The organism is Micromonospora sp. C97 (assembly GCF_018070385.1).
Lineage (GTDB): Bacteria > Actinomycetota > Actinomycetes > Mycobacteriales > Micromonosporaceae > Micromonospora > Micromonospora parva.
The window spans coordinates 1-110,974 of record NZ_JAGPXU010000018.1 but is presented as its reverse complement, the minus strand read 5'-3'; the positions used below and the strand labels follow the sequence as shown (position 1 = coordinate 110,974).

Annotated in this window: 112 protein-coding genes (1 of these 112 cut by a window edge); 56 read left to right on the top strand and 56 right to left on the bottom strand. The window is 72.7% G+C overall.

Translation table 11 applies throughout. The features are described 5' to 3' along the window. A protein-coding gene (locus KBX26_RS22205) for a hypothetical protein (RefSeq protein WP_210866337.1) crosses the window boundary here: on the top strand, window positions 1–883 show its 3' portion. It extends 311 nt beyond the left edge of the window; the window shows 883 of its 1,194 coding nt (coding positions 312–1,194); the start codon falls outside the window, past its left edge; its stop codon occupies window positions 881–883. Next, window positions 880–2,508, top strand: coding sequence for an ABC transporter permease (locus KBX26_RS22200; RefSeq protein WP_210866336.1), 1,629 nt, complete (start codon window positions 880–882; stop codon window positions 2,506–2,508). Before KBX26_RS22205 ends, KBX26_RS22200 begins: the two co-directional genes overlap by 4 nt. 33 nt (window positions 2,509–2,541) lie before the next feature. Here KBX26_RS22200 and KBX26_RS22195 read toward each other — a convergent pair whose 3' ends face one another. Together KBX26_RS22195 and KBX26_RS22190 are read right to left on the bottom strand one after the other, a co-directional pair. Then, window positions 2,542–3,780, bottom strand: a complete 1,239-nt coding sequence (locus tag KBX26_RS22195) for a hypothetical protein (protein ID WP_210866335.1) — start codon at window positions 3,778–3,780, stop codon at window positions 2,542–2,544. 26 nt (window positions 3,781–3,806) lie between these two features. Next, window positions 3,807–4,322, bottom strand: a complete 516-nt coding sequence (locus KBX26_RS22190) for an NUDIX hydrolase (protein WP_210866334.1) — start codon at window positions 4,320–4,322, stop codon at window positions 3,807–3,809. A 51-nt stretch (window positions 4,323–4,373) separates the two neighbouring features. On the opposite strand from KBX26_RS22190, the gene KBX26_RS22185 reads away from it, so the two are divergent. Continuing rightward, window positions 4,374–4,865 carry a type II toxin-antitoxin system PemK/MazF family toxin gene (locus KBX26_RS22185; protein WP_030336385.1) on the top strand — a complete coding sequence of 164 codons (492 nt, stop codon included), beginning with the start codon at window positions 4,374–4,376 and terminating at the stop codon, window positions 4,863–4,865. An 81-nt stretch (window positions 4,866–4,946) separates the two neighbouring features. Here the strand turns inward: KBX26_RS22185 and KBX26_RS22180 are convergent, their stop codons facing one another. Next, a complete protein-coding gene (locus KBX26_RS22180) occupies window positions 4,947–5,591 on the bottom strand; it encodes a flavodoxin family protein (protein WP_156057891.1) in 645 nt (214 codons plus the stop codon). A gap of 123 nt (window positions 5,592–5,714) precedes the next feature. Between KBX26_RS22180 and KBX26_RS22175 the strand changes: the two genes are divergently transcribed. Further along, a complete protein-coding gene (locus KBX26_RS22175; protein ID WP_210866333.1) occupies window positions 5,715–6,737 on the top strand; it encodes a phosphotransferase enzyme family protein in 1,023 nt (340 codons plus the stop codon). A 177-nt stretch (window positions 6,738–6,914) separates the two neighbouring features. Further along, window positions 6,915–8,342, top strand: coding sequence for a rifampin monooxygenase (rox, locus tag KBX26_RS22170; RefSeq protein WP_210866332.1), 1,428 nt, complete (start codon window positions 6,915–6,917; stop codon window positions 8,340–8,342). Between the two features lie 4 nt (window positions 8,343–8,346). Here rox and KBX26_RS22165 read toward each other — a convergent pair whose 3' ends face one another. Continuing rightward, complete coding sequence (locus KBX26_RS22165; protein WP_030336395.1) at window positions 8,347–8,997, bottom strand: GGDEF domain-containing protein; 651 nt, start codon at window positions 8,995–8,997, stop codon at window positions 8,347–8,349. A 264-nt stretch (window positions 8,998–9,261) separates the two neighbouring features. Here KBX26_RS22165 and KBX26_RS22160 point away from each other — a divergent pair, with 264 nt between their 5' ends. The 6 genes from KBX26_RS22160 to KBX26_RS22135 all read left to right on the top strand — a co-directional run bounded on the left by KBX26_RS22160 (window position 9,262) and on the right by KBX26_RS22135 (window position 14,146). Then, window positions 9,262–9,501: a DUF397 domain-containing protein gene (locus KBX26_RS22160; protein WP_030336398.1), complete on the top strand. Its 240-nt coding sequence runs from the start codon at window positions 9,262–9,264 to the stop codon at window positions 9,499–9,501. Between the two features lie 134 nt (window positions 9,502–9,635). Next, complete coding sequence (locus KBX26_RS22155; RefSeq protein ID WP_156057894.1) at window positions 9,636–10,523, top strand: helix-turn-helix transcriptional regulator; 888 nt, start codon at window positions 9,636–9,638, stop codon at window positions 10,521–10,523. Window positions 10,524–10,659: 136 nt separating this feature from the next. Next, entirely contained in the window at window positions 10,660–11,703 is a 1,044-nt protein-coding gene (locus KBX26_RS22150) for a substrate-binding domain-containing protein (RefSeq protein WP_245233739.1), read from the top strand. A 2-nt stretch (window positions 11,704–11,705) separates the two neighbouring features. Continuing rightward, a complete protein-coding gene (locus KBX26_RS22145; RefSeq protein ID WP_030336406.1) occupies window positions 11,706–11,909 on the top strand; it encodes a hypothetical protein in 204 nt (67 codons plus the stop codon). 98 nt (window positions 11,910–12,007) lie between these two features. After that, window positions 12,008–13,471, top strand: a complete 1,464-nt coding sequence (locus KBX26_RS22140; protein ID WP_210866331.1) for a serine/threonine-protein kinase — start codon at window positions 12,008–12,010, stop codon at window positions 13,469–13,471. 33 nt (window positions 13,472–13,504) lie between these two features. Further along, complete coding sequence (locus tag KBX26_RS22135) at window positions 13,505–14,146, top strand: histidine phosphatase family protein (protein ID WP_030336412.1); 642 nt, start codon at window positions 13,505–13,507, stop codon at window positions 14,144–14,146. On the opposite strand, the gene KBX26_RS22130 is transcribed toward KBX26_RS22135, so the two are convergent. From KBX26_RS22130 to KBX26_RS22120, 3 genes are read right to left on the bottom strand one after another with little or no spacing between them, the layout of a single operon-like run. Continuing rightward, complete coding sequence (locus KBX26_RS22130) at window positions 14,136–14,657, bottom strand: GNAT family N-acetyltransferase (RefSeq protein WP_210866330.1); 522 nt, start codon at window positions 14,655–14,657, stop codon at window positions 14,136–14,138. The genes KBX26_RS22135 and KBX26_RS22130 overlap by 11 nt on opposite strands. Before the next feature lie 9 nt (window positions 14,658–14,666). Further along, entirely contained in the window at window positions 14,667–15,167 is a 501-nt protein-coding gene (locus KBX26_RS22125) for a DinB family protein (protein ID WP_030336417.1), read from the bottom strand. A 44-nt stretch (window positions 15,168–15,211) separates the two neighbouring features. After that, entirely contained in the window at window positions 15,212–15,910 is a 699-nt protein-coding gene (locus KBX26_RS22120; RefSeq protein ID WP_030336419.1) for a carbon-nitrogen hydrolase family protein, read from the bottom strand. Between the two features lie 82 nt (window positions 15,911–15,992). Between KBX26_RS22120 and KBX26_RS22115 the strand changes: the two genes are divergently transcribed. The 5 genes from KBX26_RS22115 (at window position 15,993) to KBX26_RS22095 (ending at window position 21,091) form a co-directional block, all read left to right on the top strand. Beyond that, window positions 15,993–16,775, top strand: coding sequence for a DedA family protein (locus tag KBX26_RS22115; protein ID WP_210866328.1), 783 nt, complete (start codon window positions 15,993–15,995; stop codon window positions 16,773–16,775). A gap of 127 nt (window positions 16,776–16,902) precedes the next feature. After that, window positions 16,903–18,057: a sensor histidine kinase gene (locus KBX26_RS22110; protein ID WP_210866327.1), complete on the top strand. Its 1,155-nt coding sequence runs from the start codon at window positions 16,903–16,905 to the stop codon at window positions 18,055–18,057. After that, the gene (locus KBX26_RS22105) at window positions 18,048–18,692 is read left to right on the top strand and encodes a response regulator transcription factor (protein WP_030336424.1); all 645 of its coding nucleotides are present in this window, start codon (window positions 18,048–18,050) and stop codon (window positions 18,690–18,692) included. Before KBX26_RS22110 ends, KBX26_RS22105 begins: the two co-directional genes overlap by 10 nt. Before the next feature lie 708 nt (window positions 18,693–19,400). Next, window positions 19,401–19,967, top strand: coding sequence for a hypothetical protein (locus tag KBX26_RS22100; protein WP_210866326.1), 567 nt, complete (start codon window positions 19,401–19,403; stop codon window positions 19,965–19,967). A gap of 704 nt (window positions 19,968–20,671) precedes the next feature. Continuing rightward, entirely contained in the window at window positions 20,672–21,091 is a 420-nt protein-coding gene (locus KBX26_RS22095) for a protein-tyrosine phosphatase family protein (RefSeq protein WP_307857882.1), read from the top strand. Here the strand turns inward: KBX26_RS22095 and KBX26_RS22090 are convergent. Next, window positions 21,084–23,357 (bottom strand): excinuclease ABC subunit UvrA, encoded by a 2,274-nt coding sequence (locus KBX26_RS22090; RefSeq protein WP_210866325.1) that lies wholly within the window; start codon window positions 23,355–23,357, stop codon window positions 21,084–21,086. The two genes, KBX26_RS22095 and KBX26_RS22090, sit on opposite strands and share 8 nt — an antisense overlap. Before the next feature lie 165 nt (window positions 23,358–23,522). Here KBX26_RS22090 and KBX26_RS22085 point away from each other — a divergent pair, with 165 nt between their 5' ends. The 3 genes from KBX26_RS22085 to KBX26_RS22075 all read left to right on the top strand — a co-directional run bounded on the left by KBX26_RS22085 (window position 23,523) and on the right by KBX26_RS22075 (window position 26,422). Next, on the top strand, window positions 23,523–24,251 hold the full coding sequence (locus KBX26_RS22085) for a MerR family transcriptional regulator (protein WP_210866324.1): 729 nt from the start codon (window positions 23,523–23,525) through the stop codon (window positions 24,249–24,251). Between the two features lie 46 nt (window positions 24,252–24,297). Further along, the gene (locus tag KBX26_RS22080; RefSeq protein WP_210866323.1) at window positions 24,298–25,506 is read left to right on the top strand and encodes a D-alanyl-D-alanine carboxypeptidase family protein; all 1,209 of its coding nucleotides are present in this window, start codon (window positions 24,298–24,300) and stop codon (window positions 25,504–25,506) included. 70 nt (window positions 25,507–25,576) lie between these two features. Further along, on the top strand, window positions 25,577–26,422 hold the full coding sequence (locus KBX26_RS22075) for a peptidylprolyl isomerase (RefSeq protein ID WP_307857881.1): 846 nt from the start codon (window positions 25,577–25,579) through the stop codon (window positions 26,420–26,422). Window positions 26,423–26,542: 120 nt separating this feature from the next. Here the strand turns inward: KBX26_RS22075 and KBX26_RS22070 are convergent, their stop codons facing one another. Beyond that, window positions 26,543–27,580, bottom strand: a complete 1,038-nt coding sequence (locus KBX26_RS22070; protein WP_030332410.1) for a LacI family DNA-binding transcriptional regulator — start codon at window positions 27,578–27,580, stop codon at window positions 26,543–26,545. Window positions 27,581–27,899: 319 nt separating this feature from the next. On the opposite strand from KBX26_RS22070, the gene KBX26_RS22065 reads away from it, so the two are divergent. Then, window positions 27,900–28,736: a M15 family metallopeptidase gene (locus KBX26_RS22065; protein WP_307857880.1), complete on the top strand. Its 837-nt coding sequence runs from the start codon at window positions 27,900–27,902 to the stop codon at window positions 28,734–28,736. A gap of 43 nt (window positions 28,737–28,779) precedes the next feature. Then, entirely contained in the window at window positions 28,780–29,286 is a 507-nt protein-coding gene (locus tag KBX26_RS22060; RefSeq protein WP_210858867.1) for a DinB family protein, read from the top strand. 7 nt (window positions 29,287–29,293) lie between these two features. On the opposite strand, the gene KBX26_RS22055 is transcribed toward KBX26_RS22060, so the two are convergent. Further along, on the bottom strand, window positions 29,294–30,481 hold the full coding sequence (locus KBX26_RS22055; RefSeq protein WP_209444556.1) for a spore photoproduct lyase family protein: 1,188 nt from the start codon (window positions 30,479–30,481) through the stop codon (window positions 29,294–29,296). A gap of 157 nt (window positions 30,482–30,638) precedes the next feature. Between KBX26_RS22055 and KBX26_RS22050 the strand changes: the two genes are divergently transcribed. The 3 genes from KBX26_RS22050 to KBX26_RS22040 all read left to right on the top strand — a co-directional run bounded on the left by KBX26_RS22050 (window position 30,639) and on the right by KBX26_RS22040 (window position 33,866). After that, window positions 30,639–31,949 (top strand): RICIN domain-containing protein, encoded by a 1,311-nt coding sequence (locus KBX26_RS22050; RefSeq protein WP_307857879.1) that lies wholly within the window; start codon window positions 30,639–30,641, stop codon window positions 31,947–31,949. 21 nt (window positions 31,950–31,970) lie between these two features. Beyond that, the gene (locus KBX26_RS22045) at window positions 31,971–32,177 is read left to right on the top strand and encodes a hypothetical protein (RefSeq protein ID WP_030332419.1); all 207 of its coding nucleotides are present in this window, start codon (window positions 31,971–31,973) and stop codon (window positions 32,175–32,177) included. A gap of 489 nt (window positions 32,178–32,666) precedes the next feature. After that, a complete protein-coding gene (locus KBX26_RS22040; RefSeq protein ID WP_210866322.1) occupies window positions 32,667–33,866 on the top strand; it encodes an RtcB family protein in 1,200 nt (399 codons plus the stop codon). 41 nt (window positions 33,867–33,907) lie between these two features. On the opposite strand, the gene KBX26_RS22035 is transcribed toward KBX26_RS22040, so the two are convergent. The 7 genes from KBX26_RS22035 to KBX26_RS22005 form a co-directional block, all read right to left on the bottom strand. Continuing rightward, window positions 33,908–34,699, bottom strand: coding sequence for a maleylpyruvate isomerase family mycothiol-dependent enzyme (locus KBX26_RS22035; protein ID WP_210858865.1), 792 nt, complete (start codon window positions 34,697–34,699; stop codon window positions 33,908–33,910). 108 nt (window positions 34,700–34,807) lie between these two features. Further along, window positions 34,808–36,301, bottom strand: a complete 1,494-nt coding sequence (locus tag KBX26_RS22030) for an MFS transporter (RefSeq protein WP_210866321.1) — start codon at window positions 36,299–36,301, stop codon at window positions 34,808–34,810. Between the two features lie 33 nt (window positions 36,302–36,334). Then, window positions 36,335–36,964: a TetR/AcrR family transcriptional regulator gene (locus KBX26_RS22025; RefSeq protein WP_051708495.1), complete on the bottom strand. Its 630-nt coding sequence runs from the start codon at window positions 36,962–36,964 to the stop codon at window positions 36,335–36,337. A 128-nt stretch (window positions 36,965–37,092) separates the two neighbouring features. Beyond that, window positions 37,093–38,646 (bottom strand): hypothetical protein, encoded by a 1,554-nt coding sequence (locus KBX26_RS22020; RefSeq protein WP_210866320.1) that lies wholly within the window; start codon window positions 38,644–38,646, stop codon window positions 37,093–37,095. A 125-nt stretch (window positions 38,647–38,771) separates the two neighbouring features. Next, complete coding sequence (locus KBX26_RS22015; protein ID WP_247680937.1) at window positions 38,772–39,677, bottom strand: Gmad2 immunoglobulin-like domain-containing protein; 906 nt, start codon at window positions 39,675–39,677, stop codon at window positions 38,772–38,774. Next, the gene (locus KBX26_RS22010; RefSeq protein ID WP_210866319.1) at window positions 39,674–41,143 is read right to left on the bottom strand and encodes a cell wall metabolism sensor histidine kinase WalK; all 1,470 of its coding nucleotides are present in this window, start codon (window positions 41,141–41,143) and stop codon (window positions 39,674–39,676) included. Before KBX26_RS22010 ends, KBX26_RS22015 begins: the two co-directional genes overlap by 4 nt. Before the next feature lie 15 nt (window positions 41,144–41,158). After that, window positions 41,159–41,839 carry a response regulator transcription factor gene (locus KBX26_RS22005; protein WP_210866318.1) on the bottom strand — a complete coding sequence of 227 codons (681 nt, stop codon included), beginning with the start codon at window positions 41,837–41,839 and terminating at the stop codon, window positions 41,159–41,161. Window positions 41,840–42,004: 165 nt separating this feature from the next. On the opposite strand from KBX26_RS22005, the gene KBX26_RS32810 reads away from it, so the two are divergent. The 4 genes from KBX26_RS32810 to KBX26_RS21985 all read left to right on the top strand — a co-directional run bounded on the left by KBX26_RS32810 (window position 42,005) and on the right by KBX26_RS21985 (window position 44,624). After that, window positions 42,005–42,319: an L-rhamnose mutarotase gene (locus KBX26_RS32810; RefSeq protein WP_245233636.1), complete on the top strand. Its 315-nt coding sequence runs from the start codon at window positions 42,005–42,007 to the stop codon at window positions 42,317–42,319. A gap of 164 nt (window positions 42,320–42,483) precedes the next feature. Further along, entirely contained in the window at window positions 42,484–42,897 is a 414-nt protein-coding gene (locus tag KBX26_RS21995; RefSeq protein WP_210866317.1) for a DUF6069 family protein, read from the top strand. 30 nt (window positions 42,898–42,927) lie between these two features. Further along, window positions 42,928–43,281 (top strand): YciI family protein, encoded by a 354-nt coding sequence (locus KBX26_RS21990; protein WP_210866316.1) that lies wholly within the window; start codon window positions 42,928–42,930, stop codon window positions 43,279–43,281. Between the two features lie 38 nt (window positions 43,282–43,319). Continuing rightward, window positions 43,320–44,624 (top strand): RNA polymerase sigma factor, encoded by a 1,305-nt coding sequence (locus KBX26_RS21985; RefSeq protein WP_247680936.1) that lies wholly within the window; start codon window positions 43,320–43,322, stop codon window positions 44,622–44,624. A 146-nt stretch (window positions 44,625–44,770) separates the two neighbouring features. On the opposite strand, the gene KBX26_RS21980 is transcribed toward KBX26_RS21985, so the two are convergent. Then, entirely contained in the window at window positions 44,771–45,721 is a 951-nt protein-coding gene (locus tag KBX26_RS21980; protein ID WP_030332436.1) for an NADP-dependent oxidoreductase, read from the bottom strand. An 11-nt stretch (window positions 45,722–45,732) separates the two neighbouring features. Then, window positions 45,733–46,371: an HD domain-containing protein gene (locus KBX26_RS21975; RefSeq protein ID WP_030332438.1), complete on the bottom strand. Its 639-nt coding sequence runs from the start codon at window positions 46,369–46,371 to the stop codon at window positions 45,733–45,735. 150 nt (window positions 46,372–46,521) lie between these two features. On the opposite strand from KBX26_RS21975, the gene KBX26_RS33065 reads away from it, so the two are divergent. After that, complete coding sequence (locus tag KBX26_RS33065) at window positions 46,522–47,499, top strand: GlxA family transcriptional regulator (RefSeq protein WP_210866315.1); 978 nt, start codon at window positions 46,522–46,524, stop codon at window positions 47,497–47,499. A gap of 63 nt (window positions 47,500–47,562) precedes the next feature. Here KBX26_RS33065 and KBX26_RS21965 read toward each other — a convergent pair whose 3' ends face one another. After that, entirely contained in the window at window positions 47,563–48,123 is a 561-nt protein-coding gene (locus KBX26_RS21965) for a hypothetical protein (RefSeq protein WP_210866314.1), read from the bottom strand. 129 nt (window positions 48,124–48,252) lie between these two features. Continuing rightward, entirely contained in the window at window positions 48,253–49,515 is a 1,263-nt protein-coding gene (locus KBX26_RS21960) for an MFS transporter (RefSeq protein ID WP_210866313.1), read from the bottom strand. A gap of 72 nt (window positions 49,516–49,587) precedes the next feature. Here KBX26_RS21960 and KBX26_RS21955 point away from each other — a divergent pair, with 72 nt between their 5' ends. From KBX26_RS21955 to KBX26_RS21945, 3 genes are all read left to right on the top strand, one after another. Then, window positions 49,588–50,571: a helix-turn-helix transcriptional regulator gene (locus tag KBX26_RS21955; RefSeq protein WP_210866312.1), complete on the top strand. Its 984-nt coding sequence runs from the start codon at window positions 49,588–49,590 to the stop codon at window positions 50,569–50,571. Window positions 50,572–50,628: 57 nt separating this feature from the next. Further along, window positions 50,629–51,915, top strand: coding sequence for a snapalysin family zinc-dependent metalloprotease (locus KBX26_RS21950; RefSeq protein WP_374224319.1), 1,287 nt, complete (start codon window positions 50,629–50,631; stop codon window positions 51,913–51,915). Window positions 51,916–52,039: 124 nt separating this feature from the next. Beyond that, entirely contained in the window at window positions 52,040–52,708 is a 669-nt protein-coding gene (locus tag KBX26_RS21945) for a hypothetical protein (protein WP_210866310.1), read from the top strand. Between the two features lie 22 nt (window positions 52,709–52,730). Here KBX26_RS21945 and KBX26_RS21940 read toward each other — a convergent pair whose 3' ends face one another. Next, window positions 52,731–53,561 carry a DUF3152 domain-containing protein gene (locus tag KBX26_RS21940; protein WP_210866309.1) on the bottom strand — a complete coding sequence of 277 codons (831 nt, stop codon included), beginning with the start codon at window positions 53,559–53,561 and terminating at the stop codon, window positions 52,731–52,733. A gap of 138 nt (window positions 53,562–53,699) precedes the next feature. On the opposite strand from KBX26_RS21940, the gene KBX26_RS21935 reads away from it, so the two are divergent. Together KBX26_RS21935 and KBX26_RS21930 are read left to right on the top strand one after the other, a co-directional pair. Beyond that, a complete protein-coding gene (locus KBX26_RS21935; RefSeq protein ID WP_210866308.1) occupies window positions 53,700–54,200 on the top strand; it encodes a SigE family RNA polymerase sigma factor in 501 nt (166 codons plus the stop codon). Next, on the top strand, window positions 54,197–54,958 hold the full coding sequence (locus tag KBX26_RS21930; protein ID WP_210866307.1) for a hypothetical protein: 762 nt from the start codon (window positions 54,197–54,199) through the stop codon (window positions 54,956–54,958). The genes KBX26_RS21935 and KBX26_RS21930 overlap by 4 nt, the downstream gene beginning before the upstream one ends. 14 nt (window positions 54,959–54,972) lie before the next feature. Here KBX26_RS21930 and KBX26_RS21925 read toward each other — a convergent pair whose 3' ends face one another. Then, entirely contained in the window at window positions 54,973–57,750 is a 2,778-nt protein-coding gene (locus KBX26_RS21925; protein WP_307857878.1) for an ATP-binding protein, read from the bottom strand. Between the two features lie 202 nt (window positions 57,751–57,952). Here KBX26_RS21925 and KBX26_RS21920 point away from each other — a divergent pair, with 202 nt between their 5' ends. Then, window positions 57,953–59,404, top strand: coding sequence for a M28 family peptidase (locus tag KBX26_RS21920; RefSeq protein WP_210866306.1), 1,452 nt, complete (start codon window positions 57,953–57,955; stop codon window positions 59,402–59,404). Between the two features lie 60 nt (window positions 59,405–59,464). Here the strand turns inward: KBX26_RS21920 and KBX26_RS21915 are convergent, their stop codons facing one another. Beyond that, the gene (locus KBX26_RS21915; protein ID WP_030332460.1) at window positions 59,465–60,163 is read right to left on the bottom strand and encodes an SDR family oxidoreductase; all 699 of its coding nucleotides are present in this window, start codon (window positions 60,161–60,163) and stop codon (window positions 59,465–59,467) included. A gap of 150 nt (window positions 60,164–60,313) precedes the next feature. On the opposite strand from KBX26_RS21915, the gene htpG reads away from it, so the two are divergent. Then, window positions 60,314–62,242 carry a molecular chaperone HtpG gene (htpG, locus tag KBX26_RS21910; RefSeq protein ID WP_210866305.1) on the top strand — a complete coding sequence of 643 codons (1,929 nt, stop codon included), beginning with the start codon at window positions 60,314–60,316 and terminating at the stop codon, window positions 62,240–62,242. Between the two features lie 95 nt (window positions 62,243–62,337). On the opposite strand, the gene KBX26_RS21905 is transcribed toward htpG, so the two are convergent. The 3 genes from KBX26_RS21905 to KBX26_RS21895 form a co-directional block, all read right to left on the bottom strand. Then, window positions 62,338–62,703 (bottom strand): hypothetical protein, encoded by a 366-nt coding sequence (locus tag KBX26_RS21905; protein WP_210866304.1) that lies wholly within the window; start codon window positions 62,701–62,703, stop codon window positions 62,338–62,340. Window positions 62,704–62,824: 121 nt separating this feature from the next. Then, the gene (dinB, locus tag KBX26_RS21900) at window positions 62,825–64,012 is read right to left on the bottom strand and encodes a DNA polymerase IV (RefSeq protein WP_081883864.1); all 1,188 of its coding nucleotides are present in this window, start codon (window positions 64,010–64,012) and stop codon (window positions 62,825–62,827) included. 57 nt (window positions 64,013–64,069) lie between these two features. Continuing rightward, complete coding sequence (locus KBX26_RS21895) at window positions 64,070–64,540, bottom strand: VOC family protein (protein ID WP_209444557.1); 471 nt, start codon at window positions 64,538–64,540, stop codon at window positions 64,070–64,072. A gap of 61 nt (window positions 64,541–64,601) precedes the next feature. On the opposite strand from KBX26_RS21895, the gene KBX26_RS21890 reads away from it, so the two are divergent. Then, window positions 64,602–65,579 carry a YafY family protein gene (locus KBX26_RS21890; RefSeq protein ID WP_030332469.1) on the top strand — a complete coding sequence of 326 codons (978 nt, stop codon included), beginning with the start codon at window positions 64,602–64,604 and terminating at the stop codon, window positions 65,577–65,579. On the opposite strand, the gene KBX26_RS21885 is transcribed toward KBX26_RS21890, so the two are convergent. The 4 genes from KBX26_RS21885 to KBX26_RS21870 form a co-directional block, all read right to left on the bottom strand. Beyond that, a complete protein-coding gene (locus KBX26_RS21885) occupies window positions 65,471–66,067 on the bottom strand; it encodes a GNAT family N-acetyltransferase (RefSeq protein WP_081883837.1) in 597 nt (198 codons plus the stop codon). The two genes, KBX26_RS21890 and KBX26_RS21885, sit on opposite strands and share 109 nt — an antisense overlap. Continuing rightward, window positions 66,064–66,588 (bottom strand): GNAT family N-acetyltransferase, encoded by a 525-nt coding sequence (locus KBX26_RS21880; protein WP_030332472.1) that lies wholly within the window; start codon window positions 66,586–66,588, stop codon window positions 66,064–66,066. Before KBX26_RS21880 ends, KBX26_RS21885 begins: the two co-directional genes overlap by 4 nt. A 172-nt stretch (window positions 66,589–66,760) precedes the next feature. Further along, complete coding sequence (locus KBX26_RS21875; RefSeq protein ID WP_210866303.1) at window positions 66,761–68,335, bottom strand: FMN-binding glutamate synthase family protein; 1,575 nt, start codon at window positions 68,333–68,335, stop codon at window positions 66,761–66,763. Between the two features lie 87 nt (window positions 68,336–68,422). Continuing rightward, a complete protein-coding gene (locus tag KBX26_RS21870) occupies window positions 68,423–69,553 on the bottom strand; it encodes an N-acetylmuramoyl-L-alanine amidase (protein ID WP_210866302.1) in 1,131 nt (376 codons plus the stop codon). A 191-nt stretch (window positions 69,554–69,744) separates the two neighbouring features. Between KBX26_RS21870 and KBX26_RS21865 the strand changes: the two genes are divergently transcribed. Both KBX26_RS21865 and KBX26_RS21860 read left to right on the top strand, forming a co-directional pair. Beyond that, on the top strand, window positions 69,745–70,755 hold the full coding sequence (locus KBX26_RS21865; protein ID WP_030332478.1) for a hypothetical protein: 1,011 nt from the start codon (window positions 69,745–69,747) through the stop codon (window positions 70,753–70,755). 244 nt (window positions 70,756–70,999) lie between these two features. Then, window positions 71,000–72,373: an MFS transporter gene (locus KBX26_RS21860; RefSeq protein ID WP_030332480.1), complete on the top strand. Its 1,374-nt coding sequence runs from the start codon at window positions 71,000–71,002 to the stop codon at window positions 72,371–72,373. A gap of 46 nt (window positions 72,374–72,419) precedes the next feature. On the opposite strand, the gene KBX26_RS21855 is transcribed toward KBX26_RS21860, so the two are convergent. From KBX26_RS21855 to KBX26_RS21840, 4 genes are all read right to left on the bottom strand, one after another. Further along, complete coding sequence (locus KBX26_RS21855) at window positions 72,420–72,806, bottom strand: VOC family protein (RefSeq protein ID WP_210866301.1); 387 nt, start codon at window positions 72,804–72,806, stop codon at window positions 72,420–72,422. After that, window positions 72,803–73,117, bottom strand: a complete 315-nt coding sequence (locus KBX26_RS21850; RefSeq protein ID WP_030332483.1) for a hypothetical protein — start codon at window positions 73,115–73,117, stop codon at window positions 72,803–72,805. The genes KBX26_RS21855 and KBX26_RS21850 overlap by 4 nt, the downstream gene beginning before the upstream one ends. A 201-nt stretch (window positions 73,118–73,318) precedes the next feature. Then, a complete protein-coding gene (locus tag KBX26_RS21845) occupies window positions 73,319–73,735 on the bottom strand; it encodes a YchJ family metal-binding protein (protein WP_210866300.1) in 417 nt (138 codons plus the stop codon). A 23-nt stretch (window positions 73,736–73,758) separates the two neighbouring features. After that, entirely contained in the window at window positions 73,759–74,526 is a 768-nt protein-coding gene (locus KBX26_RS21840; RefSeq protein WP_247680948.1) for an SGNH/GDSL hydrolase family protein, read from the bottom strand. Window positions 74,527–74,614: 88 nt separating this feature from the next. On the opposite strand from KBX26_RS21840, the gene KBX26_RS21835 reads away from it, so the two are divergent. Then, window positions 74,615–75,325, top strand: coding sequence for an MBL fold metallo-hydrolase (locus KBX26_RS21835; protein WP_030332488.1), 711 nt, complete (start codon window positions 74,615–74,617; stop codon window positions 75,323–75,325). An 18-nt stretch (window positions 75,326–75,343) separates the two neighbouring features. Here KBX26_RS21835 and KBX26_RS21830 read toward each other — a convergent pair whose 3' ends face one another. From KBX26_RS21830 to KBX26_RS21815, 4 genes are all read right to left on the bottom strand, one after another. Beyond that, the gene (locus KBX26_RS21830; RefSeq protein ID WP_210866298.1) at window positions 75,344–76,444 is read right to left on the bottom strand and encodes a magnesium and cobalt transport protein CorA; all 1,101 of its coding nucleotides are present in this window, start codon (window positions 76,442–76,444) and stop codon (window positions 75,344–75,346) included. Between the two features lie 123 nt (window positions 76,445–76,567). After that, on the bottom strand, window positions 76,568–77,179 hold the full coding sequence (locus KBX26_RS21825; RefSeq protein WP_030332492.1) for a class F sortase: 612 nt from the start codon (window positions 77,177–77,179) through the stop codon (window positions 76,568–76,570). Between the two features lie 86 nt (window positions 77,180–77,265). Beyond that, complete coding sequence (locus KBX26_RS21820) at window positions 77,266–77,751, bottom strand: hypothetical protein (protein ID WP_030332494.1); 486 nt, start codon at window positions 77,749–77,751, stop codon at window positions 77,266–77,268. Between the two features lie 273 nt (window positions 77,752–78,024). Next, the gene (locus tag KBX26_RS21815) at window positions 78,025–78,852 is read right to left on the bottom strand and encodes a metalloregulator ArsR/SmtB family transcription factor (RefSeq protein WP_030332496.1); all 828 of its coding nucleotides are present in this window, start codon (window positions 78,850–78,852) and stop codon (window positions 78,025–78,027) included. A gap of 129 nt (window positions 78,853–78,981) precedes the next feature. On the opposite strand from KBX26_RS21815, the gene KBX26_RS21810 reads away from it, so the two are divergent. Both KBX26_RS21810 and rnhA read left to right on the top strand, forming a co-directional pair. Beyond that, window positions 78,982–80,283 carry a lycopene cyclase family protein gene (locus KBX26_RS21810; RefSeq protein ID WP_051708500.1) on the top strand — a complete coding sequence of 434 codons (1,302 nt, stop codon included), beginning with the start codon at window positions 78,982–78,984 and terminating at the stop codon, window positions 80,281–80,283. A 103-nt stretch (window positions 80,284–80,386) separates the two neighbouring features. After that, entirely contained in the window at window positions 80,387–80,860 is a 474-nt protein-coding gene (gene rnhA / locus KBX26_RS21805; RefSeq protein WP_030332500.1) for a ribonuclease HI, read from the top strand. A 7-nt stretch (window positions 80,861–80,867) separates the two neighbouring features. On the opposite strand, the gene KBX26_RS21800 is transcribed toward rnhA, so the two are convergent. From KBX26_RS21800 to KBX26_RS21790, 3 genes are all read right to left on the bottom strand, one after another. Beyond that, window positions 80,868–81,104 (bottom strand): hypothetical protein, encoded by a 237-nt coding sequence (locus KBX26_RS21800; RefSeq protein ID WP_030332502.1) that lies wholly within the window; start codon window positions 81,102–81,104, stop codon window positions 80,868–80,870. Window positions 81,105–81,176: 72 nt separating this feature from the next. Continuing rightward, the gene (locus KBX26_RS21795; RefSeq protein ID WP_210866297.1) at window positions 81,177–82,064 is read right to left on the bottom strand and encodes a pentapeptide repeat-containing protein; all 888 of its coding nucleotides are present in this window, start codon (window positions 82,062–82,064) and stop codon (window positions 81,177–81,179) included. Between the two features lie 112 nt (window positions 82,065–82,176). Next, window positions 82,177–82,983 (bottom strand): SDR family oxidoreductase, encoded by an 807-nt coding sequence (locus KBX26_RS21790; RefSeq protein ID WP_051708504.1) that lies wholly within the window; start codon window positions 82,981–82,983, stop codon window positions 82,177–82,179. Between the two features lie 79 nt (window positions 82,984–83,062). On the opposite strand from KBX26_RS21790, the gene KBX26_RS21785 reads away from it, so the two are divergent. Beyond that, a complete protein-coding gene (locus KBX26_RS21785) occupies window positions 83,063–83,665 on the top strand; it encodes an MBL fold metallo-hydrolase (protein WP_030332507.1) in 603 nt (200 codons plus the stop codon). Here the strand turns inward: KBX26_RS21785 and KBX26_RS21780 are convergent. After that, entirely contained in the window at window positions 83,638–84,378 is a 741-nt protein-coding gene (locus KBX26_RS21780) for a B3/4 domain-containing protein (RefSeq protein WP_051708505.1), read from the bottom strand. The genes KBX26_RS21785 and KBX26_RS21780 overlap by 28 nt on opposite strands. Window positions 84,379–84,385: 7 nt before the next feature. After that, on the bottom strand, window positions 84,386–84,997 hold the full coding sequence (locus tag KBX26_RS21775; protein ID WP_030332511.1) for a LysE family translocator: 612 nt from the start codon (window positions 84,995–84,997) through the stop codon (window positions 84,386–84,388). Between the two features lie 62 nt (window positions 84,998–85,059). Here KBX26_RS21775 and KBX26_RS21770 point away from each other — a divergent pair, with 62 nt between their 5' ends. Together KBX26_RS21770 and KBX26_RS21765 are read left to right on the top strand one after the other, a co-directional pair. Beyond that, a complete protein-coding gene (locus KBX26_RS21770) occupies window positions 85,060–86,532 on the top strand; it encodes a PLP-dependent aminotransferase family protein (RefSeq protein ID WP_210866296.1) in 1,473 nt (490 codons plus the stop codon). A gap of 39 nt (window positions 86,533–86,571) precedes the next feature. Next, complete coding sequence (locus KBX26_RS21765; RefSeq protein ID WP_030332514.1) at window positions 86,572–87,282, top strand: helix-turn-helix domain-containing protein; 711 nt, start codon at window positions 86,572–86,574, stop codon at window positions 87,280–87,282. Here KBX26_RS21765 and KBX26_RS21760 read toward each other — a convergent pair. The 8 genes from KBX26_RS21760 to KBX26_RS21725 all read right to left on the bottom strand — a co-directional run bounded on the left by KBX26_RS21760 (window position 87,264) and on the right by KBX26_RS21725 (window position 97,174). Continuing rightward, entirely contained in the window at window positions 87,264–87,842 is a 579-nt protein-coding gene (locus KBX26_RS21760) for a dihydrofolate reductase family protein (protein WP_210860296.1), read from the bottom strand. The genes KBX26_RS21765 and KBX26_RS21760 overlap by 19 nt on opposite strands. A gap of 129 nt (window positions 87,843–87,971) precedes the next feature. Beyond that, entirely contained in the window at window positions 87,972–89,393 is a 1,422-nt protein-coding gene (locus KBX26_RS21755) for a DUF6297 family protein (protein ID WP_210866295.1), read from the bottom strand. Continuing rightward, on the bottom strand, window positions 89,390–90,007 hold the full coding sequence (locus tag KBX26_RS21750; RefSeq protein WP_245233639.1) for an ABC transporter ATP-binding protein: 618 nt from the start codon (window positions 90,005–90,007) through the stop codon (window positions 89,390–89,392). Before KBX26_RS21750 ends, KBX26_RS21755 begins: the two co-directional genes overlap by 4 nt. Before the next feature lie 46 nt (window positions 90,008–90,053). Next, the gene (locus KBX26_RS21745) at window positions 90,054–92,438 is read right to left on the bottom strand and encodes a hypothetical protein (protein WP_030332522.1); all 2,385 of its coding nucleotides are present in this window, start codon (window positions 92,436–92,438) and stop codon (window positions 90,054–90,056) included. Beyond that, entirely contained in the window at window positions 92,435–94,201 is a 1,767-nt protein-coding gene (locus tag KBX26_RS21740) for an ABC transporter permease subunit (protein ID WP_210866294.1), read from the bottom strand. Before KBX26_RS21740 ends, KBX26_RS21745 begins: the two co-directional genes overlap by 4 nt. Beyond that, window positions 94,198–95,475 (bottom strand): extracellular solute-binding protein, encoded by a 1,278-nt coding sequence (locus tag KBX26_RS21735; protein WP_210866293.1) that lies wholly within the window; start codon window positions 95,473–95,475, stop codon window positions 94,198–94,200. Before KBX26_RS21735 ends, KBX26_RS21740 begins: the two co-directional genes overlap by 4 nt. Then, on the bottom strand, window positions 95,472–96,104 hold the full coding sequence (locus tag KBX26_RS21730; protein ID WP_051708509.1) for an ATP-binding cassette domain-containing protein: 633 nt from the start codon (window positions 96,102–96,104) through the stop codon (window positions 95,472–95,474). The genes KBX26_RS21735 and KBX26_RS21730 overlap by 4 nt, the downstream gene beginning before the upstream one ends. 92 nt (window positions 96,105–96,196) lie before the next feature. Then, window positions 96,197–97,174, bottom strand: coding sequence for a YafY family protein (locus KBX26_RS21725; RefSeq protein ID WP_210866292.1), 978 nt, complete (start codon window positions 97,172–97,174; stop codon window positions 96,197–96,199). A gap of 44 nt (window positions 97,175–97,218) precedes the next feature. Between KBX26_RS21725 and KBX26_RS21720 the strand changes: the two genes are divergently transcribed. Both KBX26_RS21720 and KBX26_RS21715 read left to right on the top strand, forming a co-directional pair. Continuing rightward, the gene (locus KBX26_RS21720) at window positions 97,219–97,698 is read left to right on the top strand and encodes a hypothetical protein (RefSeq protein WP_210866291.1); all 480 of its coding nucleotides are present in this window, start codon (window positions 97,219–97,221) and stop codon (window positions 97,696–97,698) included. After that, window positions 97,698–98,159 carry a hypothetical protein gene (locus KBX26_RS21715; RefSeq protein WP_030332532.1) on the top strand — a complete coding sequence of 154 codons (462 nt, stop codon included), beginning with the start codon at window positions 97,698–97,700 and terminating at the stop codon, window positions 98,157–98,159. The genes KBX26_RS21720 and KBX26_RS21715 overlap by 1 nt, the downstream gene beginning before the upstream one ends. A 22-nt stretch (window positions 98,160–98,181) precedes the next feature. On the opposite strand, the gene KBX26_RS21710 is transcribed toward KBX26_RS21715, so the two are convergent. Together KBX26_RS21710 and KBX26_RS21705 are read right to left on the bottom strand one after the other, a co-directional pair. Beyond that, complete coding sequence (locus tag KBX26_RS21710; protein WP_307857877.1) at window positions 98,182–99,345, bottom strand: low temperature requirement protein A; 1,164 nt, start codon at window positions 99,343–99,345, stop codon at window positions 98,182–98,184. Window positions 99,346–99,382: 37 nt separating this feature from the next. Then, entirely contained in the window at window positions 99,383–99,802 is a 420-nt protein-coding gene (locus tag KBX26_RS21705) for a hypothetical protein (RefSeq protein WP_030332534.1), read from the bottom strand. Between the two features lie 185 nt (window positions 99,803–99,987). Here KBX26_RS21705 and KBX26_RS21700 point away from each other — a divergent pair, with 185 nt between their 5' ends. Together KBX26_RS21700 and KBX26_RS21695 are read left to right on the top strand one after the other, a co-directional pair. Then, window positions 99,988–101,073, top strand: a complete 1,086-nt coding sequence (locus tag KBX26_RS21700; protein WP_030332535.1) for an S-(hydroxymethyl)mycothiol dehydrogenase — start codon at window positions 99,988–99,990, stop codon at window positions 101,071–101,073. Next, window positions 101,073–101,702, top strand: coding sequence for an MBL fold metallo-hydrolase (locus KBX26_RS21695; protein ID WP_210866289.1), 630 nt, complete (start codon window positions 101,073–101,075; stop codon window positions 101,700–101,702). The genes KBX26_RS21700 and KBX26_RS21695 overlap by 1 nt, the downstream gene beginning before the upstream one ends. A gap of 38 nt (window positions 101,703–101,740) precedes the next feature. On the opposite strand, the gene tsaA is transcribed toward KBX26_RS21695, so the two are convergent. After that, the gene (gene tsaA, locus KBX26_RS21690) at window positions 101,741–102,169 is read right to left on the bottom strand and encodes a tRNA (N6-threonylcarbamoyladenosine(37)-N6)-methyltransferase TrmO (protein ID WP_210866288.1); all 429 of its coding nucleotides are present in this window, start codon (window positions 102,167–102,169) and stop codon (window positions 101,741–101,743) included. Window positions 102,170–102,215: 46 nt separating this feature from the next. Between tsaA and KBX26_RS21685 the strand changes: the two genes are divergently transcribed. From KBX26_RS21685 to KBX26_RS21675, 3 genes are all read left to right on the top strand, one after another. Beyond that, window positions 102,216–102,686: a VOC family protein gene (locus KBX26_RS21685; RefSeq protein ID WP_030332538.1), complete on the top strand. Its 471-nt coding sequence runs from the start codon at window positions 102,216–102,218 to the stop codon at window positions 102,684–102,686. Further along, a complete protein-coding gene (locus KBX26_RS21680; RefSeq protein ID WP_307857875.1) occupies window positions 102,670–103,821 on the top strand; it encodes a DUF3626 domain-containing protein in 1,152 nt (383 codons plus the stop codon). Before KBX26_RS21685 ends, KBX26_RS21680 begins: the two co-directional genes overlap by 17 nt. 428 nt (window positions 103,822–104,249) lie before the next feature. After that, window positions 104,250–104,966 (top strand): hypothetical protein, encoded by a 717-nt coding sequence (locus KBX26_RS21675; RefSeq protein ID WP_030332540.1) that lies wholly within the window; start codon window positions 104,250–104,252, stop codon window positions 104,964–104,966. Between the two features lie 63 nt (window positions 104,967–105,029). On the opposite strand, the gene KBX26_RS21670 is transcribed toward KBX26_RS21675, so the two are convergent. Continuing rightward, window positions 105,030–106,400, bottom strand: coding sequence for a S9 family peptidase (locus KBX26_RS21670; RefSeq protein WP_210866286.1), 1,371 nt, complete (start codon window positions 106,398–106,400; stop codon window positions 105,030–105,032). A 190-nt stretch (window positions 106,401–106,590) separates the two neighbouring features. Here KBX26_RS21670 and KBX26_RS21665 point away from each other — a divergent pair, with 190 nt between their 5' ends. The 4 genes from KBX26_RS21665 to KBX26_RS21650 all read left to right on the top strand — a co-directional run bounded on the left by KBX26_RS21665 (window position 106,591) and on the right by KBX26_RS21650 (window position 110,915). Then, entirely contained in the window at window positions 106,591–106,914 is a 324-nt protein-coding gene (locus KBX26_RS21665) for a MazG-like family protein (RefSeq protein ID WP_030332544.1), read from the top strand. Window positions 106,915–107,514: 600 nt separating this feature from the next. Then, complete coding sequence (locus tag KBX26_RS21660; RefSeq protein ID WP_210866285.1) at window positions 107,515–108,099, top strand: hypothetical protein; 585 nt, start codon at window positions 107,515–107,517, stop codon at window positions 108,097–108,099. A gap of 602 nt (window positions 108,100–108,701) precedes the next feature. Next, the gene (locus KBX26_RS21655) at window positions 108,702–109,724 is read left to right on the top strand and encodes a hypothetical protein (RefSeq protein ID WP_247680932.1); all 1,023 of its coding nucleotides are present in this window, start codon (window positions 108,702–108,704) and stop codon (window positions 109,722–109,724) included. A gap of 216 nt (window positions 109,725–109,940) precedes the next feature. Continuing rightward, the gene (locus tag KBX26_RS21650; RefSeq protein WP_030332548.1) at window positions 109,941–110,915 is read left to right on the top strand and encodes a pirin family protein; all 975 of its coding nucleotides are present in this window, start codon (window positions 109,941–109,943) and stop codon (window positions 110,913–110,915) included. Window positions 110,916–110,974: the final 59 nt, after the last annotated feature.

Here is a 110,974-nt window from a genome sequence, read left to right as displayed (position 1 = left end):
CGCCGACATCCAACCCGACCTGCGGGTGGACGTGACAGAGCAGGTCGACCGGGCGGCCGAGCGGCAGGTCATCGAGATCGCCCGCCGGATCAGCGGGGACCGCGGACTGAGCACGGTGACGGCCGCGCCGGCCTACATCTACGTGTCCCGGCGGCCCCTGGTGCCGCTGGCCGACCTGAACAGTCAGGCGTTCATCTACGCCGACGGCACCCGGGTTCGCCAGCCCACGTCCGCCGCCGAGTGCCCCGGCACCGGTGGCGGCGGCCCGCTGGAGGTGCAGCCGGACGGCCGGCGTCGGCAGGTGTGCGACATCGCGGCGGGCAGCTTCGACCCGGACGCCCGGCGCACCCAGGTCAGCACCATCGAGGCGTACCAGTTGCTCCCCGACGGCACCTTCCGGCGTGCCTCCGTATTCACCTCCGGCCGGCCGGCGTCAGTGGTGCCGGCGACCGCCCGGCTGGAGATCCAGCTGCCGTCGGTGGCACCGGCGGTGATCGCCGCGATCGATCCGGCGGCTGAGGCGCGCCTGGTCGGCCTCGATCAGGCGGTGCGTCAGGGCCGCTACCTGACCGGGGTCGACGCCGTCGCCTCGGCGGGCCGCGTCGCGGGGACTTCCGCCCTGCCGCCGAGCGGCCCGGCCGGCCGGACGCTGCCGGTGCTCGCCGCCGACACCCTCGCCGTGGACGAGCGGATGGACATCTCCGTGTCCCGGCTGACCGGCCGGGTCGCCGACCAGGTGCCCGGCACCGCGACGCAGGCGCTCTGGCCGCTGCTGAACGCCTCGGCAAAGGGGCCGTCGCAGGCGGCCCGGCACGACCTGGCGCGACCTACCGCGCCCGGCTCGATGCCGCAGTGGCCGAGCGCGCTCCACTCTCCGCCATGATGACCCTGCTCCGGCCTGGACCGCCGACCTACGCGCCGCAGCCGGACGGGAGCGACCAGCTGCTGCCCCGATCCGACGGGCCCGACGCGGCCGACCCGACGATCGACGACGCGTGGCGGGACTCGTGGCTCGCTACCGGCGGTGTCGCCACCGGGGATCCGGTGAGCCTGGTCGACCGGTCGGGGTGGTCGGTCGCCCCGGTGGGCAGTTTCACGCCCGACGCGCTCGAATCCGCCGCCGGCGCCGCGCAGCAGGCACTCGACCTCTACCGTCCGACCCCGCCGGTGGGTGCCGACGCGCGCTCGCGTGATCTGCTCGGCGACCGTCCACTGCTTGCCACAGACGACCCGCTCGGTTACCCGCGCCACCCGCCCAGCCTGGTGACCAGCCTGACCGCCGCCGGCGAGCTGTACGCGAGCGTCGCGCCGGCGTTGGCCGCCGCCCCGCTGAGTTCCGTGCGGATCCGGGTCGCCGGGATCGACCGGTTCGACGCGGTGGCCCGGGAGCGGGTCCGGATGGTGGCGGACGAGGTCGTACGGCAGACCGGCCTCACCGTCGAGGTGGTCCTGGGTGGATCGACGGTACGCAGTCCGGTGCTGCTACCCGCTGGCGAGTTCGGTCGCCCCGACCTGAACCTGGCGGAGGCGCGTACCCGCAAGGGTGTGGCGACCGAGATCGTCACCGCCGTCGATCGGAAGAACATCCTGCTGCTGGGGCTGCTGCTGGTGGTCTGCGTTCTGCTCGTCGGCAACGCGGTCTCCACGGCGGTTCGGGTCCGCAGACGCGAACTGGCCGTCCTGGCCTGCATCGGTTGGCCGGGCTGGCGGCTGAGCATGCTGATCCTCGCCGAGACCACGGCGCTCGGGCTGACGGCGGGCGTGCTCGGCGCCGGCCTGTCGGTGCTGCTCGGTCGGTTTGCCGGAGTGCAGGTCTCCGATGCGGTGACACTGCTGTGCGTGCCGCTCGCGGTGCTGCTGACCGCGGCGGCCAGCGCCCTGCCCGCACTGCGGGCCGCCCGGACCCGGTCGGCGGAGGCGCTACACCCGAGCGTGACACCGGCCCGACGAGCCGCGGCGGGAAGCCTCGCCGGGCTCGCGGTGGCCAATCTCCGACGGGCACCCGCGCGTACGATCGCCGGCGCGACGAGCCTGGCGGCGGGCGTCGGCGCGGTGACGCTGATCCTGGCGGCGCTCTGGGCGTTCAACGACGGCATGGTGGGTTCGCTGCTCGGTGAGGCGGTCTCCGTGCAGGTGCGCGACGTGGATCTGGTGGCGGTCGGCGGGGTGCTGCTGTTCGGGGTGCTCGGCGTGGCCGACGTGCTGTACCTCAACGTGCGGGAACGCTCGGCGGAGTTCGCCACGCTCCAGGCCGTGGGCTGGCCCGACCTCACGCTCAACCGCCTCGTGGTCTACGAGGCGCTCGGCGTCGGCGCGCTCGGCTGCGTCCTCGGGGTAGCCGCCGGTCTCGGCTCGGTCGCCCTGCTGGTCGGCCGGGTGGACGGACGGCTGGCGCTGGTGGCGCTGGCCGTCACGGGGGCGGCGCTGTTGCTCACCGTGCTCACCGCGCTCGTGCCGGCGATCCTGATCCGACGGTTGCCGATCGCCGATCTCCTCGGCGAGCAGTGACGAGGACTCGGGCCACGGCTCGCCGCTCCGGGGTCACCGGTCGGCGGCGTCAGCCTCGGGCAGCTCCTCCGGCTCGCTGATCCAGGCGGAGAAGACCGGCACCGCGTGCCACGGTCCGGTGCCACCGTCGCCCCGGGTGTCGGTGGCGACCGCCACGACGGCGTACGGGTGACCGAAGCGCAGCTCGGCGGTGCGGGCGACGCCCTCCGGCGGCAGACTGGTCAGCCCGAACATCCCGGTCACCGCCGCCGCCTCGAAGCCGTACCGGCCGAACCGGGCCATCGCCGTCTGTCGCGCCTCGACGTTCTCGATCGGCAGCGCCATCGTCTTCGCCACTGTTGCCGACGCGGCCGGGAAGCCGAGCGCCGGGGCGGTCAGGTCGTGCTCGCTGTGGGCCGACCAGCAGGGGAGTACGGCGTGGTGTCGCTCCTCGCGGCCGCCGGCGGCCCGGGTGCGTACCCGCTGCTCGGTGACCGTCCACAGGGGAGCATCGCCGAGCGGCAGGTCGAACAGGGATCGGCTGTCGGCCGGTTGCGCGCCGTCGGCCGCGCCGGCGCTGAGGTCGTACGCGACGGCCAGCACGTCGGCCGGCAGCACCTGCGGCGCGGCGGCCACCGAGACCACCACCAGCCCCGCGCCGTCGGTTGTCCGGGCCGGCGCGGCGTGCACGATCACGTCACCGGCCCGCGCGGTGGTGACGATGGCACACCGGTGGCCCTGGCTCGGGCTGCGCAGCGCCCGCCGCAACTGGCCGGCCCACGGGCTGCCGGCGCCGAGTGCGCGGGCGTCGGCGACGTCGAACGGGGTGGCCCAGGACACCCGGGTGGCCAACGCGCTGGCCAGGGCCAGCACCACGTCCGGCCCGACCCGCAGGGGGAACGCCTCGATCAGGCCGAGGGTGTGCTCACGCGCCCAGGCGTCCAACCCGGCCTGGTCGGGCAGGACGCCGACGGCGGTGGTGGTGGGCAGCGCGGCCCGCCACGCGGCCGGCCCGTTGACCTGCCCCGGCCGGTGCCAGAGCGCGGTGGCGGCCCCGACCAGCGGGTGCGGCGCGTCCAGCAGGGTTCGGGCGACCTCGGCGGCGTCCGCCGGGTCGGTGCCCAGGGCGTGCGTCAGGTCCCTGGTGGCCGGGTCGGAGGTGCCCGCCGCAGCGGCGCAGACCGCGAGCAACAACCAGGCTCCGAGCGGGGACGCGACGTGATGCCGGTCGCCGATCGTCGCGTGCAGCCGTGCGGCGTACGCGGAGAGGGGCCCGTGCAGCGCTGTCGTCATGCCCCTACTCTGCCCGCCGGCCTGGCTCACGACCACAGCTCGAACGGCTCGTCGATCTCCGTGCCGGCGAGGAACGGGGTGATCAGCCGAGGGAGCTGCCCGGGGTAGAACCGTTCCCGGCTGGCCACCACCTCGGGCAACGGCCACCAGCGGAAGCCGAAGTAGTCCTCCCGCTCGTAGTCGAGCCGGTGCGTCTCGTCCACGTCCGGGCCGGGGCCGGCCAGTCGGACGGCGACGACAACCTCGTCCTGCAGGTGCCGTACCTGGCGGTGCAGGAAGCTGGCCCGGCGCCGCCAGGTCGGCGCGCCCACCTGGTCGGCGCTGATCACGATGCCGGTCTCCTCCCGCAGCTCCCGCACCGCCGTGTCGCGATGGGTCTCACCGGGATCCATGCCGCCGCCCGGCAGCTCCCACCAGGTGCCCAACCGGGGGTGGTCCGGGTCCCGGGTGTGGAACAGCAGGACCCGTTCGGTGCCGTCGGTGACCACCAGCCGCACCGCACGTCGCTCAAGGATCGGCAGGTCGCGGGGGAGCTCGTCCATCGGGCCAGTCTGTCGCACCCGCCCGCCACGGCGGCGGGTAGGCTGCCCGCCGTGGCTGGTCTGTTGAGGAATGTCGCGGCGCGTATCTCCCGGGTGGGTGCGGTGATCCCGTCGCCCCGGCGTACCGGGCCGGCGCCCGCGCAGGTGGCTCGCCGTCGTCAGGTGAGCGCGTTGCAGCGTCGGGAGCTGACCTACGCCCCGGAGCGCGACGGTCAGGCCGACCCGGGCGAGATCGTCTGGACGTGGGTGCCGTACGAGGACGACCCCCGGCAGGGCAAGGACCGGCCGGTGCTGGTCGTCGGGCGCCACAGCCGGACCCTGTTCGGGCTGATGCTGTCCAGCCAGAGCGAGCGCGACGGGCAGCGGCACTGGTTCGCGCTCGGGCCGGGGGAGTGGGACCGCGACAACCGGCCGAGCTGGGTCCGGCTGGACCGGGTGCTCACCATGCGCGAGGACAGCATCCGCCGGGAGGGCGCCGTGTTGGACCGGCCCCGGTTCGACCGGGTCGGGCAGGCGTTGCGCGCTGGCTACGGCTGGCGCTGACCGCGCCGGGTCCGGCCGGGGCGGATCGGTAGCGAGCCGCGCGCCGGGCTTCCCCAGCGGTGGGGCACCTGGCGGTGAGGTCTATTCGCGGCTCGGGCCGACCCCGGCACCCTTCGCGTCCGGCGGCGGGTAGGGCTGGTCGGCAAGGAGCCGGGCCAGGTGTGCGGTGTTGAGCGCCAAAGCCTTGGTGGTGCGGCCGGTGGTGTCGGGCTTGGGGCCGGCGTCGCGGTAGTCCACTGTGTGCAGTGCCTCGCCGACCCAGTAGGTCGCGGCGGCGGCGGCAATGGTGAACCCGACCTCGTTGAGTGCCTGCTGCACCTCGCCGATGGTGTGGTGGGCGCCGTCCTCGTTGCCGACCACGGCGACGCCGGCCACCTTGCCGTAGGTGCGGAGGCGGCCCTTGGCGTCGGTCTCGGAGAGTTCGGCGTCGAGGCGTTCGAGGACCATCTTGCAGACGCTGGAGGGCTGACCGAGCCAGATCGGCGTGGCGATGATCAGCACCTGGGCTGCCATCAGTTTGGCGCGGATGGCCGGCCAACCGTCGCCGTCGCCCTCGTCCGTGGACACCCCGAAACGCACATCGTGATCGACTACCCGGATCATTTCGCCCTCCACGCCCTGCGTGGCCAACTCGGCGAGCACTTCCCGACCGAGCTGCTCGGCGCTCGACGGCGCGGGCGACGGTTTGAGGGTGCAGTTGAGTACGAGGGCGCGGATGGTCGCCACGTCGGTTCCTCTCGGCGGTCGTAGCTGGTGCCGGTATCCCATACCCGGATAGGACGTCTCAGAACACCCCGGCGACCGGCAAAACCGCTGGGTCGGTGGCCGGAGCGCTGGCATGGTGTCCGCATGGAGCAGGACGACGCGCGGCAGGTGGCCGAACAGGTACGAACGGGCTTCGGCCTGCGCCTGTCCACGATGGAGCGGGTCACCTCCGGCGCTGACCAGCATGCCCGACTGTGGCTGGCTCAGGCCGCCGACGGCTGTCGGTACGCGGTCAAGCTGAGCGGTGGCGGCACCCCGGCCGGCCTGGTCGTGACGGCGTACCTGGCCGGACAGGGGGTGCCGGGCATCGCCGCGCCGCTGCGGTCCGTCGGCGGACGGCTGTCCATCGACCACGACGGCCGCCGCCTCTCGGTGGTGCCGTGGGTCTCCGACCAGCGGGCGCTCGACGGCCCGATGACCGACGCGCACTGGCGGGCGTACGGCGAGGTGCTGGCCGCCGTGCACGCGGTGCCGGTGACCGAGGAGCTCAGCCGGTTGCTGCGGACGGGCGGGGCGGCGTACCCCTCGATCGTGACCGCGACCCGGGCGGTGGCCGAGCGGCTGCGCGACCCGGACCCGGGGGATCTCGCGGACCCGCTGGTCGCGGACCTGGTGGGGGTGTGGTCAGCGGTGGCGGACCGGCTGCGGTTCCTGATCCGTGAGGTCGAGCGCCGCGCGGCCGAGCAGCGCGACCGGCCCGGCTCGCACGTCGTCTGCCACGGTGACCCGCACCTGGGCAACCTGCTGCTCGGCGCGGACGGGCAGGTCTGGCTGATCGACTGGGACGACGCGGTGCTCGCCCCGCCCGAGTGCGACCTGATGTTCGTGCTCGGCGGGGTGCTCGCCTTCGCGCCGATCACTCCCGACCAGCAGCGGGCCGTGCTCGCCGGCTACGGCACGACCGAGGTCGACAGGGCGCGCCTGGCCTGGTTCCTCGCGGTCCGCGCGCTCGACGACCTCAGCGACTGGACCCGGCAGGCGTTGGACCTCGACGCCGAGGCGGCCGACCGGAGCCGCGCGGCGCGGATCGTGCGTGGGCTGGTGTCACCGGTGGGTCTGGTCAGCCTCGCCGACACGGCGTTGCGCGACCTCGACCGACAGCGCTGAGCGGCGGCAGGCCGGCTACGGCGGGCCCGTCGGCTACGCGGGCAAAAAGGAAGGCAAAGAGCGAACACGCTCCCTGCCACCTCCAACATATATCGCACCCCTGGCCTTGCGGCAAGACCCGGGTGGTGCAGCAGAATCTCCAGCCGACGCCCAAATCTGGGAAAATCGGGGGATTCCATGATCGATGTGATCATTGCTGGCGGTGGGCCGACCGGCTTGATGCTGTCCAGCGAGTTGCGACTGCACGGGTTGCACGTGCTGGTGCTGGAGAAGGAGACCGAGCCGACGAGCCACGTGCGCGCGCTCGGCCTGCACGCACGCAGCATCGAGGTGCTGGACCAGCGAGGTTTACTGGAGCGGTTCCTCGCGGTCGGGCAGCAGCACCCGGTCGGGGGCTTCTTCGCCGCGATCTCCAAGCCGTCGCCGGGCGGGCTGGACACCGCGCACGGGTACGTCCTCGGCATCCCGCAGACCGTCACCGACCGCCTGCTGAGCGAGCACGCCAACGAGGTCGGCGCCGAGATCCGGCGCGGCAGCGAACTGGTCGGGCTGAGCCAGGACGACAGCGGGGTGACGGTGCGGCTGGCCGATGGCACCCAGCTGCGTGCCCGCTACCTCGTCGGCTGCGACGGCGGTCGCAGCACCGTACGCGGGCTGCTCGGCGTCGGCTTTCCCGGCGAGCCCAGCAGCGTCGAGACCCTGCTCGGTGAGATGGAGGTGGGGGTGCCGCCGGAGGCGGTGGCCGAGGTGGTGGCCGAGGTCCGCAGGACCCATCTCCGATTCGGTCTCGGGCCCCTCGGGGACGGGGTGTACCGCGTCGTCGTCCCGGCCGAGGGGGTGGTCGAGGACCGCACGGTGCCGCCGAGCATCGAGGACTTCAAACGCCAACTGCTGGTGTACGCGGGCACCGACTTCGGCGTGCACTCACCGCGCTGGCTCTCCCGCTTCGGTGACGCCACCCGGCTGGCCGAGCGGTACCGGGCCGGCCGGGTGCTGCTGGCCGGCGACGCGGCGCACATCCACCCGCCGACCGGTGGGCAGGGGCTCAACCTCGGCATCCAGGACGCGTTCAACCTCGGTTGGAAGCTGGCCGCCGAGATCGCCGGCTGGGCGCCGCAGGGGCTGCTGGACAGCTACCACAGCGAACGTCATCCGGTGGCCGAGGACGTCCTGACCAACACCCGGGCGCAGATGCTGCTGCTCTCACCGGAGCCGGGGCCCCGCTCGGTGCGCCGACTGTTGTCCGAGCTGATGGACTTCGACGACGTCAACCGGTACCTGATTGAGAAGGTCACCGCGATCGGGGTCCAATACGACTTCGGCGAGGGCCACGACATGCTCGGTCGTCACCTGCGTGACGTACGGCTGAAGCGCGGGCGTCTCTACGAGCTGATGCACCGGGGCCGCGGCCTGCTGCTCGACCAGACCGGTCAGCTCTCGGTCGCCGGTTGGGCGGAGCGGGTCGACCATGTCGTCGATGTCAGCGAGGAGTTGGACGTGCCCGCGGTGCTGCTACGGCCGGACGGCCACGTGGCGTGGGCTGGCGACGATCAGAGCGACCTGCTCGGCCAGCTGTCCAGGTGGTTCGGCGCGCCGGTCGCCTGAGCGGTCAGCGCTCGGTGAGGAACGCGCTGTCGACCAGTTGGCGGGGCGACCGGGCGCCCCCGAGGCTCTTGGCCTGGTACATGGCCGCGTCGGCGCGGCTGAGCGCGTCGGTGAGCTGGGCCGGGCCGGTCACCGGGGCCAGCCCGACGGAGGCGGTGACCCGGACGCTGCACCCGCTCAGCCGGATCGGCGCGGCGACGGTCTCGCTGAGCCGGCGGGTCGAGTGCTCGATCCAGCGGCGGTCGACGGTGGGGCTGGAGAGCAGACCGGCGAACTCGTCGCCGCCGAGGCGGGCCACGAGGTTGTCCCCGGCGAAGCCGGCGAGCCGCTCGGCCACACTGATCAGCACCTGGTCGCCGGCGGCGTGCCCGTACCGGTCGTTGATCTGCTTGAAGTCGTCCAGGTCGAGCACCACGGCGATCAGCGGCTGGCCGGCGGCGTCGGTGAGCAGGGCGGCCGCCAGGCGGTAGAAGGCGCGTCGGTTGGGCAGCCCGGTGAGCGGGTCGTGGCTGGCGGCGTGCCGCTCGGCGGCCAGCTCGGCCTGGAGGTGGCTGATCTCGGCCTCGGCGCGCACCGCCCGGCGGCGTAGTTGCCAGGAGGAGAGCAGCGCGCCGGCCGCGCAGACGCCGGAGGCGACACTCATCGGATCCGGCACGAACCCTCCCATCGCCGCGACCGCCTCCAGCCTTCGGTTGACGCGGCGCGCCGCGTCGGGCCCAGTTTTGCCTGATCGTTGCCCGTGTGGGGGTAACACAAAGTGAACGGATGGGCACCGATCATGTGCGTTATCATGCTCGCCGTCGGATGCAGATGCAATAGCAGATGCACGTGCAGAACCGTCCAATGTCGATACCGCACCCCCTCGCCGTTACCGCTCCTCCCACGGCCACCGGCGGGCTCGTAACAGAAAGACGCCTCCATGCATCAGCCACCCAATGGCGTACCGATCCCTCAGTTGCCCCCGCTGAGCTGGCAGAAGAGCCGCCGCAGCAATCCCAGCGGCAACTGCGTCGAACTCGCCGAGCTGCCCGGGGGAGCGGGCATAGCGGTCCGCAACTCACGACACCCGGAGGGGCCGGCCCTGATCTACACAGTGGACGAGATCGCCGCCTTCGTTCTCGGCGCGCGGGACGGTGACTTCGACCACCTGATCAACTGACCGTCGGTTGTCCCGGCGACGGGACTTATTCACCGACGTGGAGGAGTTCATCTCACTGTCGGTCCATGGCATGCTTACACGTCGGCCGGGCCGGGGCGCCCGGCCGCCGTGGGTCGGTGTCCGGAGGTCCGCACGTGACGATGGTTCCCGCCGAGGGTGGCCCGACAACCGGGCCGACCGTGCTGCGCATGCTGCTCGGCGCCCAACTGCGCCGCCTCCGGGAGTCCAGCGGGGTGACCCGGGAGGGCGCCGGTTGGGAGATCCGCTCCTCCGAATCCAAGATCAGCCGGATGGAGCTGGGCCGGGTCGGCTTCAAGGAGCGCGACGTCGCCGACCTGTTGACGCTCTACGGCGTCACCGACGAGCACGAGCGCGACGCCCTGCTCAAGCTCGCGCGGGACGCGAACAGCCCCGGCTGGTGGCACCGCTACGGCGACGTGTTGCCGTCCTGGTTCCAGTCGTACCTGGGCCTGGAGGCCGCCGCCGCGCTGATCCGTAGCTACGAGGTGCAGTTCGTGCCCGGCCTGTTGCAGACCCCGGAATACGCCCGGGCGGTGGTGCTGCTGGGGCACGGGACGGCCGGTCCCGGCGAGATCGACAGGCGCGTCGCGTTGCGGATGCAGCGTCAGCAGCTGCTGCACCGGGAGAATCCGCCGCAGCTCTGGGCCGTGGTGGACGAGGCGGCGCTGCGCCGGCCCATCGGTGGCACCGAGGTCATGCGCGGTCAGCTGACCGCGCTCATCGAGGCGACCAAGTCGCCCCACATCCGACTCCAGGTGATCCCGTTCGCCGCCGGCGGTCACGCCGCCGCCGGGGGCGCCTTCACCATCCTGCGCTTCGGCGACCAGGAGCTGCCCGACATCGTCTACATCGAACAGCTCACCAGCGCCATCTACCTCGACAAGCGCGACGACCTGGATTACTACGCGGTGGCGATGGAACGGCTCTGTGTCGAGGCCGAGCCGCCGGAGCGTACGGCGGAGATCCTCGACCGGCTGCTGGACGACACGTACCCCGTCTGATCCTCCGCCGCGCCGGCCCCGCGGGCGGGGTCCCTCAGTTCACGTATTGACCGACGCCGACCGGTCGGGCTAGTCTCTGTATCGATACAGACTGGATCGATACAGAGAGGTGCCGGTGAAGCCAACACTGCAAGCCGTGGCCGACGCCGTCGGCGTCTCCCGCAGCACCGTGTCCAACGCCTACAGCCGCCCCGACCAGCTCTCCGCCGCCCTGCGCGAGCGGATCCTGGACGCCGCCCGGCAACTCGGCTACCCCGGCCCCAACCCCACCGCGCGCTCCCTGCGTCGAGGCTTCGTCGGGTCGATCGGGGTGCTGTTCACCTCGCAACTGTCGTACGCCTTCACCGACCCGTTCGCGGTCCGCTTCCTCGCCGGTGTCGGCGCGGCGGCCGAGCGGCACGGCACGAGCATGCTGCTGGTGCCGCTGCCGCCGGCGGTGACCGACGCCCGGCGGGCGGTGGAGAACGCCGCCGTCGACGGGTTCTGCGTCTACTGCGTCGCCGACGAGGAATGGGCGTTGGACGTCATCCGTCACCGCGGGCTGCCGTACGTCAGCACGGCGCCCCGCGACAACGCCGGCGCCGACGAACGGTACGTCGGCATCGACGAGCGGGCCGCCGCGCGCAGTGCCGCCGCGCACGTCGCCGGGCTCGGGCACCGTCGGGTGGCGTTGCTCGCCGACTCCGTGCTGCCCGACGCGCCGGCCGGCCCGCTCACCGTGGCCGGGGTCGACCAGGTGCCGCATCCGACCACCCGGGGCCGGCTCGCCGGGTTCGCCGACGCCTTCGCCGAGGTCGGCGTCGGCTGGGCGGAGTTGACAGTCGTCAACGCGCCCGGCAACAGCCGCAAAGCGGCGGCGGCGGCCATCGCCGAACTCTTCGACCAACCCGCACCGCCGACCGCCGTGCTGGCCGGCTCCGACGTCCTCGCGCTCGGTGTGCTGGACGCCCTGGCCGCGCGGCCGGCCCATGATCGTCCAACCGTCTCGGTGACCGGCTTCGACGACGTCCCCGAGGCCGCCGCGGCCGGTCTCACCACCGTCCGGCAACCGGCCGAGGAGAAGGGCCGGATCGCCGCCGAACTCCTGCTCGACCCGCCCGCGGACCCCGCGGCCGGTCACGTGTTGCTGCCCACCGCACTCGTCGTCCGGGACTCCACCGGACCTGTCCCGAGGAGTTGACCATGGAACTGCCCACCGGATACGTCACCGCGCTCGACGCCATGAACCGGCACGTCAACTCGGCCCGACCGGACGCCCCGGTCCAGGTCGAACACCCCCGCCGGGCACTGCTCGCGCCGACCCGGGTGGCCACCGCCCTCGCCCTGCGCCGGCTCGCCGACCGCATCCAACCGCGACCGCTGCCGGGCACCCCGCGCTGCTCCTGACCCGAACCAACCCCATTCCGGTACGCACGGGACGATCAGTACGGGTTCGGGCACGCAGAGTGGTCGACAGCGGCGTTGCCAGGCAGACTGGGGAAGCCATGTCTCCGCTCCGGCCCACCCTCCGCCTCCACGACCGCTACGTGCTGCACGAGCGGATCGGTCTCGGTGGCATGTCCGAGGTGTGGCGCGGCGACGACGAGGTGCTCGGGCGGCCGGTGGCGATCAAGGTGCTCGCCGGGCAGTTCGCCACCGACCCGCAGCTGCGGGCCACCATCCAACGCGAGGCCCGCGCGGCCGCCCGGCTGACCCACCCCCACGTCACCCAGGTGTACGACTACGCCGAGGCGACCCTGGCCGACGGCGTCGTCGTGCCGTACCTGGTGATGGAACTGGTCGACGGTCACAACCTGGCTGACCGGCTACGGTCCGGGCCGATGCCCTGGCCGGAGGCGGTCCGGATGGCCGGGCAGATCGCCGCCGCGCTGGCCGCCGCGCACCGCATCGGCGTCGTGCACCGCGACGTCAAGCCCGGCAACGTCATGCTCACCGACACCGGCGCCAAGGTGCTCGACTTCGGCATCGCCGCGCTCGGCGGCCTCGACAGCCAGTCCGGCGAACCGGTGATGGGCACCCCCGCCTACTTCGCCCCGGAACGGCTCACCGCCGGCCCACCCGACCCGGCGAGCGACGTGTACGCCGTCGGCGCGCTGCTCTACCGCACCCTCACCGGGCAGGCGCCACTGCCCGTGCAGAGCTGGGAAGACGCCCTGGAGGTGCACCGGCGGGGCACCCCGGTGCCGCCGCTGCGGGTGCCCGGCCTCCCCGCCGACATCGCCCAGCTGACCGTCGCCTGCCTGGCCGCCAACCCGGCCGACCGGCCGAGCGCCGCGCAGCTGGCCCGCCGCTTCGGCGCCGGTCAGCCGGTCGAGCCGCCCACCGAGCTGCTGCGCGTCCGGCCGGCCGCCCACCCGCCAACCCTGATCGACCGGTCGGTTCTGGCGCGCCCCGTCCCGGCTCCCGCCGTGCCGGCCCGACGTCGACAGCGTCGGCCCCTCGCCGCGCTCGTCGCGGCCGTGCTGGCCGTGCTGGTCGGCGTCGGCGCCCTGTTCGCGCAGAATCCGTTCGACAACCCGGGCACACCCGACCCGGCAGAGATCGCCGAGGCGCCCTCGACCTCCGCGCCGGCCCCCGCGCCCACGACGCAGTCGCCGACGCCGGCCGCACCGTCCACGCCGTCCGTGCCCCCCGCCAGCACCGCACCGCCGACGGGCGGGCAGCAGATACCGGTCAGCTTCCGGGAGGTGACCAGCGAGTTCGCCGCCGTCCTCGCCACCGCCGTCGCCCGCGGCGACGTCGACCCGAAGACCGCCGAAGACCTGCGCGACGACCTCGCTGACCTCAACCGCCGCAATAGCAGGGACCGCGCCAAGCGCGTCGACGACCTGCGGGACCGCATCGCCGAGTTGGTACGACGAGACCGCCTACCAGCGCAGACGGGCGCGAAGCTGGACGCTCTGCTCACCCAGGCGGGCGGCTCCTCCTTCGGCCGTACGGACGACTGATACCTCCGTCGATACCGCTGGCATGATGTCCCGATGCGGACACGTCTGATCTTCGTGCGACACGGCGAGTCGGTCCACCAGCTCGAAGGAATCGTCGGTGGGCCGCGTGGTTGTCGGGGCCTCACCGCCCTCGGCCACGAGCAGGCACACCACCTGGCCAACCGGCTCACCGGTGAGGTCGCCGCCGACGGGCCGGTGGCGGTCTACTCGTCGGTGCTGCGCAGGGCCGTCGAGACCGCGCAGCCGATCGGTGCGGCGTTCGGCGTCCGGCCCGTGGCCGACTGTGGTCTCTGCACCTGGCACACACCCCCGTACGCCGACGGCCTGCCGACCGCCCTCTTCCGCACCGACCACGCGGTGGCGGGCGGCGGCGTGTTCCGTCCGTTCGAGGAGGGCAACGAGAGCTGGGCCGAACTGGTGGTCCGCGTCAGCCGCGCGATCATGGAGATCGCCCACCGGCACCGGGGCTCCACAGTGGTTCTGGTCGGCCACAGCGAGACCGTCGAGGGCGCGTTCCACGCGCTCGGCGCGCAGCCGGTCTTCCGGGCGTTCGACCTGGACGTGCCCCCGGCCTCGATCACCGAGTGGACCACCGACCACGACCCCGGCGGGTGGCCACCGGCCCGCTGGACGCTGCGGCGTTTCGGCGACAACGGCCGGTGGGCTAGAGCGTGATCCAGTACCGCCGTGCGGAACCGGGTTCGGTGTCCCGGATCTCCTCGGGGACGCCGCCGTGGTGCTCGATCGTCGCCGCCGACGCGACGTTGTCCGCCGCGCAGACCAGCAGCACCCGACCCAGCCCGAGGGCCCGGGCCGTACCGAGCATCCGGCCCAGTGCCCACGTCGCCAGCCCACGCCGACGCGCGGACGGCCGGATGCCGTAACCGATGTGGCCCGCGACCCGCAACAGGCGGTCGTCGGGCCGGTGGCGAAGCGCGATCCCGCCGAGCACCCGGTCTTCCTCGACGATCCACCGGTACGTGCACACCGGGCCGGCGTCCGGCCGTTTCCCCGGGTCGGACTGGTCGGCCAGCCGGGTCACCCAGGCCGCGAAACCCTCCGGCGAGCGCACCTCATCTGTCGACCGCAGCCCGAACCCGTCCTCGTGCGGGCCAGGACCCCACTCGTCGTGGGCCGCCAACCAGGGGGCGTGCAGGCGGACGGTCGGTGCGACCAACTCGGGCATGCGTCGAGGCTATTCGGCGTTCACGATCTGCTCACGCAGGATCTCCGCGTGCCCGCAGTGCTGCGCCAGCTCCCGCAGCACGTGCAGGTACACCCAGCGCAGCGGCAACGGGCCACGGCGGTTGCCGCGAAGCACGTCGTCGAGGCCCAGGCCGGACGTGGCCCGGCGGGAGGCTTCGCAGGCTTCCCGGTGCGCGCGCTGGATGCTGGCGATCGTGTCGCCGTCATCGAGGATGAACGACTCGTCCGGCGTGGCGGGGATGCCGATCTCCGAGCGGGGTCGACACGTGACGGCCTCGTCGAACCAGACCTTCTCCACGAACGCGGCGTGCTTGACCAGGCCCAGCAACGTGGTCCGGGACGCCACCAACGAGCGGCGCGCCTGCTCCTCGGTCAACCCGTCCAGACAGCCGTTGAGCGCCCTGCGGTGCTCGTCGATGAACGCCTCGAACTGCGTCTGCGCTGACTGGCCGACGACATCATCGGCGAAGGTACCCGGGAAGGCGGTCATTCCCGAAGCATTACAAGGTCATCGCCGGTGCGCAAACACATTGGTCAGCCGATGCTGACGCTGACCGACCCGCCCGGGTCGGTGCCCGCGCGGGCGAAGACCCTGCCGTCCGGCGTCCAGACGCCCGAGCGCCCGGCCGCCTCACGGAAACCGCCGCCGGTCGACCCGGCGAAGCTCGCCACCGCCACCCAGACCCGGTGCGCGGTGGCGATCCGGTGCGCCCGCTGGTCCGTCACGGCGGCGTCGCGGGCGGACTCCAGGACGCCCCCCGCGTACACGTCGATCCCGAGCGCCGCGGTCCGCGCCGCGTGCGCGACCACGCCGGTGTCCTTGCAGATCGCCAAACCCACCCGCCAACCGTCCACATCGAGCACGGCCGGCGCACCGCCGGGCCGGAACCGGCGGGCTTCCGCGTCCCCCAGCCACATCTTCCGGTACGCCACCGTCGCACCGCCGCCGGTCACCGCCAGCATCGCGATGTGCTCGCCCGCGACCGGCGCACCGACCAGGGCCAGCGCGTTCGTCTCGGCGCACGCCTCGACCAGTGGCGTCAACAGCGGGTCGTCGACCGACACGACCGGCGCGTCCAACTCGTACCCGGTCAGCGACAGCTCCGGAAAGACCACCAACCGGGCACCCGCCGCGCGGACCGCGGCGGCGTGCGCCCGCGCGTTTGCCGCGACATCCAGGGGTACGCACAGCGGCTGCACCACCGCGAGCCGTAACGGGGTGCGGCTTTCCACACCCCCACCGGTGTGGTCGCCCCGCGCAGCCGGGCGGTCGGCCTCATGGTCGGTTCTCAGGATGACTTCGTAACGTGGGCGCATGATTCGAACGTCCCACGCCGTGTTCGCCACCGGAACCCCCGCCGCCGCAGCGGAACCACCGCAGGACGGGATCGTCGGCTACGTCACTGACCTGGTGGAACGACTCGGCGGGCCCGGTGCCGGCCTGGCGGTGGCGTTGGAGAACCTCTTCCCGCCGATCCCCAGTGAGGTGATCCTGCCGCTGGCCGGGTTCGTCGCCGCGCAGGGCCGGATGAGCCTCTTCGGTGCGATTTTCTGGACCACGCTGGGCTCGGTGCTGGGCGCGCTCGCGCTCTACCTGATCGGCGCGGCGCTGGGACGCGATCGCATGCGCGCCATCGTGGCCCGGCTTCCCCTGGTGAAGCTCAGCGACGTGGACCGGACCGAGGCGTGGTTCCTGCGGCACGGCGTGAAGGCCGTCTTCTTCGGCCGGATGATCCCGATCTTCCGGAGCCTGATCTCCATTCCGGCCGGCGTGGAGCGGATGCCGGTGAGCACATTCCTGCTCTACACCACCCTGGGCAGCCTGATCTGGAACACCACCTTCGTGCTCGCCGGCTACCTGCTCGGCGACAACTGGCACCTCGTCGAGGGCTACGTCGGCACGCTCCAGAAAGTGGTGATCGTGGTCTGCGTGGCGGCGGCGGCCTGGTTCGTCGGGTCCCGCGTGTTGAAGGCCCGCCGCGCCGCCCGCAACCCCGAGCCGACCGAACCCGAGCAGAGCGCACTGAACGGGGTGCCCGACCCGGGTGGTCGCGGCACGCTCTACCGCAGCGGATCGTGGGCCTCCGACGAGCGCTAGTCAGCGCCACTGGTGTCTCTGCTCCTTGCCTTCGCTCGGCTGCCCTGATGCGCCAGCCGGGGCACTTCGCGGGCGCGGCAGGTGACGCGGACCGTGCGGAACCGGCTCGGCCCGAAAGGCGGATGAGATGGCGGCGCAACAGCGAACCGGCAGGTGGTGGCTTCGACTGCCGGTCGGCGTCGCCGCCGGAACCGCGACGGCCGCCGTCGAGTTCGTCTTCCTCGTCGTCGCGGCCGTCGCGTTCACCGGGTGCGCGTTCGCGCCGGCCGCCGGCCGTCGGATCACCGGCCTGACCAGCAGGTACGCGGGATGGCTGGTGCGGATGGAACATCGCCGCCTCGTCGGGCTGCTCGCCGCGGCGGATCTGCCCGCGCCGAACGCCGTGGCGATCCGTCGCCAGGTCGGCTACCTGGCCGCCCGACTGCTTCCCGGCACGCTCGGCCTGCTGGCGTACGCAGTGCTCGGCGTCGGCGTGGTGCTCGCCGGGATCGTGCTGACCGCGGCGGTGCGCGGAGAGCTGACAGTCCTCGACGCCGTGTCCCAGATCGCCGTCGGGGCGGTGTTGCTACTGCTCAACGGTCAGGCCGTCGCCAGCATCGCCGCACTGGACGTCCGGCTGGCCCACCGACTGCTCGGCCCGGGAAGCCGAGCGGAGCTGACCCGGCGGGTCCACGAGCTGACCACCAGCCGGGCCGGGGTCATCTCCGCCGTCGACGCCGAACGGCAGCGCATCGAACGCGACCTGCACGACGGCCTCCAACAGCGGCTGGTCGCCCTCGGCATGCTGCTCGGCCGCGCCCGGCGTACCCGCGACACCGACCGCACACACGCACTGCTCCTCCAGGCGCACGAGGACGTGCAGCGCGCCATCGAGGAGTTGCGCCAGGTGGCGTGGCGCGTCTACCCGTCGGCGCTCGACGGTGGCGATCTGGGCGAGGTGCTGACCATCGTCACCCGCGGCTCAGAGGTCCCGGTGCGGATCCGGTACGAGCTACCCGTCCGCCCCCAGCGGCAGACTGAGACGGTGCTGTACTTCGTGGCCTGCGAGGCGCTCACCAACGCCGCGAAACACGCCGCCGCTAACCTGGTCACCGTCGAGATCGGCGTACAGGATGGGTGGATCCGGATGCGCGTGCACGACGACGGCGTCGGCGGCGCCGACCCGACCGGGCGCGGATTGTCCGGGCTGGTGCGGCGGGTCGCCGCGCTGGACGGCCGGCTGACGGTCACCAGCCCGGCCGGCGGTCCGACGACGGTGCTGACGGAGTTGCCGTGCGACTAGTCCTCGCCGAAGACTCGACGCTGCTCCGGGAGGGTCTGACCCGGCTGCTCGCCGACGAGGACCACGAGGTGCTCGCGGCGGTCGGGACCGCCGCCCACCTGGTCGAGGCGGTCGAACGGTCCCGTCCCGACGTGGTCGTCACCGATGTCCGGATGCCACCCACCCACACCGATGACGGGCTGCGGGCCGCACTGGAGATCCGTCGCCGGTGGCCCGACACCGGCGTCCTCGTGCTCTCCCAGTACGTGGAGCGGCGGTACGCCGGGCGGCTGCTCGCGGATCGCCCCGAGGGGGTCGGCTACCTGCTCAAGGACCGGGTCGCCCAGGTGGACGACTTCCTCGACGCACTCGACCGGGTCGCCGCCGGCGGCACCGCCCTCGACCCGGAGGTGGTCCGTCAGGTGGTGGCCGGCTCGGAGCGGCCCGAACCGCTCGGTCGGCTCACCCCCCGGGAACGGGATGTGCTGCACGAGATGGCCCAGGGGCACACCAACCTCGCCATCGCCCAACGGCTGCACGTGTCGCAGAGCGCGGTCGAGAAGCACGTCAACGCCATCTTCGACAAACTCGACCTGGCCCACACAACCGGCTACAGCCGGCGGATCCTCGCCATCCTGCGCTACCTGGACACCTGACCCACCCCGCACCGAACGCCGCCCGCCACGGAACCGAGCCCCGTGGCCAGCGCTTTGCGCCGGCCCATGGCCGGCCGTCTGGCATGCACGCCGGTCCGTGCCGGCATGCGGAGCCAGGCCGGCCGTGGGTGGGCCGGGCCGCCATGATCGACTCGGGTTTCATGAAGTCGGGGTGTCCCGGCGTCCCGGATACCCCGGTTTCCGTGAACCCGAGTGGATCACGGGCGTGCGGGCCGCTTCGGTGCCGTGGGGCCGTTGTCGTGTGGGCGGTGTGTCGGGTTATGGGGGGTTGGGGGTGGTGGCCGGGCGCACCCGCAGGCGGGAATCGTGGCCGGGCCGGGGTCGTTACACACCCTGACGATCGCAGCAGCACCTCCCGCCGCCCGGTCTTCACGGGTGCGGGATCTGAGGTCCGGCAGGGTGGAATGCCCCCCGCCACCCGGTCGTTATGGTCCCCACGATCGACCGCAGGCACCGCCTCCCCGTGGGTGCCGACGGGATGGGCCACCCCCGGAATGACCCCGGCCCTCCGGTCGTTACACCTGGACCCCGGCGCCATGAGCCCCGCGCCCGTGAAGTCGCCGACCGACGCCCCTGAAGGCGTCACCCCCAGACTTTCCCCTTGTTATGTGCAGCGCCGGACGAGGTGCTCACACCCGTGCGTCCCCCCGACGTGTGGGTGTTCCTACCCCCGAAGGAGCTACCCCCATGAACACGATCTTCCGTAAGAGCATGCTGTCCGTTGCTGGTCTCGCGTTCGCCGGTGGCGTCTTCGCCGGCCCGATCGCCGCCCACGCCAACCCGGTAGTGGACGCCAAGCCCGCCGCCACTGCGGTGGCCGTGCAGTCGGCGCCGAAGCCGCAGGGCGACCAGTCGCACATCACCCTCAACGACGAGCAGAGCGCCAACGTCAAGGCGATCATCGCCGCCACGAAGAAGGCCGGCCTGCCCGAACGCGCCGCGGTCATCTCGATCGCGACGAGCCTGCAGGAGTCCAAGCTGGAGAACCTCGGTCACCTCGGCGACGCCAACGATCATGACTCGCTGGGCCTGTTCCAGCAGCGCCCGAGCTCGGGTTGGGGTACGCCGGAGCAGATCACCGACCCCGAGTACTCCACGACCGCGTTCCTCAAGGGCCTCAAGCAGGTCGACGGGTGGCAGGACATGCCGCTGACCCAGGCCGCGCAGACCGTGCAGGTCTCGGCGTACCCGGACGCCTACGCCCAGTGGGAGCAGCAGGCCACCGACCTCGTCGCCCAGCACTGGAACAGCTGACCACCAGCACACCCGCACCACCGCACGGTAGAACCGTGAGAACACCGACCGCTGGCCGGCACCCGCAACCCGGGGTGCCGGCCAGCGGCGTTTGCGTTGCCGCCGGCCCGCCGGGACGCCCGCCCCCGGGACGCCGACCACCGACCGCCGCAGCGGGCCGCAACGGGAGATGCCGCGCTGAAGGGCTCCTCGGCGGAGGCGGATGGCGTCATCAAGCGGCGTTCGTTTCCAGATCTTGGACAGTTTCCGTTAGCGCAGAACGGAAACTGTCCAAGATCTCGCGGCGTGCTCCGCTGGCCGCACGATCCGCTGGCCGCTGGCCGCTGGCCGCTGGCCGCTGGCCGCTGGCCGCTGGCCGCTGGCCGCTGGATCGGCTGGCCGCTGGATCGGCTGGCCGCCCGTGCGGCGGGGCGATCGGCGGGGGCGTCGGACGGGGTCCGCGGGACTGTCGGGTGGTGCGTGCATGGACGCGGCGGGTGCGGGAACAAGGTGGGGGTCCGGCTGGTTGAGGACAGTGTCGGTGTGACTCAGTGTCCCCGGGCCTCACCTAATATCGCCTTCGCGGAATACCGTTCGGCTGGAGCCGCGTCGTGCCACTCGCCGAGAGGCGACCTGCACACCGACACCAGTGCCGCCCCCGGCTCACCGGCCGGGGGCGGCACTGTCTGTGCTCATTCGTCAGAGCGTCGCGGCACAATGTCCGGGTGACTGAGACGCTGCCGTGGTCTGAGCAGTCAGGCGTACTCGTACTCCCCAGTGGGGCGTTGGTGCGCGGACGCCGCATCGTTGCCGCGACCTCGCCCGCCGACTTCGCCGTGCTGCTGGCCCCTGGTCCGGAGCCGGCCTGGCCGCACCGGCGGATCCGGTGGCCCGACTTCTGGGTACCGCTCGACAGCGCCGATGCCCTCGACGCCCTGCGGGAGGCGCTGCGGCGGGCGCACGATGGTGAACGCGTCGAGGTGGCCTGTCGCGGTGGGGTGGGCCGCACCGGGACGGCCCTGGCCGCGCTGGCGATCCTCGACGGTTTGCCGGTCGAGCGGGCCGTGCCGTGGGTTCGGGCTGGCTACCACCCGAAGGCGGTGGAGACCCCCTGGCAGCGGCGCTGGCTGCGCCGCGTCAGCTGACCGCCGGGTCGGTGACGTACTCGCGGAGGTGTCTGGCGGTGAGGGTGCCGCCGGTGGCGACCAGTTCGGCTGGTGTGCCGGTGAAGACGATGCGGCCACCGTCGTGGCCGGCGCCGGGGCCGAGGTCGATGAGCCAGTCGGCGTGGGCCATGACCGCCTGGTGATGCTCGATGACGATCACCGTGTTGCCGGCGTCGACCATGCGGTCGAGCAGGGCCAGCAGTTGGTCCACGTCGGCCAGGTGCAGACCGGTGGTCGGCTCGTCCAGGACGTACGTGGTGGTGTTCTCGGCGAGGTGGATGGCGAGCTTGAGGCGTTGCCGCTCCCCGCCCGAGAGGGTGGTCAGTGGTTGGCCGAGGCTGAGGTAGCCCAGCCCGACGTCGACCAGTCGACTGAGGATGGGATGCGGGAAGAACGCGTACGCCTCGGTGACGGACATGGCCAGCACCTCGCTGATGTTCTTGCCGCGCAGCGTGTACGTGAGCACCTCGTCGGTGAAGCGTCGCCCCTCGCAGCGTTCGCAGATGCTGGCGACGCCGGCCATCATCGCCAGGTCGGTGTAGATGAGCCCGATGCCTTTGCAGGCCGGGCAGGCGCCCGCGGAGTTGGCGCTGAACAGTGCGGCCTTGACCCCGTTGGCCTTGGCGAAGGCGGTGCGGATCGGATCGAGCAGCCCGCTGTAGGTGGCCGGGTTGCTGCGTCGTGAGCCACGGATCGGGGACTGGTCGACGATGACGACCTCGGACCGGCCGCGTAGCGACCCGTGGATCAGTGAGCTCTTGCCGGAGCCGGCAACGCCGGTGACCACGGTGAGCACCCCGAGCGGGATGTCCACGTCGACGTCGCGCAGGTTGTGCAGGTCGGCCTTTCGGATGGCGAGGCGCCCGGTCGGTTGGCGTACCGTCTCGCGCACCCGTACCCGGTGGTCCAGGTGCCGCCCGGTGAGGGTGCCGGAGCGGCGCAGGCCGGGGACGTCGCCGGTGAAGCAGATTCGGCCACCGTCGGTGCCGGCGCCCGGCCCGAGGTCGACGACGTGATCGGCGATGGCGATGGTTTCCGGTTTGTGTTCGACCACCAGCACGGTGTTGCCCTTGTCGCGCAGCCGTAGCAGCAGGTCGTTCATCCGGGCGATGTCGTGCGGGTGCAGGCCGACTGTCGGTTCGTCGAAGACGTACGTGACGTCGGAGAGGCTGGAGCCGAGATGGCGGACCATTTTCACCCGCTGCGCCTCTCCGCCGGAGAGGGTCGCCGACTCACGGTCCAGGCTGAGGTAGCCCAGGCCGATCTCGACGAGGGAGTCCAGCAGGTCGCGGAGGTTGGCGACGAGCGGCGCGGCGCCCGGGTCGTCGATGGTGCGGACGAACGCGACCAGGTCGCTGATCTGCATGGCGGAGCAGTCGGCGATGGTGTGCCCGGCGATCAGCGACGACAGGGCCGCCGCGTTGAGCCGGGTGCCGCCGCAGTCGGCGCAGCTGGTGAAGGTGACCGCCCGGTCGACGAAGGCGCGGATGTGCGGTTGCATGGATTCGCGGTCCTTGGCGAGCAGGAGCCGTTTGACCTTGACCGCGAGGCCCTCGTACGTCCAGCTGTTGCTGCCCACCTTGATCTTCGTGGCCGGCTTGTGCAGGAAGTCCTCCCACTGTTGTGGGGTGAAGTCCTGCAGTTTGACGTCCGGGTCGAACAGGCCGGAGCCGACGATGGTCTGCCAGTACCAGGAGTCGACAGCGAAGTTCGGCACGGTGATGGCGCCGTCGTTGAGGGAGCGCTCGACGTCCACCAACTCGTTGATGTCGAGGTCGGAGACGCGGCCCAACCCTTCGCAGGTGGGGCACATGCCCTCGGGGAGGTTGAAGCTGAACGCCCCGGCGCCGCCGATGGACGGCTGGCCGAGCCGGCTGAAGAGGATTCGCAGCATGGCGTACGCGTCGGTGGCGGTGCCGACGGTGGAGCGGGAGTTGACGCCCATCCGTTCCTGGTCGACGACGATGGCCGCGCTGAGGTTGCGTAGCGAGTCGACGTCCGGCCGGTTGAGGTTCGGCATGAACGACTGGAGGAACGCGCTGTACGTCTCGTTGATCATGCGCTGGGACTCGGCGGCGATGGTGCCGAAGACCAGCGACGACTTGCCCGATCCGGAGACGCCGGTGAAGACGGTCAACCGGCGCTTGGGGATGTCCACCGAGACGTCGGCGAGATTGTTCTCCCGCGCCCCGCGTACTTCGATCATGTCGTGGCTGTCGGCGGCGGACCATGCTGGCTGCGACATTCGAACCCTTCACGGAATCGTGGCGGGACTTCTCCCGCCGGGCACTGGCAGGTTCAATTGTCTCATTCATCCGCACGTGGAGACTTTCGCCGACAATTGAGCGTGCACTGCCGCAGGACGTCCGGGAAAGTCTCAAATCACGTCGTAAGCGGTACGGTGGCTCGCGTGGACGTCGCTCCGAAGGATCGGCTGCGCGCCGTGGACCTGGCGGCCACCGTCGGGATCTCGGTGCAGCAGGTGCGCAACTACGTCGAGGCGGGGGTGCTGCCGCCGGTGCGCCGCACCGCGAGCGGCTACCGGATCTTCACCGGTGAGCACGCCCGGGCGTTGACAGTGGCGCGGCGGTTGGCCGAGGGGCACGGCTGGTCCCGTACCCGGGAGATCATGGCGGCGGTGCACTCCGGTGACCTGCCGGCGGCCCTGGCGGCGCTCGACGGCGGTCACGCCGAGCTGGACCGGGAACGCGCCGAGATCCGCCGCGTGCTCGGCGCCTTCGAGACCGTGCTGGCGAGCCCACCGGCGGCCCGGCCCGCGCCTCGCCACGGCGCGCGCATCGGCGAGGTCGCCGCCCTGGTCGGGGTCCGCACCGCGCAGCTGCGGCTCTGGGAGGAGCGCGGGCTGCTGCGGCCGGGCCGCACCCCGGGCACCAACTACCGGGTGTACGACGAGGCGGAGCTACGCGCCGCGCAGGTCATCGCGTTGCTGCGCCGAGGCGCGTACCCGTTCGAGATCATCGAGGCGGTGCTGGGTGAGCTGCGGACCACCGGAAGTCCGCAGCGGGTCCGTGCCGAGCTGGCGCGCCGTGAGCAGGAGCTGCACGCCCGCAGCCTGCGCAGGCTGCGCGGCAGTGCCGCGTTGCACGACTATCTGAGCGGTCGCGGCGACGCGGGTTGACCCGCATCCCGTCCCGCGCAGCGATCGTCGTGACTAGGGTCGGCTCATGAGAGCTGCGCTGCTGGCGGCCACGACGTCCGCCGTCCTGCTCGCTCCCGTGCCGGTCGGTACGGCGGGAGCGTCCGCCGCGCCGACGGTGCGCTGCCCCCGGGTCCCGGCGCCGGCGGCGTCGCGCCCACCGCGGCCGTCGCCGCCGCCTGCCGTCCCCGGCCAGCGGATGGTCGGCGGCGCGGCGCTCGACACGACCGGCCTGGTCGTGCCGGCCGGCGTCGCCGCGCCGCCGAAGATCACCGCCACGTCGTGGCTGGTCGCCGACCTGGACAGCGGCCAGGTGCTCGGCGGCTGCGGCCCGCACGAGTACGGCACGCCGGCGAGCGTGCAGAAGCTGCTGCTGGCGGCCACCATGCTGCCGAAGCTCGACCCGAAGCAGCTGGTCACCGTCACCGAGGCGGACATGGACATCGAACCCGGCTCCTCGGCCGTGGGCCTGGTCGCGGGCGGCCGGTACACCGTCGAGACCATCTGGCTCGGGTTGCTGCTGAACTCCGGCAACGAGGCCGCCAACGCGCTGGCCCGACTGGGCAGCGGGACGGACAGCGCCGCCGGTGTCCGCGCCATGAACGAGCAGGCGCACCACCTCGGCGCGTTGCAGACGCACGCGGTCACCCCGTCCGGGCTGGACGGCAGGGGGCAGTTCACCAGCGCGTACGACCTGGCGTTGATCGCAAGGGCCTGCTTCGCCCAGCCGACCTTCCGCCGGTACGCGTTGACCGAGCAGACGTCGATACCGGCCCAGCCGGCGCAACGTACCAAGGGCTTCGAGATCCAGAACGAGAACCAGCTCATCTACCGGTACCCGGGGGCGCTCGGCGGCAAGACCGGCTTCACCGACCTGGCCCGGCACACCTATGTGGGGGCGGCGGAACGCGGCGGGCGGCGGCTGGTGGTGACCCTGCTGGGCGCCGAGTCGACGCCGGCTCGCGGCTGGGAGCAGGGTGCCGCCCTGCTGGACTGGGGCTTCACGCTGCCCCGCGACGCCGCGGTGGGCCGGTTGGTCGAGCCCGGCGAGCTGACCGCCACCCCGTCGGCGGCGCCGTCCGCGCTGGCGGCACCCGGCGCGCCCCGGCCGGCGGCGGCCAGCGGACCGGCGCGTAGCGACGCGGGGTGGCTCTGGTCGGTGACCGCGCTCAGCGGCGCGACGGTGGTGGCGTTGATGGGCGGTCTGCTGTGGCGGCGTCGCCGCCGGTTGCCCTGACGGATCGACATCGGGCGTTGCCGTCCATAGACTCCGGTCTTTCTGGCACCACCAGTCCAGGAGGATCCCTGTGCCGAGTGAACCCGAACCGCGCCCCGCAGTGGCGGCACCCCGCCGGCCGGTGCGCGCCCTGACCCGCCTCGCGGGGGTGACAGTGCTCGCCGGGGCGCTGGTCGTCGGAGCGTCCGCCACCGCGCTCGCCGCGCCGGCCCCGGCGGCCGACGCGGTGCGCGTGTCCGCAGCGCCGCCCACCGCCGCCGACGCCGCCAGACCGCCGCGCACCACCCACGGCCCGTGCGCGTACACCGAGACCCCGGACGAGCCCGCGGCCCGACCGGTGCCGTTGCCGCCCGACCCGCGCCGCACCCCGGCCCGGGGCAGCGTCCGGGTGACCCTGGCGACCAACCACGGGCCGATCGGGTTGACACTGGACCGGGCCGCCGCGCCGTGCACGGTGCAGAGCTTCCTGCACCTGGTCAGCAAGCGTTTCTACGACCGCACCCCGTGTCACCGCCTCACCGCGTACCCCACGCTGAGCGTGTTGCAGTGCGGTGACCCGTCCGGAACCGGCGAGGGCGGCCCGGGCTACCGGTACCGCGACGAACTGCCGACCGACCTGCCTCCCGCGCCCACCGACCCGACCGGGGAACGCCGGGTGTACGCCCGGGGCGTCCTCGCGATGGCGAACGCCGGGCCGGACACCAACGGCAGCCAGTTCTTCCTGGTCTACGCCAACTCCGCGCTGCGCCCGAACTACACGATCTTCGGCGAGGTCGACGCGGCCGGCCTGGCCACCCTCGACCGGATCGCCGCCGGGGGAGTGGCGCCGACCGCCGAGGACCCGGCACCGGTCGACGGTGCGCCAGCACTGCCGGTGACCATCCGCAAGGCGGTCCGCTGGCACCACCACCACTGACCGTGCGGCGCGGTGGGTGACCGTCGGTCGCTCACCGCGCCCGGGCCGGCCACGACCTGGCCGGAACTTTCCGGAACGGACCGGAACCGGTCCAACCGGTTTCTGCGGCAGGTCCGGCCGTCACGCCGAGGCGGGTGACCCGGTCGGCGGGGCGGTGGTGCTGTCGCGCACGACAAGTTCGGTGGCCAGTTCCACCCGGGGCGAGTCGATGCCCTCGCCCTGGGCGAGGCGGAGCACCGTCCGGGCTGCCAACCGTCCCATCTCGACCAACGGCTGGCGAACGGTGGTCAGCGGCGGGGACGCCCAGCGGGCCTCCGGCAGGTCGTCGAAACCCACCACGCTCACGTCGTCCGGGACGCGCAGCCCGCGGCGGCGGATCGCCTCGTAGACGCCGAAGGCCATCTGGTCGCTGGCGGCGAAGATGCCGGTCGGCGGGTCGGCGAGGTCGAGCAGCGCGGTCCCGCCCGCGAACCCGGAGGCGTGGTAGAAGTCGCCCGGGTAGATCAGCGCGTCGTCGACCGGCACGCCGGCGGCCTCCAGCCCGGCCCGGTAACCGTCGAGTCGCGCCCGGCTGCACAGCAGATGCGTCGGCCCGGCCACGAAACCGATGCGCCGGTGCCCGACGGCGAGCAGGTGTTCGGTGGCGGCGAGCCCGCCGGCCCAGTTGGTCGCGCCGATCGTCGGCACGTCCATGGCCGGCACGCCGGCCGGGTCGACGACCACCACCGGCACGTTGAGGCGACGCAGCTGCGCGTGCAGCGGCGCGCTGAGGTGCGAGGTCACGAAGATGACGCCGTCGGTGGCCCGGGTGCGCAGGTTCTGCAACCACTGCCGGGCCGCGGTGGGCTGCCGGTGGATCGCGGAGACCACGGTGCCGACACCCGCCCCGTGCCCGACGTCCTCCACACCGCGGATGATCTCCACGGCCCAGGGGCTGTCCAGGTCGTTGAAGACCAGGTCGACCAGGCCGGCGCGGCGAACGCTGCGGCTGGTCCGACGTCGGTAGCCGTGGTGGCGCAACAACTCCTCGACCCGCTCGCGGGTGTCCGGGGCCACATCGGAGCGTCCGTTGAGCACCCGTGACACGGTCGGCACCGACACCCCGGCCTCCCGTGCGATCGCGGTGATGGTCACCCTGCGTCCGTCGTCCGCGCCCACCCGCGTCTCCTTCACCGAGCCGGAGGAACGACCAGAAGTCGTCGTCCACCGTGTGTCCCGAAACGGCGTGCCCGTTCCACGGGTCATCTTGCCTCACCGATGGGGTTTGACGACATGCCAGGTCGACCGAAGCTTGGCTGGAGTTGCGGAAAACTTCCGGAGCTTTTTCGCCAACTTTCGTTGATTGCGTCGACAAATGGCTCCAGGTGGAATCGACTTTCGTGGATTCGCAGTGTCCGGCGGCCGGGGGCAGGGCGACTTCGCGCACCGCGAGCGGATCCTGGGACAGCGGCCCTGGCTGGGCTGATAGACAGGACTGGTGCGTCACCGCCTGGCCGTCGTCGTCGCGCTCGTCGCGCTGCTCGCCGGCTGCTCGCGGGCGGAGCCCCGACCCGCGCCGACCGGGCCGCAGCCCACGTCGGCGAGCCCCACCCCCGCGCCGACCCCGTCCGGGGCACCCCCGCTGCCGGGGTTCGTGGTGCTGACGGACGTCGACCCGCGCATCCACGCCGACATCCGCTACGCCACGGCGCACAACTTCGTCGGCCGGCCGATCAGCGGCTACCGGGAGCCGCTGTGCCTGCTCACCCGGCAGGCGGCCCAGGCGCTGCGCCGCGTACAGGACGCCGCGCTGGCCAGCGGACACAGCATCAAGGTGTACGACTGCTACCGCCCGCAACCGGCGGTGGACGACTTCGTGGCCTGGTCGAAGCGCCCCGACGAGCAGCAGACCAAGGCCGAGTTCTACCCGGACCTCGCCAAGAACCGGCTCTTCGCCGACGGCTACATCGGGGCGCCCACCGCGCACAGCCGCGGCAGCACCCTGGACCTGACCCTTGTCGACGATCCCGCCGCCAGCCAACCCCCGTACCGGGTCGGGCAACCGCTGGTCGCCTGCACCGCGCCGCGCGCCCAGCGCTTCGCCGACAACAGCATCGACATGGGTACCGGCTTCGACTGTTTCGACCCCCGGGCGCACACCACCGACCCCTCAGTCACCGCGACGGCGCGGGACAACCGGCAGTTGTTGCGGCGGCTGATGACCGACGCCGGGTTCGTCAACTACGACCGGGAGTGGTGGCACTACAGCCTGCGCGACGAGCCGTACCCGGACACGTTCTTCGCCGCCCCGGTCGCCCGATCCTCGGTCGGCTGACCCAGGCCGGACCCCGCAGCCGCCGTCCGGCATGATCGTTTCAATGACCACCGAACGGATCGGCCCCCCGGTTACCGGCGACGAGCGGGAGACGCTGCGCGCGTTCCTCGACTTCCACCGCGCCACGCTGGCCCTCAAGTGCGAGGGTCTCTCCGACGGGGACCTGCGCCGGCAGTCGATGCCGCCCTCCACCCTGTCCCTGCTCGGCCTGGTGCGACACATGGCCGAGGTGGAGCGCGCCTGGTTCCGGCGGGTCATCGACGGCGAGGACATCCCGCTGGTGTGGTCGGAGACCGGCGACTTCCAGCAGGCGTACGACGCCAGCTCGGCCACCCGGGCCGAGGCGTTCGACGCCTGGGAGCGTGAGGTCGCGCACGCCCGCCGGATCGAGCGGTCCGCCGCGTCGCTCGACGTGACCGGCCGCAACGCCCGCTCCGGCGAGACCGTGTCACTGCGGCTGGTGATGCTGCACCTGATCCACGAGTACGCCCGACACAACGGCCACGCCGATTTTCTCCGCGAGGGCATCGACGGCGCCGTCGGCGTCTAGCCCGGGGTCAGGTCCAGTAGAGGATCCGGCAGGCCGGGACGCGGGCGGTCAGCTCGGTGGTGAACCAGTCGCGCAGCTCGGTCATCTGCTCGCGGGGGTAGACGTACTTCACCGCGCCGAACTTGCCGTGCTTGCGGCTGCGGGACTCCTCGTCCATCTCCAGCCGGGTACGCGGGTACCAGCCGAGCAGCACCTCCTTGCTGCCCGGCGTGAACCGGTGGGTGATCAGCTCGGCGGTCAGGTCCACATCGGGCACCCCGTCGACCGCCGCGCGGACCTGGTCGAGCAGGTCGCCGTAGTGCTCCCGCCAGTCCGGCAGCGCGATGATCGGCGCGATGGTCAGCCCGACCGGGTAGCCGTCGAGGGCGAGCCGGCGCAGCGCGGCCAGTCGGTCCGGCACCCGGGCGGTGCCGCCCTCGAACCGTTGGCTGACCGGGGCGCAGTTGACGCTGAAGCGGACCCGGGTCCGGCCGGCGTGCGGCAGGCCGACGAAGGTGTCCACGTCGGCGTACTTGGTGGTCCAGCGCAACTGCACGGGGGCGTCCCAGTCGGCGAAGTGCTGCACCGCGCGCCGCCAACTGCCGGTCAGGTGCTCAAGGGCGAGCGGGTCGGTGTAGCAGGACGCCTCGAAGGTGGTGCCCTCGTCGGCGCGCCGCGCGTTGCGGCTGGTCACCGTACCGCGCCCGGCGTACGCGGCCAACCCGGCGAGGATGTCGTCGAGGTCGGCGTACACCCGGGTCACCGGTGGGCCGGACAGGGATCCGGCGAGGTAGCAGTACTGACAGTGCGCCGGGCAGCCCTCGGCCAGGTCGACCCGCCAGTCCGCGCTGGGCGCGATGGGTTGCAGGACACGCCGCGAGGGTGGGCTCACCACGATCGCCATTGTCGACTTGGCCCGCGCGTAGGTTTCCCGGTCGGTCTGCCCGCGTACCCCGGTGAGCCGGTTGGCGCGCAGGTGTTCCACCTCGATGCCGAGTGCCCGCACCCGTTCGACGATCCGTTGGCCGTGCGGGTGGTCGAGCGCCGCGGGGGTGGCCACCACCCGGCTCGGGGTCCAGCGGCGCGCCGACCGGGTCGGCGGCGCGAGGCCGGCCAGGTCGCGGATCGGCACATGTTCGCCGCTGGCGTCGTGCGGCGCGGCGGGCACGTCCACGGCGAGCGGCGTGTCGACGTCGACGGCGTCCGGGCTGGTCATCCGGCGGGGGTACCCGTTGCCGGAGGAATCCCACCCGTTCGGGCGATCGGCGATTGACGCGATCTGGTCAGAGGAATAACCTTTCGTCTATCTGTAAACCTTGTGAACAGATGTACCTCGACGCGGCGGCGCGCGTCCCCACCGAAGGGACGATCAGGTGATCGCAGAACTCTCCTCCCGTACCAGAAGGATCCTGTCGTTGTTCGTCGCCCTGGTCGTCGCCTTGACCGCCGGTGTCGCTGTCAGCGCCTCGCGCAGTGCGCAGGCCGCGCCGACGTTCAAGGTCCTGGCCTTCTACAACGGCACCTGGGACGCCGCGCACATCGACTTCGTCAAGGACGCCCGGGCCTGGTTCCCGCAGGCCGCCGCCCAGTACGGCTTCTCCTGGGAGGCCACCAACAACTGGGGCCTGCTGAACACCGCCAACCTGGCCCAGTACAAGGTCGTCATGTTCCTTGACGACGCGCCGCCCACCGGGCAACGCGCCGCGTTCCAGCAGTACATGCAGAACGGCGGAGCGTGGTTGGGCTTCCACGTCAGCGCGTGGACCGACAACCCGTCGAGCTGGAGCTGGTACTACAACACCTTCCTCGGAACCGGGGCGTTCCAGACCAACACCTGGGGGCCCACCCGGGTCACCATGCGCGCCGACAACCGCACCCACCCCGCCACCCGGAACCTCCCGGCGACCTTCCCGTCCTCGATCAGCGAGTGGTACTCCTGGAGCAACGACCTGCGGCAGAACCCCAACATCGACATCCTGGCCTCGGTCGACCCGTCCAGCTTCCCGGTCGGCACCGACCCCAACCAGTCCTGGTACGGCGGCTACTACCCGCTGGTCTGGAGCAACCGGCAGTACAAGATGCTCTACGCCAATTTCGGGCACAACGCGATGAACTACAGCACCAACACCGGGCTGTCCTCCACCTTCGACAGCCCGCAGCAGAACCAGCTGCTGATCGACGGGCTGCACTGGCTCGCCGGTGCCGGCACCGTCCCGCCGACGACGCCCCCGCCGTCCGACGGCACGATCTCGCCGACCGCCTGGCACACGGTGGTCAACCGGGGCAACGGCAAGTGCGTGGACGCGCGGGCCGCGGCCAGCGCGAACGGCACCGCCATCCAGCAGTACGCGTGCAACGGCAGCGCCGCCCAGCAGTACCAGTTCGTGCCGACCAGCGACGGGTACCTGCGGGTCAACAACCGCAACAACAGCGCCCAGGTGCTCGACGTGACCAACAGGTCGACGGCCGACTCGGCGCCCATCCAGCTCTGGTCCTACAGCGGCGGCAACAACCAGCAGTGGCGGGCCGAGCCCGAGGGCGGCGGCTACTACCGCCTGGTCAACCGCGGCAGCGGCAAGTGCCTCGACGTGCCGGGAGCGTCGACGGCGGACAGCGTCCAGCTCATCCAGTACGCCTGCAACGGCACCGCCGCGCAGTCCTTCCGGGTGGTGCCCGTGTCGTAGCCCGGCGGTAGCTTCGCGGCCATGGCGATTCCCGACCTGCTGCCGATCGCGCACGAGCCCGACTACCGCGCCAGCACCATCGGCCACTACGACAAGGGCCAGTTCTTCGGCTCCGTCACCGCCACCCTCACCGACGGTGCCGGAGCCGAAGCGGCCCGCCACCCGACGGCCACCGCCACGAGGCCGTGCCCCGGGCTACGGGTGTCCGCGTCGGCGAAACTCGTCTGATCGCGCTCGAACAATGATGTGGTGGCCTCGTCGCATCCTGAGGGCCCTCTTTCCTGGATCGAGCACGATCTTGAGCCGCTCGGGCCGACGCCCGAGCCCAGGGCGACCGGCGCGCAATATCCTTTGCGGACAGGCCGCGGCCCGCCTACCGTCATCGAAGCAAGGTCAACCGATCAGACCCCGGGGAGTACGCCGTGTCGCAGCGCGACCGCACCACGACCATCTGGCGCACGCCAGGTGCGGGTGCCGGGTTGCCCTCGGGCGCACGGTGCCGGTATCTCGGTCAGCCCACTTGTCTCGGTCAGCTCGCTGAGGGCCGGCGACCAGGGCGACGCCACCGCTGACGCCAACGCGTCCGGTGTCGCCGCCCACCCCTGCGGGTCGGGCGGTCTTTTCGTATCCGACGAACTTCCGCGCCCGGCCTTCCGGTACGCGATCATTTCCGGTCACCATGCGACGTTGGTGCCGGCACGACACAAGGAGACCACGATGGGATTCACCCCGCTCGCTGGTACCCGGGCACCGGTCCGGGTCTGGACCGACCCGTACGCCATCGAGCCGCAGGCCGCCAAGCAGCTGCGCAACATCGGCGCGCTGCAGTGGGTGCAGGGCGTCGCCGTCATGCCCGACGTGCACTTCGGCAAGGGCGCCACGGTCGGCTCGGTGATCGCGATGCGGCAGGCCGTCTCCCCGGCCGCGGTGGGCGTCGACATCGGCTGCGGGATGTCGGCGGTGCGGACCTCGCTGACCGCCGCCGACCTGCCGGACGACCTGGCCGGGCTGCGCTCCGCGATCGAGGCCACCATCCCGGTCGGCTTCGCCCAGCGCACCGACCCGGTCGACCCGCGCCGGATCCGGGGCCTGGAGCAGGCCGGCTGGGCCGACTTCTGGGGCCGGTTCGCCGGCCTGGACCGACGGGTGGCGCAGTTGCAGACGCGGGCGCAGCGGCAGATCGGCACCCTCGGCGGGGGCAACCACTTCATCGAGGTCTGCCTGGAGCAGGGCGGCGCCGACGAGGGCCGGGTCTGGCTGATGCTGCACTCCGGGTCCCGCAACATCGGCAAGGAACTGGCCGAGCGGCACATCGCCGTGGCCCGGGGGCTGCCGCACAACGCCGACCTTCCGGACCGGGACCTGGCGGTGTTCCTCGCCGGGACGCCCGAGATGGACGCGTACCGGCGGGACCTGTTCTGGGCGCAGGAGTACGCGCGGCGCAACCGGGCGGTCATGCTGGCCCTGCTCTGCGGCGTGGTGCGTGAGCACTTCCCGCAGGTCGGCTACGACGAGCCGATCAGCTGCCACCACAACTACGTCTCGGAGGAGAGCTACGACGGGGTGGACGTGCTGGTGACCCGCAAGGGCGCGATCCGGGCCGGCCGGGGTGAGCTGGGCATCATCCCCGGGTCGATGGGCACCGGGTCGTACATCGTGCGGGGGCGGGGAAACCCGGACGCGTACTGCTCGGCGTCGCACGGCGCGGGGCGTCGGATGTCCCGGGCGCAGGCCAAGCGGACGTTCAGCACCGCGGACCTGGCCGCGCAGACCGCCGGGGTGGAGTGCCGCAAGGACGCCGGGGTGGTTGACGAGATCCCCGGCGCGTACAAGGACATCACCGAGGTGATGGCCCAGCAGGAGGATCTGGTCGAGGTGGTCGCGCACCTCAAGCAGGTGGTCTGCGTGAAGGGCTGAGACACCGCGCGGGCCGGATCACCGGCCCGCGCGGCACCGTCTCAGAAGCCGACGAAGACCCGGCGCAGGTCGTCGAGGGTCACCGAACCGGTCACCAGCACCCCGTCGGGGGTGTGCTGGGGACCCAGCCGTCCGGTGGCCAGCCGCAGCCACGCCTCGGCCGGCGCCACCAGCTCGCCGTCGGGATGCTCCGGCGCGTCGACGATCTCGACCTGCTCACCCAGCCGCAGCCCGAACGTCCGCTCGGGCGCGTGCAGCCGGACCAGCAGGGTGGCCCCCCGACCGTCCAACTCATGCGGTCGGCTGGTCCAGGCCAGCATGCCGCCGATCTGGTCGAGCAGCAGCGCCACCGCCCCCGGCGTCACCGCCGCGAACCTGTTGAACGCCACCTCGGCGTCCCACTGGTGCAGGGCGAACTCACTGAGCCGGAACCGGGCCGCGGTGGCCACGTCGACCGGCTCCGGCAGGAAGCCGAGGTCGACGCGCATCGAGGCCCGGCTCTCGGCGTCCAACGCCTCGTACGCCTCGACCAGTCGTTCGTTGCTGGCGAGGAAGCCGGCGGCGTGCTCGGCCGGGGACATCGCGTCCCAGCGGGCCCAGACGCCACGGTTGAAGTCCCCGTCCGGGCCGGGCGTGCCGGTGCGGGCCGCCTCCAGCGTCGCCAGGTTGATCTCGGCGCCGCTGCCCAGGTGGCTCAGCACCTGCGACACCTGCCACTCACTGGCCCCGGACGGGCGGAGCAGGTCGTCTTCCTTGAGGTCCCGGACGAGCGCGGCGAGCTCCTCGTGGCCCGCGCGCAGAGCGGTGATGATCTGGTCAGCAGGGGTCGACATGGGTCTCCTCAACGGATTTTCGACGATGATCGGGACGTTACCGGACGTGGCCACCGGCCGGCCCGCCCCAGGCTCGGGGCGCTCCGGCCGGCGGCCACGGCGGTCAGCTCAACCCATGTGCACGGTGTTGCCGGTCGGGACGTCCTCCTTGCGGACCTTCACCAGGACCAGTGTGGCCAGCCCGGCGAGCACGATCAGCGCCGCGCCCCAGGCGAAGGCCACCCGGTAGCCGTGCACCAGCGCCTCGACCTGGTTGACCGGGTTCGGCGCCCGGCCGACCAGGTAGGCGGCGACCGCGCTGGTGTAGAAGGTGTTCAGCAGCGCGGTGCCGAGCGAGCCGCCGATCTGCTGGGTGGCGTTGAGCGTCGCGCTGGCCGCGCCGGCGTCGTGCTCCGGCACCCCGACCAGGGCGAGGCTGGACAGCGGGACGAAGGTGAAGCCCAACCCGAGGCCCAGGACGACCTGCGCGGGCAGCAGGTGGGTGAGGAACGGGGTGTCCACGTCGATCTGGGTCAGCACCAGCATGCCCAGGGCGGCGAGCGCCGAACCGGCGACCATCAGCGGCTTGGCCCCCAACCGGGGCATCAGCTGGCTGGCGCCACCCGCGGCGATCAGCACACCGGCGGTGACCGGCAGGGACGCGAGACCGGCCTCCAGGGGCTTGTACTGCAACACCACCTGGAAGTAGAAGGTCAGGAAGAGGAACGCCCCGAACAGGCCCGCGCCGATCAGCGTCGACGTGAGGAACGCCCCGCCCCGGTTGCGGTCCAGCAGGATCCGCAGCGGCAGCAGCGGGTGGCTGGAGCGCAGCTCGATCACCACGAACGCGGCGAGCAGCAGCACGCCCGCGGCGATGAAACCGAGCGTCGCGGTGGCGTCCCAGCCGTCCTCGGCGGCCTTGGTGAAGCCGTACACCAGGGAGACCAGGCCGGCGGTCACCACGATCGCACCGGGTACGTCGTAGCGGGTGTTGCCGTGGGCCCGACTCTCCGGCACCAGCGGGAGGGCGAGGGCGATGGCGATCGCGGCGACCGGGATGTTGACCAGCAGGCACCAGCGCCAGTCGGCGTACTCGGTGAGCACCCCGCCGAGCAGCAGACCGACAGCCGATCCACCGCCGGCGATCGCGCCGTACACCGCGAAGGCCTTGGCCCGCTCGGTGGTCTCGGTGAAGAGAACGGTGAGCAGCGCCAGCGCGGCCGGGGCGAGCAGCGCGCCGAAGGCGCCCTGCAACGCGCGGGCGGCGAAGAGCATCTCACCGGTGGTGGCCAGACCGCCCAGGGCCGAGGCGAGCGCGAAACCGGTCATGCCGACGATGAAGGTGCGCTTGCGCCCCCAGTAGTCGGCGATGCGACCGCCGAGCAGCAGCAGACCGCCGAAGGCCAGCGTGTAGGCGGTGATCACCCACTGCCGGTTCGCGTCGGTGATCCCCAGGTCGGCCTGGGCCTGCGGCAGTGCGATGTTCACGATGGTGGCGTCCAGGACGACCATCAGCTGTGAGACCGCGATGACCGCCAGCGCGATCCAGCGCCGCGGATGCGGGGCGCCGGTCGACACCCCGGCGTTGGGCGCGCCGGGGGCGGTCGAGGTGGTTCCGGGCATGGTGAAGCCTTCCGTGTTACGGATATCGGTGAATCAGGCCGGCGACGGACCGTCGTGCTGATAGCGGAGCACCGGGATCAGCACCTGGTCGACGACCTGGGTGAGGAACGCGTCATCGGCGGGTAGGCCGTGCGCGACGATGCGGGACATGGTGAGCGCGGGCGCCAGATCGTGGAACATCTCCCGCTCGCCGGCCTCCGGCGGGATCTCCCCGCGGGCGGCGGCCCGGACCAGGATGGCGGTGCTGGCCACCCGCCCGGCCGGCAGCACCTGGTGACGGACCAGACGTTCCAGCTCGGGGTTGGTCCGCATGGCGAAGGTCAACGCCTGCATCAGGTCGCAGTCGGCAGTGCAGATCGCGGCCGTGGCCCGCAGCAACTCGATCAGGTCACCGCGAAGGGAGCCGGTGTCGGGCGGGTTGTGCACACCCACGCGCTGGTCGCGCAGGGCGGCGACGACCAGCTCCGCCTTGCCGTCCCAGCGCCGGTAGATGGTGGCCTTGCTGACGTGGGCGCGGGCGGCCACGGCGTCGATGGTCATCCGGTCGTAGCCGACCTCGCGCAGGGTGTCGATGACGACGGTGAACAGGTCGCTGTCGGTGCAGCGCGGAGCCCGGGCAGCCGGCACCCCGGCGCCCGCGTCCACCTGCTGACCACCCAGCATCTCGACCCCCCGCGAAACGATGTCGTACTGACCCTAGTTCGCGGTTCGCTGATCGTGCAGGCTTTCGTGAGTTGCCTCGCATCTGGCCGGCGAAACGATGGCGTTTCAGCGGGGGATCGGGGGTCTGGTCAGCTCACCATGGTGTTGCTCGCCCAGACGGGTTTCGCGTCGCTGTCGCGGTACAGGACGAGGTTGCCGTCCTCCTGGAGCCAGAGACTGGCGGGGCCGTGACCGCCGGTCTGGGTCGACCAGGCGATCGTGCCGTTGGCGCGGTACAGGGCGAGGTTCCCGTCGGGGCCGTTGACCAGCCGCACGCCGTCGCGGGTGTTGCTGGCCCAGAGCGCGGTGGCGGAGCTGCGCCGGTAGAGCACCAGGTTGCCGTCGTCCTGCAACCAGAACTCGAAACGGCCGTCGAGGGAGCGCAGCTTGGCCCACCGGCGCAGGGTCTGCCCGGTACGCAGGTTGGCCGGCGCGGTGTCCGAAAGTTGAACCGACAAATCGGTAAAGATCGGCTCTTTCGGGGTGAAATCTCTCGTCACCACTCCGAAGTTGCACTCCGGATTGGTCGGATCGGTGCAGGCGTCCCGGTACGAGTAGAGGAACAGCGGCCCGGTGTAACTGAGTGAGCGCCACATGGACACGCCCTGGACCAGGTGATCCCGCAGGGTCTCCCGACCCAGGCCGGTCGCCCCGGACGTGGGGTAGCCGAACTCGGTGCCCCAGATCTTCTTCGCCCCGTCGCCGTGGTTGACCATGACCGAGCGCAGGTAGGCCAGTTCACCGCAGGGCGGGTTCTCCCCGGGCGGGCCGAAGAGGTTCCACCAGCGGTTGACGCACTCCGGCGCGGCCGGGCCCAGACCGGAGTTCCAGGCCGGATAGGGGTGCAGCGCCACCGCGTCGAAGTACGGGCCGTACCCGTTGCGATAGGCCCAGTCCAACCAGAGCGCCGCCTCGTTCACGTTGCCGGTGCTGGTGACCGGAGTGCCGCCCCCCGAGCCGCCGGCGAGGACCACGCAGTCCGCGCACTCGGCGTGGATCAGGGGGTGGGCGAGCCGGACCAGTTGCCAGTAGCGGGTCTTCCGGTCGGTGGCGTAGTTGCCGAAACCTTCATAGCTGCCGGACCGCCCGTTGTTCGGCTCGTTCCAGACCTCGTACGCGTGCACCCGGCCGGCGAAGTGCCGCACTGTGGCGCTGACGATAGCGGTCCAGTCGGCGTCGTCGGTGGGGAACCACTTGTCGGTGCTGTTGCCGCCGTTGGCCCAGGGCGGCGCGTAGGCGAGCACCATCAGCACCCGGATGCCCCGGGCGCGGGCGGCATCCACCACCGGGTCGAGTCGGTCCCAGCGCAACGCGCAGGTGCGGCACTGCTGCACGTACCACCAGTCGAGGTCGATGCGGATCATCGGGGAGCGGCCGGGAACGTAGGCGACCAGGTCGTCCAGCCGGCGGGTCAGATCGGTGTCGAGCAGACCGCTGCCCTCGGCGAAGCCGACGTCGAACGGGCCGTAGGTGCTGGCGGCCGGCACGGTGGCCGGCAGCCGACCGACGGTCGCCGCCGGTGTGACCAGGCCGGCCGGTGTGACCAGGCCCGCCAGCAGGAGCAGGGCGAGCACTGTGGTCGACAGCCAGCGGACCGGCCGGCGAGGCCCGCCCGTCGACGCGGCAGGTGACGTGGTCGGCATGCGGGATCCCCGTTTCGCGGCGCCGGTGACAGGTCTGTGCCAGGTGGACGACCCGCCGGCAAGTATCGCCCACCTGATCACAATCGACCGACCCGGAAAGCCGCTGAGCCGCGGCTCTCGGGTGGTCAGTCGCCACCGGCGAGGACCACCGGCACGGCCATCGTGTTGATCCGTGCGCCGTCCACCGCGGACACCTCGTACACCTCGACAGTGCCCTGCTGTTCGCGGACCGCGCGCCAGCCGACCACCACCCGGTAGCCACCCCGGCAGCCGCTGCCGCAACTGGCGGTGCCGAAGCCGGTGGCCACCTCCCGGCCGGCGGCGTCCAGCACCCGGACGCTCACAGTGGCCTCGAAGACGACGGCGGTGCCGGTGACGACGAGCGGCGCGGAGACGTGCTCGCCGGGGACCGGGCCGGCGACCACTATCGGCGGCAGCAGATCCGCGTAGTCCGCCCGATCGACCGCAGCCGCGCCGTCGAGGCGGACCTGCCGCACGGTGGGGAACTGGGTCAACGTCCACACCACCTGGGCCTCACGCAGTCGTCGCGTGGCCGGGTCGCCGACGGACGGCACCCGCAGTGTCGCGACGCCGTCGGTGATGCGGGTGACCTCGACGCCGGCCGGAAGCAGTGTGGTCATCCCGGTGGCGGCCTCGGCCGGGCTCGGCCCGGCGGCCAGTTCGGTCAGCGCCAGCCGGGACGTCGCGACAGTGCCCGGTCGGGTGCGCCGGGTCGGCACCAACAGCCCGGCGCGGACGTACCACAGCTCGATGGTCACCGGGTCGGGCCGGCGCGTGCCGGAGGACGCCGCCGCCGACGGACTCGGTGGGCGGTCGGTTGGTGGTCGTGGTGGCGTCGGCTGCGCGGCCACGGTCGGGACGGGTGCCGGGCGGCTGCCGGGTGCGGCGCTCGTCGGCGGCGCGGTGGGCGCCGGGCCCAGGTCACCGGAGCGGGACGTGCCGCAGCCGCCGAGCAGGAGCGCCGCGACGAGCACCGGTACGCCCAGCCGGACCGTGCCGCGGCGGCTCATCCCACACCGCCCACCGGGTCAGCGGCACGCCCGCTCGGGCCCGGGTCGGCGCGCTGGTCCTGGCGCGGCACGTCACCCTGCGGGCCGGCGGGGCCGTCGGCGGGCAACTCCAGCCGGAACCGGGTGCCCTCGCCCGGTTCGCTGTGCACGCCCAGCGCGCCGCCGAGCAGATCGGTGTGCTCGCGCGCGATGGCCAGCCCGAGCCCACTGCCCGGCGCCGAGCGGGACGCGTCGACCTGGTGGAACCTGTCGAACACCCGGGGCAGATGCTCGGCCGGGATGCCGGGCCCCTGGTCGGTGACCTCGAAGACGACCAGCGGGCCCGCGCCCGCCACGCTGGCCGTGATCTCGCCACCGCCGTGTTCGACAGCGTTGGCGACCAGGTTGGCCAGCACGCGCTCCAGCCGGCGCGGGTCGGTGCGCAACGCCACCGGGTCACCGGTGACCCGCACCCGCGCCGACCAGCCGCGTGCCGAGACGATGCCGTGCAGCAGCGCCACCGCGTCGACCGGCCGCACCGTCAACCGCTCCCGCCCGGCGTCCAACCGGGAGATCTCCATCAGATCGTCGACCAGCCGGCGCAACCGGACCACGTCGCCGATCAACAGCCGGGCGGACGGCTGGGCGTCCTCGGGCAACTGGTCGAGGTGCTCGCGCAGCAGCGACGCCGCGGCCACCAACGCGGTCACCGGGGTACGCAGCTCGTGCGCGACGTCGGCGGTGAACCGTCGCTCGCGGGCCTGCGCGGCCGACAACGCCGCGATCTTCGCCTCCAGCGCCTCGGCCATCTCGTTGAACGTCGCCGCCCACACGCTGAACTCGTCGCGCCCGCGTACCGGCAGGCGGGTGGCGAGCAGGCCCTCGGTGAGCGCTCGGGCGGCCCGGCTGGCCCGACCCACCGGCTCCAACGTGCGGCGGGCCAGCGCGTGACCCACCGCCGCGGCGAGCAGCACCACGAGCGCCCAGCCGGCCAGCAGCGCGGTGCGCAGCTGACCCAGGTCGGTGGCGACGTCGTCCTCGACGGTGAGGACGTACAGCTCGGCGGTCGAGCCGGGAATGCGCCCGCCGATGATCAGCAGCCGGGGACGCTCCGCCGGCGCGGAGCGTTGGTAGCCGAGCCGCCCGTCCGCGACGACGGTCCGCAACCGGGTGCCCAGCACCGGGGCGTACGCGGGGTGCGAGGCGCGGGCCGGGCCGTCGACGAGCACGACGTGCCGACCGCTGGCCTCGAAGCTGGTCAGCAGTTCGGTGCTGCGCTGCTCGGTCAGCGGCAGGAACTGCCCAGCGAGCACGAGTTGGTAGCGGGCGTCGGCGGCTGCCTCGTGCAGCGACGCGTCCAACCAGGACTGCCGCAGCAGCAGCCCGGTCCCGCCGGCGAGCAGCCCGGCCGAGACGCCGGCGACCAGGACGAACGCGATCGTCAGCCGGCGTCGCAGGCGGCCGGGGAGCACCGCGCGTCCGGCCATCGCCCCACCCCCCCGTCAGCCCGTCGACAGTTTGTAGCCGGCGCCGCGCACGGTCCGGATCAGCCGGGGCTGCGCCGGGTCGTCCTCGATCTTGGCGCGTAGTCGCTGCACGGCCACGTCGACCAGTCGGGAGTCGCCGAGGAAGTCGTGGTTCCACACCAGGTCCAGCAGCAGCTCCCGGGTGAAGACCTGGCCGGGTCGCCGGGCCAGCTCCAGCAGCAGGCGGAACTCGGTGGCGGTCAGCGTCACCTCCCGACCGTGCTGGCGGACCACGAAGCCGCCCGGGTCGATCTCCAGGCCGCCGACCTCGATGACTGTCGACGCCGCCGGCACGTTCACCCGACGCAGTACCGAACGGACCCGGGCCACCAACTCGGGCAGGTCGAAGGGCTTGCGCAGGTAGTCGTCCGCGCCGCACTCCAGCCCGACCACCACGTCGATCGTGTCGGTGCGCGCGGTCAACATCAGGATCGGCACCTGACTGCCGCGCCGGATCTCCCGGCAGACCTCCAGACCGTCCAGCCCCGGCAGCATGATGTCGAGGACGATGAGGTCGACCGGGTGCGCGCGGAACGCGGCCAGGGCCTGCCGCCCGTCGACAGCGGTGTCGACCCGGAAGCCGGCGCGGCGCAGACCGAGGGCGGTGACCTCCCGGATCGAGAAGTCGTCCTCGACGACCAGCACGCGGCCCTCCATCACCCGAGGGTAGACCCGCTGCGACCGTCCGTAGTCCTGGCGGAACGGTCGGCATCGGTGCCCGGCTGGCCCCTCACCGGCACCGTCCAACCGCTACGGTCAGGTGCCTTCGGCACCAGTGAATCAGCTCACTCGAAAGGGCACGACGTGCAACGTCATGGCTGCGTGATCCGACTCCGCCCCGAGCAGCGGGAAAACTATCTGCGGCTACACGCCGAGGTGTGGCCGAGCGTCGAGAAGACGCTGCGCGAGGCGAACTTCCGCAACTACACCATCTTCCTCCACGACGACCTGTTGTTCGGCTACTACGAGTACGTCGGCGACGACTACGAGGCCGATCAGCGGCTGATCGCCGCGGACCCGCACACGCAGGAGTGGTGGAAACTGACCGACCCGTGCCAGGAGTCGATCGCCGAGCCGGGGTCGGGGGACTGGTGGGCTCCGATGCGCGAGGTCTGGCACCTCGCCGACGAGGCCTAGCTCCCTCGGGCGGTTGCGGGGCGAGGCGTCCGGCGACAAAGGGGCTGCCTCGCCTCGCGCCGTCGCCAAAAATTTCTGGGCGTGCTGTCGATTGGGACCGGTTCCGTTCGTAGCCCTGGTGAGAGCCCGGCAACGAGCCGGGCACCCAGCCACCGGAGGGCACGATGACCGCCACTGTGAACCCGACCCGCACCACCACGTCGACCGTCGGCGCGCTGATCCGGACCGGTGTCATCGCCGCCGTCGTCGCGAGCACCGCCACCATGGCCGTCGCCGCCGCCGGCGACCTGGCCGGCGTCAGCCTCGATCTGAGCGGCACCCCGATCCCGGTGTCGGGGTTCGGTGTGTTGACCGCCGTCTTCTCGCTGATCGGGGTCGCCATCGCGGCGCTGCTCGCGCGTTTCGCCCGGCGCCCGCGACACACGTTCGTCCGCACGACGGTGGCGCTGACGGTCCTGTCGCTGGTGCCGGACGTGGTCGCCGACGCCGGGGCGGCCACCAAGGCGCTGCTGATGCTCACCCACCTGGTCGCGGCCGCGATCGTGATCCCCGCGATCGCCCGCCGCCTGGCCGCCTGACCTGCCCGTTCGACCTACTGGAGGATCGTCATGAAGCAGTACCTGCTGTCCGTGCACTTCGTCGAGGGCGCGCCGACGCCGTCCGACGAGGAGGTGCAGACCATGTTCCGGGAGACCGGCCGGATCAACGACGACATGCAGGCCGCGGGAGCCTGGGTCTTCGGCGGAGGACTCACGTCGCCCGAGAGCGCCACCGTCGTCCGGGTCGACAACGGCGCCACCATCATGAGCGACGGGCCGTTCGCCGAGACCAAGGAGCACATCGCCGGGTTCTGGGTCATCAAATGCGCCGACCTGGACCAGGCGCTGGCCTGGGCGCAGAGGTGCGCGGCGGCCTGCGGCCCGATCGAGGTACGTCCCTTCGACGACCTGTCCCAGGCCTGACCGGTAGCCGGCCTCCCGACGTGGACCGGTCTCCCGACATGGATCTGTCTTTCGACACTGACCTGGCGAGCATCTACCGCGCGGAGTACGGCCGCTGCGTCGCCACCCTTGCCCGCCTCCTCGGCGACATCAACCTCGCCGAGGAGGCGGTGCAGGACGCGTTCACCACAGCGCTGCAGAAGTGGCAGACCCCGCCGCCGAACCCCGGCGCCTGGATCGTGACCACCGCACGCAACCGGGCCGTCGACCGGCTTCGCCGGGAGTCGACCCGGGAGGCCCGGCACGCCCAGGCCCTGCTGCTGCACCAACAGGACGAGCCCAGGGAGGTGGGACCGGTGCAGGACGACCAGCTTCGACTCATGTTCACCTGCTGCCACCCGGCACTCGCTCCGGAGGCGCGGACGGCCCTCACACTGCGTCTGCTCGGTGGCCTCGACGTGCCGGAGATCGCCCGGGCCTACCTGATTCAGGAGGCGACGGTCGCTCAGCGGATCGTGCGCGCCAAGAAGAAGATCCGCGACGCCGCCATCCCGTACCGGGTGCCCGCCGCACATGAGCTGCCGGACCGGTTGCCGCCCGTACTCACCGTGCTTTATCTGATGTTCAACGAGGGCTACGCGTCCACCGCCGGACCGTTGATCAGAACGGACCTGTGCACCGAGGCGATCCGGCTCGCCCGCGAACTCGCCGCGTTGATGCCCGACGAGCCCGAGGTCCTGGGTCTGCTCGCGCTGCTGCTGCTGACCGAGGCGCGCCGCCCGGCCCGGCTCGACCCGGCCGGCGAAGTGGTGCTGCTGGCCGACCAGGACCGGTCGCTGTGGAACGTGGCCCTCATCGCCGAGGGCCACGACCTGGTCCGTCGATGCCTGCGCCGCAACCAGCCCGGCCCGTACCAGATCCAGGCCGCGATCAGCGCGGTGCACACCGACGGCGCCGCCACCGACTGGCAGCAGGTCCTGGCGCTCTACGACCAGCTCCTCGCGCTCGCGCCAACCCCTGTCGTCGCGCTGAACCGTGCGGTCGCCGTGGCCGAGGTGCACGGACCGACGGTGGCCCTCGCCGCGTTGGAGGGTGTCGACCTTCCGGGCTTTCACCGGCTGCCCGCCACCCGTGCCGAGTTGCTGGCCCGGCTCGGACGGGACGACGAGGCCCGAGCCGCCTACGACCAGGCCGTGGCGCTGGCCACCAACGAGACCGAGCGGGCCTACCTGCGGGCCCGTCGCCGCCAACTGGCACGTGAATGGAGAGCCCGAGGTCCGCGACGCCGGGGTGACCCGGATGAGGAGCCCCCCGGCGACGGTGGTGTCGAACACGCTGGCAGGCTCCCTCGACTGGCCCGGTGATCACCGGGCCAGACCGGAACTGAGCCGATCTTCCAGGGCGCGGCCGATTTTCGACCTGGAGCTGATCGGGAGCCGGACCCTCGACGGCCGCTCCCTGGAACTCAGCTACCGGCCCACCCTGCACGCCTGAGCCGCCTACGCGCCGGTCAGCTGTCCGCGCTCTGGTGCCGCGGTGCCTCATCGTCCGCGACCCGGATGATCGTCTTGCCCGGTGCGCGGCGGTGACGAGCGAACGCCGAGGCCGTCTCGTGCAGCGGTCGCACGGCGCCGACGATGGGTTTGAGCCGTCCGGCCCGCAGGCGCTGGGCGAGGTCGATCAACCGGGCGCGATCAGGCTCGACGACGAAGAAGACGGCTCGCCCGTCCTTCGGCTGGACGGTGGGCGGCGTGGCGATGGTGACGACGGTGCCGCCGGGGCGTACGAGTTCGGTCGACCGCCGGAGGATGTCGCCGCCGATGACGTCGAGCACCACGTCCACCTCGCCGACCCGGCGCAGATCGTCGGCGTCCAGGTCGAGGAACGTCTGCGCGCCGAGGCTGAGCGCGAGGTCCCGGTCGTCGGCCCGGCCGGTGCCGATCACGTGCGCGCCCACCTCCCGCGCGAGTTGAACGGCGATCGAGCCGACGCCTCCCGCGGCGCCGTGAATGAGGACGGTCTGACCGGTCGCGAGGTGAGCGTGGTCGAACAGCCCCTGCCATGCGGTCAGTCCGGAAATGGGCAGCGCCGCGGCCACGGTGTGGTCGATGTCGGCCGCGAGCGGGGCGAGGTTGCGAGCCTCCACCGCCGTGAATTCGGCCAGCGACCCGTTGCGCGCCCAGTCGGTCAGTCCGAACACCCGCTGACCCACTGTGAGGCCGGTGGTGCCGTAGCCGAGTTCGACCACGACTCCGGACAACTCGTGCCCGGGGATGCTGGGTGTCCGGTCGCGGCCGGCACGATCGGACCACGTCGCCGGCCAGTCGAGCTCTCCGGGGGTGAAGCCCGCGGCGTGAACGCGCACGATGACGTCGTTCTCCGCGGCATGAGGGTGCGGCATGTCGGTCAGCGTGAGCCCGCTGATCCCCGCGTCACGGTCGCGTACGGTGATCGCTCGCATGAGTGTCCCAATCAACTCGGCCAGGGCGACCCGACGATGCGCTCGACAGTCGTCACGCGCTGGAAGCCGGGGATGAAGTGTTCGAGGATGTCCGAGTTCACGGTGCCGTTCGTGGTCTCGGGGCGGTTCTTCAGCCCGTCGACGTGGGCGCGCAGGAACTCGTTCTTGAAGTCCCCGCGTGGATGGGCGGCGAGGATGTCGCCGAGCTGATCGTGTTCCAGCCCGTCCAGACCGAGGCCGAGGACATCGGTCAGCACACCGAGGTACGTGGTCGCGATCTCCGGGCCCATCCGGTCGGGAATGCCGGGCGAGGTGTGCAGCGCGACCGCCGTCCACACGGTCTCGGCGGCGGCGGTCGAGAAACCCCGGCCCATCAGGAACGCGCGCGCGTGGTCGGCGCTGTCGATCTCGAAGCGCTGCTCGACGTCGGAGAACGGGGTCAGCAGGCCGGTGTCGTGGAACATGGCCGCCAGATAGAGCAGCTCCGGGTCCGGTTTCACGCCGAGCCGGTGGGCGTGGATCAGGCCGAAGAAGAAGACCCGGCGGGAGTGGTGGTAAATGACCGGCCTGGTGGTTTCCTGGATGTGCCGGGTCGCTTCGGCGACCGCCGCTGTATCCGGAATCTCCAACCCCGCGATGACCTCTGACATGTCCTCCGACCTTCCCGGCACTGTGCGCAGCCGTGTTGACGCCCCCCATGCTGCCCACCGATCGTCGTACGGCGCCGCCCTCGTCCGGCCAGGAATCCCTCATATCCGGACGCGGTCCGCGGCTGGTGGAGGGCGTGCTACCAATGAGCGGTGCCGAACACCGGTCCGCATCGGGTCGCGATCCTCGTCTACGACGGGGTGACATTGTTGGACGTCGCCGGTCCGGCGGAGGTGTTCAAGGAGGCGAACCGCTTCGGTGCCGACTACCGGATCGTGCTGCTGTCGCCGACCGGTGCGGAGGTCACCTCCAGTCTCGGGGTCCGGATGGCGGTGGACGGTGCGATCGCCGCCGAGCCGGCGTTCGACACCCTGCTGGTGGCCGGGTCCGACCACTATCCGAGCGCCACGGTGCCCGCCGGCCTGGTGGACGCCGTGCGGGTGCCGGCGGCTGCGGCGGGAAGGGTCGCGTCGATCTGCACCGGGGCGTTCGTTCTCGCCGCCGCCGGTGTCCTCGACGGCAAGCGTGCGACAACGCACTGGCAGGTCGCGCACCAGCTCGCCGCCCGGTATCCCGCGTGCCGCGTCGAGCCGGACGCGATCTACGTCCGCGACGGCAGCACGTACACCTCGGCGGGGGTGACCGCCGGGATCGACCTGGCGCTCGCTCTCGTCGAAGAGGACCACGGACCCGACCTGGCGCGCGACGTCGCCCGCGCCCTGGTGGTGTACATGCAGCGCGCGGGCGGCCAGTCCCAGTTCTCCGCGCCGTTGCAGGGGCCGCCCCCGCGCTCGGCGGCGCTGCGGACCGTCACCGACGTGGTGACGGCGAACCCTCGCGGCGACTTCTCGCTCGCCGAACTCGCCAGGCACCTGAACGTGAGCACCCGGCAACTCACCCGGCTCTTTCACGACGAGCTGTCCACGACACCGGCCCGCTACGTGGAGAACATCCGATTCGACCTGGCGCGGGCGCTGCTCGACCAGGGTCACACCGCGACGCGGGCCGCGACCCTGGCGGGGTTCCCCAGCTACGAGAGCCTGCGACGGGTCTTCGCCCGGAAGTTGTCGATCAGCCCCGCCGCCTACCAACGGCGGTTCAGTTCGGCGCGCCGCAGCCAGGTGGGCTAGGTGTTCTGCGCGTGGCCGCCAGCCGGGTACGGGCGGACGGCCACGCGGCTCGGCCGGATCCGATCACCACTGGTGGGCGACGTCGAGCACCACCCGGCTGTGGGTGCCCGGTCCGGCCAGTACGAGCACGCGGAACGGCAACCGCGCCCGTACGCCGACGGCGAAGGTGCTGTAGCCCTCGAAGCTGCCGCCGAAGACCACGTCGCGCAGCGTCGGATAGCGCAACAGGTTGCTCACGTGCTCGCCGACCGCGTACGGCACGGTGCCCAGGTGGTCGTCGTCGTACGCCGGCGCCCGCAGCGAGACCCGCAGCAGCGCGCCCCCGGCGGTGTACGGCGACAGGGCCAACCCTTCGCCCTCGGTCCACGTCTCGCCGTAGCCGATCGCGTAACCGTCGACCGGGCCGGCGAACTCGAACACCACCCGGTCGTAGCAGTCGTGCCGGCCGGTCCGGACCTCGACCAGCGGCGCGTCACTCAACGCGCCGGCCGACTTCTCCGCGCTGCCCCAGGTGATCCCGCAGTACGCGGCCGTCGTGCCGCCCGCCGCGGTGCTGCTGCCGGCGCTGGCGACCAGGCCGGCGAGGACGACCGCCAGCGCGGTCAGTGCGCTCCTGATCCTCATTGTGGTTTCTCCGTTCGGTGTCGGGGCCACGTCGCGGCGGCGCTGCCGGTGACCCTCTGCCGCCACCGTCGTCCCGCCCTGCCACAGGGGCTTCGCCGTGGCGTAACCGCTGGGTAACAGCGGACGGGGTCAGTCGACCGAGGGCGGCCGGTCCAGGGTGCGCAACGGTGAGAAGAACACCGGAAGCCAGGTCAACGCGTTCGCGGCCGCGCCCACCACCAGTGCGGTATGGACGTTCGCGTACTGGCCGAGCACCCCGGCGAGCACCGCGCCGATGGCGAGCGCCCCGGTGAGCAGGAACCGGAAGGTGGCGTTCATCCGGCCGAGCAACTCGTCCGGGGTGGCGCCTTGGCGCAGGCTGATCCCGATCACGTTGCCCACCCCCGTCCGCCAGGCCAGTGCCAGCCAGCCGCTCGCCGCCACCCAGAGCATCGGCCCGGTGTCGATCAGCGTGACCAGTCCACCGAGGGGCGCGACGAGCAGGCCGGGTAGCCACAGCGCGCGACCGTGACCGATTCGCTCGGCGAGCGGGCGGGCGGTCACCGCGCCGAGGAGAGCGCCGATTCCGCCCGTACCGAGGAAGAGGCCGAGCGCGGCGGCGCCCAGGCCGAGCTCGCGCAGGAACACCACCGGCAGCATGGCGGTGGTCAGCTGCATGGTCAGGTTGATGCTCGCGGTCGACAGGGCGAGCGGACGCAGCAGGGGGCTGCCGGTCACGTGCCGGACACCGGCGCCGAGCTGGTGGGCGAAGCCGCCTGGTGCCCGGGGCTGGCGCGGGCGGGGCGCCTCGGGGCGGATCCGGGTCAGGATCACCCCGGAGACCACGTAGGCCGCCGCGTCCAGCACGATCGCGACCGGCGCGGTCAGCGCCTGCACGACGATCCCGCCGAGCCCTCGTCCGGCGATCTGCATGGTGGCGTTCGTGCTCATCATCAGTGCGTTCGCCGCGACCAGTCGGTCCCGGCCGACCACCTGCGGCAGACAGCTCTGCGCGGCGACGTCGGCGAAGACGGTGCCGACCCCGGTCAGCAGCACCACCAGGTACAGCTGGGGGATGCTCAGCACGCCGGCCCACCACGCCAGCGGCACGGACGCCACCAGCGCGGCCCGGGTGAGGTCGGCGGTGACCAGGACGGCGCGTCGTGGCAGCCGGTCCACCCAGACTCCGGCCGGCAGACCGATCAGCAGGAACGCGGCGGTGCTCAGCGCACCGAGCAGGCCCACCTCGGCGGGGGTTGCCGCGAGCAGGGACACCGCCATCACCGGTACGGCCATCTGGCCGATGTGGAAGCCGATGCCGTCGATGAGGGACGCGGCGTAGAGCAGTCGGAAGGAGGGCGGCCAGGCACTGGTCCGGTGCGTCGGTGTGGTTGTCGTCGGGGCGGTGGTCACACCGTCCACGGTGCCGGCAGTGGCGCGTCGAACCGATAGATTCGACTCTCGCCGAATCCACCGGGAGCGCCAATGATGCTGGTCGGCCTGGCCGCGCGGGACCTGGCGATGACCCGCTTCGCGGTGTCACCGCTGTGGGAGGCGGTGGCCAGCGTGCGGGTCGTCAAGCGGCCGCAGCAGTTCCCGGAGCACCTGGCCTGGTACGAGCGGGTTCGGCCCCGGCTGGCCGGGGTGGACTGGCGGCTCTTCGCCGACCTGGTGCGGATGCCGACGCCGGTCATCCCCGCCTTCCTCTGCCCGCCCCCGGCCATGTCACAGCCCACCCTCGACGTCGAGTTGGCGACCCTCGTCGCCACCTCTGCGGAGGCGGTTCGGGCCGGTGTCGAAGCGTTGCCCGGGCCACGCTCGTCGCGCCTGGCGGCGCTGCATGCCGACCCGGCGACCGAGCTGCCCCGGCTGGCCACGGCGATCCGGGGGTACGCCGACGCGGTCATCGCGCCCTACTGGCCCCGGATGCGAGCCCTGCTGGAGCGGGAGGTGCTGCTCGGCGCGCAGCGGATGGCCACCGACGGGGTGCACGGCCTGCTCAATCACCTCAACCAGTTCGTCCGGCTGGAGGCCGAGACGCTGACCGTGGAGCACGTCACCCTGGCCGGCTCGGTGCAACTCGACGGGCGGGGTCTACTGCTCGTACCGTCGGTGTTCATCGGCGCTCGGGTGTGGTCGAACTTCGACTCTCCGGGGCAGCCGGTGCTGCGGTTCCCGGCGCGGGCGGTGGGCACGCTCTGGGAACGGGATCCGACCCCGCACGGGCGAGGGTTGGCGCGGGTGCTGGGTCGAACCCGGGCGGCGCTGCTGCACGAGCTGGCGGTCCCGACCTCGACGCTGGAACTGGCCGGTCGGTGTGGCCTCGCGACGGGCACCGTGTCGCAGCACCTCGGTGCGCTGCGCGAAGCCGGCCTGGTGGGCGCGCACCGCGTCGGGCGCTTCGTGCTCTACGCCCGCACCACCGCGGCTGAGGTGTTGATCGCCGCCAGCGGTGCGGGTGCCACCTGACGCCGGTCCGCGCGACGGGCGACCGCCGCCGGCCGGGGTGCTGGACGCGGCCACGGTATGACGCTTCCGCTATGCCTGACATCGATCGCCGTCACAGTAACATCTACGTGCATCGATGACCCGGTGGCTGGTGGTCGCCGGACGACCGCAGGGGAGTGCGTGATGCTTCGACGACAACTGAGACGTGCGGCGCTGGCCATGCTGGTGGCGATCCTGGCGGCGGCCGGGATGCAGCTCGCCACCGGCGCTCCGGCCGTCGCCGTCCGGACCGTCTACTACGACGCGAGCCGGACCGGTGAGTTCCGGACCAACTTCGACCAGGCGGCGCAGATCTGGAACAGCCGGGTCAGCAACGTCCGGCTGCTGGCCGGCACCCCGGCCAGCATCACCATCTACGTCGACGACGGCTGGCCCCGGGCGCAACCGACCGGCCTCGGCTCGGGCCGGATCTGGATGGGCCGCACGGCCGTCAACCAGGGCTACGACCGCAACCGCATCGCCGCCCACGAGATCGGCCACATCCTGGGCCTGCCGGACCGGCGGACCGGGTTGTGCACCGACCTGATGTCCGGCAGCAGCGCCCCGGTGTCCTGCCGCAACGCGAACCCCAGCTCCACCGAGGCGAGCCGGGTGAACTCGCTGTTCGCCGGCAGCCTGGCCGCGCCCGCCAGCACGACGTACACCTGGAGCGGCGACTCGGACATCGCGCCGTTGGTGGTCGGCGGCCGGCCGGCGTCGGAGAACTACCCGTTCATGGTGTACGTCTCCGGCTGCACCGGCACCCTGATCAAGGGCAACTGGGCGGTCACCGCCAAGCACTGTTCGACGCCGTCCTCGGTGCGGGTGGGCAGCATCAACCGCACCAGCGGCGGGACCGTCGTGCGGGTGACCCGGGCGGTCAACCACCCGAGCGTCGACGTCAAGCTGCTGCAACTGGCCAGCTCGGTGACGTACGCCCCGGCCCCGATCCCGAGCACCTCCGGTGCGGTCGGCACCGCCACCCGGATCATCGGCTGGGGTCAGACCTGCGCCCCCCGGGGCTGCGGGTCGGCGCCGACTGTGGCCAACGAACTGGACACCTCCATCGTGGCCGACAGCCGGTGCTCCGGCATCAACGGCCCGTACGAGATCTGCACCAACAACACCAACGGCAATTCCGGCGCCTGCTACGGCGACTCGGGTGGCCCGCAGGTGCGCAAGGTCAACGGGGTGTGGAACCTGATCGGCGCGACGAGTCGGGCCGGCAACAACAACTCCACCTGCGCCACCGGCCCGTCCATCTATGTGGACCTGCCGTCCATCCGCTCGTGGATCTCCACTCAGGTCGGCGGCCTGCCCGTCTGACCGGCACTGACACCGCGGGCGGGGGCGCGCGACGCACGCGCCCCCGCCCGGGTGTGCCGGTGTCACCACGCGCTCGCCGGACGCGGTACGGTGCGTGGCATCTCGGCACATCGGAGGTCGCTTCATGCCTACCGTCGTCGTTCTCGCGCTGACCCTCGCCCTCGCCCCGGCGCCCTCGCCGTCGGCCACGTCGAATCCGCTCGGCGACATCATCGGTGGGGTCGGTCAGATCGTCGACGACCTACTCGGCGGCGACCCGCCCAGTGCCGCTCCGACGCCGAGCGCCACCGCGACCGGGGTGCCCACGCCCGGTCGGCCACCGGCCGCCGGTCAGCCCACCCCGGTGCGGACCACGGCGGTCCCGGCGCCCGCCGGTTCGGTGGGTGATGCTCCCGCACCCGCCGCCCCCGCCCCTGATCGCCGCCCCGTCGGCGAGAGCACCGACACCCGCGAGGTCGTCGTGCCGCAGCGCGACGGCGACACCCCCGAACCGGCCGCCCCGCCGGTGTTCGCCAGCCCCACCCGCGACGCCTGGCCACCCGCGTCGTACCTGTTGGTCGTCGTGCTGCTCGCGGTGCTGGCGCTGCTGCTCCTGCGCCGCCGGGCCCCGGCCCCCGCCGTTGCCGCACCCGCGCCGGACCCCGGTCCCGTGCCGGATTCCGGTCCCGCACCGGATCCCGGCCCGGTTCCGGACAACGACAACGTCAGCCGCCTGCCGACCAGCCTCAACGCCATCTACGAGATGGGCCGGCTCGACGAGCGACTCGAACAGGAACGGCGGCGGCGCACCTGATGGCACACCGCCGCCGACGGTCTCAGCGCGCCGGGTAGCCGCCCTCGCGCCGGGGGATCTCGTCGTCGTACGCCCCGACCGGGCCGCTGTAGCGGGTCTTGCCCTTCGGGTACGGCCAGGCGTTCGCGGTGCAACCGTGCAGGCCCAGCGTCTGCTGCTGCATCACCGGCGCCGCCCGGCCCCGCCCGGGGCACCGCTCGTGGCCGTACCCGAGTTTGTGTCCCACCTCGTGGTTGACCATGTACTGCCGGTAGGTGTCGAGGCTCGCGCCGTACCGCGGCACCCCCTTGACCCAACGCGCCACGTTGAGCACCACCCGGGCACCGTTGCGGCACGAGGTGTAGGCGTCCGGCACGTCCTGGCAGAGCGTGTCACGGGTGCCGGGGGTCGCCAGGTAGATGGTGAAGTCGGTCGGTTCACCGGCACCGACCCGGCGCAGCCGCCACGCCCCGCCCGCCGTCCACCCGCGCGGGTCGTTCAACGTTGTGGTGATCGCGGTCGCGATGTCAGCCGTCGCCAGGCCCTGGATGTCGCGCTCCACGGCGACCCGGTAGCGCAGCAACCGGCCGCCCGTCGCGCGTCCCGGCGTCGTCTCGCCCGACGCCACCGACCAGCGGTTACCGCCGGTGGCGGGGTAGGTCACCGGGATGACCGCTGGGGAACTGGACCGCACCTCGGTGGTCGCGCTCGGCCGCCCGGCGGGTGTCGCCGGCCCGGCGGGCAGCTCTCCGGCGGCGACCGGCTCGGTGGCCGGTTCCCCGGCGGCCGGCAGACCGCATCCGGTGAGCAACACCATCACCAGCAGCGACGCCATCGATGCGGGACCCCAGCGGCGGGTAACCTTCGTCGACATGTCTCTCCCCTCGCGCAACGCTCAGTGGTGGCGCGGAGGAGAAGACGGGTGACCGGGGCGAAAAGTTGATGTGACCCAGCGCTCAACCTTTTGCCGGCCCCGCCCGTCTCTAGCTCTGTGGCACGGGGAGGGTTCGCGGTGGCGCGGGGGGACGCGGATTTCGTGGAGTTCGCGCGGGCGGCGTCCGCGCGACTGGTGCACGCCGCGTACCTGATGACCGGCGACCACCACCAGGCCGAGGACGCCGCGCAGACCGCGCTGGTCCGTACCTACGCGTCGTGGTCACGGATCCACGACGACGACGCCTACGGGTACGCGCGCCGCACGCTGGTCAACCATCTGGTGGACGGGTGGCGACGGCCGATGCGGGAGTACCCGACCGACGAGGTGCCGGAGCAGCGGCGTGACGACGTGGCCGACGACGTGGCAACCCGGCGCTGGTTGATCGCCATCCTCGGTGCGCTCAGCCCTCGGGAGCGCGCCATCGTCGTCCTGCGCTACTACTTCGACCTGCCGGAGGCGCAGGTGGCCCGGGAACTTTCGGTATCCGTCGGCACCGTCAAGAGCACCAGTTCGCGGGCTCTGGAGAAGTTGCGCAGCGCCACCCCCCGGATGGCCGATGAGGAGGCGCGCCGATGAGCGAGCTGGAACGGCTCCGCCACGCCATGCGGGCGACCGAGCGTCCCGACGCGGGGCTCGATCTGAGCGCCGTGATGCGCGAGGGACGTCGGTTGCGTACCCGTCGGCGCGTCGCCGCGGCCGGGGCGGCGACGCTCGCGACCGGCCTGGCCGCCGCGGTCGTCGCGGTGGCGGTCGGCGTGTCCGGGCCGGGCGATCCGACGCCGACCGAGCCTCTGCCACCGGCCGCTGTCGCTCCACCGACGGTCGCTGACTCGCCGTCGGCGCAGAAGTCGCCGGACCGCACGGCACCTCCGACGCTGGCCAGCGACACGCCACTGGCGAAGCCGTTGGGCCAGTTGGTGGACAGCGGGGTACGGCACGGCAGTGAGCGCCGCATGTACTACTTCGTCCCGGTGTCCGTGCCCGGCGTACCCAAGGTGTCCATCGGCCTGGCCGCCGGTCGCCAAACCACCGGCGGCTCGCTGACCACGGACCTCCTGGTCAACGACGTCGAGGGCAGTGACCGCAGCGCCGGGTTCCACCAGATCGGCTACGACGAGGGGTCTGCCGCCGCGCCGGTGCCCACCTTCGGCTACTTCGTCGGCCCCGCCAAGCGGATCATCGGCACCGTCGACGGTCGGCAGGTCGACGCCCGGGTGACGCGGTGGAGTCTCGACAGCCAGGTGGTGATCTTCTGGTTCGATCCGGCGCACCTCACCCCGGGGGAGCGGCTGGACGGCATCATCGCCCGCGACGGCGGCGGCCGTCGACTCTGACGCGCTGCCGCCGCTCAGGCCAGCCGACGCTCGATGGTCACCGTCGTCCCCTCGGCGGTGGAGACCAGTCGCACGTCGCCGTAGGCGTTCATCAGCAGCGCGCCGCGCCCCCGGTCCATCGCCGGTCGGCGGTCCCGCCAGGTGCCGAAGTCCCGTACCGAGATCCGGACCAGGCCGCCACCCAGTTGGACGCGCACCCGCACCTCCGGGCGGCTGGGCCGCTGCGCGTGCTCGACGGCGTTGTTCATGGCCTCGGAGGCGGCGAGCAGGAGATCCTCCAGGACGTCCGGGTCAACGTCCAGCTCACCCAGGGCGCCGCGCACGTCCCGACGCAGCGCCGCCGCCGAGGTGGGTTCGGACGGGTACGTCCACCCGACGTCCAGGAGATCGCCCAGTACGTCCGGGTCGGCCGGCGTCGGCGGAAGCACCGCCGCGTCGCGGACGGGTTCGACAGCCGGGTCCGCCGTGACGGGGCCGACCGGGGCCGGGTGCGAAGGGGGAGCGGAGGCGGCGACGGTCGCCGGTTCGCCGCCGAGGGCCGCCGCGGGGGTACGGTCGCGGGCCCGGCGGATGCTGGCCCGGATCCGGGCGACCAGCTCGGCTGCGGCGAACGGCTTCACCAGGTAGTCGTCGGCGCCCAGGCTCAGGCCCTCCACGCTGGCCTCACCGCCGGCACGGGCGGAGAGCACCAGCACCGGCAGCGCCCGGGTCGCCGGGTCCGCCCGGAGCCGGCGCACCAGGTCGAAGCCGTCCATCACCGGCATCATCACGTCGGTCAGCACCAGGTCCGGCAGGTCGCGGTGGATCTCGTCGAGGGCCTGCTGACCGTCGGTGACCTCCCGCACCCGCCAGCCCTGCGCGGTGAGCAGCCGGGTGAGGTACGCCCGCATGTCGGCGTTGTCGTCGGCGAGCAGGATCCGGGCCCCGGCCAGCTCATCCGTGGTCGTTCGGGTCGCGGGGTCGGGTTCGGTCACCGCGTCGCTCGGTTCGGTGAGCCAGCCCACCGCCTCCTCGACGGCGGCCCGGGCCGCGTCACCCCGCCCGCCGACCGTCGGGCCGCTGACCGCGGTGCGGTGCGTCGCCGACCACGGCAGCGTCACAGTGAACCGGCTGCCGACGCCCACCTGGCTGGTCACTCGGACGTCGCCGCCCTCCAGCCGGGCCAACTCGTGCACCAGGGCCAGACCGATGCCCGTGCCCTCGTGACTGCGCGAGCGGGCGCCGCGTACCCGATGGAAGCGTTCGAAGAGTTTCGGCAGGTCCCGTTCCGCGATGCCGATGCCGGTGTCCGCGACGGTGAGACGCACCTCCTCGTCGTCGGCGTCGAGGGTGACCCGGATGCGGCCGATGAACGTGTACTTGAGGGCGTTGGAGAGCAGGTTCGTGACGATGCGTTCCCAGTTGACCGGGTCGACAGAGACCGGCCGGGGCAGCGGTGGGCAGCTCACCTCGAGGGTCAACCCGGCCCGCTCGACGGCGGCCCGGAACACCCCGGCGAGCTCGGCGGTCAGCGCGGCCAGGTCGACCACCCGGGCGTCGCTGCGCGCCCGCCCGGCCTCCAGGCTGGAGAAGGTGAGCAGGCTGTTGACGAGCGTCAACAGTCGCGTCGCGTTACGCCAGCCGGTCTCCACCCGCTCCCGCTGCACCGGTGCCAGCGGCGCGGTGGCGTCGGTGAGGGCGTCGGTCAGCGGGCCGAGGATGAGGGTCAGCGGGGTACGGAACTCGTGGCTGACGTTGGCGAAGAAGTCGGTCTTGAGGCGGTCCAGTTCCGCCATCGCCTCGATGCGGCGCCGCTCCTCCTCGTACTCCTGGGCGTTGCGCAACGCCACCGAGATCTGCTGGGCGAGGAGCTGGTGGAACGAGCGGTACGCCTCGTCGAGCCCACGGCTGGGGCTCACCCCGGCGAGCAGGACGCCGCGGGGCTGACCCTCGTCGGCGGAGGACAGCGGCAGCGCCAGCGCGGTGCGGACCGGGTCGTCCCACGGGCCGGCGGGCAGCGGCAACCGGTCGGCGACGTCGGTCACCTCGGTCGCCCGGCCCTCGGCCGCGTCCGCCAGCCCCCATCCGTACGCGGGCGGGCCCGGGTCGGTCAGCTCGACGGCGTCCGGCAGGGTCTGGGCGTGCCGCCGGTCGCCGCCGGTGCAGGCGATCCGGCGCAGTGTCGTGCCGTCGCGCAGGTAGATGGCGGCGAACGGCACGTCCAGGGGGTGGTCGTCGATCACGCCGACCAGCCGTGCGCCGGTGGCGTCCACGTCGACGGTGCGCCCGTCGCCGAGCACTGACAGGTCGCGCAGGAGGCGCAGCCGACGTTCGCCGATCACCTGCTGGGTGACCTCGCTGCACACGGTCAGCACGCCGACGGTGCGCCCGTCGTCGTCGCGGGCGGGGGCGTGCGAGACGCTGAAGTACGCCTCCTCGCGGTAGCCGGCCCGGCTGAGCAGCAGTTGCAGCGCGGGGACCCAGCTGGCCACCGAGGTCGCCATGGCCTCCTCGACCAGTGGGGCGAGGACGTCCCAGACCTCGGCCAGGGTCACCCGCACGTCGTCGCCGAGAGCGGCGGGGTGCTTGTCACCGATCAGCGCCGAGTAGGCGTCGTTGTAGAGCTGGGAGTAGTTCTCGCCCCAGAGCAGCAGCATGGGGTACCGGGAGGAGAGCACCATCCGGACGGCGGCGCGCAGGCTCTGCGGCCATTCGCTGACCGGGCCGAGCGGGGTGCGGGCCCAGTCCAGCTCGGCCATCAACCGCCCGGTTTCGCCGCCGCCGAGGAACAGGTCGCTGCTGGGTCGTGTCACGCTCGATCCGACCCCATCGCAAGCCCCCGTTCCGGGCCTGACGACCCCTGCCGCGTTACCTACCCATCCTGACACTTCTACTCAGCTGTGCTGACGCCGGTACCCACCGTCGAACCGGCGGCGGTTCGGGACGAACGACCGATGCCTAGTACATCGACATCTGTAATTGTCTCGGGTATCCCTCCGACCCCGAGGAGCCCCCATGAGAGGCAGAACGCTGAGCGCGAGAGTCGCGCTCGCCGTGTTCGCCGCGACGACCGTGACGCTGGCCGCCCAACCGGTGACCGCGTCACCCCCGACCGCCACGACGGTGGCCCGGCCGATCGCCGGGTCCGTCGCCGCACTCGCAGCGCCGGACATCTCCGTCAGCAACGTCCAGGCGCACCTGACCCAGTTCAACGCCATCGCCACCAGCAACGGTGGCAACCGACGGGCCGGCTCGGCCGGCTACACCGCCTCGCTCACCTACGTCAAGACCAGGCTCCAGTCGGCCGGCTACACCGTCAGCGAGCAGTACTGCTCCAGTTGCACGTACCCCTCGAACAACCTCATCGCCGAGTGGCCCGGCGGCCCGGCCGACCAGGTGGTCATGTTCGGCGCGCACCTGGACGGCGTCTCGGCCGGTCCGGGCATCAACGACAACGCCACGGGTTCCTCGACCCTGCTGGAGAACGCGCTGGTCCTGGCCGCGCAGAACCCGACGATGACCAAGCGGGTGCGGTTCGCCTGGTGGACCGACGAGGAGCAGGGGCTCAACGGCTCCCGGTTCTACGTCAACTCGCTCAGCAGCACCCAGCGCGGCTACATCAAGGGCTACTACAACTTCGACATGGTCGGCTCGGTCAACGGCGGCTACTTCATCAACCGGGTCACCTCGACCACCGCGGCGCCGCTGAAGGCGTACTGGGACTCCCTGGGCCTGCAACCGGAGGAGAACGTCGAGGGGCAGGGCCGCTCCGACGACTACTACTTCCAGCAGGCCGGCATCCCCACCTCGGGCTACGCCGCCGGGGCCAGCGCCCGCAAGACCAGCGCCCAGGCGGCCAAGTGGGGCGGCACCGTCAACTCCGCGTACGACCCGTGTTACCACCGGTCCTGTGACACCACCGCCAACGTCAGCGCCACGGTGCTGAACCGGGCGGCCGACGGTGTCGCGTACGCGCTGTGGCAGCTCGCCGTGAGCGGCGGGACCCCGAGCTGCACCGGCGGTCAGGTGGTCGGCAACGGTGGCTTCGAAAACGGCAGCACGCCGTGGACCGCATCCTCCGGGGTGATCACCAACTCCAGCAGCAAGCCGGCCCGGACCGGGTCGTACAAGGCGTGGCTCAACGGGTACGGCAGCACCCGCACCGAGACCCTGTCCCAGTCGGTGACCGTGCCGGCCGGGTGCGCCAGCTACACGCTGGCGTTCTGGACGCGCATCGACACCGCCGAGACGACCACGTCCACGGCGTACGACAAGCTGACCGTGCGGATGGGCTCGACCACGCTGGCGACGTACTCGAACCTCAACGCCTCCAGCAGTTACGTCCAGCGCACGCTCAACGTGGCTGCGTACGCCGGGCAGACGGTGACGCTGACGTTCACCGGCACCGAGGACTCCTCGCTGCAGACCAGCTTCGTGATCGACGACGTGACGTTGCAGGCGAGCTGACCGCGTACCCGAAAACGGGCCGCCACCGGTTCTCGCCGGTGGCGGCCCGTCGCGTCGTGGTCAGGGAAGCTGGGGGTAGAGCGCGGCGACACCGCCGGCCAGCCCGGCCTGTACCCGCCGACTGACGTCGTCGGCGACGATCTCGTACGCGTCGGCCTCGACGCCGTCGACCGCGATCTTGGCGATCTCCGCCGGGTCGGACTTCGGGCCGGTGATGTCGGCGGCCATGTCGGTGTCCAGGTAGCCGACGTGCAGGCCGGCGACCCGGACGCCCTGGTCGGCGAGGCGCACGCGCACGCCGTTGGTCATCGACCACTGCGCGGCCTTGGCGACGCCGTAGGCCCCGTGGATCGGGGAGCTGAACCAGGACAGCACGGAGAGCACGTTGAGGATCGTCCCGCCGCCGTTGCCGGCGATGATCGGCGCGAACGCCCGGACCATCGACAGCGTGCCGAGGTAGTGGGTCTCCAGTTCCTGCCGCAGCACGTCCAGGTCGCCGTCGAGGAGGTCGGCTCGGAAGTCGGTGCCCGCGTTGTTGATCAGCAGGTTCACGTCGCCGGCCAGCGCGGCGGCGGCGGCCACCGATGCGGGGTCGGTGATGTCGAGGCGTACCGGCGTCACGCCAGGCAGGTCGACGCGGTCGGGGTTACGGGCGCCGGCGTAGACGGTGGCGCCCCGGGCGAGGAGTTCGGCGGCCAGGTGGCGGCCGAGGCCACGGTTGGCGCCGGTGACGAGGGCGGTGCTTCCAGCGAGCTTCATGGCCGTCACGCTATCCGAGCTGACTTCTGTTGAGCAAAGTCAGCTATCTCACCGGAGCGGGGCGAGCGAATCGGGAATACGACCCGGACGCGCCCACAGCCGGACCGGTGACGACTCGTATCCTTTCCGCGAACCTCCGTACGAGCCGAGATGGGAGACGGTGTGAGCAACCAGGCCGAAACGTTGGAATTCCAGGCCGAGGCGCGTCAGCTCCTCCAGTTGGTGGTCCACTCGATCTACTCGAACAAGGACGTCTTCCTGCGGGAACTCATCTCGAACGCGTCCGACGCACTGGACAAGCTCCGGCTGGCCACCCTCGTCGACAAGGACCTCGTCGCCGACACCGACGACCTGCACGTCGCCCTGGAGATCGACCGCGACGCCCGCACCCTCACCGTGCGGGACAACGGCATCGGGATGACCCGCGACGAGGTCGTCCAGCTGATCGGCACGATCGCCAAGTCGGGCACCGCCGAGCTGCTGCGCCAGCTGCGGGAGTCCGCCGACGCCCACGCCAAGCAGGACCTCATCGGCCAGTTCGGCGTCGGCTTCTACGCCGCGTTCATGGTCGCCGACCGGGTCACCCTGCTGACCCGTAAGGCCGGCGAGACCGGCGGCACCCGCTGGGAGTCCACCGGCGAGGGCACGTACTCGATCGAGGCGGTCGACGAGGCGCCGCAGGGCACCGCTGTGACACTGCACCTCAAGCCGGCCGACACCGAGGACAACCTGCACGACTACACCGTCGAGTGGACCGTCCGCGACATCGTCAAGCGCTACTCCGACTTCATCGCCTGGCCGATCCGGATGAGCGTGGAGCGGCCCGGCGCCGACGGTGAGGCCCCCACCAGCGAGGTGCAGACCCTCAACTCCATGAAGGCGCTCTGGGCGCGACCCCGCGACGAGGTCGACGCCGCCGAGTACAACGAGTTCTACAAGCACGTCAGCCATGACTGGGCCGACCCGCTCGAGGTCGTGCACATGAAGGGCGAGGGCACCTTCGAGTACGAAGCTCTGCTGTTCCTGCCCAGCCACGCCCCACTGGACCTGTTCTCCCCACAGGGCCGCCGTGGCGTGCAGCTCTACGTCAAGCGCGTCTTCATCATGGACGACTGCGAGGCGCTGGTCCCGACGTACCTGCGCTTCGTCAAGGGCGTGGTCGACGCGCACGACCTGTCGCTGAACATCTCCCGGGAGATCCTCCAGCAGGACCGGCAGATCCAGATCGTCCGCCGCCGCCTGGTCAAGAAGATCCTCGCCACGGTCAAGGACCTCAAGGCCAACCACGCCGAGCGCTACCGCACCTTCTGGACCGAGTTCGGCGCGGTGGTCAAGGAAGGGCTGATCGACGACACCGACAACCGGGACACCCTGCTGGACATCCTGTCGGTGGCCTCCACCAACGACCCGGCCGAGCCCACCGACCTGGCCGGCTACGTGTCCCGGATGAAGGACGGCCAGAGCGACATCTGGTACGCCACCGGCGAATCCCGGGCCGCCATCGAGAACTCGCCGCACCTGGAGGCGTTCCGGGCCAAGGGGCACGAGGTGCTGCTCCTCACCGACCAGGTCGACGAGGTGTGGGTCGAGCGGGTCGGCACGTACGACGGCAGGACGCTGCGCTCGATCGCCAAGGGCGAGATCGACCTGGACACCGACGAGGAGAAGCAGCAGGCCGAGGCCGAGCGTGAGCAGCAGCGACAGGAGTTCGCGGCGCTGCTCGACTGGCTGGGGACCACCCTCACCGACAGTGTCCGGGAGGTGCGCCTGTCATCGCGGCTGACCACCTCGCCGGCCTGCGTCGTCGGCGACGCCCACGACCTCACCCCGACCCTGGAGAAGATGTACCGGGCGATGGGGCACGAGATTCCGCCGACCAAGCGGATCCTGGAGATCAACCCCGGGCACCCGCTGGTGTCCGGGCTGCGCAAGGCCCACGAACAGGGCGGCGACCCGGCGGCCCTGACCGAGACCGCCGAGCTGCTCTACGGCTTGGCGGTGCTCGCCGAGGGTGGCGAGCTGACCGACCCGGCCCGCTTCACCCGGACGCTCGCCGACCGGCTGGCCCGCACCCTGTAACCGGCGGCCGACCGACAACAGGTGAACGCTCGGCCGGATCGCCGGCCGAGCGTTCATCTGGGTGGTGCCGGAGCAGCTCGGGTGCCTGCGACCCGTCAGGCCGCGGAGGCGGCCTTCGACCCTCGGTGCGACGCCGCCGGGCCGGCGTTCCAGCCCCATCGCGGCGCCGGCACCGAGGAGTCACGACGTCCGTCCGGTTCGACGTCGTCACTGTCGGCTCCGTCGACGGTCAGCTCGACCGAGGCGGGGGTGCTGCGAGCCAGTCGCAGTGAGTGCTCGGCACCGGCACGCGCCACGCACGGCCACGACTGCCCGGCGCACTGAAGGTTGCGGCACCGGCCCTCGTCGTCCGGCTCGTGTGCGTCCAGCACATCAATCGCCAACTGCCACAGCAGCGGGTCGGTCACGTCGTGCGGACGCTCGGCGGTGCGGCTCGGTCGGTTGCTGGTGTCGTCGGACATCATGGCCCCCCTCGTCAGGCTGTACCCCCCAAGGGTCACCCGTCAGCCGCCAGCTAAACCGCCGACCTGCTGTGATGTGTCTCTGCTCGCAACTCGACCGCGGACGCCGCACGCGTATCGGTCAGTCCGGCAGGAGTGGCATCTCCACCCCCGGCTCCCGGTTGAGCAACACCGCCCGGGTCAGCGCCGCCGATCCGAACCGGTCGCGGACCGCGTCCACCGCAGCGTCCAGATCGGAACCGGCGTCAGGCTGGAACGGCAGCTCAGGCTGGACGGGGTTGTCGTCGAGATTGCCCACCGAGACACCGATCAGAGTGACACCACGGCGATCGATCTCGGGCAGCGCCGCGCGCAGCAGCGCACGCGCGGCGGCGAGCAGTGGCGTGGTGTCCGCCGTCGCCTTCCCCACCGTGTGCGAGCGGGTCGCCCGGGTGTAGTCGCCGAAGCGCAGCCGCAACACCACCGTGCGGCCGGACCGTCCGGCCGCCCGCATCCGCCGGCTGACCCGGTCGACCAGGCCGGCGAGGATGGCCTCCAACTCCGTCGAGGCGTGCGGGGTGCGACTGAGCGCGTGCTGCGCGCCCATCGACCCGCGCCGCCGCCCCACCTGCACCGCCCGGGGGTCGCGGTTGTGCGCCAACGCGTGCAGGTGCCGGCCGGCGCCCGCCCCGAGCATCGACACCAGCGCCGCCTCGCCGAGGCGGGCCACCTCCCCGACCGTACGGATCCGGCGCTCCCGCAACTTGGCGGCAGTGACCGGGCCGACTCCCCAGAGCCGTTCCACCGGCAGTGGATGCAGGAACGCCAGCTCATCGTCCGGCGCGACCACCAGCAGGCCGTCCGGTTTCGCCACAGCGCTGGCCACCTTGGCCAGGAACTTCGTGCGGGCCACCCCCACCGTGATCGGCAGGTGGACCTGGTCGCGGACCTCCCGGCGCAGCCGTTCGGCGATCTCGGCCGGCGGCCCGACCAGCCGCCCCAGCCCACCCACGTCGAGGAACGCCTCGTCGATGGAGAGCCCCTCGACCAGCGGCGTGGTCTGCCGGAAGATCTCGAAGACCGCGCGGCTCGCCGCCGTGTACGCCGACATCCGGGGCGGCACCACTATCGCGTCCGGGCAGAGCCGACGCGCCTGCTGGCCGCCCATCGCGCTGCGGACACCCCGCGCCTTCGCCTCGTAGCTGGCCGCGAGCACCACCCCACCACCGACGATCACCGGTCGGCCCCGCAGGCGCGGGTCGTCGCGCTGCTCGACCGACGCGTAGAACGCGTCCAGGTCGGCGTGCAGGATGCTGGCGCCGGGCGACACGTACACATGTTCGCATGGCGCCCGGCCGATGCGGCAGTGAGCTGGGCGAACGCCCGATCAGTCGAGGCAGAACTCGTTGCCCTCGGGGTCGGCCATGATGAGGTGACCGGCGGCCAACGGGGGAGTGGGCTCGTGCCGGCCGAGGCGCTTCGCGCCGTGCGAGACGAGCCGTTCGGCCTCCGTCTCCAGGGCCGCCATCCGCGCGTCACCGGTCAGCCCGGGGGCGGCCCGGACGTCGAGGTGGACGCGATTCTTCACCTGCTTGCGTTCCGGCACCCGCTGGAAGAACAGCCGTGGTCGCGCGCCCTCGGGGTCGACCACCGCCGACGCGTCGTTGCGGTTCTCCGGCGGCACACCCATCGCCTCCAGCGCCTGGTCCCAGGATTCGAAGTCTCCGGGTGGGGCCTGCACCTGGTAGCCGAGCGCCTCGGCCCAGAACGTGGCCAACCGGGCCGGGTCGGCGCAGTCGAAGGTGATCTGCACGTCGCGGATCACGGCGGATCCCTGGTGTCTGATCTGGTCGGTCATGAACTGAGCCTCTCGCGGATAGCGGACAGGGTTGTTCCGCTATCCGTGCAACGATCGACGAATGACCGTCGAGGCAACGACCGAGCGGGTGCTGCGCCTGCTGGCGCTGCTGCAACGACGACCGTCCTGGACGGCCGCCGAACTCGCCGTCGAGCTGGGGGTCACCGGCCGTTGCGTGCGCCGCGACGTGCAGCGCCTGCGGACGCTCGGTTACCCCGTGCACGCCGTCTCGGGCGTCGGCGGTGGCTACCAACTCGGTGCGGGCACCCGGCTGCCGCCGTTGCTCCTCGACGACGAGGAGGCGATCGCCACGGCGGTCTCGCTGCGGCTGGCCTCCGGCGGCACCGTCGCCGGGGCGGGCGAGGCGGCGCTACGGGCACTCGCGAAGCTCGACCAGGTGATGCCGTCGCGGCTGCGCGCCGAGGTGCGGGCGGTGCACGGCGCCACCGACACCCTCATCGGCCCGGTCGCCGAGATCGACGCGGAGCTGCTGGTGACGCTGGCCCGCGCCTGCCGGGACGGGGTGCGCGTTCGGTTCGACTATCCCGGCCGGGGCGCCGGGGGCCAGGAACGGACTGTCGAACCGATCCGGATGGTCACCACCGGCCGCCGCTGGTATCTGATGGCCTGGGACGTCGACCGCGACGACTGGCGGACGTTCCGGCTGGACCGGATGCGGGCGGTGGTGGCGACCACCTGGCGGTTCCGGGCCCGCGAGCACCCCGATCCGGTGGCCTTCGTGCAGCGGGCGGTGACCGGGGCGCCGTACCGGTACCTCGCCCGGGTGCGCGTGCACGCCCCGGCCGACCAGCTGCGCGAGGTGGTCCCGCCCCAGGTGGGACGGGTCGAGGACGATCGTGACGGGTGGTCGGTGCTGGTCCTCGGCGGTGACAGCCTGGACTGGCTCGCCGCGCACCTCGCCCGGCTGAGTTACGAGGTCGAGGTGTTGGAGCCTGCCGAGCTGCGCGAGGCCGCGGGCCGGCTGGCCCGTCGCCTCGCGGTGCTGGCCGGTGCGACGTCGGAGCCCGACGCGCGGTGACGCAGCGTGTAGTGCCGCAGCGACACCGGGCCGCCGTCGGGAGCGGTCCACGGCGCCGTGCTCGTGCCGACGCACCGCCATCCCGCGCGCTCGTACAGCGCGACGGCCGCGGTGTCACCGGCGGCCACCTCCAGCACCAGGTCCGTCGCGCGTGTGGCCGCCCACCGGCGGGCCCGGTCCAGCAGCGCGCTGCCCAGCGCCAACCCCCGGGCTTTCGGCACCACGAAGAGACGGGCGACCTCGGCCGTCGGCGGGGCCAGCGGCCCGCCCGCCGGATCGGGCAGCCGGTGCACGGCGATGTGACCCACGACGGCAGCGTCGTCATCGACTGCCACCCAGGCCCGCGCCGGCTGCGGCTCGCGGAGCCAGCGGTGCGGGTCGGCGGGCCAGTTCAGCGGGTACCTGTCGACCCGGTGAACCTCGGTGAGCGCCGCGACGCAGCCGTCCAGGTCGGTGGCGCGCCGCCGGCGGATGCCCGGTGGGTTCACAGGTCGTCGAACGGGCTGGCGTAGCGGAACTCGCCCCGGATCGACTCGTTCCAGGCGTGCAGTGGCCGAGCCATGAAGTACTGCGGCCCCCACGGCTGCGGCGGGGTGACGCCCAACTCGACGGCCGGCCGGAACCCGAAACGCGGGTAGTAGTCGGGGTGCCCGAGCAGGACCACCAGCGGCTCGTCCCGCGCGTCGGCCGCGCCGAGCACCGCGTGCATCAACGCGCTGCCGACGCCGCGCCGCTGCCAGTCCGGCAGCACTCCCAGCGGCCCCAGGCCCAGCGCCACCGCCGCGCCGCCCACCAGGCCGCGGGTGGCCACCACGTGACCGACCACCTGGCCGTCCGAATCGACCGCCACCAGGGAGTACGCGGGCAGCCAGCCCTCGTCGACGCGCAGCGCGTCGACGAGCGTCGCCTCGACCGGTACGCCGTCACCGCCATCGGCCTTGGCGAAGGCCGCGGAGTGCACCGCGCGAATCGCGTCGACGTCGGCGGGTGTCTCGCGTCTGATCAGCACCGCGCCACCATAGACGCGGTGAGTTGCCGGCTCCACGCGTTTATCGCCGGCACCGATCTGCCGGCGGTCGTCGTGGATGGCGGTCGTGGTGGCCGGCGGGCGGCACTTCGCGGACATGGCGGGGAGACGCTTGATGTCTGTGAGTCATCATGATGACTCACAGACATCAAGCTCAGCCGACGGCGGTGGCTGACGGCGGGGCGCTGCCGCCCTGCGGCGCCTCCGGGACCATCAGTCGGATGATCTCCGCCCGGTCGGCGGGCGAGGGCAGCCCCCATTCCGGCCGGTAGCCGTACACCTCATGCAGTGGCGTGGAGCCGGTGCGACCGTCCAGGATCTCCACGGCGTCGGTGCCGATCAGGCCGGGGTGTTCGACGCCGCAGGCCTCGGCGACCTTGGTCAGGTCCCGGCGCAGGGTTCGCACGTAGTTGGCCGCCCGGACCGACTTCGACGCCGGGTCCAGGCCACGGGCGAGCCACGCGTTCTGCGTGGCGACACCGGTGGGGCAGGTGTCGGTGTGGCACTTCTGCGCCTGGATGCAGCCGATCGACAGCATCGCCTCCCGACCGACGTTGACCAGGTCGCAGCCGAGCGCGAACGCCACGATGGCGTTGTCCGGCAGGCCGAGCTTGCCGGCGCCGACGAAGACCACCTGCTCGTGCAGGCCGTGCTCGGCGAAGATCTTGTACACCCGGGAGAAGCCCTGCTGGAACGGGAGCGACACGGAGTCGGTGAAGATCAGCGGTGCGGCGCCGGTGCCGCCTTCACCGCCGTCGATCGTCACGAAGTCCACACCCCGGCCGGTGTTCCGCATCAGGGTGGCCAGCTCCTGCCAGAAGCCCAGGTCACCGACGGCCGACTTGATGCCGACCGGCAGACCGGTCTCGGCGGCCAGCAGCTCCACCCAGTCGAGCAGGCTGTCGCAGTCGGAGAACTCGGCGTGCCGGGACGGGCTGACGCAGTCCTGACCGGCCGGGATGCCCCGGGTGGCGGCGATCTCGGCGGACACCTTCGCCCCGGGCAGCAACCCACCGAGGCTCGGCTTGGCGCCCTGGCTCAGCTTGATCTCCAACGCCTTGACCGGGGCCCCGGCGACCAGGTCCTTCAGCCGGTCGAGGCTGAACCGGCCGTGCTCGTCGCGGCAGCCGAAGTACGCCGTGCCGAGTTGGAAGACCAGCTCACCACCGTTGCGGTGGTACGGCGACAGGCCGCCCTCACCGGTGTTCTGCAGGCAACCGGCGAGCGCCGCACCCTTGTTGAGCGCGGTGACGGCGTTGCCGGACAGCGAGCCGAAGCTCATCCCGGAGATGTTGACGACCGACTCGGGGCGGAACGCCCGGGCCCGCCCCCGTGCCGCGCCGAGCACCTTCGCGCAGGGCAACCGCACATCGTGCCCGGCGGCCGGTGACGACGGCGGCACGGCACGGCCGAACGTGCGGTGCTTGATGATCGGGTACCCGGGGGTGTACTCGATGTCGTTGTCCGTACCGAAACCGAAGTAGTTGTTCTCCTGCTTGGCCGACGCGTACACCCAGCGGCGCTGGTCGCGGGTGAACGGCCGCTCCTCGTTGTTGCCGGCCACGATGTACTGCCGAAGCTCCGGCCCGATCGTCTCCAACAAATAGCGGGCGCGGCCGAGGATCGGGAAGTTGCGCAGCAGCGCGTGATCGCGCTGGATCAGGTCCCGCGCGGCGAGCGCCGCGACGGCGGTGGCGACGGCGGGTACGGCTCGACGGGCCCAGGTCATGCCCGGGAGTCTTTCCGCCCGGGCGGCGGATCAAACCGGTGAGCTGGCTGGTGGCGGTGCGGGTGCCCCCACACCGCCACCGGACGCTCAGCGGTGCCGGAACGACTCGCGGATCGATCCGCCGACGATCGTGCACCACGTGCTCGTGCTGAGCTTGCCGTTGCGCGGCAGCCCGTGCAGCGCCTGGAGCTCTTGCACCGCGCTCCGGGTGGCGTGGTCGTACGCCCCGGTCACGGTGACCGCGTACCCCTTGGTGGCGAGGATTTCCTGCACGGCAGTCACCGGCGCTCCGCTGGCGTGCTGGTCCAGCTCAGGCACCAGGGTTTCCCAGGTCGGGGTGGTGAGAGTGGCGTCCACGTCCACAGCGATGCCGTTGCGGGCCTGCCAGTCCTGCACGGCCGCGACGGTCGCGGCGTCGAACGTGCCGCTGACGGTCACCGGGTAGCCCCGGAAGGCGAGCAGGTGCTGCACCACCCGGACCGAGGGGGAGTTGACGAAGCGCCACAGGTCCGGCCAGCGGCGCGCCGGCACGTCACCGAGCGTGGTGCCGAGGGCGGCGTGCACGCGCCGCCGCAGCTCGGGGAACTGCCGGTAGAAGGCGGCGCCCGGGCACTCGGTGGTGCGGAAGTCCCAGTGGCCGAAGATGTCGTGCGCGTGCAGCCCGTACTGCCGGCAGATCGCGACGCAGAGCTTGACCAGCGAGTCGGTCAATGCCTTCGGCGGGGTCTCGGTGACGTAGGTGCCCTCGTTCTCGATGCCGATCGCCCGGCCGTTCTCACCCGGGCAGTGCGCCGAGATCATCTGCCGGTCGCCGGCTTCGAGGCGCTCCAGACTGCCCCGGCGGCCCTCCAGCACGTAGCCGCCGCGGCTGACCGTGAAGTGCTGGCCGGTGTCCGACCAGCCGTTGCCGTCGATGTGCAGGTCCTGGCAGTCGTGGGCGAGCTTCACCGCCTGCTCACGGGAGTAGTCGGTGACGTTCGGGAACGCCATGTGGTGCACGATGATCTTGTTGGTGGCGATGGCGCTCACCGACAGCGGATCCTTCGGCGGGCGGGCGGCCCACTCGTCACAGCTGATGATCCAGTCCAGGTCGGTGCCCGGCGCGGCCTGCGCCGCGCCCGGGAAGGCGAGTTCGCTCCCGACGACGGCGACCGTGGCGGCGCCGAGACCGGCCCGCAGCAGCGTCCGGCGATCCACTTCGGAATGGTCGACGTGCATGGCATCTCCTCCTGCGGCCGACGGCGGGGATGAAAAGTAGCTCCAGTGGCCGCACGTACTCCGGAGAATATTGCCAATACTCGCCCGCGCGCTAGAGGGCCGGCAGAGCTCGTGATCACCGGTGTTTCCGCGCGCCGGGTCGGGGGTAGGTCGGGGCAGACCGATCCGGCTGCCCCTTAAGGAATGACCAGATGAGTGACAACGTCAGCGACGCGGTGGGCGACGCGCTCCGCTCGGTGATGCTCTTCCTGCCCAAGGCCGTCGCCTTCCTGGCGATCCTGGTGGCCGGATGGCTGATCGCCAAGGCGGTACTGAAGATCGTGGAGAAGGTCCTCGAACGGGTGGGCTTCGACCGCGCCGTCGAACGCGGCGGCATCCGCCGCGCGTTGAGTCGCTCCCGGTACGACGCCAGCGACATCGTCGCGAAGCTCGCCTACTACGCGGTGCTGCTGTTCACCCTCCAGCTCGCCTTCGGTATCTGGGGGCCGAACCCGATCTCCGACCTGCTCGGTGCGGTGATCTCGTGGCTGCCCCGGGCCTTCGTCGCGATCGTCATCGTCGTGGTCGCCGCCGCCATCGCCAACGCGGTCAAGGACATCATCAGCGGCGCGCTCGGCGGCCTGTCGTACGGCCGGGCGCTGGCCACCATCGCCTCGGTGTTCATCCTCGGCCTCGGCGTCATCGCCGCGCTGAACCAGATCGGGGTGGCCACCGCGGTCACCACTCCGGTGCTGATCGCCGTGCTGGCCACGATCGGCGGCATCCTCGTCGTCGGTGTCGGCGGCGGTCTGATCCGTCCGATGCAGAGTCGGTGGGAGTCGTGGCTGACCCGCGCCGAGCGGGAGTCGCGGCTGATCGCCGAGCACGCGCAGGCGTACCGGGCCGGCCGTCGCGACGCCGAGGCGGAACTGGCCCGCGCGTCGGCCCCCACCAGCGACCCGGAGGCCACCCAGGTGGTGACCCGGCCCGCCGACACCGACGCCACCCAGGTCGTGCGCTTCCCGGTCAGCTCTGGAACCGACGACACCACCCAGGTGGTCAGCCGCTCGGCCGACCCCGACGTCACGCAGGTGGTGGGTGCCGGTGCCGACTCCGACACGACCCAGGTGGTCACCGGCGGCACCGACCGCGCGGTGCCCGGGCAGCGCACCAGCGACGACAGCGAGACCACCACTGTCATTCCGCCGGTCGACCGGCGCTGACATCCGGCGTTACGGCGGGGCGGGATCGACCTGATCCCGCCCCGCCTCGCGTTCTGCGCACCGCCCCGCCTACCCGGCCCGGTTCGCGCTGCCCGCACGCCGAAAGCGCTGGCCGCCACCGCGCCGGTTGTCTAGCATCGCGGGCATGACCTGGCGACATTGATCCAGCGGCGTAGGCCGACCCCGTGGGCCACCACGGGCACCGCACGTCCGGTGTCCGTCTCCACTCCCACGGGAAGGCCCCATGATCTCCATCGTCTCGCGCGTGCCCGACCCGGCGGTCCGCCGGCTAACGGCCACGCTCTACGGGTACGCGTTCCTCAGCGACCTTGTCCTGCTCTACCCGCTGTACGTGGTGTTCTTCGCCGACACCGGGCTGTCGGTGGGGCAGATCGCGTCGCTGTTCGTCATCTGGTCGGCCGCCGGCATCCTGTTCGAGGTGCCCTCCGGCGCGTGGGCCGACGTGCTGTCCCGCCGGCTGCTGCTGTGCCTCGCCCCGCTGGTGGCCGCCGCCGGTTTCGCGCTCTGGGTGCTGCTGCCGTCGTACCCGGCGTTCGCTGGTGGTTTCCTGCTCTGGGGCGCCGCTGGCGCGCTGGTGTCCGGTGCCCTGGAGGCGCTGGTCTGGACCGAACTGGACCGGCTCGGCGCGGTCGGCCGGTACGCCCGGGTGCTCGGGCGGGCACGGACGGCGGGTGTGCTGGGCGTGGTGCTCTCCGGAGTGCTCGCCGGTCCGGTGCTCGCCGTCGGCGGGTATCCGGCGGTCGGCGCGGCCAGCGTGGCCGCCTGCCTGCTCGCCGCGATCGCCGCCACCCGCTTTCCGGAGCACCGCGCGCCAGCCGCCGCACGCGTCACGGTCGCCGAGCCGGTGCCGGCTGCCGGGCCGGTGAATGCCGCACCACCCCGGCCGGACCAGCCGGACACCGCGCCACCGGCGGGCCCGGACGAGCCGGACAGCGTCCCGCCGGCGGGCCCGGACGACGATGCCGACCTGGGATGGTGGGACACGCTGCGGGCCGGGGTGGCGCAGGTCCGCACCCGTGCACCGGTGCGGTCGGCAGTGCTGCTGGTGGCGGTGGTCGCCGCCGACTGGGGTGCGCTGGACGAGTACACCCCGCTGCTCGCCCTGGACACCGGTGTCGGGGCGCAGGCCGTCCCACTGCTGCTCCTGCTGCTCTGGGCCGGGGTGACAGTCGGTGGGCTGCTCGCCCCGGCGGGGGAGCGGCTGGGCAGCCGAGGGTACGCCGCGCTGCTGGGGCTGGTCGGCGTCGCGCTGGCCGGCGGTGCACTGCTGCGGCACCCGGCGGGGTTCGTGCTGATCGCGGTGGCCTTCGGCGCGGCGCAGCTGGCCACCGTGCTGGCCGACGCCCGGTTGCAGGCCCGGATCACCGGCACCAGCCGCGCCACCGTCACATCCCTGGCCGGGATGGCCACCGACGTGCTGATCATCGTGACGTACGCCGGCTACGGCCTGCTCGCCACGGCGGCCGGTAACGCGGTGGCGTTCGCGCTGACCGCCGGGGCGTACCTCGTGGTGGCGCTGGTGCTGCTGACCCGCCGCCGGCGCCGGGCGGTGGTGCCCACCGGTGTGGTCGCGGCGGTGACGCCCGGCCGGCACTGACCGGGGCCCGGCGGCGGCCCGAGGGGGTCGCCGCCGGGCCGTGTGGTCAGCCGTCCAGGTGCAGGAACGACCACTGGTGGCCGTCGAGGTCCCGGAAGCCACGCATGTACATCGGCCCGTTGGCCATCCCCGGCCCGAGCGACTCGCCACCGGCGACGGCCGCCTGGTCGACCAGCTCGTCGACCTGCCCCCGGCTCTGCGCCGACAGCCCGACGATGACCTCCCGGCTGGTCTCCGTGTCCGGGGTGGCGACACCGGTGAACCTCTCGAAACCCGAGCGGAGGTGCAGCACCAGTCGGGTGGTGTCGGAGATGGTGAGCACCATGCTGTCGCCGTCCGGCTCGCTCTGGTCGCTGGTGAAGCCGATCGCCCGGTAGAACTCGGCGGCGGTGGTCAGGTCGCGCACCGGCAGGTTGATGAACGTCATGGTCATCGGTGGCCTCCGTCCGTTTCGAGCAGTGCCTTCAGCGCGGCGAGTCGTTCCCGCCAGTACGCCTTCAGCTCCGCGGCCTGCTCAGCCCCGGTCAGCTTCTCGTGCAGGACGCTGACCCGGGTCTTTGACTCGCCGACAGCGTCGATGCCGACGACTATCCGGGTCGGGCCACCGGCCCAGTCGGCCCGGAAGATCCGGGGCGCGGTGGCGGTGCGGACGCGTACCTCGACGTCGGGCAGCCAACGGGCGCTCTCGCCGGTCTTCGCCATCCGGGTCCGAACCCGGGCCTTGAACGATCTCTGGGTGGTCATCACATGCTCCCGGTCAACGGCACGGTCACCGGGACTCACGCTCCCGCCGACCCCGCCGGAGTGGGGCATGTGGCACCACGTCCCGAGGGCTCCAGGCCCCCTTTGCCTCCGCGTTGCCGGCGGCGTGAGCGCCGGGAGGGAGGTGCGGCGCAGGACGACGCCGACGTCATCGTACGCCCCGACCGGCCGTCGGCGCAGCCGTCAGGGCTGGTCACCGTCGAGGTAGACCCACCGGCCGTCCTCGCGGACGAACCGGCTGTGTTCGGTCACCGTGCCGGGCCGGCCCCCGTGCCGGTAGTGGGCGTGGAAGCTCACCGTGCCGGCGGCGTCGAGTAGGCCGCCCCGCTCGGTCCGCACGATCTCCAGTCGGGTCCACCGCTGCCCCGGGTCGAGCTCCAGGGCGGCCGGCCGGGTCGACGAGTGCCAGCTGCGCAGCAGGTAACCGGAGTCGCCGAGGGCGAAGGCGCTGAACCGGGAGCGCATCAGGGCCTCGGCCGTCGCCGGGGCGTCGCCCGCGTGCGCCGGGGCGCAGCAGTCCGCGTACGCCCGGCCGGAGCCGCACGGGCACACCCGTCCCGTCGTCGCGTTCGCCCGCCGGCGTCCCGCAGCCTTGCCCACGTCGCTATCCTTCCGTACCCGTTCTAGTCCAGCGGCACCGGCAGCGGCACCGGCCGCTTGGCCACCCGGTCGTCGCCCGAGGACCGGCCGCGCAGGTGCCGGACCAGCCAGGGCAGCAGGTGCCGGCGGGTCCAGGCCAGCTCGGCGCCGAACACCTCACCCCGGCGTCGCCGCGCGGCCGGTGGCAACGGTTGCGTCCAGGAGTCGTCGAAACCGGGCAGACCCGCCGTGTACGCCAGCGCGGCGGCGATCCGCTCGTGTCCGGCGCTGTTGGCGTGCAGCCGGTCGTCGCTCCACAGCCGGGGATCGGAGGAGACCGGGTGGGCACCCAGGTCGAGGAGGGTGGCGCCGGTCCGCGCGGTGGCGGCCCGCAGCGCCTCGTTGAGCGCCAGCATGCGACCCCGCAGGGGCCGGGCCAGCGGCATCACGGGCGCCGGGTCCGGCATCGTGAACGTCAGCACGGTGGCCCCCTGATCGACGAGCGCCTGCTGCATCGCCGCCACATCACCGGCGACCTGGTCCGCGTCGAAGGAGGGACGCAACACGTCGTTCATGCCAGCGACGACGGTGGCCAGGTCGGGGGCCAGGTCGAGGGCGGGCTGGAGCTGCTCGGCCCGGATCAGCGCGGTGGTCCGGCCACGGATGGCCAGGTTCGCGTATTCCAGACCGCCCTGGGCGCGGGCCACCGCCAGGGCGAACCGGTCGGCCCAGCCCCGGTAGCCGCCGGCGCCGTCCGGGTCGTCGAGCCCCTCGGTGGTGCTGTCGCCGATCGCCACGTACCGCTGCCACATCACCCGGGCGAGGTTAGCCCTCCGGCACCTCGGGTGGACCGTCGACCGGTCGACAACGACGGTTGACGATCCTCCCTAGACTCGCGACATGACGCGAGCCCCTGCGGTGGCACTGGCCCCGAACGTCTGGCGTATCCCCACTGTCGGCCGTTCGGCCGTCAACTCGTACGCCTTCGTCGACGACGACGGCAGCGTCACGCTTGTCGACTGCGGGCTGGCCAAGGCGCCGGCCCGGATCGTGCGCGGGCTGGCGGCGATCGGCAAGGTGCCGGCGGACGTCACCCGGATCGTGCTCACCCACGCGCACCCCGATCATGCCGGCGGCGCGGCGGAGTTGGCCCGCCGTACCGGTGCCCCGGTCGCGGCGCACGCCGCCGACGTGGCGTACGCGCAGGCGGGCCGCGCGCCGGTCAGCGACCCGGCGGTGACCGGCGGCCGGCTCTTCGCCCGGCTCAACAGCGGCCGGTTTCCGGCGGTCGAGGTGGCCCAGCCGCTGGCCGACGGGGACCTGCTCGACGTCGGTGGCGGCCTGCGGGTGGTGCACACCCCGGGGCACTCGCCCGGGCACGTGTCGCTGCTGCACGAGCCGACCCGCCTGCTGATCACCGGGGACGCGTTGTTCAACGTGCTCGGCGTCCGGTGGCCGATGCGGTGGCTGTGCAGCGACTTCCAGATGACCCGGGAGACCGCGCACGTGCTCGGCGAGTTGGAGTACGACCTGGCGGCCTTCACCCACGGTCCCGAGTTGACCGACAACCCCCGCGACCGCATCCGCGCCTTCCTCTCCGCGCATCGTTGAGCGGCCCGCCGGCGGGCCTCACAGCCAGCCGGACCGGCGGAACAGGCGGTACAGGAACACTGCCGCCGCCGCCATCAGGGTCAGCGCCCCGGCGTAGCCGTAGCGCCAGGCCAGCTCGGGCATGTGGTCGAAGTTCATGCCGTAGATGCCGGCGATGCCGGTCTGGGTTGCCGCGATGGCCGCCCAGGCGGCGATCTTGCGCATGTCGTTGTTCTGCTCCACGGCGAGCTGCGCCAGCCGCGACTGGACGATCGAGGTGAGCAGGTCGTCGTACGCGGCCACCCGATCCACCGCCCGGCTCAGCCGGCCGTCCACGTCGACGAACCAGCGGTGCAGGGCGCGCGGCGGGCCGTCGGGTTCGAGCAGCGTACGCATCGGCGCCTGCAACGGCAGGACCGCCCGCTTGAACTCCACCACCTCCCGTTTGAGCTGGTAGATGTGCTGGATGTCGGCCGTGCGGTCGCGGGCGAACACCGCCTCCTCGACCCGCTCGAGGTCGCGTTCCACGTGCCCGGCCACCTCCAGGTAGGAGTCGACCATGCGGGCGCAGACCGCGTACGCCACCGCCCACGGGCCGGCGGCCAGCAGCGCGGGGCGGCGCTCGATGTCGGCGCGGACGCTGCGCAGCGCCCCGGCGGCACCGTGCCGCACAGTGATGGCGAAGCGGTCACCGAGCAGCACCATGACGTCCCCGGTGTCGATGACCTCGGAGGTGTCGGTCAGCTCGTCGTGCTCCACGTACCCGGCGGTGCGCAGGACCAGCAGCGTGACCGGCCCGTTGCGCTGCACGGTGGGCCGGTGCCCGTCGGCGAGCGCCTGTTCGACGGTCAGCTCGTCGAGGCCGAAGGTCCGGCCGACCGCGGCGAGCACGGCCGCGCCGGGATCGTGCAGTCCGAGCCACACGAAGGCGTCGCGGCCGTGCCGGGCCCGGGCATACGCGTCGGCGTAGTGGAGGTGACCGGGTTCCCGGCGGCCGTTGACGTAGACGGCACAGTCGACCACGGCGTCCGGGTTGGACCGACGGGGGGTGGGGGAGCCGTCCTCGATCCGTCCGAGCAGTCGACGGGCCAGGGCCCGTACGCGTCGACCTGCTCGGTCCCGTGCCGGTCGCTGATCCACCGCGTGCCTCCCCGCCGCCGACGCACCACCTCGATCAGGGATGGTGCCACCGCATTCTGCCGAGCAGGGCCCGGCGCACGGCAGCGGGGCGGCGGTGCGGGTGACTGAGGCGGGCGACCCCGTTCAGGCGGTGCGGGTGGCGAAGACGACGACGTTGTCGACGTAGTTGCCGCTCGTGGCGTCGAACCGGCCGCCGCAGGTGATCAGGCGCAGCTCGGCGGCGTCCGCCGGGCCGTAGACCAGCGTGGTGGGGAAGTGCTCCTTGGGGTACGCGCGAACGGCGTCCACTGTGAACGTCGCGACCCGTGCGTCGGCGCGGGTGACCTGGACCTGCTGCCCGGCGCGGAGCCGACCGAGGTCGAAGAAGACCGCCGGCCCCGACGGTGCGTCGACGTGTCCCACCAGGACGGCGTTGCCGGTCTCGCCGGGGCTGACCCCGTGCCGGTACCAGCCGGCGAGGGTGGGCCGGTCCAGTGGCGGCACCTCCAGCACCCCGCTGGCGTCCGCGCCCACGGGAACGATGTCGGCGCGGACGCCGATGGCGGGGATCTGCACCCGGACCGGCGCGGCGGGTGGCAGCGGGGCCAGGTCCGGTGCGGGGTGGGTGCGGGTCGGCGCGTCGGCCGACGGTCGCGGTGGCCGGGCCGGGTCGGCGGTGAGGCCGACGGTGATCAGCCCGAGCCCGGTCACGCCGAGCAGGGCGACCACGGCCGGCAGGGTCCGCCGCCACCACACCTGCGCACCTCCGGGTGGGTTCGTCGGGGTGCCCGCGCCGGTGTCACCGGCGCGGGCACCCGTCTCAGGGATGGAACGGCCGCCGGTCAGGCGACAGTGGACACCGGACGGCGCCGGCGGATCAGGATCACCGCGCCGGCGAGGGCGGTGCCGAGCAGTGTGCCGCCGGCGGCGAGAGCGCCGGTGTCACGGTTGTCGCCTCCGGAGCCGGCGGGCGCGCCGCCGATCGGGGTGACGGTGAAGGTGGCGGTGCCGGCCGAGCTGCCGTCGCCGCAGGTGGCCGCCACCGTGTAGGTGCCCAGGGTGAACCCGGCGGTGAAGAGTTCGGCGCTCAGCCCGCCGCCGGCGGCGGCCGTGGTGGATCGGACGTTCTGGTCGCGGTTGGGGCCGGTGACCCGGAAGAGGGCATCACCCGACTTCGGGTTGCAGGTCGTCGCAGTGAGCACGACGGTTCCACCGACCGGGGTGGTGGCCGGTGACACGGTGGTGTCGGCCAGTGCGGCGCCTGGCAGCAGGAGCGTGCCGAGGCCCACGCCGAGCGCCGCCGAGCAGAGTGCTGTTGAGACCTTCATACGCGTCTTCCCTCACTTTTCGTCCGCTGACTGCGTGGGACGTCGTTCGGGTGGCCAACTCCGTGACTAGCACCGGTGTGCCCAACACTAGGTGGGTTGGGTCCTCGATCAGGTGAAAATGAGAAATCCTCGTTGCCGTCACGTGTCCACCCGAAGGCGGGGAGAGCCGCGAGCTGTCGCCGCTGGGCCGATGGCGAGGTATTGCCGGCGACGCCGCGAATGAGGCGCTGCTTCGGTGCGGGCCGGCGGCAACGGCCGGCCCGCTCGGCTGGGTCAGCCCGCCGGGGTCGGTTCGGGCATCGGCTCGCCGGTCTCCACCAGCGTCTTGAGGCTGGCCAGCAGCTCCGGCCAGCCGCCGCTGCCGTCGAGTTGGCCGCTGATCGCCCGGTGCATCTCGCTGTCGGGGGAGAAGCCGTCGTGGATGACTGTCAGTCGGACGGCTCCGTCGCCGTGCGGCTCGATCTCGAAGGTCACCTTCGACCGGCGCTCGCCGAGCCGGGCGGCCAGCTCCTCGGCGGACCAGCCGAAGTGCTCGGCGTGCTCGGGCTGGAAGCCGTGCCAGCTGTAGGAGAGGCGGCGGTACGGCTCGGCGACGAGCACCCGCTGGCCCAGGTCGCGGGGCTCGGCGTCGGGTGCGTCCTGCCACAGCACCGGCGACCCGACCTGCCAGTCCGACACCAGCGCCACCCCACCCCAGTAGCGGCGGGTGAACGCCGGTTCGGTGAGCGCGGCCCACAGTCGCTGGGCGGTGGTGGTGACGTAGGTCGTGTAGACGAAGGTGGGGCTTTCCATGGCTTGTCGCTCCAATGCGGTGGTCAGGTCGGCGAGGGCGGCGGCGCGCTCGCGGTCGTAGCGGCTGAGCCACCGGTCGGCGATGGCGTTGATGGGGGCGGCGTTGAGGTAGTGCAACTTCTCCCGGCCGCGGCGCACCGTGGTGACGAGATTGGCGGCCTCCAGCACCGACAGGTGCTTGCTGACGGCCTGTCGGCTGGTGGCCAGCCCGTCGCAGAGCTCCCGCAGGGTCTGCCCGTTGCGGTCGTTGAGCCGGTCGAGCAGGCGACGCCGGCTGGGGTCGGCCAGCGCCCGGAACGCGTCGTCCATCGACCCTCCCGACAACAGGCAACCCAGCGGTTGCCTATCAACATAGGCAACCAGCAAGTTGCCTGTCAATCGGGCTCGCACGCCCGCGCCGACGCGTCCGCCCCGATGGGCTCGGCGTCGTCGCCACCCATGGCGACGCGCGGTCGGGCGCGGTGGTGTGGCAGCGTGGTGCGGGTGACCGACTCCGCGCCGCTCGACGTCGACCTCGCGCTGCTCGGTGGCGGCGGCGCGGCGTCACTGCTGCTCGCCGCACTGGACCGGCACGGCGTCCGGGATCAACGGATCGCCATCGTCGACCCGGTGCGCCGACGCGGTCAGGACCGCACCTGGGCGTTCTGGGGCCACCCCGACACCGACCTGGACCCGCTGCTCAGCGCGAGCTGGCAGCAGGTCGAGGTGGCGACCGCGGCGCGCCGCCGCGTCCTGGACCTCACCCCGCTGCGGTACGCCATGCTCCGCTCCGGCCCGGTCTACGACCGGGCTGCCGACGCCGAGCGACGCCTGCACGCCACCCGGATCGTCGCGCCGGCCGACACGGTGCGCGACGACGGCACCCGGGTGCTGGTGCGTACCGGCGACGGGCGCACCGTACGGGCCGGCTGGGTGCTCGACTCGCGTCCCCGCCCGCCGGCCCGAGCGGGGCGAACCACCTGGTTGCAGCACTTCCGGGGGTGGTGGCTGGAGGCGGACCGGCCGGTGTTCGACCCGACCCGCGCGGTGCTGATGGACTTCCGTACCCCGCAGCCGCCCCGGGGCGTCTCCTTCGGCTACGTGCTGCCGGTCAGCGACCGCTACGCCCTGGTCGAGTACACCGAGTTCTCGCCGGACCTGCTCACCGACGCCGGCTACGACGCGGCGCTGACCGGCTACCGGGACCTGCTCGGCCTGGACCCGGCCGGGTTGCGGGTGCGCGAGGTGGAGAACGGGGTCATCCCGATGACCGACGCGCCCTTCCCGGCCCGGCCCACCCCCCGGGTGGTCCGGCTCGGCACGGCCGGTGGCGCGACCCGCCCCTCCACCGGCTTCACCTTCTCCGCCATGTACCGCCAGGCCGACCAGGTGGCCCGCGCCCTCGCCGCCGGCCGGGCGCCGGTGCCCGCGCCGGCGTACCCCCGCCGGCACCGCTGGATGGACGCGGTGGCGTTGCGGGCGCTGGACCGGGGCGGGGTGGGCGGTCCGGAGTTCTTCGACCGGCTCTTCGACCGCAACCCGGCCGAGCGGGTGCTGCGCTTCCTCGACGGCGGCACCACCCCGGCCGAGGAGATCGCGATCATGAATTCGACCCGGCTGGTGCCGATGATCGCCGCGACCGCCGGTGACGCCGCAGACCGGGTGCGCGACCGGCTGCGCCCCACCCGGCCCGCACCGGCCATCCCACCGGCGGTGGTGGGTGCGGCGCCCGGCGCGGCCGGCGCACCGCGTCCGACCTGACCGGGTTGACTCCCGCCCCGAGCGGGGGCCGTGCGGCGCGGGCGTCGCGACGCGCCGGCCCCGAGCGGCGAGAACGACGTGCGCGCCCGGTAGGTTGCCGGGCATGGTGGACGCGGCGGCCGGCAGGGGCGTGCAGATCTGGACCGACGGGGCGTGCAGTGGCAACCCCGGCCCGGGCGGTTGGGGTGCGCTGCTGCGTTACGGCGATCACGAGCGGGAGTTGTGCGGCGGTGAGGCCACGCCCACCACCAACAACCGGATGGAGCTGATGGCGGCCATCCAGGCGTTGGAGAGCCTGAACCGGCCGGTCACCGTGGAGCTGCACACCGACAGCACGTACGTGCGCAACGGCATCACCAGCTGGCTGGCGTCGTGGAAGCGCAACGGGTGGCGGACGGCCGCGAAGCAGCCGGTGAAGAACGCCGACCTGTGGCAGCGGTTGGAGGCGGCCTGCGAACGGCACGAGGTCACCTGGCTGTGGGTCAAGGGGCACAACGGGCACCCGGAGAACGAGCGGGCCGACGGGCTCGCCAACAAGGGCATGACCGAGGCGCGGGCCGCGCTGATCAGCCGCTGAGCCGGGGTCAGCGGGTCGCGTCGGGGTGCCCCGGCATGCTGGAGCCACCACCGCTGCTGCCGGAGGAACCACCGGCGACGCCCGAGTTGTCGGGCTCGGTCACGATGTCCGGCCGGACGTCGGTGTCCGCCGGTGCGGGGACCTCGGTGTCCGTCTCGACCTGCACTAGTGAGGTCTGGCCGGCCTCGTCCTCGCTGTGCTGCGGGTCGCCCGGCTGTTCACCTTGGCGATTTCGGTAGCCCACGCCGTGCCCCCCGTCGATGCCGGTTCGCGTCGGCGCTGGCTACCCGGCGTCGTCCCGGCCGAAACCTCGTGCTCAGCGGCGGCGGCCCCGATGGGCGCGGGCCGGGGACCGGGTCGGCTGGCGGACCGGGGTGAGTGGCAGCGCCGTCCAGTGCGCCGGCCGGGTGAGCGTCTGCGGCAGCCCGGTGCGGGTGTCGCCCCGGGCGGCGTCCAGTTGGGTCTGGTGCAGGAAGAGCGTGCGCCGCACGTCCGCGCCCCGCAGATCGGCCCCGCGCAGGTCCGCGCCGGTGACGTCGGCCAGGCCGAGGTCCGCTCCGCGCAGATCGGCGCCGATGAGCAGCGCCCCGCGAAGGTTGGCCCGGCGAAGGTCGACCCGGCGCAGGTCCACCCCGAGCAGGTGCGCGCCCCGCCGGTCGGCACCCACGGGGGCCCGGGCCGCGTCGCTGGCCCGGGACAGCAGCGGGTTGACCCGGGCCCGGTGGGCGTCGACGTCCACCGCGCGAAGCCGCGCGGGGTCACCCTCGGTGAGTGTCAGCGTCTCCGCGCGGGCGCGTTCCAGATCGGCGCGCAGGTCGGCCGGCGGGCGCAGCGCCACCGCCTCGGTGAGGTACCAGAGCAGTTCGTGCAGCGGTCGCAGCACCGCGAAAGCCTCCGCCATCGCCGGCAACGTCTCCGGCGCGTCCCGCCAGTCCCGCCCGCCGAAGGTCACCTGGGCGACCTGCTGCCCGGCGCCGAAGCAGTCGAACACCGTGCAGCCGGGAAAACCGCGTTGCCGCAGCTCGGTGTGGATGCCGCAGCGGTGGTCGGGGCGCAGGTTGGGGCAGGGCGAGCCGGCCGGCTTGTCGATGGCGAAGTCAGTCGACGCGGCGAAGGCGGGCACCACGCAGCACAGCCCGAAGCAGCGTCCGCAGTCGGCGCGCAGCTGCGCCGCCCCGGACGGCGGTGCGGTGCGGTCCGACACGCCGACGGTCCTCCTGACGATCAGGTGGTCACCATTGTTTCCTGTGCCGCGCCGACCGGGCCGGTCGGGGGTCACCGTGCGTGCGGTCAGCGGCCGTCGCCGCCGATGCTGGTCAGACCGATCGCCAGTCGTCGTTCGGCAACGCCGCGGCCTGGGGGCCCATCAGCAACATGCCCCCGTCGACCGGCCAGGACGCGCCGGTGACGTAGCTGGCGGCGGGGGAGGCGAGCAACGCGACCACGGCGGCCACCTCCCGGGCGTCGCCGGGCCGACCCACCGGCACGCCGGGCCGTTCCTGGGTGAACGGGTCGACGTCCTCCTGACCGGTCATCGGGGTGGCGATCTCGCCCGGGGCGACGGCGTTGACGGTGATCCCGTCGGCGGCCAACTCCTGGGCCATCACCCGGGTCAGCAGCCCGAGCCCGCCCTTCGCGGCGCAGTACGCGGCGGAGCCCACCCGGGGCGCGTGCTCGTGCACGCTGGTGATGTTGATGATCCGCCCGCCGGTGCCGGCGGCCCGCATCCGTCGCGCGGCCCGCTGGGCGCACAGGAAGGGCGCGTCCAGGTCGACGGCGAGCACCTCGCGCCACTGTTCCCACCCGGTGTCGACGAACGGGGTGGAGGCCCCGACGCCGGCGTTGTTGACCAGCACCCCGATGCCGCCGAGCCGGTCGGCCAGCTCGTCCACCACCGCCGCCGCGTCCGGCAGTCGGGTCAGGTCCACCTCGGCGAGCTCGCAGCGCCGGCCCGTCGCGCGGACCTCGGTGGCTGTCCGCTCGGCGCCGTCGGGATCGCCGTACCAGGTGATGCCGATCTCGAAGCCGGCCGTGGCCAGCGCCACCGCGCAGGCCTTGCCGATGCCGGAGTCCGCGCCGGTGACGACCGCGATCCTCGGGTAGTTCTCGTATCGCTGCGGCATGCTGGCGCACTACCCCGGCAGCGCCGGCCCAACCGCCACAGGCACCCGGACCGCTCTGCCGGCGGCGTACGGTCGCCTGATGCGTATCACCCGGTTCACCCACGCCTGTGTCCGCATCGAGCACGAGGGCGGGGTGCTGGTCGTCGACCCGGGGACGTGGAGCGAGCCGAGTGCCCTGGTCGGCGCGGACGCAGTCCTGGTCACCCACGAGCACACCGACCACGTGGACGTGTTGCGGCTCGCCGGTCTCGGTGTCCCCGTGTACGCCCCGGAGGGTGCCCAACTGCCGGATCTCGCCCCGCTGCCGGTGACCCGGGTCCGCGCGGGCCAGCGGTTCACGGCGGCCGGCATGTCGGTCAGCGCGCACGGTGGACGGCACGCCGCGATCCACGAGGGGCAGCCCGACTGCCCGAACCTCGGCTACCTGATCGCTGATCACCTCTATCACCCGGGTGACGCGTTGCACGTGCCGGACGAGCCGGTGCACACGGTGCTCGTCCCGGCCCAGGGGTCCTGGCTGCGCCTCGACGAGGCGATCCGATTCGCCGGCGCGGTGGGCGCGACGGCGGCGTACCCGGTCCACGACGCGCAGCTCAACGACCGTGGCCTGGCCAGCGTCGCCGGCTGGTTCGGCGAGACGATCCCCGGTTACCGTCACCTGATGCCCGGCGACACCGCCTGACCTCTGTCGTCACCGGCCGTCGGAGTGCGGAATCGGGGCGCGGCTCTGGTGAGCACCGCGGCGGCCGTGGGGGCGGACCACTCGTCGGTCAGCTCGGTCACGAGGTCGGCGACCAGCCGGGTCACCGCCGGCTCGGCGCCCGGATGCAGCGCCTCGGCGACGATCAGCACCGACGAGGTGCCCGCCCGCACGGCCGACCAGCCGCTCTGCCGGTTCGTCCACCGTCGGGCGTGCGCCCGCCCGACGGAGTCGACGAAGGTCACCTCGCCCGGCTCGGGATGCTCGGTGTCGCCCGCGAAGCTCAGGTACGGCTCGTCGCCGTGCGCCGGCCGGACCACCAGGTCGCCGTCGACCCGCTCCAGGTCGAGCGCGGCGACCGGGATGGCGTACGCGGCCGAGACGGCGTTGCACAGGTCGACGAGCGGGTGCACCCGGGGCAGTTCGCCGTCCAGGCGCAGCCGGCGCAGCAGCGCCTCGGCGGCGCACCGGTACCTGGTGGGCCGCAGGCCCATCGCCGCGTACGCCCGCCGCCAGGCCTGGATCTCCGGGAACCCGCTCTCGGGCCCGGCGGCCAACCGCCGCCGGGCCTCGGTGAGGTAGCTGGCCGCGTGTCGGGTCACGTCGGCGGTGGCGGTGATTCCGGAGGCCAGCACCACCCCGGCGATCAGATCGGGGTACGCGTCGCGAAGCTGTGGGGAGTGTTCGAACTGCACTGTGGTCCTATCGTTCGGTGAGGGCGAGGGTCACGCCGAGCGCGACGAACGTGCCGGCGGCGGATCGGCGCAGCCAGTCGGTGACCCGGGGTCGGGTCAGCACCCGGTCGCGGACCCGGGCCGCGAAGACGCCGTAGCCGCTGAACACCACGAAGGTGAGCAGCATGAACACCGCCCCGCAGCCGAGCATCGCGCGGGTCGAGCCCGGTGCCGTGGTGTCCACGAACTGCGGCAGGAACGCGACGAAGAACAGCGTCGGCTTCGGGTTGAGCAGGTTGACCAGCACCCCGGAGACGATCACCCGCAGCGCCGGGCGGGGCGGGGCGTCGGTGGTCACGGCGAAGGCGTCCCGATCGCGGGCGATGGACCAGGCGAGGTAGAGCAGGTAGCCGACGCCGAGATAGCGGACGGTCTCGAACGCCGCCGCGCTGGTCTGCATCAGCGCGGCCAGCCCGGTCATCGCGGCCAGCAGGTGCGGCAACGTGCCCAGCGTGCAGGCGAACGCGGCGAGCACCCCGGCCCGGGCGCCCCGGGACAGCCCGGCGGAGAGCGTGAAGATCACCCCGGTGCCGGGGGTGACCACCACGATCAGAGTGGTGATCAGGAACGGGATGGTCACGGTCGTCCTCCGGCGGAGTTGGCAGGTCTGGCTCCTGCTCACTCTGCTGCCACAATGGTCCGATGGGCAGAGCCAAACCGACGGCGTCCGAGAGGTCCATATCGGCCGGGTCCGACTTCCTGCACCTGACCATCGCCGACGCGGCGCCGGGCGGGCGCGCCGACTGGCTGACCGACCGGCTGCGCCAGGCCATCGCCGACGGTCGGGTGCCGGTCGGTGACCGACTGCCCCCGACCCGGGTGCTCGCCGCCGACCTCGGCGTCTCCCGGGGTGTGGTCACCGAGGCGTACCAGCGGCTGACCGAGGAGGGGCACGTCGCCGGTCGGGGCCGCGCCGGCACCGTGGTCGTCGCCGCGCCGGCCGCGCCCACCCCCGCCCCGGCCGCCGCGCCGGCACCGGTCGCGACCTTCCCACCGGCACCGGGCACCGACATCTTCGACGCGGTACGCGCGGCGCCCGCGACGATCGACCTGACACCCGGCGTACCCGACCTGGCCGCTTTTCCCCGCACGGACTGGCTACGCGCCGAACGGACAGTGCTGCGCCGCCTCGCCGCGGCCGACCTCGGCTACGGCGACCCCTGCGGCACGCCCGCGCTGCGGCAGGCCGTCGCCGCCTGGCTGGCCCGCAACCGTGGCATCAGCGTCGACCCCGCCGAGGTGATCATCGTGGCCGGCGTCTCGCAGGCGCTCGGGCTGCTCGCCCAGGCGCTCACCGCGGCCGGCGTCGACCGGATCGCGGTCGAGGACCCGGGCTCGCTCGGAGTGCGCCAGCACCTGAACAACTGGCGGATGGCCACTCCGCCGATCAGCGTCGACGACGCCGGCCTGCGGGTCGACGAGTTGGCCGCCAGTGGCGCACCGGCGGTGATGCTCACCCCCGCGCACCAGTTCCCGACCGGCGTGGTGCTCGACGGTGACCGCCGCCGCCACCTCGTCGCCTGGGCGCGGGCCGGCGGCCTGATCATCGAGGACGACTACGATGCCGAGCACCGCTACGACCGCCCCCCGGTGCCGGCGCTGCGGGGTCTGCTGCCCGAGCAGGTCTGCTACGCCGGCAGTGTCTCCAAACTGCTCGCCCCCGCCCTGCGGGTCGGCTGGCTGCTCGTGCCCCCGCGACTGCGCGACGCGGTGGTGGCCGCCAAGCGCAACGCCGACCTGGGCAACGCCGTGCTGCCGCAACTGGTGCTGGCGGAGTTGATGACCTCCGGTGCCTTCGAACGCCACCTGCGGCTGCTGCGCCGCCGACACATCCGCCGACGGGACGCCATGATCGCCGCGCTGGCCCGCGCACTGCCGTCCGCGACGGTGCACGGCGCCGCCGCCGGTCTGCACCTGATGATCACGCTGGACGACGCGGTGGTCGACACCGAGTTGGCGGCGGCGACGCTGGCCCGGGGGGTGAAGGTGCAACCGCTGTCCTGGCACTGCCAGCGGCCCTACCGGCCGGGCCTGGTGCTCGGCTACGCGGCCCGTACGCCCACCGAGATCGACGACGGCGTCGCCGCCCTCGCCGCCGCGCTCGGCTCCGGCTAGGACCACCCGTCCACCGTGCTCGCCGCGTACCCTTCGCCCGTGGGACTGCGGTTCGAGACGCGCGGGTCCGACTCGCCCTGGGTCGACACCGTGTGGACCTGCACGAGCGAGCAGGTCACCGCGATGACCTCCGTCGCGGGGGTGCGGTGGGGCCTGGTGTTCTGGCAACAGGCTGGCCGGTCGTACGCGGGCATCACCGGTCCCGAGACCCGCACCGGCACAGCGTCGGTGCCGGAGGGCGCGACCTTCACCGGCATCGACTTCGTCGTGGGCACCTCGCTGCGGGCCGTGCCCACGACGGCGCTGGTCGACGGCGGCATCGAGCTCCCCGACACCACGCACCGGACGTTTCGGCTGGACGGCACGCGCTGGGAGACGCCCGGCCCCGACGACGCCGAAGCCCTGGTCGCCGGGCTCGTCCGGGCCGGGACCGTGGTCGGTGACCCGCTCGTCGCCGAGCTACTGCGGGGTCACCGCCCGGCCGTCTCGGAGCGCACCGTCGAACGCCGGTTCCGCGCCGCGACGGGACTGACGCGCGGCGCGGTCCGGCAGATCGAGCGGGCTCGCGGGGCGGCAGAGCTGCTGGCTGGCGGCGACCCGGTCGCCGACGTGGTCGCCAAGCTCGACTACTTCGACGAGCCGCATCTGGCCCGGGCGCTGCGCTCCTACGTCGGACGCACCGTCCGGCAGTTGCGCGAGGGCAGCGTCGGCGCCATAGCCCTCGACCTGGGTCAGCGCTTGACGTCGTAGATCAACTTGAGGATCCCGTTCGAATAGCTCTCCGACTCCCGCAGCGTCAGCATGTGCTTTTCTCGGTCGGCCCGGCCGAACAGGCTCTTACCGGCACCGAGCAGCACCGGGAAGACGAGCAGGTTGTACTGGTCGATCAGACCCTCATCGGACAGCCGCCGGGCCAGCTCCGCGCTCCCGTGGATGAAAATCGCGCCGCCATCGCCCTGCTTGAGGGCGGCGACGTCCCCTGTCGAGCGCAGAATCGTCGTCGGCCCCCACCCGTCGACGAGCGCGTCGTCGGACAGCTTGCTCGACACCACGTACTTGGGCAGCTCCTTGTAGCTGGCGTGGTCCTCCGAGCCGGGCCAGACCGGCGCGAACGCCTCGTAGCTGCGACGGCCGAACATCAGCGCTGTCGTGTCAGCGAGCTCCTCGCCCTTCAGCGACCAGGCCTCCGGGACGAACTCGAGGTCCTTGAACACCCAACCGCCGCTGCGGTGCTCCTCGCCCGGCCCGCCGCCGGGCGAGTCCACCACGCCGTCGAGCGACATGAAACCGGTGTAGACCAGGTCGCGCATTGTGGTGTCTCCTCCTGCTCGAGCGGGCTGCCGGGTCCACGCTAGATCGCGATTGCGGCGTTGTCTTGGATGAAAACGACAGCGGGTGGTGCCGTGATCGGGCCTGGGGCCGACCGGGCAACTGACCGGTCAGCCCAGGAACAGCTGGACGAGCACCAGCACGGCGAGCAGCGCCGGCCCCCGTGAGCCCTGCCGCAGCAGGTCGACCGGGATCATCCCGAACGGCGTGTTCACCGTCGCGCCGCCGTAGTTGATCGGCGGGCGGGTGCCGGCCCGGAACGCGGCAGCCACCACCCCGAGCGCCAGCGTGGGCGCCAGCCAGGGCGGCCCCGGGTCGACGGTCGGCAGGGTCAGCAACCACCACAGGCCCGCGCCGGCGGCCGGCACCACCACGTGGATCCCGCGCAGCAGGTTGTCGCTGCCGCCGAGCGCCCGGCGCAGCCCGGGTGAGCGGCTGACCGCCCGCAGACCGCCGGTCAGCCGGTCGGCGGCGAGGTAGGCGAACACCACCTGCGCGGCACCCGCCAACCCGGGCAGGGCGAGCGCCGCCGCGTACTGCACCCCGAGCAGCGCCGCCCAGATCAGCACGGCGCTCGGGTGGCGGCGCAGCCGGCGTACGTCGGCCTGCAGCAGCGCCCACCAGCCGGGGCCCGGAAGGAACCGGCGGCTGCGCACCCGGCCGATCCGGCGCCAGCGGCGGCTCTCCACCAGGCCGGCGAGCAGGCTCGGGTCCAGCAGGATCGTGGCCGTGGCGGCGGCGTTGGCGAACTGCGCGCCGGTGGTCAGCGAGGCCCGGTCGACCCGGGGGAGCGCGCGTACCGCGAGGACCGTGCCCACGACCGCGAGGGGCACCGCGACGGCGACCAGCGCGACGGTCGGCGTCGTCGCCGGCCGGGGCAGCCCGTCGCCGAGGCGACCCACGAGCACCACCACCGTGGTGATCACGGCCGCCGCCGCCATCGGCACCGCCCCGGCCACCGTCGGCCAGCGTCGCCCCGACCGGCTGCTCTGGGCGACGACGCTGAGCGCCAACGCGGCCACGCCCCACCCCGCGCCGGCCGCCGCCGCCCAGCCCAGCGCGGCCGGTTCGCCGACCCCGGCCAGCGCCGCCACGGCCAGGGCGAGCGCCGCGGTGCCGGTCGCCGCGCCCACCAGCAGCAGCACGAAGCGCGGCGCCAGCCAGGCCCGCCGGTCGATGGGCGCGCTGGTCGCCCAGCTCTGCGTGGCCGGGGTGACCAGCAGCGGCCCCAGCGCCCGCAGGCCCCGCCAGGCGAGCCCCGCGCCGGCCAGCAGCGCGGCGACCGCCAGCCACCACCGCACCCCCGGCTCGGCCTGCCCCACGGTGGGGGAGTCCAGCAGGTTGCGGCTGGCGCTCACCGCGAACCAGCCGTACATGCCCACGAACAGGACAATGACGTACGCGTCACCGAGCACGTCGCCGAGGGAATGGTCGTGGTGTCGACTGCGGGCCCGGCGCAGGCGCGTCCGCACCTGCCGGGCGGTGGGCACTCCGGCCGGCGCGTCGGCGACCGTGGCCGGCGCGGCGGTCACTTGCCGATCTCGATGCGCTCGTCGACCACCGCGTCGATCAGCTCCGGGTCGTGCGAGGCCAGCAGCACGGCCACGCCCGCCGCCCGTTCCCGCAGCAGGCGGTCGGCGAGCCACTGCCGCCCGCGGACGTCCAACCGCTGCTCGGGCTCGTCCAGGATCAGCACCCGGCGTGGGCGGACGAAGCAGGACGCCAGCGCCAACCGGCGGCGCTGCCCGCTGGACAGCGTCACCGGCAACTGGTCGCGGGCCGCCTCCAGACCCAGCTCGGCGAGGACTTCCCCGACCGGTTCGGCGTCACCCCCGTGGGCGTACGCGACCAGCTCCAGATGCTCGACCACCGACAGGTCGGGGAAGAAGTCGATGTCGTCCAGGGCCGCCGCCACCAGCGCCCGCACCTGAGGGTCGGTCTCGTCGGCCCGGCGGCCCTGCACCAGCACCTCACCAGCGTCCGGCCGGTCGGCGCCGACGACACAGCGCAGCAGGGTGGTCTTCCCGCTGCCGTTGGGGCCCAGCACCACCGCGATCCGGCCCGCCGGGAGCGTGAAGCTCACCTCGTCGAGCACCACCAGGTCGCCGAAGTTGCGGCTGAGTCCCCGTACCGAGAGCGCGTCCACGATCACAGAGTCTCGCAGAGCGGTGCCACCGACCAACCCGAGCGACCTACGTCACGCGGCGCTCGGCGTCCTCCTCGAGTCGGGCGTCGGCGGCGGCCAACCCCTGCACGTCGGCGACCTCCTCGGCCACCGCCGCCGCGTCCGCCCAGTGCCGCCGCGCGTCGGTCCGGTCGCCCAGCGCGGCGCAGGCGTCACCCAGGTAGAGCAGGGTACGCGCCAGCCCGGCGCTCGCTCGGGTCTCCTCGCGCAGCCGGCGGCTCTCGGCCAACAGCTCGTACGCCGTCCGCGCCTGCCCCGGGGTGCTGCTCAACAGCGTCGCCCCGGCGTTGAGCAGCGCCGTCGCCCGGCTGGTCGGGTCGTTGACCGACTCGTACTCGCGCAGCGCGGCCCGCCACGCCTGGGCGGCGTCCAGGTGCTCGCCGAGGGCCGCGTGCACCAGCACCAGGTTGGTCAGCGCCGCAGCGTACCCGCGCGCGTCGCCCACCGACCGGAACGTGTTGGCCGCCCGCACCAGGTGGTGGTGGGCGGTGTCCGGTTCTCCCCGGGCCAGGTGGGCCGCGCCCAGGCCCAGGTCGGTGAGGGCGTGCCCGGCCCGGTCCGCGCCGGAGCGGTGCCGGCGGGACATCTCCAGGTGCTCCACCGCGTCGTCGAGCTGCCCCAGGTCGAGCAGGGCCAGGCCGAGGTTCATCCGCGCCTGGGCGTTGCCCCGCCGGCCCCGCTCGTTGACCGCGAGGGTGAGCGCGGCGGCGGCCCCCTGCGGGTCGCCCCGGCGTCGACGCAGCACCCCCAGCTCGTTGTGCGCCCACCCGGCGATCTCCGGGCGGTCGTCGGCGGTCGGGGTGGCCAGCACGGTACGGCAGACCTGCTCCCACTCGTCGAGCCGCTCGGCGTACGCCAGCCACCCGCACAGCGCCACGGCCAGCCGGAACCACCACCGGCGGACCCGGCGGGGCAGGGTCTCCTTCGCGCCGGCCGGCACCCGCACCACCGCCAGCAGCAGCTCCTGGTGCAGGTCGAACCAGCCGTACGGGTCGTCATCGAGCGGCAGCGACCACTCCCGGTCCGGTGGGGAGCCGAGCACCGCCAGGTTGGCCGCGTGCCGTTCGGCCCGGCGGGCCAGGTGCCGGGTCAGCCGGGCCTGCGCGGCGACCCGGGCCCGGGCCGGATCCGCGTCGCGCAGGTGCAGACGGGCGCTGCCGGCCAGCAGGGGGCGGATCTCGTACCGGTCGCCCGGCGCGCCGACCACGAACGCGGCGGCGGCCAACCGGTCGAGCAGCGCGGTCACCAGCTCGGGATGCCGCCCGGCCAGCGCGGCGATGGTGGGCCGGTCCACCGGGGCGGGCACCAGCGACATCAGCCGGTACAACCGTCGGGCCTGGCGGGGCAACGCCTGGTACGCGATGTCCCGTTCGGTGACCAGACGGGCCGCCGGTGACACGGCGAGCCGTTGGTGCGGTGGCGTCTGCACCGCGCGGCGCAGCGCCTCCAGCACGTCGGAGTGCCGCCAGCCGTGTTGGGCCGTGCGATAACCGAGGGCACGCACGGTGCGCGGCTGCCGCCCGCACAGGTCGACGATCTCGCGGACCGCCGGGTCGGTGCGCGGGTCGGCGCGCCGGATCCGGGCGGCGGGCGCGGCCCCGCCCGCCGTCGCGAACAGCTCCACCGCCTCGGACGTGCCCGGCTCGGCGATCCAGTGCGCGACCACACCCTCCAGACCGACCAGCGCCGGACCGCCGGCGAGGAGCAGGCGGCAGGTGCGCGCGGTGGGCGGCAACAGCGGCCGGACCTGGTCGGGACGGTCGACGTTGTCCAGCACCAGCAGGATCTTGCGACCGTCGAGCTGACCGCGCAGCGCGTCGGCGGCGGCGGCGAGCGCGTCCGGCCGGCCGGAGGTCGGCGGGGCGGTGCCCAGGATCCGGGCCAGCGCGGTGAGGACCTGCCGGGCCGAGCGGGGTCGGCCACGCCGCCGCAGGTCGAGGTAGTACTGCCCGTCCGGGAAGTCCTCCCGGCACTGGTTCGCCGCCTGCACCGCGCACGCGGAGGTGCCCGCCGCGCGTCGTCCCAGCACCGCCACGGCGTGCTCCCGGGCGAGCAGCGCGACAAGCGCGTCGACGTGCTCGCGGCGACCGGTGAACTCGGCCGTGTAGGGCAGGGTGGGCGCCCCGGTGGCCGGTGTGGTGAGGACCTCGGTCGGTTCGGGGCCGACCTCGTGACCGGCCCGGCGGCGGCGCACCTCGTACACCACGTAACCCAGCACGCCGCCGGTGGCCAGCACGATGGTCACCGGCCCGAGCACGCTGGCCACCAACTCGGAAAGGAGATTGCCGGCCAGGTTGCCGGCCACGTTGGCGAGGATGCTGCCGACCACGCCGCCGATCGCGATCAGCGCGGGCCAGCGCGAACCACCGCGCGCGCCACCCGGCCCGGTCACCGCACGCCCCCGGAGACCAGCCCGGCGACCAGGTGCCGCCGGGAGAGGACCACGAGCACCACCGGCAGCACCGAGGCGAGCACCGAACTGGCCGCCAGCGCGCCACTGTTGCTCACGAAGCTGCGGGTCTGCTCGGCCAGGAACGGCCCGAGCGGCGACGCTCCCGACGCGCTGAACAGCCGACCCACCACCAGGTCGTTCCAGACCTGGACGAACTCCAGCACGGAGACCGCCACCACCGCCGACAGGTTGTGCCGGGCCAACCGGCGCAGGGTGTGCCACCACCGGCGCCCACCCAGCCGGGCGTCGCGGACCTGCTCGACCGGCAGGTCGGCGAACGCGTTGCGCAGCACCAGCACCGCGAACGGCACACCCAGCGCGATGTGCACCAGGGCCAGGCCCTGAGCCGTGCCGGAGGAGAGCACCAGGCCCAGCACCTCGTTGACCGGCCCGGCGATGACCTGGATCGGCACGACGCTCGCGGCCAGCAGCAGCAACCCGGTGGCCTGCGCGGCCGGCCCGGTCAACCACGCCAACGGGTACGCGGCCAGCAGCGCGACCACCAGCACCGTGGCGGTCACCGCGGTGGCCAGCACCAGGGTGAAGCCCAGCGTGCGCCACAGCTGGGTGCCGGTGAGCAGGTCGCGGTAGGACTCGCCGTTCGGCGGCGCGGACCACCAGCCGCGCGCGGCGGCGTCCACCCTGCCGTGCGCCGAGGTGGCGACCAGCACCGCCAGCGGCACCAGCCAGGCGACCGCGGCACCCGCCGCGAGCAGCCGGAAAACCCGCCGGGGCGGGGCGACCGGAGCGGGCTCCGGTGCCGCCTCGACGCGCGGCGGGGGCCACGCCTGCCGGACGAAGAGCGCGGCCACCATGATCCCGCCGATGACCGCCACCAGCCACACCACACCGAGCGCCGCGCCGTCGCCGGTGGTGGTGCCGCCGGACGTCTGCCAGATCCGCAACGCCAGCACCGACGCCTCGTCGCGGACCGAACCGGGGGTCATCACCAGGATGAGGTCGAACGTGCGGCTGGTGCCCACCGCCACCAACGCGAACACCACAGCTGTCGTCCGCAGCAGCAAGGGCCGCCACTGCGCGTCCCACAGCACGTGGCGACGCCCGCCGCCGTAGGCGCGGACCGCGTCGGCGAGACTCGGCGGCACCGCGTCCAGGGCGGACCGGAAGACCAGCACCGCCAACCCGACCCAGGCCCAGACGAACGCCGACATCAACGCGACGGTCACCATCCCCGGGCCGAGCAGCTGCGGCGCGTCCTCCACCGAGCGGCCGGTCAGTCGGGTCGCGACCAGTGTGGCCAGCCCTCGGCTCGGGTCCGGGTCGTACATCAGCCGGAAGGTGACCCCGGTGACGACCAGCGGCAACGCCACCGGCACCAGCAGGATCAACCGCACCAGGCCGCCCTCCTGGGAGCGGCGGGACGCGGCGGCCAGCAGGTAGCCCAACGCCGTCACCACCGCCGGCACCAGCAGGGCCCAGAGGACCGTCCGGCCGACCACCGCGCCGGTGCCCGGGGCGGCGAGGGCGGTCCGGAAGTGCGCCGCGCCGACCCAGCGGCCGTCGGTGGTGACGCTGGCGTGCATGGTCCGCAGCACCGGCCACAGCACCAGCCCACCGAGCAGCACCGCGGCCGGCAGCAGCAGGGCCGACGTCGCTCCCGCCGCCGGATAGGCCCGACCCCGCCGGGCCGGCCCGACGTCGTCGAGGACCGCCAGTTCGCCGAGGACGCGCACCTCACTCATCGGCCGCCCCCCGCGTTGCGGGCCGCCGCGGCGAGCAGGCCGGTGGCCCGGCGGATCGCCTCACCGGCCCGGACCCCGTCGGTGACGTCGGCGAAGAACCCCTGCATGATCCGCCAGATGCCGACCCCGTCGGAGCCGGTGAACGGGCCGGGCAACTGGTCGGAGAGGTCGAATCGCAGCGTGCCGGGCGTCCGCATCTCCTCGGCGAGGCGCTGGGCGACCCGGTCGCGGTAGCTGTCGATCGTGACGTTGGTGTTGGGCGAGAGGTAGCCGCCGGAGCGCAGCCACGGCTGGAACGAGTCGGCCCGGGTGAGCCACTCGACCAGCTCGACACCGCCCCGGGCGTCGGTGAACGCCACCGCCGCGTCCCCGCCGACGATCAGTGGGCCACCGCCCGATGAGGCGCCCGGGAACCGGAACGTCACCGGCGCCTGCGGGCCGCGCTGGAACGGGTCGGCGACGTCGGCGGTGAAGTCGGCCCCGACGAGCATCACCGCCCGCCGGGTGTGCACCACCTGGATCACCGACTCCTCGTACTGGGTGAGCAGGGCGCGACGGCCGCCGCCGACGAACGCCCCGTCGATGCTCCAGAGCCCGGCGAGCCGGTCCAGTGCCTCGCGCACCGCGCTGCCCTGCCAGTCGGCGTCCGCCCGGGCGAGGGCGTTGTAGCTCTCGGGTGCCACGTCGGCCAGGACGTTCTCGAACCAGTCGGTGAGCACCCAGCCGTCCGCGGCGCCGATGGCCAACGGCGCCGGCCCGCCGTCGCGCCGGGCGAGCGCGCCGAGCTCCCGGGTACGCCGGACCAGCTCGTCCCAGTTGGCCGGCGGCACCGGCAGCATCGAGGGCAGGTGCCAGACCAGCGACTTGTGTGCCGCCTTGACCCAGACCCCGTAGCGCTGACCCTCGGCGGTCAGCAGCTCACTGAGCCCGGCGGGTACGGCGTACCCGGTGGACGGGCGCACCGGGCTCAGCCACCCGCGTTGGGCGTACTCGGTGACCAGGCCGGGGCGCGGCAGGATCGCCACGTCCGGGCTGGTGCCGGCGAGGTGCCGGGCGCGCAGGAACGCGTCGATGTCGTTGCCGGCGCTGACCACCTGCACCGGCGCGGGGTAGCCGGCGACGACCTCACGGAACCGGTCCAGTTCGCTGGTGCTCCAGACCACCGCCACCTGCACCGACCGGCTCCCGCCCGAGCAGCCGGCGGCCAGCGCGGTGGCGCCCACGGCGGCGGCGCGCAGCAGCGTACGACGACTCGCTCGGATCGTCGGCCTCATCGGGGCACCTCGCTCGGCTCGGTGACCAGCTCGTGGCGCACCGGAATCTCGGCCAGGGTGGCCGGGTCGGCGGTGCAGACCAGCACCGCCACCCCGGGAGCGTTCGATGGTGAGAGACGGGGCATCAGGTCACCGAGGCGGCTGTCGCCCGCCGAGCCGGCCGGCAGGTCGATCACGAGCACCTCGGGCAGGCAGGCCGCCGCTCGGGCGAGCGCCACCCGGAACCGCTGGGCGGCGGAGATCTGGTGCGGCAGCAGGGTGAGGGAGAGCGCCAACTCGAGCCGGTCGACAACGGTGGCCGTCCAGTCGTCGGCCACCTCGTGCACCCGTTCGCGTTTGCGTTGGCCGTACTCGATGTTGCGGCGCACGGTCAGCTGCGGCAGCAACGCGCCACCGGCGGGCACGTAGCCGATCTGCCGGCGGGGCGGCGGCAGGGCGGTGACGTCCCGGTCGCCGACGAGGATGCGGCCGGTCACCGGTGGGGCGAGCCCGGCCAGCACCCGGGCGACCGCCGTGCCGTACCGGGGTGGCGCGACCAGGGCGGCGAGCGTGCCGGCGGGAACGTCGAGGGTCACCGGCCCGGTGCCGGGGACGGCGACCAGTGCGCGTAGCCGTAACGTGACCCTCACCTCCGGTGACCGTTGATGACCGTCCCAGGGTGGCACACCGTGCCGACAACCGACGCCCCCGACCCTTCCACTGTGGAGGGGGCCGGGCCTGTTCAGGTGGGGGAGTACAGCGCGGCGAGCCCGGCCGCGGTGGTGGCCAGCCGTTCGCGCAGCGCCACCGGGGTGAGCACCTCGACCTCGGCGCCGAGGCGCAGCAGCTCACCGTGGGCGTGGGTGAGCGACTCGATCGGCAGCACAGCGGTCACCCAACCCCGCGCGTCGGGTGGCCCGGCGCTGGTGTCCATCGCGGTCACCACCGGGTCGCTGCCGATCTCGCGCAGCCGCTCCCGCCCGGCCGGGGAGAGTCGGACGGTGGCATCGTCGCGGTGCAGCCGTTCCCGGAACCGCACCACGTGCGCCCGCCACCAGGCCGGCAGGTCGAAGTCCTCGGGTCGGTCGAACTCCTGCCCGAGCGGGGTGAGCGTGAGGATCTGGTTGACCCGGTAGGTGGCCGGCGCGCCCCGGCCGGGCTGGTCGGCCACCACATACCACCGGCCGCCCTTGAGGACCAGGCCGTACGGCTCCAGGACCCGGGTCACCTCGCCGTTCCAGCCGCGGTAGCGCACCTCGATGCGGTGCTGTCGCCAGACCGCCTCGGCCGTGCGGGCCAGCTCGGGGGAGGCGTCGCCGTCGGCGTACCACCCGGGGGTGTCCAGGTGGAAGCGTTGCCCCAGTCGGGTCGCCCGGTCGCGCAGCGGCGCGGGAAGCGCGGCGTGCAGCTTGAGTTGCAGCGCCGCCACCACGTCGCCGTAGCCCAGCTCGTCGGCCGGGCCGGGCAGGCCGGCGAGGAACAGCCGGTCGGCCTCCTCGGCGGTCAGCCCGGTGAGCCGGGTCCGCCAGCCGTCGACGAGCTGGTAGCCGCCGGCGTGCCCGCCCTCGCCGTAGAGCGGGATGCCGGCGGCGTGCAACGACTCGACGTCCCGGTAGATGGTACGGGGGGAGACGGCCAACCGCTCGGCGAGCTGCCCGGCGGTCAACCGCCCGTGTGACTGCAACAGCAACAGGACGGAGAGGAGTCGACTGGCCCGCACTTCACTGACACTAGTTGTCAGGGGACCGCTCGTACCGTCCCGGCATGGCATTTCGCGACAAGGATCTGAGAACACCGGGACCGATCACGGTGGACGGTCGGCACCTCAAGCGCTACCACATCGACCAGCCGGAACGGCCGCTCGAACCGGAGGTGGAGAAGGCCGCGTACGACCAGGTGGGCCTGCTGCTGGCCGACGTCGTCGACGACGGCACCCCGGCCGCCGGGTGGGTGGTGCTGCACCGGGGCGCGGACACCGGCGCGTACCTGCTGGCGTACACCTGGGTCTGGGACAACGCGGTGGAGGTCCGCGTCGCGGCGGCCGGGCAGCCGGCGCTGGACTGCCCGGACGACGACCCGACCCACTTCGTCGAGGTCCGTCGACCCGCCGTCGGCTGCGTCTGGGAGCTGGCGGTGCTGGAGCACGAGCGGGCGGCCTGGGTGCGGCACATGCTTGCCCCGCAGGCGCCCCACCTGGCCGGATACCTGCACGACACGCGAGCGGAAGGGCCGGTGGGCCGCTGATGGGCGACTTCGACTTCTTTGTGGGCACCTGGAACGTCGTCAACCGGCGGCTGCGCGAGCGGCTGGTCGGCTCCGACGAGTGGGAGGAGTTCCCGGGGGTGTCGGTGGCGCACGGCTTCTTCGCCGGCGGCGGTCACTTCGACGAGATCACCTTTCCGACCCGAGGCTCCGCCGGCGCCACGGTCCGGATCTTCGACCCGGCCCGGCAGGAGTGGTCGATCTACTGGATGAGCAGCGACACCGGGGTGCTGGGGCAGCCACCGATGGTGGGCCGCTTCGTCGACGGGGTCGGCCGCTTCTACGCCGACGACCAGCACGAGGGACGCCCGGTGCGGTGCCGGTTCGTCTGGTCCGACATCAGCGCGACCACCGCCCGCTGGGAGCAGGCGTTCTCGGTCGACGGCGAGCAGACCTGGGAGACCAACTGGATCATGACCTTCACCCGGGCGTCGGAGGGCTGACCGCCAGGTGGGGTGACCGCGGTCAGGCCTGGTCGGCCACGGCCGCGGTCCGCCCCGCGTCGCGGCCGCGGAACAGCACGGTGATCGTCACGAGGACGACCAGCAGCGCCGCGAGCACGTACACCGGGGCCGGGCCCAGCGGCGTGAGCAGTGCCAGCAGCGCGACGACCGGGAAGGCGACGGCCGTCACGCCGTGCTGCTTGCGGCGTACGTGCAGCACCCAGACGGTGAGCAGGAAGACGGCGACCGGGACGGCCACCGCGTACCCGACGGTCCGCTCCGAGATGTGCGCCAGGTGCCGTTCGTAGTCCACCGCCACGCCCAGGCCGGCGCCGACCCCGGCGATCGCCGCGAAGATCAGATAGTGGCCATAACCCCAGACCAGGGAGTACGGCAGCCGGTCGGGCGCCTCGCTGCGCCGATCGAAGTAGAGCCACCACAGCGCGAACACCATGACCGCGCCGGAGGCGGCGAGGAACCAGAGGTCGTGCTCCCCGGCGTCGAGCCCGTCCTGGATCGCCAACGAGACGGCCGCCACCGCCTCACCGAGCACGATCAGCGTGAACAGCCCGTACCGTTCGGTGATGTGGGCCGGGTGCCACGGGGTCATGCCGGGGCGTTCGGCCACCGCCGGCACCAGCACGTCGGCCAGCCCCAGCAGCACGAACGACGCGAGCCCCCACTCGGGTGGCAGCAACAGGCGCAGCAGCCAGCCGAGCTGCACCACCGTCACCCCGACCGCGTAGCGGCGCGCCGCCGCACGGTGCGCGGGGTCGCCGGCCGCCGCTCGGCTCCAGTGCACGACGGCGGCCAGCCGCATCACCACGTACCCGTAGGTGATGACGGTGAAATCGTTGTCGGCGAAGGCGCGGGGCACCCCGGCCGCCAGGATCAACGCCCCGAGGATCTGCACCAGGGTGGTGATCCTGTAGACGTCGTCGTCGGTGTCGTAGGCCGAGGCGAACCAGGTGAAGTTCACCCACGACCACCAGATCGCGAAGAACACCATCACGTAGCCGGTGACCGCGTGGGCGAGGTGACCCTCGGCCAGGAAGTGGTGCAGGCTGGTGGCGGCCTGCGCCACGGCCACCACGAAGCAGAGGTCGAAGAACAGTTCCAGCGGGGTGGCGGCCCGGTGCGGCTCGTCGCGGCGGTGTGGCCGCATCGGCCGGTAGAACGGCCGCACCGACCGAGGGTGAGTCACCGCGGTCCCTCAGGTGGCCTCAGCCGCGCCGACGGCCGTGAGTCAGCCCCTCCAGCACCAGGGTCAGCCCCGCGCCGACCAGCCAGATGTCCTTGGCGAGCCCCGAACCCGCCTGGGTCGGCCGGACGCTGCCGGCTTCCCGCATCCCCGGCGTCTTCAGGTACAGCTGCACCAGGCCCGCGCCGAACGCGGTCAGGCCGAGCCCGACCAGGGGCGCCGGGACGAACGGCGCGATCAGCGCGGCCCCCAGGGCGATCTCCGAGTACGACAGCAGCTTGGCGAAGCGCGCCGGCTCCAGCTGGCCGAGCTGAGGCATGGCGGCGACCGCCATCCCGTGCATGCCCTCCGCCGCGGCGCCCTCCAGGTTGCGCTTGCCCAGACCCGAGTTGAGGACGTACGCGCCGATGGTGAGCCGCAGCGGCAGGTGGGCGAATTTCATTGTTACCCCCGTTGGCAGTGGTCGAATGCGGCCCGCGTACCCCGCAGCGCCCGCGATAACCCGCCGGGGCGGCTGGGCAGGCTGTGGTGGTCGCGGTAGGTTCGCCGGGGGCCCAGCGCCGAGCCCGTGGCACACCCGCCCACCCCGGCACCCGGCCCTGCCGCAGACCACCAGCAGGAGGCGAAGTGAGCCAGGAAGTCCGGGGAGTCATCTCCCGCAGCAAGGGCGCTCCGGTCGAGGTCACCACCATCGTTGTGCCCGATCCGGGGCCGGGTGAGGCGATCGTCCGGATCCAGTCGTGCGGCGTGTGCCATACCGACCTGCACTACCGCGAGGGTGGCATCAACGACGACTACCCCTTCCTGCTCGGTCACGAGGCGGCGGGCATCGTGGAGCAGGTCGGCGAGGGCGTCACCGACGTCGCCCCGGGCGACTTCGTGGTGCTCAACTGGCGGGCGGTCTGCGGGGTCTGCCGGGCCTGCCGCCGGGGCCGGCCCTGGTACTGCTTCAACACCCACAACGCCACCCAGCGGATGACCCTCACCGACGGCACCGAACTCGCCCCGGCGCTGGGCATCGGGGCGTTCGCCGAGAAGACCCTGGTACATGCCGGGCAGTGCACCAAGGTGGACCCGGCCGCCCGACCCGCCGCGGTGGGCCTGCTCGGCTGCGGGGTGATGGCCGGGCTGGGCGCGGCGATGAACACCGGAAACGTCACCCGGGGCGACTCGGTCGCGGTGATCGGCTGCGGCGGCGTCGGGGACGCGGCGGTGGCCGGGGCAGCCCTCGCCGGCGCCACCACGATCGTCGCCGTGGACACCGACAGCCGCAAGCTCGACTGGGCCCGCCGGTTCGGCGCCACGCACACCGTGAACGCGTCCGAGACCGACCCGGTCGAGGCGATCCGTGCCGCCACCGGTGGCTTCGGCGCCGACGTGGTGATCGACGCGGTGGGTCGACCGGAGACGTGGAAGCAGGCGTTCTACGCCCGCGACCTGGCCGGCACCGTGGTGCTGGTCGGCGTACCGACCCCGCAGATGCAGATCGAGCTCCCGCTGCTGGACGTCTTCGGGCGCGGCGGTGCCCTCAAGTCCAGTTGGTACGGCGACTGTCTGCCCAGCCGGGACTTCCCGATGCTCACCGAGCTGTACCTGCAGGGCCGACTCGACCTCGACGCGTTCGTCACCGAGGAGATCGCACTCGACCAGGTGGAGACCGCGTTCGAGCGGATGCACCACGGCGACGTGCTCCGCTCGGTGGTGGTGTTCTGATGACCGCCCGGGTCGAGCACGCGGTCACCTCGGGCACGTTCTCCCTCGACGGCCAGACCTTCGACGTGGACAACAACGTGTGGGTGATCGGTGACGACCGCGAGTGCGTCGTCCTGGACGCGCCGCACGACGTGGCGGCGATCCTCGCCCTGGTGGGTGACCGCCGGGTGAAGGCGATCCTGGCCACCCACGCCCACGACGATCACGTCCGGGTGGCGCCCGAGCTGGCCGAGGCCACCGGCGCGCCGGTGCTGCTGCACGCCGCCGACCGGGTCCTCTGGGACATGGTCCACCCGCACCTGCCGCCCAACGGCGAGCTGCACGACGGGCAGAGCATCGAGGTGGGTGGCACCACGCTGCGGGTGTTGCACACCCCCGGGCACAGCCCGGGCGCGTGCAGCTTCCACGCGCCGGAGCTGGGCGCGGTGTTCACGGGCGACACGCTCTTCGCCGGTGGCCCGGGCGCGACGGGCCGCTCGTACAGCGACTTCGACACCATCGTCCGGTCGATCCGCACCCGCCTGCTGACCCTCCCGCCGGAGACGGTCGTGCACACCGGCCACGGCGATGACACGACGATCGGCGCGGAGGCGCCGCACCTGCAGGAGTGGCTGGACCGCGGCCACTGAGCCCAGCGCACCGGCCTGCTGGCGTGCGGTCGGCGGGCTCAGCGTTCGTCGGCCGCGCCCAGCACCGGTTTGACGTCCAGGACCGGGGTGCCGTCGAGGGCCTCCAGGTCGGCCACCTCGACGCGCAGCCCGTCCACCGCCAGCACCCGCACCCGGTGCAGCCCGATCGGGTTGGGCCGGTGCGGGGAACGGGTGCTGAACACGCCGGTCTCCGGCCGGGTCTCGTCGCCGCGTGGGTGCACCGCCAGCACGTCGCGCCGGGCCCGGTCCAACCAGGTCAGCACCAGCAGCTCCGCGCCGACCCGCAGGTCACGCACTGCCCGCTCGACGTGCGGGTCGAAGACCAGCCACGCCGTCGGTGCGCCCTCGTCGCCCTGTCGTGGCGCGCTCGCCGCGTCGGTCAGCGGCGAGGCGACCCGGCCGACCGGGCGCAGAGGGTACGTCTCGTCCTGAACTGTCCCAGCCATGACGCTCCCTTGCCGACGGTGCGAGCCTACGGCGTTAGGATCGCGCATGGCCGCCGAGCACCCCACCCCCGCCGTCCGTCAGCTCCGCCTCGTGGTGGAGGCCGACGACTACGACGCTGCCGTCGCGTTCTTCCGTGACGCGCTCGGCCTGCCCGAGGAGGCGGCGTTCGTCGGCGACGGAGACGCCCGGGTGGTGATCCTGGATGCGGGCCGGGCCACCCTGGAGATCGCCAACCCGGCCCAGAAACGCATGATCGACGAGGTCGAGGTGGGGCGGCAGGTCGCCCCCCGCCTGCGGGTGGCCTTCGAGGTGGACGACGCCGAGGCGACTACGGCCCGGCTGGTCGCCGCCGGGGCGAGCGAGGTCGCGCCGCCGACGCGTACACCGTGGCAGTCGCTCAACTCCCGCCTCGACGCGCCCGCCGGCCTGCACATCACCGTCTTCCAGGAGTTGCTCGCGCCGGACGTGCGGGAGGGGACGCGGCATGCGGAGCCCGGACGTGACAGCGACAACTGAGTCCGGCAGTTCCCGGGCTGCCGCTCTCACCCCGGCGCAGACGGCGGCCCTGGCCCACGTCCGGTCCCTGGCCGTGGCCGAGCGGCGCGCCGCCCTGGACATCATCGCCCGGGAACTCACCGCCGCCGGCCTCCACGACCGGCCGGAAGAGCTGCTCGCCGCAGTGGTCCAGTGTGGTCGCCTGACCGTCAACTTCCACCCCGACCGGTTGTGCGTCGACGGGCGGACCGTCGTCGCCGCCCTGGCCGAGGACGGGGTGTACCGCAGCCAGTTCGTCACCGGAATCTCCAACGGCGGGCTCACCGCCTATCCGGGCGGAGACCGGGACCGTTGGGAACAACGGATGTTCGACGGCGCGTACCAGCGAACCGGGGTCACGGCGGCCGACCGCCCCACGTACGGCGGAATGAACCTGCTCGGTCACGCGGACGGCGCCTGTCCCCGATTCGGTTCCTGTCACCTGCGGCTGCGTCCGGCGGTGCTGACCCGGGCGACCTTCTGTCTCGGTGACAGCCACCTCGGTCCGCGGGTGGTGGGGACCGCCGACGCCTTCGAGGCGGTCCTCGCCGGGCTCCTGGTCGGTGTCGCCGCCACCGGTGAGTGTCTGGGACGCACCGGAACGGACGTCGGCACCTTCGTTCGGACGGTGCGGGACGTTCCGACCACGCCGGAAACTGTCGGTCGCGCGCTCGACGACTACGTGGAGGCCCAGATCCACGGCACCCTCGACCTCGCGCGCGATGTCGAGGAACTGGTGGTGGACAAGGCCTTCGCCGGCACCCTGACCGGGGCGACGCTGGAATCAATCGCTGAGCGGCACGGTTTCCCGCTGCTGTGGCACCCGGGCTTCGCGCTGGCCGTCGACCGGGTCTACGCCGAATTCCGAGGGCCGGCGATTCCGGTGCTGGCGGCGCGGCTGCATCGGGAGTTCGCCGGACCGGGCGAGCCGGTGGACGCGGCGCTGGTCGGGCGGGGCGCGGTCTCGGTGGTCACCGAGCCGGAGCGGTGGACCGACCGGGGTCCGGTCGCGGAAACCCTCCAGCACCTCAAGCAGCTCTGGCATGTCCTCGTCCGCTACGGCGAGCCACACGCCAATCTCACCCACAGTGCCGGGTCCGTCGGTCGCTCACGGTAGCGGCAAAACCGCCAGCCGCCGCCTCCCCACCACGGTGAATTCGCCCTTTGCTCTGCACCCAGATCGGCGCCACGGACCTGAGCTGCGGATGAGCGGTTTCCGCCCCCCGTAGGCGTTCCGCACAGCCGTCACGCACGGTGTCTGGTGCGTGTGTGGGTGCAGAGCAAAGGGTGTGAACGGCGTTCTGCCTCCGACCGCTGAATTCACCCTGCGTCACCATTGTCAGGTGTGACGGGCGACGAGCCGCGTCTGTCCGGTTCTGCGTCGTGACCGGGACCGCAGCCGGCCGACGCGAGGTCATTTCCGGAATGACCGACACGTGAACCTGGTTGTGTCCCCCGTACCGCCGGAGCCCAAACCCATTCCGCGGTCATCTCCCGAGGAGTGTTCACCCCGGAGCGCTTCGCACGATCGAAAGGGCAACCATCGTGAAGGTCGACTTCACTCGATGGCTCCCCGCCATCGCTAAGGACTCGTACCGCAAGACCGCGCTGAGCGTGGCGGGCGTGGCCGCCCTCGGCGGCCTGGCGCTCGCGCCAACCGCAGCCGCGGCCCCGGTCACCTCCGGACCGCACCAGGGCGCCGTCGCCGCCATCGACCTCGCCACCGGCAAGGCCGCCACCTCGGCACAGCAGAATGACGAGCAGCCCGTCGAGTCGGGCCTGACCACCGGTTCCGCCACCGGCAAGCCGCCGGAGGGCAAGCCGAGCCGTGCGCAGCTCATCCCGCACGGCATCGAGGGCGCCCAGTCGCGGGTCCCCCTCGACGACGCGCAGCTGGCCAACGCCCGGGCCATCGTCGACGCCGCCAAGAAGACCGGCGTCGGTGACCGGGGCGCGGTGATCGGCATCGCCACCTCGCTGCAGGAGTCGAAGCTGTACAACCTCGGCCACCTCGGCGCGTACAACGACCACGACTCGCAGGGCCTGTTCCAGCAGCGTCCGTCGTCCGGTTGGGGCACGCCCGACCAGATCACCGACCCGGAGTACGCCGCCACGGCGTTCTTCACCGCACTCAAGAACGTCGGCGGCTGGCAGGACCTGCCGCTGACCACCGCCGCGCAGACCGTGCAGGTCTCCGCCTTCCCGTACGCGTACGCGCAGTGGGAGGAGCAGGCGGCGGACATCGTCCAGCAGCTCTGGTGACGACACCCGCACATCCCGCGCCGGCCGGTCCCGTTCAGGGGCCGGCCGGCGTTCGTCGTGCCCTCAGCAGGCCGGGTAGAGACGGCGGGTGCCGACCCCGGCGGCGTACGCGTCCCGGTCGCTGAACCGGCAGCCGTAGTCGGGCCGGGCCACCACCGCCGGGTCGGTGACGGTGTCGCCGGCTGGGCGCTTGCCGGTGCGTACCCAGGACACCAGGTCGTCCCAGGCGGTGCCGGCCTCCGCCGGGGTGAACTCGCAGTGCTGCGTGGCCCGGATCGCCCGCTGAACCACCAGCTTGGCGCGACCGTGCCGCGCCACGTCGGTGGCGTACGCCTGCTCCATGCTGAACGGCACGAACAGGTCCCCCAGACCGTGCAGGCTGAGCACCGGCGCGGTCGGTCGGCCGGCGATCCGCGGCACCTCGGTCAACGTCGGCAGGAGCCGCTGCCGCAGGTTCTCCGGGGCGACCCGCCGCACCGTCGCGTTGACGTTGACAGGGCTGTTCGGGGTGTAGCGGGTGAGCAGGTTGGTGGACAGCTGGCCGGGCCGCTGGGCGGGGGAGTTGCCGCTGCTGGTGGGCACGCTGATCGAGAACAGGAAGTCCTTCCACACCGCGAACGCGGCGTCGGCTCCCGGACGCGGCCCGCCGGAGCGGTTCACCGTGATCGCCCGCAGCTGCTTGCCCCGCTCGGTGGTGGTGTCCGGCCCGGTGGGGGTCAGCCCGGCCAGGCCGAGCGCCACCTGGATGCGCGGCACCGCGTTGGTCAGGTAGTCGGCCGGCGTGGGATAGGCCGGCACCCCGGCGAGCGCCTGCGCGACCAGGTTGTAGTCCAGGTAGAAGTCGAGAAGCGTCTGATCGCCGAGCACCCCGCACATCGGCAACGCGCCGTCGTAGAAGCCGGGATACTGCTCCAGCGAACGACCGATGACGTACCCGCCCATCGACACCCCGGCGACGTAGGTGTGCTGCGGTCGGCGGACCGTTCGCGCGAAATGGTCGGCGAGGTCCTTCGTGCCCAGCACACCGGAGCGGATGTCGAAGCCGTTGCGGTCGTACGAGGACGACGCCCACGCGTACCCCTGCTCCAGGAGTCGCTGGCGCAGCCCGAAGCCCGGCGGCTCCGGCGAGAGCACGGTGCCCTGGCCACGGTAGCCGTGCGCCCACATCACCAGGTCGCCGTTCCACCGGGCGGGGACCTCGATGAGGTACCCGGCGTGGCGGTGCACTCCCTGGCGTACCGTCGTCGGTTTGCCGCCGACGACCAGGGGCGCCAACGGCGGATTCTCGATGGTGTAGCCGGGCAGCGGCTCGCCGCCCCTCGCGTCGCGGCCGGTGGCGCCGGCCGGTGCGGCACCGACCAGCCCGACCGCGAGGGTCAGCGTCGTGGTGGCGGCGAGCAGCCGGCGGAGGGTGCGAACGGGTGTGGACAGCATCGATGCTCCCCATCGGACGGATGTCGCCCGGGGGCGACCAGCGGGACGGTTGCCTACCGGCCGGTAGCGTCCTGAACCTAGAACCGCCGTCGACCAGTGTCAATGGGTACGCTGACCGGCGGCTCAACCACGACTGTCCGGCCGAACCCGGTCGTCGGGGTCGGTGGGCCGATCGGGTTGACTGGTCGCCGTGGACGAGTCGATCTGGGAGGCGGCCCGGGTGTCGCGCAGCTGGCTGGACGCGGCGAACGGCACCGGGCAGACCGAGCTGACCTGCCGCATCCTCAAGCTGACCGAAGAGGCGGGGGAGGCGTCGGCCGCCTGGATCGGTCTGCTCGGGCAGAATCCGCGCAAGGGTGTCACCCACACCCGCGATGACGTGGCGGCGGAGCTGGCCGACGTCGCCTTCACCGCGTTGGTGGCCATCGAGAGCCTGGGGTTGGACGCGCAAACGGTCCTGGACGCCTGCGCCGCGAAGGTGCGTTCCCGCCTGGCAGACCAGGACCGTCGGTAGCGTCCGGTTACGCCCACCCACCCTTGCCGGGCCATGGCAGGCCGACCGCGTCTGGGCGAATGCGCGCTGATGCTTCCGTGCTCGACTTGGGTTTCCCTGACAGCGGGCTGTCCCTTCGTCCGGGACACCCGCTTTCAGTGGATCATCCCGGTGGGGGCGGTTCGACCCGACCGTCCGCCATCGCCTGGGTGGTTTGTCGGGTTGTGGGGGTCAGTGGGTGGTGACCGGGCGCACCCGCAGGCTGGAATCATGGCCGGGTCGGGGTCGTTACACATCCTGACGATCGCAGCACCACCGAGTGGGCCCCGGGCGCTGAGCCTGGTCGCGCAGGTCGGAATGCCAGCCTCCACCCGGTCGTTGTGACCCCCACGATCGACCGCAGGCACCGCCTCCACCTGGGTGCGGACAGGTTGGGCCAGCCCGGAATGACCCCGGCCCCCCCGGTCGTTACACCTGGACCCCCGGTGCCACGAGCCCCCCGCTCGCAGGCCGCCGACCCCTCAGACTTTTCCCGTTTGTTTGTGCAGCGCCGGACGAGGTGCTCACACCCGTGCGTCCCCCCGACGTGTGGGTGTCCTTACCCCCGAAGGAGCTACCCCCATGAACACGATCATGCGTAAGAGCGTGCTGTCCGTTGCTGGTCTCGCGTTCGTCGGCGGTGTGTTCGCCGGCCCGATCGCCCACGTGGCCAACCACGCCGACACCAAGCCGGCCGCGGTCACGGTGCAGGCTGACAAGCCCGACATCAGCAAGCTGATCCCGCACGGCACCCAGGGCGAGCAGTCGCACATCACCCTCAACGACGAGCAGACGGCCAACGTCAAGGCGATCATCGCGGCCACGAAGAAGGCCGGCCTGCCTGAGCGCGCCGCGGTGATCTCGATCGCGACGAGCCTGCAGGAGTCGAAGCTGGAGAACCTGGGTCACCTGGGCGACAGGAACGATCACGACTCGCTGGGCCTGTTCCAGCAGCGCCCGTCCAGTGGTTGGGGTACCCCGGAGCAGATCACCGACCCCGAGTACTCGACGACCGCGTTCCTCAAGGGTCTGAAGCAGGTTGACGGGTGGCAGGACATGCCGCTGACCGTGGCCGCGCAGACCGTGCAGGTCTCGGCGTACCCGGACGCCTACGCCCAGTGGGAGCAGCAGGCCGCTGACCTGGTCGCCCAGTACTGGAACAGCTGACCCCGGATTCGCACGACCGAACAGCAAGACCACCGCACGACTCCGACCGCTGGCCGGCACCCGCAACACGGGGTGCCGGCCAGCGGCATTCCTGCTGTCGCCGTGCAGGTCGCTAGCCATACGACGGGCACCCGCGACCACCGGTCGCCGTCGCCGATCACCCGTCGCATCCCCCGCCGTCCGTCGCCTCCCGCCCCCGTCCGTCGCCTCCCGCCCCCGTCTGCCGCCGCCCGCCGTCCGCCGCCCGCCGTCCGCTGCCTGCTGTCCGCTGTCCGCTGTCCGTCGCCTGCCGCCTGCCGCCTGCCGCCTGCCGCCTGCCGTCCACGGTCCGCGGTCCGTTGCCTGCCGTCCGCTGTCCCCGCCTGCCGTCCACCGCCCCTGGCTGAGGGGGCCGGAATCTCGCGCTCCAGCGGTGTGGGGAGGCGGATGGTGTCGTCTGACCGGCGGGTGTCCGGAGATCTTGGACAGTTTCCGTTCGCCCCGAACGGAAACTGTCCAAGATCTCCGTCGGCGACGTAGCGGAGTGGCGTGATCGGCGCCGAGTGATCCGATCGGCCGGCGGGTACGTACCCCTGGACGGGGACCGGCGGAGGGACAGAGGCATGGCCGCAGTGGGGAACGGCGTGGATCGCGAACCGGGGTTGGGGCCGGAACCCTCCGGTGCGACCGCGCCGGAGCGGTGGTCGACCGGGGCTCGCCTGTTGGTGGCTGCCGCCGCCGTCGTGCTGCTGCTGGGGGCGGCGGCGGTGGCCCTGATCGTTGCCGATCCCGGCCGCCTCGGCATGACCTACTCCAGCCAACCCGACGGCACCCGCCCCGACGGCACCCGCCCCGACGGCACCCGCCCCGACGGCGCCGGGCCCGACGGAACCCGGCCCGGTGGCGGCACCCGGCCCGGTGGCGACGGTCGTCCGGGGGACGGCGCTGACCCGGACGCGCCCGACGGTCGCCGCGGCGGTGGGGGCGCTGCTGCCGAGCAACTGCTGACAGCGCCGGTGGCCGGTTGGCAAAAGGGCACCTTCGTGCTCGCGGACGGGTTGACCTCGTTCGAGCTGCGGGTGACCGAGTTGGGCGAGGACCTGTACCGGATCAGTGTCCCGGCCGGCTCGGGGGTGGCGGGACGTCCGACGGTACGGGGGGAAACAGCCCGGCTCGACCTCGTGGAATCCGGGACGCGTGGGCCGCGCGCCGTGCGGGTGTTGCTCAACGAGCGGGTCGCCTGGCGTCTGCACCTCGTCGGTGGGGTGAGCAGCCAGGTGCTGGATCTGAGCCGGGCCCGGCTGCTGGGCGTGGACCTCGCCGGTGGTTCCAGCCGTACCGAAATTCTTCTGCCACCGATCACCGCGGCCGGCCCGGACGACCTCGCCGGTCCGACCTCAGGCAGCCTGACCGTGCGACTCACCGGCGGGACCAGCCAGCTCGACGTCCGGGTCCCCGGGGAGACGCCGGTTCGGGTGCGGGCGGGAGTCGGCGCCGGCTCGGTGGTGGTACGGGACGAGCGCTGGGACGGGGTGGCCGCCGGCTCGGTGCTGGGTACGCCGGGATGGGACCGGTCGGCCGAGCGCCTGTACCTGGACCTGGTCGCCGGTGCCAACAGCGTGATCGTGTCCTCCAGCAACCGCTGACCCGCACGGCCAGCCCGCGTCGCCAAGCCCGCGTCGCCAAGCCCGCGTCGCCAAGCCCGCGTCGCCAAGCCCGCGTCGCCAAGCCCGCGTCGCCAAGCCCGCGTCGCCAAGCCCGCGTCGCCAAGCCCGCGTCGCCAAGCCCGCGGGCTGGTGACGCCTGTCGGCCCTGGCGGGAAGCGCCGCTGACGCAGGTGGGCGTGAGCGTACAGTCGGGCGGTGGAGCGTACTGAATCAATGCTGGCGCAGACCCGACCGCCTGGCGTGGCCGACGTCGACCCCGGCAGTGTGTTGTTGCCCGGCCACGACGTGCCGTTGGGTCGGTACACCACGGTGCGGCGGCTGCTTCCGCAGCGCGCCCGCCGGATGGTCGGCGCGTGGTGTTTCGTTGATCATTTTGGCCCGGACGATGTGGCGCAGCGGCCCGGCATGGAGGTGCCGCCGCACCCGCACACCGGGCTGCAGACGGTGACCTGGCTGCTCGACGGTGAGATTCTGCACCGGGACAGCCTCGGCAACGTCCAGCCGATCGTTCCCGGCCAGCTGAACGTGATGACCTCCGGGAACGGCATCGCCCACTCGGAGCGGTCACCGGCCACCCACCCGCCGGTGATGCACGGCGTGCAGTTGTGGGTGGCGCTGCCGGATCCGGCGCGCGCCGGGGCGGCCGACTTCGCGCACCACGCCGACCTGCCCCGCTGGCGCGACGGCGATCTCGACGGCACGGTGCTGGTCGGCGAGTTCGCCGGGGAACGGTCACCGGCGGTGGTGCACACCCCGCTGGTGGGGGCGCAGCTGGAGCTGCGCGGCGAGGCGCCGGCGACGATGTCGTTGCGGCCCGATTTCGAGTACGCCGTGCTGGCGATGTCCGGGTCCGCGGAGGCGTCCGGGGTCGGGTTCGAGCCGGGGGCGCTGCTGTATCTGGGTTCGGGCCGCCGGGAGTTGACGGTGCGCGGCGGGGCGGGGGCCCGGTTGCTGCTGCTGGGCGGTACGCCGTTCGAGGAGCCGTTGGTGATGTGGTGGAACTTCGTGGGCCGGTCGCACGAGGAGATCGCCGCCGCCCGGGAGGACTGGATGGCCGGTGACGCACGCTTCGGTGTGGTCGCCGACGATCCGGCGCCGCCGCTGCCGGCGCCCGCGCTGCCCACGACCCGCCTCAAGGCTCGTGACCGCACCGGTGGCCTGCACGGCTGACGCCCTCACACCTCGTCGATCTTGCAGTTTCGGTCCCCGGAATGTCGATCCTGCGGGCT

Excerpts from the sequence above, each read along its gene's own strand:
- KBX26_RS22200 (WP_210866336.1), top strand. The coding sequence starts at position 880 with ATGATGACCCTGCTCCGGCCTGGACCGCCGACCTACGCGCCGCAGCCG.
- KBX26_RS22195 (WP_210866335.1), bottom strand. The coding sequence starts at position 3,780 with ATGACGACAGCGCTGCACGGGCCCCTCTCCGCGTACGCCGCACGGCTG.
- KBX26_RS22190 (WP_210866334.1), bottom strand. The coding sequence starts at position 4,322 with ATGGACGAGCTCCCCCGCGACCTGCCGATCCTTGAGCGACGTGCGGTG.
- KBX26_RS22175 (WP_210866333.1), top strand. The coding sequence starts at position 5,715 with ATGGAGCAGGACGACGCGCGGCAGGTGGCCGAACAGGTACGAACGGGC.
- rox (WP_210866332.1), top strand. The coding sequence starts at position 6,915 with ATGATCGATGTGATCATTGCTGGCGGTGGGCCGACCGGCTTGATGCTG.
- KBX26_RS22160 (WP_030336398.1), top strand. The coding sequence starts at position 9,262 with ATGCATCAGCCACCCAATGGCGTACCGATCCCTCAGTTGCCCCCGCTG.
- KBX26_RS22145 (WP_030336406.1), top strand. The coding sequence starts at position 11,706 with ATGGAACTGCCCACCGGATACGTCACCGCGCTCGACGCCATGAACCGG.
- KBX26_RS22140 (WP_210866331.1), top strand. The coding sequence starts at position 12,008 with ATGTCTCCGCTCCGGCCCACCCTCCGCCTCCACGACCGCTACGTGCTG.
- KBX26_RS22135 (WP_030336412.1), top strand. The coding sequence starts at position 13,505 with ATGCGGACACGTCTGATCTTCGTGCGACACGGCGAGTCGGTCCACCAG.
- KBX26_RS22130 (WP_210866330.1), bottom strand. The coding sequence starts at position 14,657 with ATGCCCGAGTTGGTCGCACCGACCGTCCGCCTGCACGCCCCCTGGTTG.
- KBX26_RS22125 (WP_030336417.1), bottom strand. The coding sequence starts at position 15,167 with ATGACCGCCTTCCCGGGTACCTTCGCCGATGATGTCGTCGGCCAGTCA.
- KBX26_RS22115 (WP_210866328.1), top strand. The coding sequence starts at position 15,993 with ATGATTCGAACGTCCCACGCCGTGTTCGCCACCGGAACCCCCGCCGCC.
- KBX26_RS22110 (WP_210866327.1), top strand. The coding sequence starts at position 16,903 with ATGGCGGCGCAACAGCGAACCGGCAGGTGGTGGCTTCGACTGCCGGTC.
- KBX26_RS22100 (WP_210866326.1), top strand. The coding sequence starts at position 19,401 with ATGAACACGATCTTCCGTAAGAGCATGCTGTCCGTTGCTGGTCTCGCG.
- KBX26_RS22090 (WP_210866325.1), bottom strand. The coding sequence starts at position 23,357 with ATGTCGCAGCCAGCATGGTCCGCCGCCGACAGCCACGACATGATCGAA.
- KBX26_RS22080 (WP_210866323.1), top strand. The coding sequence starts at position 24,298 with ATGAGAGCTGCGCTGCTGGCGGCCACGACGTCCGCCGTCCTGCTCGCT.
- KBX26_RS22060 (WP_210858867.1), top strand. The coding sequence starts at position 28,780 with ATGACCACCGAACGGATCGGCCCCCCGGTTACCGGCGACGAGCGGGAG.
- KBX26_RS22055 (WP_209444556.1), bottom strand. The coding sequence starts at position 30,481 with ATGACCAGCCCGGACGCCGTCGACGTCGACACGCCGCTCGCCGTGGAC.
- KBX26_RS22045 (WP_030332419.1), top strand. The coding sequence starts at position 31,971 with ATGGCGATTCCCGACCTGCTGCCGATCGCGCACGAGCCCGACTACCGC.
- KBX26_RS22040 (WP_210866322.1), top strand. The coding sequence starts at position 32,667 with ATGGGATTCACCCCGCTCGCTGGTACCCGGGCACCGGTCCGGGTCTGG.
- KBX26_RS22035 (WP_210858865.1), bottom strand. The coding sequence starts at position 34,699 with ATGTCGACCCCTGCTGACCAGATCATCACCGCTCTGCGCGCGGGCCAC.
- KBX26_RS22030 (WP_210866321.1), bottom strand. The coding sequence starts at position 36,301 with ATGCCCGGAACCACCTCGACCGCCCCCGGCGCGCCCAACGCCGGGGTG.
- KBX26_RS22025 (WP_051708495.1), bottom strand. The coding sequence starts at position 36,964 with ATGCTGGGTGGTCAGCAGGTGGACGCGGGCGCCGGGGTGCCGGCTGCC.
- KBX26_RS22020 (WP_210866320.1), bottom strand. The coding sequence starts at position 38,646 with ATGCCGACCACGTCACCTGCCGCGTCGACGGGCGGGCCTCGCCGGCCG.
- KBX26_RS22015 (WP_247680937.1), bottom strand. The coding sequence starts at position 39,677 with ATGAGCCGCCGCGGCACGGTCCGGCTGGGCGTACCGGTGCTCGTCGCG.
- KBX26_RS22010 (WP_210866319.1), bottom strand. The coding sequence starts at position 41,143 with ATGGCCGGACGCGCGGTGCTCCCCGGCCGCCTGCGACGCCGGCTGACG.
- KBX26_RS22005 (WP_210866318.1), bottom strand. The coding sequence starts at position 41,839 with ATGGAGGGCCGCGTGCTGGTCGTCGAGGACGACTTCTCGATCCGGGAG.
- KBX26_RS21995 (WP_210866317.1), top strand. The coding sequence starts at position 42,484 with ATGACCGCCACTGTGAACCCGACCCGCACCACCACGTCGACCGTCGGC.
- KBX26_RS21990 (WP_210866316.1), top strand. The coding sequence starts at position 42,928 with ATGAAGCAGTACCTGCTGTCCGTGCACTTCGTCGAGGGCGCGCCGACG.
- KBX26_RS21985 (WP_247680936.1), top strand. The coding sequence starts at position 43,320 with ATGGATCTGTCTTTCGACACTGACCTGGCGAGCATCTACCGCGCGGAG.
- KBX26_RS21980 (WP_030332436.1), bottom strand. The coding sequence starts at position 45,721 with ATGCGAGCGATCACCGTACGCGACCGTGACGCGGGGATCAGCGGGCTC.
- KBX26_RS21975 (WP_030332438.1), bottom strand. The coding sequence starts at position 46,371 with ATGTCAGAGGTCATCGCGGGGTTGGAGATTCCGGATACAGCGGCGGTC.
- KBX26_RS21965 (WP_210866314.1), bottom strand. The coding sequence starts at position 48,123 with ATGAGGATCAGGAGCGCACTGACCGCGCTGGCGGTCGTCCTCGCCGGC.
- KBX26_RS21955 (WP_210866312.1), top strand. The coding sequence starts at position 49,588 with ATGATGCTGGTCGGCCTGGCCGCGCGGGACCTGGCGATGACCCGCTTC.
- KBX26_RS21950 (WP_374224319.1), top strand. The coding sequence starts at position 50,629 with ATGACGCTTCCGCTATGCCTGACATCGATCGCCGTCACAGTAACATCT.
- KBX26_RS21945 (WP_210866310.1), top strand. The coding sequence starts at position 52,040 with ATGCCTACCGTCGTCGTTCTCGCGCTGACCCTCGCCCTCGCCCCGGCG.
- KBX26_RS21940 (WP_210866309.1), bottom strand. The coding sequence starts at position 53,561 with ATGTCGACGAAGGTTACCCGCCGCTGGGGTCCCGCATCGATGGCGTCG.
- KBX26_RS21930 (WP_210866307.1), top strand. The coding sequence starts at position 54,197 with ATGAGCGAGCTGGAACGGCTCCGCCACGCCATGCGGGCGACCGAGCGT.
- KBX26_RS21920 (WP_210866306.1), top strand. The coding sequence starts at position 57,953 with ATGAGAGGCAGAACGCTGAGCGCGAGAGTCGCGCTCGCCGTGTTCGCC.
- KBX26_RS21915 (WP_030332460.1), bottom strand. The coding sequence starts at position 60,163 with ATGAAGCTCGCTGGAAGCACCGCCCTCGTCACCGGCGCCAACCGTGGC.
- htpG (WP_210866305.1), top strand. The coding sequence starts at position 60,314 with ATGGGAGACGGTGTGAGCAACCAGGCCGAAACGTTGGAATTCCAGGCC.
- KBX26_RS21905 (WP_210866304.1), bottom strand. The coding sequence starts at position 62,703 with ATGTCCGACGACACCAGCAACCGACCGAGCCGCACCGCCGAGCGTCCG.
- KBX26_RS21895 (WP_209444557.1), bottom strand. The coding sequence starts at position 64,540 with ATGACCGACCAGATCAGACACCAGGGATCCGCCGTGATCCGCGACGTG.
- KBX26_RS21890 (WP_030332469.1), top strand. The coding sequence starts at position 64,602 with ATGACCGTCGAGGCAACGACCGAGCGGGTGCTGCGCCTGCTGGCGCTG.
- KBX26_RS21875 (WP_210866303.1), bottom strand. The coding sequence starts at position 68,335 with ATGACCTGGGCCCGTCGAGCCGTACCCGCCGTCGCCACCGCCGTCGCG.
- KBX26_RS21870 (WP_210866302.1), bottom strand. The coding sequence starts at position 69,553 with ATGCACGTCGACCATTCCGAAGTGGATCGCCGGACGCTGCTGCGGGCC.
- KBX26_RS21865 (WP_030332478.1), top strand. The coding sequence starts at position 69,745 with ATGAGTGACAACGTCAGCGACGCGGTGGGCGACGCGCTCCGCTCGGTG.
- KBX26_RS21860 (WP_030332480.1), top strand. The coding sequence starts at position 71,000 with ATGATCTCCATCGTCTCGCGCGTGCCCGACCCGGCGGTCCGCCGGCTA.
- KBX26_RS21855 (WP_210866301.1), bottom strand. The coding sequence starts at position 72,806 with ATGACCATGACGTTCATCAACCTGCCGGTGCGCGACCTGACCACCGCC.
- KBX26_RS21850 (WP_030332483.1), bottom strand. The coding sequence starts at position 73,117 with ATGACCACCCAGAGATCGTTCAAGGCCCGGGTTCGGACCCGGATGGCG.
- KBX26_RS21840 (WP_247680948.1), bottom strand. The coding sequence starts at position 74,526 with ATGTGGCAGCGGTACGTGGCGATCGGCGACAGCACCACCGAGGGGCTC.
- KBX26_RS21835 (WP_030332488.1), top strand. The coding sequence starts at position 74,615 with ATGACGCGAGCCCCTGCGGTGGCACTGGCCCCGAACGTCTGGCGTATC.
- KBX26_RS21820 (WP_030332494.1), bottom strand. The coding sequence starts at position 77,751 with ATGAAGGTCTCAACAGCACTCTGCTCGGCGGCGCTCGGCGTGGGCCTC.
- KBX26_RS21815 (WP_030332496.1), bottom strand. The coding sequence starts at position 78,852 with ATGGACGACGCGTTCCGGGCGCTGGCCGACCCCAGCCGGCGTCGCCTG.
- KBX26_RS21810 (WP_051708500.1), top strand. The coding sequence starts at position 78,982 with ATGGCGACGCGCGGTCGGGCGCGGTGGTGTGGCAGCGTGGTGCGGGTG.
- rnhA (WP_030332500.1), top strand. The coding sequence starts at position 80,387 with ATGGTGGACGCGGCGGCCGGCAGGGGCGTGCAGATCTGGACCGACGGG.
- KBX26_RS21790 (WP_051708504.1), bottom strand. The coding sequence starts at position 82,983 with ATGCCGCAGCGATACGAGAACTACCCGAGGATCGCGGTCGTCACCGGC.
- KBX26_RS21785 (WP_030332507.1), top strand. The coding sequence starts at position 83,063 with ATGCGTATCACCCGGTTCACCCACGCCTGTGTCCGCATCGAGCACGAG.
- KBX26_RS21770 (WP_210866296.1), top strand. The coding sequence starts at position 85,060 with ATGGGCAGAGCCAAACCGACGGCGTCCGAGAGGTCCATATCGGCCGGG.
- KBX26_RS21760 (WP_210860296.1), bottom strand. The coding sequence starts at position 87,842 with ATGCGCGACCTGGTCTACACCGGTTTCATGTCGCTCGACGGCGTGGTG.
- KBX26_RS21740 (WP_210866294.1), bottom strand. The coding sequence starts at position 94,201 with ATGAGTGAGGTGCGCGTCCTCGGCGAACTGGCGGTCCTCGACGACGTC.
- KBX26_RS21735 (WP_210866293.1), bottom strand. The coding sequence starts at position 95,475 with ATGAGGCCGACGATCCGAGCGAGTCGTCGTACGCTGCTGCGCGCCGCC.
- KBX26_RS21720 (WP_210866291.1), top strand. The coding sequence starts at position 97,219 with ATGGCATTTCGCGACAAGGATCTGAGAACACCGGGACCGATCACGGTG.
- KBX26_RS21715 (WP_030332532.1), top strand. The coding sequence starts at position 97,698 with ATGGGCGACTTCGACTTCTTTGTGGGCACCTGGAACGTCGTCAACCGG.
- KBX26_RS21705 (WP_030332534.1), bottom strand. The coding sequence starts at position 99,802 with ATGAAATTCGCCCACCTGCCGCTGCGGCTCACCATCGGCGCGTACGTC.
- KBX26_RS21695 (WP_210866289.1), top strand. The coding sequence starts at position 101,073 with ATGACCGCCCGGGTCGAGCACGCGGTCACCTCGGGCACGTTCTCCCTC.
- tsaA (WP_210866288.1), bottom strand. The coding sequence starts at position 102,169 with ATGGCTGGGACAGTTCAGGACGAGACGTACCCTCTGCGCCCGGTCGGC.
- KBX26_RS21685 (WP_030332538.1), top strand. The coding sequence starts at position 102,216 with ATGGCCGCCGAGCACCCCACCCCCGCCGTCCGTCAGCTCCGCCTCGTG.
- KBX26_RS21670 (WP_210866286.1), bottom strand. The coding sequence starts at position 106,400 with ATGCTGTCCACACCCGTTCGCACCCTCCGCCGGCTGCTCGCCGCCACC.
- KBX26_RS21660 (WP_210866285.1), top strand. The coding sequence starts at position 107,515 with ATGAACACGATCATGCGTAAGAGCGTGCTGTCCGTTGCTGGTCTCGCG.
- KBX26_RS21655 (WP_247680932.1), top strand. The coding sequence starts at position 108,702 with ATGGCCGCAGTGGGGAACGGCGTGGATCGCGAACCGGGGTTGGGGCCG.